The 112,305-nt window shown below is 72.0% G+C and carries 107 protein-coding genes and 4 tRNA genes (1 of these 111 only partly in view); 70 read left to right on the forward strand and 41 right to left on the reverse strand.

What is annotated here, in order from left to right; all coding sequences use genetic code 11:
• From B7K25_RS09890 to B7K25_RS09905, 4 genes are all read right to left on the reverse strand, one after another.
• On the reverse strand, positions 1-577 hold a 577-nt coding region (locus B7K25_RS09890; RefSeq protein WP_144018961.1), incomplete at its 3' end, for a transposase.
• Positions 578-957: 380 nt separating this feature from the next.
• Positions 958-1,233, reverse strand: coding sequence for a DUF4031 domain-containing protein (locus B7K25_RS09895; protein ID WP_084106195.1), 276 nt, complete (start codon positions 1,231-1,233; stop codon positions 958-960).
• 179 nt (positions 1,234-1,412) lie between these two features.
• The gene (locus tag B7K25_RS09900; RefSeq protein WP_084105906.1) at positions 1,413-1,706 is read right to left on the reverse strand and encodes a WXG100 family type VII secretion target; all 294 of its coding nucleotides are present in this window, start codon (positions 1,704-1,706) and stop codon (positions 1,413-1,415) included.
• 89 nt (positions 1,707-1,795) lie between these two features.
• Positions 1,796-2,548 (reverse strand): hypothetical protein, encoded by a 753-nt coding sequence (locus tag B7K25_RS09905; protein ID WP_084105907.1) that lies wholly within the window; start codon positions 2,546-2,548, stop codon positions 1,796-1,798.
• Positions 2,549-2,734: 186 nt separating this feature from the next.
• On the opposite strand from B7K25_RS09905, the gene B7K25_RS09910 reads away from it, so the two are divergent.
• Positions 2,735-3,118 carry a cold-shock protein gene (locus B7K25_RS09910; RefSeq protein ID WP_084105908.1) on the forward strand — a complete coding sequence of 128 codons (384 nt, stop codon included), beginning with the start codon at positions 2,735-2,737 and terminating at the stop codon, positions 3,116-3,118.
• Positions 3,119-3,126: 8 nt separating this feature from the next.
• A complete protein-coding gene (locus B7K25_RS09915) occupies positions 3,127-4,425 on the forward strand; it encodes a DUF3027 domain-containing protein (RefSeq protein WP_144018963.1) in 1,299 nt (432 codons plus the stop codon).
• An 87-nt stretch (positions 4,426-4,512) separates the two neighbouring features.
• Here B7K25_RS09915 and B7K25_RS09920 read toward each other — a convergent pair whose 3' ends face one another.
• Complete coding sequence (locus B7K25_RS09920) at positions 4,513-5,376, reverse strand: CAP domain-containing protein (protein ID WP_084105910.1); 864 nt, start codon at positions 5,374-5,376, stop codon at positions 4,513-4,515.
• Positions 5,373-6,497 carry a phosphoserine transaminase gene (gene serC / locus B7K25_RS09925; RefSeq protein WP_084106196.1) on the reverse strand — a complete coding sequence of 375 codons (1,125 nt, stop codon included), beginning with the start codon at positions 6,495-6,497 and terminating at the stop codon, positions 5,373-5,375. The genes B7K25_RS09920 and serC overlap by 4 nt, the downstream gene beginning before the upstream one ends.
• Before the next feature lie 40 nt (positions 6,498-6,537).
• Between serC and manA the strand changes: the two genes are divergently transcribed.
• The 8 genes from manA to B7K25_RS09965 all read left to right on the forward strand — a co-directional run bounded on the left by manA (position 6,538) and on the right by B7K25_RS09965 (position 17,136).
• Positions 6,538-7,671 (forward strand): mannose-6-phosphate isomerase, class I, encoded by a 1,134-nt coding sequence (manA, locus tag B7K25_RS09930; protein ID WP_084105911.1) that lies wholly within the window; start codon positions 6,538-6,540, stop codon positions 7,669-7,671.
• A gap of 42 nt (positions 7,672-7,713) precedes the next feature.
• Positions 7,714-9,048, forward strand: coding sequence for a UDP-glucose/GDP-mannose dehydrogenase family protein (locus tag B7K25_RS09935; RefSeq protein WP_084105912.1), 1,335 nt, complete (start codon positions 7,714-7,716; stop codon positions 9,046-9,048).
• A complete protein-coding gene (locus B7K25_RS09940) occupies positions 9,045-9,755 on the forward strand; it encodes a metal-dependent transcriptional regulator (protein ID WP_084105913.1) in 711 nt (236 codons plus the stop codon). Before B7K25_RS09935 ends, B7K25_RS09940 begins: the two co-directional genes overlap by 4 nt.
• A 138-nt stretch (positions 9,756-9,893) precedes the next feature.
• Positions 9,894-10,637 carry a C40 family peptidase gene (locus B7K25_RS09945; RefSeq protein ID WP_084106197.1) on the forward strand — a complete coding sequence of 248 codons (744 nt, stop codon included), beginning with the start codon at positions 9,894-9,896 and terminating at the stop codon, positions 10,635-10,637.
• Between the two features lie 232 nt (positions 10,638-10,869).
• The gene (locus tag B7K25_RS09950; RefSeq protein WP_084105914.1) at positions 10,870-11,853 is read left to right on the forward strand and encodes an aldo/keto reductase; all 984 of its coding nucleotides are present in this window, start codon (positions 10,870-10,872) and stop codon (positions 11,851-11,853) included.
• A 90-nt stretch (positions 11,854-11,943) separates the two neighbouring features.
• A tRNA-Arg gene (locus B7K25_RS09955) sits at positions 11,944-12,019 on the forward strand.
• A 55-nt stretch (positions 12,020-12,074) separates the two neighbouring features.
• Positions 12,075-12,617, forward strand: a complete 543-nt coding sequence (locus B7K25_RS09960; RefSeq protein ID WP_144018964.1) for a hypothetical protein — start codon at positions 12,075-12,077, stop codon at positions 12,615-12,617.
• Positions 12,618-12,765: 148 nt separating this feature from the next.
• The gene (locus tag B7K25_RS09965; protein WP_144018965.1) at positions 12,766-17,136 is read left to right on the forward strand and encodes a hypothetical protein; all 4,371 of its coding nucleotides are present in this window, start codon (positions 12,766-12,768) and stop codon (positions 17,134-17,136) included.
• A gap of 33 nt (positions 17,137-17,169) precedes the next feature.
• Here the strand turns inward: B7K25_RS09965 and B7K25_RS09970 are convergent, their stop codons facing one another.
• Together B7K25_RS09970 and B7K25_RS09975 are read right to left on the reverse strand one after the other, a co-directional pair.
• The gene (locus B7K25_RS09970; RefSeq protein WP_084105917.1) at positions 17,170-17,373 is read right to left on the reverse strand and encodes an FmdB family zinc ribbon protein; all 204 of its coding nucleotides are present in this window, start codon (positions 17,371-17,373) and stop codon (positions 17,170-17,172) included.
• A gap of 9 nt (positions 17,374-17,382) precedes the next feature.
• Entirely contained in the window at positions 17,383-18,009 is a 627-nt protein-coding gene (locus tag B7K25_RS09975) for a 5-formyltetrahydrofolate cyclo-ligase (RefSeq protein ID WP_084105918.1), read from the reverse strand.
• A 98-nt stretch (positions 18,010-18,107) separates the two neighbouring features.
• Here B7K25_RS09975 and glp point away from each other — a divergent pair, with 98 nt between their 5' ends.
• Genes glp through B7K25_RS09990 form a run of 3 tightly spaced genes read left to right on the forward strand, consistent with a single transcriptional unit; the run spans position 18,108 to position 20,960 of the window.
• Positions 18,108-19,334, forward strand: a complete 1,227-nt coding sequence (gene glp / locus B7K25_RS09980; RefSeq protein WP_084105919.1) for a gephyrin-like molybdotransferase Glp — start codon at positions 18,108-18,110, stop codon at positions 19,332-19,334.
• 11 nt (positions 19,335-19,345) lie between these two features.
• Complete coding sequence (locus B7K25_RS09985; protein ID WP_144018966.1) at positions 19,346-19,912, forward strand: GNAT family N-acetyltransferase; 567 nt, start codon at positions 19,346-19,348, stop codon at positions 19,910-19,912.
• A 52-nt stretch (positions 19,913-19,964) separates the two neighbouring features.
• Positions 19,965-20,960, forward strand: coding sequence for a hypothetical protein (locus B7K25_RS09990; RefSeq protein WP_084105920.1), 996 nt, complete (start codon positions 19,965-19,967; stop codon positions 20,958-20,960).
• A gap of 110 nt (positions 20,961-21,070) precedes the next feature.
• Here B7K25_RS09990 and B7K25_RS09995 read toward each other — a convergent pair whose 3' ends face one another.
• The 4 genes from B7K25_RS09995 to B7K25_RS10010 all read right to left on the reverse strand — a co-directional run bounded on the left by B7K25_RS09995 (position 21,071) and on the right by B7K25_RS10010 (position 26,318).
• Positions 21,071-22,357, reverse strand: coding sequence for a glycosyltransferase (locus B7K25_RS09995; RefSeq protein ID WP_084105921.1), 1,287 nt, complete (start codon positions 22,355-22,357; stop codon positions 21,071-21,073).
• The gene (locus B7K25_RS10000) at positions 22,354-24,639 is read right to left on the reverse strand and encodes a glycoside hydrolase domain-containing protein (RefSeq protein ID WP_084106199.1); all 2,286 of its coding nucleotides are present in this window, start codon (positions 24,637-24,639) and stop codon (positions 22,354-22,356) included. The genes B7K25_RS09995 and B7K25_RS10000 overlap by 4 nt, the downstream gene beginning before the upstream one ends.
• 172 nt (positions 24,640-24,811) lie before the next feature.
• A complete protein-coding gene (locus B7K25_RS10005) occupies positions 24,812-25,693 on the reverse strand; it encodes a TolB family protein (protein WP_084105922.1) in 882 nt (293 codons plus the stop codon).
• A gap of 1 nt (position 25,694) precedes the next feature.
• On the reverse strand, positions 25,695-26,318 hold the full coding sequence (locus B7K25_RS10010; RefSeq protein WP_159450181.1) for an HdeD family acid-resistance protein: 624 nt from the start codon (positions 26,316-26,318) through the stop codon (positions 25,695-25,697).
• Between the two features lie 106 nt (positions 26,319-26,424).
• Between B7K25_RS10010 and B7K25_RS10015 the strand changes: the two genes are divergently transcribed.
• The 8 genes from B7K25_RS10015 (at position 26,425) to B7K25_RS10050 (ending at position 33,570) form a co-directional block, all read left to right on the forward strand.
• Positions 26,425-26,497, forward strand: a tRNA-Ala gene (locus B7K25_RS10015).
• Between the two features lie 109 nt (positions 26,498-26,606).
• Positions 26,607-26,933, forward strand: coding sequence for a hypothetical protein (locus B7K25_RS10020; RefSeq protein WP_084105924.1), 327 nt, complete (start codon positions 26,607-26,609; stop codon positions 26,931-26,933).
• A 110-nt stretch (positions 26,934-27,043) separates the two neighbouring features.
• The gene (locus tag B7K25_RS10025; protein ID WP_084105925.1) at positions 27,044-28,585 is read left to right on the forward strand and encodes an MFS transporter; all 1,542 of its coding nucleotides are present in this window, start codon (positions 27,044-27,046) and stop codon (positions 28,583-28,585) included.
• A complete protein-coding gene (locus tag B7K25_RS10030) occupies positions 28,521-29,174 on the forward strand; it encodes a TetR/AcrR family transcriptional regulator (RefSeq protein WP_255376146.1) in 654 nt (217 codons plus the stop codon). Before B7K25_RS10025 ends, B7K25_RS10030 begins: the two co-directional genes overlap by 65 nt.
• A 129-nt stretch (positions 29,175-29,303) precedes the next feature.
• On the forward strand, positions 29,304-30,095 hold the full coding sequence (locus B7K25_RS10035; protein ID WP_084105927.1) for a transglutaminase family protein: 792 nt from the start codon (positions 29,304-29,306) through the stop codon (positions 30,093-30,095).
• A 42-nt stretch (positions 30,096-30,137) separates the two neighbouring features.
• Positions 30,138-31,361, forward strand: coding sequence for a glycosyltransferase (locus B7K25_RS10040; protein ID WP_159450182.1), 1,224 nt, complete (start codon positions 30,138-30,140; stop codon positions 31,359-31,361).
• On the forward strand, positions 31,358-32,569 hold the full coding sequence (locus B7K25_RS10045; protein WP_144018967.1) for a polysaccharide pyruvyl transferase family protein: 1,212 nt from the start codon (positions 31,358-31,360) through the stop codon (positions 32,567-32,569). Before B7K25_RS10040 ends, B7K25_RS10045 begins: the two co-directional genes overlap by 4 nt.
• Positions 32,566-33,570, forward strand: a complete 1,005-nt coding sequence (locus B7K25_RS10050; protein ID WP_084105930.1) for a lysylphosphatidylglycerol synthase domain-containing protein — start codon at positions 32,566-32,568, stop codon at positions 33,568-33,570. Before B7K25_RS10045 ends, B7K25_RS10050 begins: the two co-directional genes overlap by 4 nt.
• Positions 33,571-33,871: 301 nt before the next feature.
• Here B7K25_RS10050 and B7K25_RS10055 read toward each other — a convergent pair whose 3' ends face one another.
• Positions 33,872-34,903, reverse strand: a complete 1,032-nt coding sequence (locus B7K25_RS10055) for an ornithine cyclodeaminase (protein ID WP_084105931.1) — start codon at positions 34,901-34,903, stop codon at positions 33,872-33,874.
• A gap of 162 nt (positions 34,904-35,065) precedes the next feature.
• Between B7K25_RS10055 and B7K25_RS10060 the strand changes: the two genes are divergently transcribed.
• The gene (locus B7K25_RS10060) at positions 35,066-35,533 is read left to right on the forward strand and encodes an Lrp/AsnC family transcriptional regulator (RefSeq protein WP_084105932.1); all 468 of its coding nucleotides are present in this window, start codon (positions 35,066-35,068) and stop codon (positions 35,531-35,533) included.
• Positions 35,534-35,677: 144 nt separating this feature from the next.
• Entirely contained in the window at positions 35,678-36,625 is a 948-nt protein-coding gene (locus B7K25_RS10065; RefSeq protein WP_084105933.1) for an FKBP-type peptidyl-prolyl cis-trans isomerase, read from the forward strand.
• Between the two features lie 364 nt (positions 36,626-36,989).
• On the opposite strand, the gene B7K25_RS10070 is transcribed toward B7K25_RS10065, so the two are convergent.
• From B7K25_RS10070 to ddaH, 3 genes are all read right to left on the reverse strand, one after another.
• Positions 36,990-38,225 carry an AI-2E family transporter gene (locus B7K25_RS10070; protein ID WP_084105934.1) on the reverse strand — a complete coding sequence of 412 codons (1,236 nt, stop codon included), beginning with the start codon at positions 38,223-38,225 and terminating at the stop codon, positions 36,990-36,992.
• Positions 38,226-38,336: 111 nt separating this feature from the next.
• Positions 38,337-39,818, reverse strand: coding sequence for a dolichyl-phosphate-mannose--protein mannosyltransferase (locus tag B7K25_RS10075; protein WP_084105935.1), 1,482 nt, complete (start codon positions 39,816-39,818; stop codon positions 38,337-38,339).
• A 37-nt stretch (positions 39,819-39,855) separates the two neighbouring features.
• Positions 39,856-40,710: a dimethylargininase gene (ddaH, locus tag B7K25_RS10080; protein ID WP_084105936.1), complete on the reverse strand. Its 855-nt coding sequence runs from the start codon at positions 40,708-40,710 to the stop codon at positions 39,856-39,858.
• Between the two features lie 172 nt (positions 40,711-40,882).
• On the opposite strand from ddaH, the gene rsmI reads away from it, so the two are divergent.
• The 7 genes from rsmI to B7K25_RS10115 all read left to right on the forward strand — a co-directional run bounded on the left by rsmI (position 40,883) and on the right by B7K25_RS10115 (position 48,667).
• On the forward strand, positions 40,883-41,725 hold the full coding sequence (rsmI, locus tag B7K25_RS10085) for a 16S rRNA (cytidine(1402)-2'-O)-methyltransferase (RefSeq protein ID WP_084105937.1): 843 nt from the start codon (positions 40,883-40,885) through the stop codon (positions 41,723-41,725).
• 239 nt (positions 41,726-41,964) lie between these two features.
• Positions 41,965-42,741 (forward strand): M15 family metallopeptidase, encoded by a 777-nt coding sequence (locus B7K25_RS10090; RefSeq protein WP_159450183.1) that lies wholly within the window; start codon positions 41,965-41,967, stop codon positions 42,739-42,741.
• Between the two features lie 533 nt (positions 42,742-43,274).
• Positions 43,275-45,071, forward strand: coding sequence for a methionine--tRNA ligase (gene metG, locus B7K25_RS10095; RefSeq protein ID WP_084105939.1), 1,797 nt, complete (start codon positions 43,275-43,277; stop codon positions 45,069-45,071).
• A 14-nt stretch (positions 45,072-45,085) separates the two neighbouring features.
• Positions 45,086-45,922 carry a TatD family hydrolase gene (locus B7K25_RS10100; RefSeq protein ID WP_084105940.1) on the forward strand — a complete coding sequence of 279 codons (837 nt, stop codon included), beginning with the start codon at positions 45,086-45,088 and terminating at the stop codon, positions 45,920-45,922.
• Positions 45,923-46,050: 128 nt separating this feature from the next.
• Positions 46,051-46,848 (forward strand): G5 domain-containing protein, encoded by a 798-nt coding sequence (locus tag B7K25_RS10105; RefSeq protein WP_084105941.1) that lies wholly within the window; start codon positions 46,051-46,053, stop codon positions 46,846-46,848.
• A 17-nt stretch (positions 46,849-46,865) separates the two neighbouring features.
• Positions 46,866-47,741, forward strand: coding sequence for a 16S rRNA (adenine(1518)-N(6)/adenine(1519)-N(6))-dimethyltransferase RsmA (gene rsmA, locus B7K25_RS10110; protein WP_084105942.1), 876 nt, complete (start codon positions 46,866-46,868; stop codon positions 47,739-47,741).
• Entirely contained in the window at positions 47,738-48,667 is a 930-nt protein-coding gene (locus tag B7K25_RS10115; protein WP_084105943.1) for a 4-(cytidine 5'-diphospho)-2-C-methyl-D-erythritol kinase, read from the forward strand. The genes rsmA and B7K25_RS10115 overlap by 4 nt, the downstream gene beginning before the upstream one ends.
• A gap of 108 nt (positions 48,668-48,775) precedes the next feature.
• Here the strand turns inward: B7K25_RS10115 and mscL are convergent, their stop codons facing one another.
• Positions 48,776-49,171 carry a large conductance mechanosensitive channel protein MscL gene (gene mscL, locus B7K25_RS10120; protein WP_084105944.1) on the reverse strand — a complete coding sequence of 132 codons (396 nt, stop codon included), beginning with the start codon at positions 49,169-49,171 and terminating at the stop codon, positions 48,776-48,778.
• Positions 49,172-49,255: 84 nt separating this feature from the next.
• On the reverse strand, positions 49,256-49,867 hold the full coding sequence (locus B7K25_RS10125) for a TetR/AcrR family transcriptional regulator (protein WP_084105945.1): 612 nt from the start codon (positions 49,865-49,867) through the stop codon (positions 49,256-49,258).
• 96 nt (positions 49,868-49,963) lie between these two features.
• Here B7K25_RS10125 and B7K25_RS10130 point away from each other — a divergent pair.
• The 3 genes from B7K25_RS10130 to B7K25_RS10140 all read left to right on the forward strand — a co-directional run bounded on the left by B7K25_RS10130 (position 49,964) and on the right by B7K25_RS10140 (position 52,696).
• Positions 49,964-50,035: transfer RNA gene (locus tag B7K25_RS10130), tRNA-Gln, on the forward strand.
• A gap of 151 nt (positions 50,036-50,186) precedes the next feature.
• Positions 50,187-51,719: a bifunctional UDP-N-acetylglucosamine diphosphorylase/glucosamine-1-phosphate N-acetyltransferase GlmU gene (gene glmU / locus B7K25_RS10135; RefSeq protein WP_371328303.1), complete on the forward strand. Its 1,533-nt coding sequence runs from the start codon at positions 50,187-50,189 to the stop codon at positions 51,717-51,719.
• Entirely contained in the window at positions 51,716-52,696 is a 981-nt protein-coding gene (locus B7K25_RS10140; RefSeq protein ID WP_084105947.1) for a ribose-phosphate diphosphokinase, read from the forward strand. Before glmU ends, B7K25_RS10140 begins: the two co-directional genes overlap by 4 nt.
• 57 nt (positions 52,697-52,753) lie before the next feature.
• Here B7K25_RS10140 and B7K25_RS10145 read toward each other — a convergent pair whose 3' ends face one another.
• The gene (locus B7K25_RS10145; RefSeq protein ID WP_084105948.1) at positions 52,754-53,536 is read right to left on the reverse strand and encodes a DUF1206 domain-containing protein; all 783 of its coding nucleotides are present in this window, start codon (positions 53,534-53,536) and stop codon (positions 52,754-52,756) included.
• A gap of 181 nt (positions 53,537-53,717) precedes the next feature.
• Here B7K25_RS10145 and B7K25_RS10150 point away from each other — a divergent pair, with 181 nt between their 5' ends.
• Positions 53,718-54,347 (forward strand): 50S ribosomal protein L25/general stress protein Ctc, encoded by a 630-nt coding sequence (locus tag B7K25_RS10150; RefSeq protein ID WP_084105949.1) that lies wholly within the window; start codon positions 53,718-53,720, stop codon positions 54,345-54,347.
• Between the two features lie 85 nt (positions 54,348-54,432).
• A complete protein-coding gene (gene pth, locus B7K25_RS10155; RefSeq protein WP_084105950.1) occupies positions 54,433-55,005 on the forward strand; it encodes an aminoacyl-tRNA hydrolase in 573 nt (190 codons plus the stop codon).
• 81 nt (positions 55,006-55,086) lie between these two features.
• Here pth and B7K25_RS10160 read toward each other — a convergent pair whose 3' ends face one another.
• Positions 55,087-55,428, reverse strand: coding sequence for a YciI family protein (locus B7K25_RS10160; protein ID WP_084105951.1), 342 nt, complete (start codon positions 55,426-55,428; stop codon positions 55,087-55,089).
• A 235-nt stretch (positions 55,429-55,663) separates the two neighbouring features.
• Here B7K25_RS10160 and B7K25_RS10165 point away from each other — a divergent pair, with 235 nt between their 5' ends.
• Together B7K25_RS10165 and B7K25_RS10170 are read left to right on the forward strand one after the other, a co-directional pair.
• On the forward strand, positions 55,664-56,413 hold the full coding sequence (locus B7K25_RS10165; protein ID WP_255376148.1) for an HAD family phosphatase: 750 nt from the start codon (positions 55,664-55,666) through the stop codon (positions 56,411-56,413).
• A complete protein-coding gene (locus B7K25_RS10170) occupies positions 56,410-58,980 on the forward strand; it encodes a glycoside hydrolase family 65 protein (RefSeq protein WP_084105953.1) in 2,571 nt (856 codons plus the stop codon). The genes B7K25_RS10165 and B7K25_RS10170 overlap by 4 nt, the downstream gene beginning before the upstream one ends.
• On the opposite strand, the gene B7K25_RS10175 is transcribed toward B7K25_RS10170, so the two are convergent.
• The 7 genes from B7K25_RS10175 to B7K25_RS10205 form a co-directional block, all read right to left on the reverse strand.
• Positions 58,977-60,800 (reverse strand): HNH endonuclease signature motif containing protein, encoded by a 1,824-nt coding sequence (locus B7K25_RS10175; protein ID WP_159450184.1) that lies wholly within the window; start codon positions 60,798-60,800, stop codon positions 58,977-58,979. The genes B7K25_RS10170 and B7K25_RS10175 overlap by 4 nt on opposite strands.
• Positions 60,801-61,034: 234 nt before the next feature.
• Positions 61,035-61,826 carry an amino acid ABC transporter ATP-binding protein gene (locus B7K25_RS10180; protein ID WP_084105955.1) on the reverse strand — a complete coding sequence of 264 codons (792 nt, stop codon included), beginning with the start codon at positions 61,824-61,826 and terminating at the stop codon, positions 61,035-61,037.
• A 17-nt stretch (positions 61,827-61,843) separates the two neighbouring features.
• A complete protein-coding gene (locus B7K25_RS10185) occupies positions 61,844-62,713 on the reverse strand; it encodes an amino acid ABC transporter permease (RefSeq protein WP_084105956.1) in 870 nt (289 codons plus the stop codon).
• 25 nt (positions 62,714-62,738) lie between these two features.
• Positions 62,739-63,620, reverse strand: a complete 882-nt coding sequence (locus tag B7K25_RS10190; protein WP_084105957.1) for an ABC transporter substrate-binding protein — start codon at positions 63,618-63,620, stop codon at positions 62,739-62,741.
• A 63-nt stretch (positions 63,621-63,683) separates the two neighbouring features.
• On the reverse strand, positions 63,684-64,118 hold the full coding sequence (locus B7K25_RS10195) for a cupin domain-containing protein (RefSeq protein ID WP_084105958.1): 435 nt from the start codon (positions 64,116-64,118) through the stop codon (positions 63,684-63,686).
• Between the two features lie 71 nt (positions 64,119-64,189).
• Positions 64,190-65,518 carry an amidohydrolase family protein gene (locus B7K25_RS10200; protein ID WP_084105959.1) on the reverse strand — a complete coding sequence of 443 codons (1,329 nt, stop codon included), beginning with the start codon at positions 65,516-65,518 and terminating at the stop codon, positions 64,190-64,192.
• Entirely contained in the window at positions 65,515-67,086 is a 1,572-nt protein-coding gene (locus tag B7K25_RS10205; RefSeq protein WP_084105960.1) for an adenosylhomocysteinase, read from the reverse strand. The genes B7K25_RS10200 and B7K25_RS10205 overlap by 4 nt, the downstream gene beginning before the upstream one ends.
• Before the next feature lie 89 nt (positions 67,087-67,175).
• On the opposite strand from B7K25_RS10205, the gene B7K25_RS10210 reads away from it, so the two are divergent.
• The 19 genes from B7K25_RS10210 to B7K25_RS10300 all read left to right on the forward strand — a co-directional run bounded on the left by B7K25_RS10210 (position 67,176) and on the right by B7K25_RS10300 (position 85,770).
• Positions 67,176-68,066: a helix-turn-helix domain-containing GNAT family N-acetyltransferase gene (locus B7K25_RS10210; RefSeq protein ID WP_084105961.1), complete on the forward strand. Its 891-nt coding sequence runs from the start codon at positions 67,176-67,178 to the stop codon at positions 68,064-68,066.
• Positions 68,067-68,222: 156 nt separating this feature from the next.
• Positions 68,223-71,702 (forward strand): transcription-repair coupling factor, encoded by a 3,480-nt coding sequence (mfd, locus tag B7K25_RS10215; RefSeq protein ID WP_234988176.1) that lies wholly within the window; start codon positions 68,223-68,225, stop codon positions 71,700-71,702.
• A 5-nt stretch (positions 71,703-71,707) separates the two neighbouring features.
• Positions 71,708-72,328, forward strand: coding sequence for a hypothetical protein (locus tag B7K25_RS10220; RefSeq protein WP_084105962.1), 621 nt, complete (start codon positions 71,708-71,710; stop codon positions 72,326-72,328).
• Positions 72,329-72,335: 7 nt separating this feature from the next.
• Positions 72,336-72,995, forward strand: a complete 660-nt coding sequence (locus tag B7K25_RS10225; RefSeq protein WP_234988178.1) for a YabN family protein — start codon at positions 72,336-72,338, stop codon at positions 72,993-72,995.
• An 81-nt stretch (positions 72,996-73,076) separates the two neighbouring features.
• On the forward strand, positions 73,077-74,357 hold the full coding sequence (gene eno, locus B7K25_RS10230) for a phosphopyruvate hydratase (protein WP_084105963.1): 1,281 nt from the start codon (positions 73,077-73,079) through the stop codon (positions 74,355-74,357).
• A gap of 114 nt (positions 74,358-74,471) precedes the next feature.
• Positions 74,472-75,290 (forward strand): septum formation initiator family protein, encoded by an 819-nt coding sequence (locus B7K25_RS10235; RefSeq protein WP_084105964.1) that lies wholly within the window; start codon positions 74,472-74,474, stop codon positions 75,288-75,290.
• Positions 75,287-75,847 carry a DUF501 domain-containing protein gene (locus tag B7K25_RS10240; RefSeq protein WP_084105965.1) on the forward strand — a complete coding sequence of 187 codons (561 nt, stop codon included), beginning with the start codon at positions 75,287-75,289 and terminating at the stop codon, positions 75,845-75,847. The genes B7K25_RS10235 and B7K25_RS10240 overlap by 4 nt, the downstream gene beginning before the upstream one ends.
• On the forward strand, positions 75,847-76,803 hold the full coding sequence (locus B7K25_RS10245; RefSeq protein ID WP_084105966.1) for a Ppx/GppA phosphatase family protein: 957 nt from the start codon (positions 75,847-75,849) through the stop codon (positions 76,801-76,803). Before B7K25_RS10240 ends, B7K25_RS10245 begins: the two co-directional genes overlap by 1 nt.
• Positions 76,804-77,118: 315 nt before the next feature.
• Positions 77,119-77,192, forward strand: a tRNA-Leu gene (locus tag B7K25_RS10250).
• Positions 77,193-77,293: 101 nt separating this feature from the next.
• A complete protein-coding gene (locus tag B7K25_RS10255; protein WP_371328304.1) occupies positions 77,294-78,706 on the forward strand; it encodes an MDR family MFS transporter in 1,413 nt (470 codons plus the stop codon).
• Between the two features lie 132 nt (positions 78,707-78,838).
• Positions 78,839-79,378: a YaeQ family protein gene (locus tag B7K25_RS10260; protein WP_084105968.1), complete on the forward strand. Its 540-nt coding sequence runs from the start codon at positions 78,839-78,841 to the stop codon at positions 79,376-79,378.
• A gap of 179 nt (positions 79,379-79,557) precedes the next feature.
• The gene (locus B7K25_RS10265) at positions 79,558-79,893 is read left to right on the forward strand and encodes a PadR family transcriptional regulator (RefSeq protein WP_084105969.1); all 336 of its coding nucleotides are present in this window, start codon (positions 79,558-79,560) and stop codon (positions 79,891-79,893) included.
• Entirely contained in the window at positions 79,890-80,276 is a 387-nt protein-coding gene (locus B7K25_RS10270) for a DUF1048 domain-containing protein (protein WP_084105970.1), read from the forward strand. Before B7K25_RS10265 ends, B7K25_RS10270 begins: the two co-directional genes overlap by 4 nt.
• Positions 80,266-81,072 (forward strand): ABC transporter ATP-binding protein, encoded by an 807-nt coding sequence (locus B7K25_RS10275; RefSeq protein ID WP_084105971.1) that lies wholly within the window; start codon positions 80,266-80,268, stop codon positions 81,070-81,072. Before B7K25_RS10270 ends, B7K25_RS10275 begins: the two co-directional genes overlap by 11 nt.
• A complete protein-coding gene (locus tag B7K25_RS10280) occupies positions 81,069-81,824 on the forward strand; it encodes an ABC transporter permease (protein WP_084105972.1) in 756 nt (251 codons plus the stop codon). The genes B7K25_RS10275 and B7K25_RS10280 overlap by 4 nt, the downstream gene beginning before the upstream one ends.
• Positions 81,825-81,978: 154 nt before the next feature.
• Positions 81,979-82,791, forward strand: a complete 813-nt coding sequence (locus B7K25_RS10285; protein ID WP_084105973.1) for a Bax inhibitor-1/YccA family protein — start codon at positions 81,979-81,981, stop codon at positions 82,789-82,791.
• Positions 82,792-82,809: 18 nt separating this feature from the next.
• The gene (locus tag B7K25_RS10290) at positions 82,810-83,427 is read left to right on the forward strand and encodes a hypothetical protein (protein WP_084105974.1); all 618 of its coding nucleotides are present in this window, start codon (positions 82,810-82,812) and stop codon (positions 83,425-83,427) included.
• 2 nt (positions 83,428-83,429) lie between these two features.
• The gene (locus B7K25_RS10295; RefSeq protein ID WP_084106202.1) at positions 83,430-84,413 is read left to right on the forward strand and encodes an acetylxylan esterase; all 984 of its coding nucleotides are present in this window, start codon (positions 83,430-83,432) and stop codon (positions 84,411-84,413) included.
• A gap of 25 nt (positions 84,414-84,438) precedes the next feature.
• Positions 84,439-85,770 (forward strand): low temperature requirement protein A, encoded by a 1,332-nt coding sequence (locus B7K25_RS10300; RefSeq protein WP_084105975.1) that lies wholly within the window; start codon positions 84,439-84,441, stop codon positions 85,768-85,770.
• 37 nt (positions 85,771-85,807) lie between these two features.
• Here the strand turns inward: B7K25_RS10300 and msrA are convergent, their stop codons facing one another.
• Positions 85,808-86,464, reverse strand: a complete 657-nt coding sequence (gene msrA, locus B7K25_RS10305) for a peptide-methionine (S)-S-oxide reductase MsrA (RefSeq protein ID WP_084105976.1) — start codon at positions 86,462-86,464, stop codon at positions 85,808-85,810.
• Positions 86,465-86,571: 107 nt separating this feature from the next.
• On the opposite strand from msrA, the gene B7K25_RS10310 reads away from it, so the two are divergent.
• The 3 genes from B7K25_RS10310 (at position 86,572) to B7K25_RS10320 (ending at position 90,647) form a co-directional block, all read left to right on the forward strand.
• Entirely contained in the window at positions 86,572-87,918 is a 1,347-nt protein-coding gene (locus B7K25_RS10310) for an AI-2E family transporter (protein ID WP_084105977.1), read from the forward strand.
• 7 nt (positions 87,919-87,925) lie between these two features.
• Complete coding sequence (gene rlmC / locus B7K25_RS10315) at positions 87,926-89,071, forward strand: 23S rRNA (uracil(747)-C(5))-methyltransferase RlmC (protein WP_084105978.1); 1,146 nt, start codon at positions 87,926-87,928, stop codon at positions 89,069-89,071.
• 100 nt (positions 89,072-89,171) lie between these two features.
• Positions 89,172-90,647: a polysaccharide deacetylase family protein gene (locus tag B7K25_RS10320; RefSeq protein WP_144018969.1), complete on the forward strand. Its 1,476-nt coding sequence runs from the start codon at positions 89,172-89,174 to the stop codon at positions 90,645-90,647.
• Positions 90,648-90,669: 22 nt separating this feature from the next.
• Here the strand turns inward: B7K25_RS10320 and greA are convergent, their stop codons facing one another.
• Positions 90,670-91,152 carry a transcription elongation factor GreA gene (greA, locus tag B7K25_RS10325; RefSeq protein WP_084105980.1) on the reverse strand — a complete coding sequence of 161 codons (483 nt, stop codon included), beginning with the start codon at positions 91,150-91,152 and terminating at the stop codon, positions 90,670-90,672.
• Positions 91,153-91,228: 76 nt separating this feature from the next.
• Complete coding sequence (locus B7K25_RS10330) at positions 91,229-91,627, reverse strand: DUF4307 domain-containing protein (RefSeq protein WP_159450185.1); 399 nt, start codon at positions 91,625-91,627, stop codon at positions 91,229-91,231.
• A 40-nt stretch (positions 91,628-91,667) separates the two neighbouring features.
• Here B7K25_RS10330 and B7K25_RS10335 point away from each other — a divergent pair, with 40 nt between their 5' ends.
• Entirely contained in the window at positions 91,668-91,919 is a 252-nt protein-coding gene (locus B7K25_RS10335; RefSeq protein WP_159450186.1) for a hypothetical protein, read from the forward strand.
• A 45-nt stretch (positions 91,920-91,964) separates the two neighbouring features.
• Here B7K25_RS10335 and B7K25_RS10340 read toward each other — a convergent pair whose 3' ends face one another.
• Complete coding sequence (locus B7K25_RS10340; RefSeq protein WP_084105983.1) at positions 91,965-92,621, reverse strand: hemolysin III family protein; 657 nt, start codon at positions 92,619-92,621, stop codon at positions 91,965-91,967.
• A gap of 73 nt (positions 92,622-92,694) precedes the next feature.
• Here B7K25_RS10340 and B7K25_RS10345 point away from each other — a divergent pair, with 73 nt between their 5' ends.
• Together B7K25_RS10345 and B7K25_RS10350 are read left to right on the forward strand one after the other, a co-directional pair.
• Positions 92,695-93,459, forward strand: coding sequence for an isoprenyl transferase (locus B7K25_RS10345; protein ID WP_084105984.1), 765 nt, complete (start codon positions 92,695-92,697; stop codon positions 93,457-93,459).
• Positions 93,460-93,824: 365 nt separating this feature from the next.
• Positions 93,825-95,183 carry a PhoH family protein gene (locus B7K25_RS10350; RefSeq protein ID WP_200807954.1) on the forward strand — a complete coding sequence of 453 codons (1,359 nt, stop codon included), beginning with the start codon at positions 93,825-93,827 and terminating at the stop codon, positions 95,181-95,183.
• Positions 95,184-95,331: 148 nt separating this feature from the next.
• Here B7K25_RS10350 and B7K25_RS10355 read toward each other — a convergent pair whose 3' ends face one another.
• The 7 genes from B7K25_RS10355 to B7K25_RS10385 form a co-directional block, all read right to left on the reverse strand.
• The gene (locus B7K25_RS10355; protein WP_084105986.1) at positions 95,332-96,171 is read right to left on the reverse strand and encodes a siderophore-interacting protein; all 840 of its coding nucleotides are present in this window, start codon (positions 96,169-96,171) and stop codon (positions 95,332-95,334) included.
• A 90-nt stretch (positions 96,172-96,261) separates the two neighbouring features.
• The gene (locus B7K25_RS10360) at positions 96,262-97,374 is read right to left on the reverse strand and encodes an ABC transporter substrate-binding protein (protein WP_159450187.1); all 1,113 of its coding nucleotides are present in this window, start codon (positions 97,372-97,374) and stop codon (positions 96,262-96,264) included.
• A 26-nt stretch (positions 97,375-97,400) separates the two neighbouring features.
• Complete coding sequence (locus B7K25_RS10365) at positions 97,401-97,910, reverse strand: hypothetical protein (RefSeq protein ID WP_084105988.1); 510 nt, start codon at positions 97,908-97,910, stop codon at positions 97,401-97,403.
• On the reverse strand, positions 97,907-98,701 hold the full coding sequence (locus B7K25_RS10370) for an ABC transporter ATP-binding protein (protein WP_084105989.1): 795 nt from the start codon (positions 98,699-98,701) through the stop codon (positions 97,907-97,909). The genes B7K25_RS10365 and B7K25_RS10370 overlap by 4 nt, the downstream gene beginning before the upstream one ends.
• A complete protein-coding gene (locus B7K25_RS10375) occupies positions 98,698-99,732 on the reverse strand; it encodes an iron chelate uptake ABC transporter family permease subunit (protein ID WP_084105990.1) in 1,035 nt (344 codons plus the stop codon). The genes B7K25_RS10370 and B7K25_RS10375 overlap by 4 nt, the downstream gene beginning before the upstream one ends.
• Complete coding sequence (locus tag B7K25_RS10380; RefSeq protein WP_084105991.1) at positions 99,729-100,724, reverse strand: iron ABC transporter permease; 996 nt, start codon at positions 100,722-100,724, stop codon at positions 99,729-99,731. The genes B7K25_RS10375 and B7K25_RS10380 overlap by 4 nt, the downstream gene beginning before the upstream one ends.
• 308 nt (positions 100,725-101,032) lie before the next feature.
• Positions 101,033-102,355 carry a glutamyl-tRNA reductase gene (locus B7K25_RS10385; RefSeq protein WP_234988218.1) on the reverse strand — a complete coding sequence of 441 codons (1,323 nt, stop codon included), beginning with the start codon at positions 102,353-102,355 and terminating at the stop codon, positions 101,033-101,035.
• Between the two features lie 52 nt (positions 102,356-102,407).
• Here B7K25_RS10385 and hemE point away from each other — a divergent pair, with 52 nt between their 5' ends.
• From hemE to B7K25_RS10410, 5 genes are all read left to right on the forward strand, one after another.
• Entirely contained in the window at positions 102,408-103,499 is a 1,092-nt protein-coding gene (gene hemE, locus B7K25_RS10390; RefSeq protein WP_084105993.1) for a uroporphyrinogen decarboxylase, read from the forward strand.
• The gene (locus B7K25_RS10395) at positions 103,486-104,781 is read left to right on the forward strand and encodes an NAD(P)/FAD-dependent oxidoreductase (protein WP_234988182.1); all 1,296 of its coding nucleotides are present in this window, start codon (positions 103,486-103,488) and stop codon (positions 104,779-104,781) included. Before hemE ends, B7K25_RS10395 begins: the two co-directional genes overlap by 14 nt.
• A gap of 294 nt (positions 104,782-105,075) precedes the next feature.
• Positions 105,076-105,765: a hydrogen peroxide-dependent heme synthase gene (gene hemQ / locus B7K25_RS10400; protein ID WP_084105995.1), complete on the forward strand. Its 690-nt coding sequence runs from the start codon at positions 105,076-105,078 to the stop codon at positions 105,763-105,765.
• On the forward strand, positions 105,762-106,955 hold the full coding sequence (locus B7K25_RS10405) for a ferrochelatase (RefSeq protein WP_084105996.1): 1,194 nt from the start codon (positions 105,762-105,764) through the stop codon (positions 106,953-106,955). Before hemQ ends, B7K25_RS10405 begins: the two co-directional genes overlap by 4 nt.
• A gap of 88 nt (positions 106,956-107,043) precedes the next feature.
• Positions 107,044-107,469 carry a hypothetical protein gene (locus B7K25_RS10410; protein ID WP_084105997.1) on the forward strand — a complete coding sequence of 142 codons (426 nt, stop codon included), beginning with the start codon at positions 107,044-107,046 and terminating at the stop codon, positions 107,467-107,469.
• Positions 107,470-107,671: 202 nt separating this feature from the next.
• Here the strand turns inward: B7K25_RS10410 and B7K25_RS10415 are convergent, their stop codons facing one another.
• The gene (locus B7K25_RS10415; protein ID WP_084105998.1) at positions 107,672-109,330 is read right to left on the reverse strand and encodes an FAD-dependent oxidoreductase; all 1,659 of its coding nucleotides are present in this window, start codon (positions 109,328-109,330) and stop codon (positions 107,672-107,674) included.
• 90 nt (positions 109,331-109,420) lie between these two features.
• On the opposite strand from B7K25_RS10415, the gene B7K25_RS13865 reads away from it, so the two are divergent.
• The 3 genes from B7K25_RS13865 to B7K25_RS10425 all read left to right on the forward strand — a co-directional run bounded on the left by B7K25_RS13865 (position 109,421) and on the right by B7K25_RS10425 (position 110,427).
• Positions 109,421-109,576: a hypothetical protein gene (locus B7K25_RS13865; protein ID WP_200807943.1), complete on the forward strand. Its 156-nt coding sequence runs from the start codon at positions 109,421-109,423 to the stop codon at positions 109,574-109,576.
• On the forward strand, positions 109,564-109,821 hold the full coding sequence (locus B7K25_RS10420; RefSeq protein WP_084105999.1) for a metal-sensitive transcriptional regulator: 258 nt from the start codon (positions 109,564-109,566) through the stop codon (positions 109,819-109,821). Before B7K25_RS13865 ends, B7K25_RS10420 begins: the two co-directional genes overlap by 13 nt.
• Before the next feature lie 117 nt (positions 109,822-109,938).
• Positions 109,939-110,427, forward strand: a complete 489-nt coding sequence (locus B7K25_RS10425) for a hypothetical protein (protein ID WP_084106000.1) — start codon at positions 109,939-109,941, stop codon at positions 110,425-110,427.
• 152 nt (positions 110,428-110,579) lie between these two features.
• Here B7K25_RS10425 and B7K25_RS10430 read toward each other — a convergent pair whose 3' ends face one another.
• Both B7K25_RS10430 and B7K25_RS10435 read right to left on the reverse strand, forming a co-directional pair.
• Positions 110,580-111,890, reverse strand: coding sequence for an NAD(P)/FAD-dependent oxidoreductase (locus B7K25_RS10430; RefSeq protein WP_084106001.1), 1,311 nt, complete (start codon positions 111,888-111,890; stop codon positions 110,580-110,582).
• A gap of 262 nt (positions 111,891-112,152) precedes the next feature.
• Positions 112,153-112,305 carry the end of an aspartate ammonia-lyase gene (locus B7K25_RS10435; RefSeq protein ID WP_084106002.1) on the reverse strand. Its footprint extends 1,257 nt past the window's final position, so only the last 153 of its 1,410 coding nucleotides appear in the window; its start codon lies off the right edge, out of view; it ends in the stop codon at positions 112,153-112,155.

Consider the following 112,305-nt stretch of genomic DNA (forward strand, 5'->3'; position numbering starts at 1 on the left):
TGCGTGTTCTCCAGGCGGCGATGGTGCGGATCAGGGTCGTGGTGATAGACGCGCGAGCATCGAGTTCGATGCCTAGTGCCGTGGTGCGGATCAGCGCGGTGAGCATGTTGATCGTGGTGGTGCGGTGTCCGGTGAGCTGGTCGCGAGCGGCCAGCAAGATCCGCAGTGCTGCCCGTTCGCCCTGATCGGTGCGGGGTTGGCGCAGGCGGGACGTGTCGACGCCAAGCACGGAGCGGGCGATCAGCTCGGCATCGATGGGGTCGGACTTGCCGCGGCCAGCACGCAACCCTTTCGGGGTGGGGTGAGGTTCGACGACATGGAAGCCGCCGTCACCGGCCATGCGGGCCAGCCCAGCTCCATACGAGCCGACGCCTTCGATCACGACCAGCGTCGCGGTCGTGGTGGTGGTGCGCCTGGTGATCCATGTCAGTGCCCGCGCCAACCCTTTGACGGTGGTGGGGAACGTGGCGACATCGGTCACCGCACCGGTGGTGGGTTCGATCGCCGCAAGCGTGTGCGTGCGGGCGTGGGTATCGATCCCGATGACATGGGCGTAAGTGTTTGCGACGATAGACATGGCAGTGATCTCCCTTTCTCAGTGACGTCGCTGTCTGGCCGGCGTCGGCCCGGGTGAGTCACTACGAGGCAGTCCTGCAATGAGCCACAACCTGCACGGGTTGGGCATGCTTCTATCAAGCCATCGTGGTGGGCGGGTCGACGCCGGTGTTCACCCCCAGGCAGACAAGCCACTTTGAAGACACGGTGACCACAGTCGCCGGTCCAGACCCAAACGAGTCATACCCAGGGGCAAACACCAGCGTCGCCCCGTCAGCCAGCCCCAGGCCAGCCACCACCCACACTTGCAGGGCCCATCTTCATCGTGGCGGAGGGGTGGGAGGTGAAGGGTCGACCGCCGTGGCCCGTGCGCAGCGCCGATGCGCGTGCTGGCTTCCCGCCTCAGGCGCGGCCGTGCCGCGCGGCCGAGGTGACGCGCAGGTCCGATGCGCGCAGGCGGCGGATGAGCTCGCGCGTGCCGACCGGCGTGGCGCCGAGCGCCACGAGCTCGGCGTGGCGCTCCGCCGGCACGTCGTAGTGATCGAGGTCGAAGGCGCGCGCGGGGATCCCGGCCGCCCGTGCGAGCGCGTGCAGCTCGTCGAGCGACGCGTCCGACACCAGGTGGCTCCATGTCGTGCCGTGGCGCGGCCACAGCGGAGGATCGATGTAGACGGTCACCCGGTCGAGCGTACGCGCGAACCCGGCACGCGCATGGGCCAGCCGCACGTCACGCGCACCCCGGCCACGCGCACCCCGCATGGCTGCGCTCGGGAGTCGGCGCGCGCAACAGCGGCGCGACCCAGGGTCACCCGTGCGGGCGCATCGGCCCTCCTCACGTGCCGACGCGGCGCGCGGTGCTACCGCGGCGTGAAGAGCCGCGAGGCGGCGTCCTCGGCTCCCTGGTACTCCGCGGCGGCCTGCGACAGGGCGACCGTGATGGCGTCGAGCGCGGACTCGACCTGCGCCTGGGCGCCGCGCCACTGCTCGAGCACGCCGGCGAAGGCCGTCGCGGCGGAGCCCTGCCATGTCGACTCGAGCGCGGTGAGGTGGGCCATCATGGCTCCCACCTCGGCGCGGATGGACTCCGACGAGCGGGACGCGAGGGCGGAGGCCGACGCGACCTCGGCGGCATCGACGTGATAGCGGGTCATGAGGTGGTCCTTCCGGTCTGCGGCGGGGCCGCACGCGACGGTCGCCGCGCCCTGACGACGCTAGGCGCGGCCGTCGCGGTCCGGAAGGGTCAGGGCGCTTCTGTGGACAACGGCTCGGCGGGAGAGGCGGGCGCGGCGGCCTCGTCGTCCGCTGTGGCCTTGGCGATCTCGCGGTCGAGCCGCGCGCGCTCCGCGGCGAGGTTCTCGCGCGCCTGGCGCTCCCACGGGGCGCCCATCGGGCTCGTGTACAGCCGGTCCCGGGACAGCAGCTTGTCGACGATCGCGCGCCGCGCCTTGAGGTACTTGAGGATCGGGATGTGGCCGTACTCCTCGCGGATGCGCTCGAGGTAGTGGCGGTAGCGCTGCGGGTCCGACGCGAGGATCGCGAGGTCGGCGTCCGACAGCACCGCGGCGTCCACGTTGTCGCGGGGTGCCGCGTGACGAGCGAGCCCGGCCACCATGGCCGCGACCGCGTCGACGACCTGCTCCGGCACGCCGAGGCGAGCCAGGTCCTCGCGCGCGACCTCCGCGCTCGCGGCCTCGTCCTCGCCTCCGCGGTGCGCGTCCGCCGTCGCCTCGCCGGCGTCGAAGATCGCGCCGTGGTACCAGGCCGCGAGCCGCACCGTGTGGACGTTGTGCGCCTCCTGGTGGAGCTCGTCCACGTGCTGCAGGAGATCGACCAGGTGGGCGACGTCGTGGTACCGGCGCTCGGGCTCGGACCAGCGGTCGATGAGCCGATGCGCGGCGGCGTCGATCTGCGACGACGATGCCGTCGCGCCGGCACCTGTCGCCGCACGCGAGAACGCGGGGACGAGCCAGGCCGGAGCCGTGGTCGGGGACATGCTCACCTCGGGGACATCGGGACTGCGGACGACTCCAGTGTGCTCCTGTCGAGCGTCGCGGGGCAAAACGATCCGACGGCGCGTGAGCAAGTCCACCCGTGCCCGCGCCCGGACGCCGTGTCGCGCATGACCGGTAGACTGGAGCGGCGTCGAATCCGCGGCGCCCAGGACTCACGCGAGGTAGATGTGCCCAGCGGCAAAGTGAAGTGGTTCGACACCGACAAGGGTTTCGGCTTCATCGCGAGCGACGAAGGTGCTGAGGTCTTCCTGCACGCCTCCGCGCTCCCCGCGGGCCTCACGACCCTCAAGCCGGGCGCCCGCGTCGAGTTCTCGATCGCCGACGGCCGCCGCGGACCCTCCGCGATGGGCGTGGTCCTGCTCGACCCGGTGCAGACGGTGTCGCAGGGGCTGCGCAAGAAGCCCGAGGACATGACCGTCATCGTCGAGGACCTCATCAAGATGCTCGACGGGGTCTCGAACTCGCTGCGCCGCGGGCGCTACCCCGACCACGCCAAGGGTCAGAAGGTCGCTGCGGTGCTCCGCGCGGTCGCCGACCAGCTGGAGGCGTAGGGATCATCGTGGACGCAGTGCTCGAGCAGGCCGTCGACCTGGCGCGCGCCGCCGCCGTCGAGGTCGCGGACGGCGACGGATCGGTGGGCGACCACCTGAGCGCCTCGACCGAGAGCGATCGGCTCGTGACCCACGTGTTCGCGTGCACCCTGCCGGGCTACCGCGGCTGGGTGTGGTCGGTCACGCTGTCGCGCGCCCCGCGCGGCAAGGAGGCGGCCGTCTGCGAGGCGCACCTCGTGGCCGCGGACGAGGCGCTGCTGGCGCCGGCGTGGGTGCCGTGGGCGGAGCGCGTCCAGCCCGGCGACATCAAGCCCGGCATGGCAGTGCCGCGGTTCGACCCGGACCCGCGCCTGCAGCCCGGCTACACCGTCACGGACGTCGAGGACGAGGACGCCGTGGCGATCTGGGAGCTCGGCCTCGGGCGCGAGCGCGTGCTCGGCCCGCTCGGACGCGACGAGGCGGCGGAGCGCTGGACCAAGCGCATCCAGGACTCGGGCTCAGCGTCTCGTGACGCCTCGAGCCCCACGGAGGCCATCGGCGAGTTCGTGATCCCCCTGGCGGGATCGATGCGCCTGCACTTCGGCGTGTGCGCGAACAAGTGGTGCCCGTTCGACGGGACGGTCGTGCCGGTCGATCACGCGTGCGAGGGGCAGAACCCGTCCGCCCCCGAGCGGTCCACCGCGCTGTGGCCCGTCAACAACCCGGTCTTCGACACCGATGCCTCGGTGGCGCTGGACCTGAGCGCTCCCGAGGCCCGCGGCGACGCCGAGGCTCCGGCGGACGCACAGGCCGATGCCGTCGCGTCCGAGGACGACGGCGCCGCCTCGTCGGAGGCTGCCGCGCCCGGCGAGACGCAGGAGACGTCGCCCGCGGCGGAGACCGAGGCGCCCGCCTCGAAGGCCGACGCCGCGTCCACGCCTGCGGAGGAGTCCGCGCCGGCGGGGGATCCTGCCGCGCCGGAGTCTGAGGGTGCTGCCTCGGCTGAGGCTGAGACGCCAGCTGCTGAGGCAGGTTCCGAGGGTGAGGCGAACGCCGCCCCGGCGACCGCCGACGTCGACACCACGCCTGAGGTCACGGAGGCGTCCGAGCCAGCGACGGCATCGGCCGACCGGGCCCCTGAGGCCACGGACGAGTCCGAGCCTGAGCCCACGAACACGAACGAGCCTGAGCCCGCTGAAGCGCCCGAGCCCGCCGCTGCGGCCCCGGAGGCCGAGCCTGAGGCCACGGACGCGTCCGAGCCGGCGGCCGCATCGGCCTCGACGTCGGGGGACGACTCCGGCGACGCGGCGGCCGACGAGGACCGCTGACGCGCTGATCCGCCGGCGGCATCCCCCGCACGCGTGCGCGGCGGCGGGTCCGTCACGGGTGCAGGCGCGGCGCGCCCGCGGCCCCCGTCACCTGAAGTTGGCGGTGGTGTAGACGGCGTTGCCGTTGCCGGTCGCCGCGGCGCCGGCGCCCATCTGCGAGTACGCCGGGTTCATGATGTTGCGGCAGTGGCCGTTCGAGTACATCCAGTTGGTGTGCGCGCGGTTGACGGCCGTGCCGACCCCGACGCCGCCGGACGAGCTGCTCACCGCGACGTTCTCCGCGCCCGGGCGGTTCGGATTGTGCGCGAGGGCCGAGCCGTTGCCGGCTCCGTCCTTCGACGCCATCGCCTTCGACCACGAGGTCGCGGCGGACGCGAGCGAGCCGCTCCACGACATCGCCCCGGCGCCGATGCGCGCTCGCTCCTTGTTGGCGGCGGTGAGCAGGCCCTTGACGGATCCCCCGGCGCCGTAGGGCGACGAAGGGGCGGAGCAGTACGACTGCGCGGACTGCTTGGACCCTGACGAGGACGAGGACTTCGAGCCCCCGGACTTCGCCGTGGTCGACTTCTTGGCGCTCGAACCCGCCTTCTTGGTGGCGGGCGCGGTGGTGGCCTTCGCGGCGCCGGCGGTGGAGCGCTTGGCGACGACGGGCTCCGGCTCGGGCTCCGGCGGCGGCGGGAGCGTGACCGTGATGGGGGAGATCTCTGCGGCGAGGTCCACCTCGGTCGCGGAGCCCGGCGCGATCACCGGTGCGATGTCCGTCGCGGCGGGCTCGATGACGAGCGCGGGCTCGGTCAGGGCGACCGAGGTGCGCTCGGGCTCGGGGACGAGCTCCGACGCCGCGAAGCCCGCCGTGCCGGCGACGGCGAGGGGGACCATGCCCAACAGCAGGACGCCGAGGGTCCGACGCTTCGGTCGGCCGTTCTCGAGGACGTCCTGCTCAGGGGTCATGTCACCAATCTCTCCACTAGCCAGTCGATGCAGCCCGTGAGCGCGGACACGTCATCCGGATCGACGGCAGGGAACATCCCCACGCGGATCTGGTTGCGGCCGAGCTTGCGGTACGGATCGATGTCAACCACGCCGTTCGCCTTCAGATGCGACCGGATCTCGGCCGACTCCAGCGGGTCGCGCAGATCGACGGTAGCGACGACCGTTGACCGGTTTGAATGGCTTGTGACGAATGTCTCAGCCCATGAAGACTCGTCCGCCCAGCGATAAATGCGGCGTGCGGACTCGTCCGTGCGCCCCGTCGCGAAGGCCATCCCGCCGTTGTCGTTGAACCACCTCACCTGCGCATCCATGAGGACGAGGGTGGCGACCGCGGGGGTGTTGAGCGTCTGGTCCTGGCGCGAGTTCGCCAGGGCGGTGGCGAGGTCGAGGGTGGGCGGGATCCAGCGGCCCGACGCCGCGATGCGCTCGATGCGCTCGATCGCCGCGGGGGACACCAGCGCGAACCATAGCCCGCCGTCCGAGCCGAAGCTCTTCTGCGGCGAGAAGTAGTAGACGTCGGCCTGCGTCGGGTCGAGCCGCAGGCCACCCGCGGCCGACGTGCCGTCGATCACCGTGAGCGCGCCGTCGTCACCCGCGACGCGGACGACGGGAGCCATCGCGCCCGTCGACGTCTCGTTGTGGGGCCACGCGTAGACGTCGACGCCCTCCTGGGCCTCGGGAAGCGCAACCTCGCCCGGCTCCGCCGTGCGCACCACGGATTCCTCGAGGAAGGGAGCCGCGGTGGTCACGGCAGCGAACTTCGAGCCGAACTCGCCGAAGGAGCAGTGCTGCGCGCGGCGCTCGACGAGCGAGAACGCGGCGGCGTCCCAGAAGCTCGACGCGCCGCCGTTGCCGAGGATCACCTCGTAGCCGTCGGGGAGGTCGTAGAACGCCGCGAGCCCGTCGCGCACGGAGCGCACCACGTCCTTGACCGGCGCCTGGCGGTGGGAGGTTCCGAGGACGCCGGGCTGCGCTGCGAGCAGCGCCTGCAGCTGGGCGTCGCGCACGCGCGACGGGCCCGATCCGAAGCGCCCGTCGCCGGGCAGCAGGTCGCGCGGAATGGTGAGGAGTTCGGCCATGGCCACAGCGTAGTGGCGGGCCTGCTGGCACACTGGCGCCATGCATTTCCTCACGCCCGTGCTCCGCGACTACGCCTGGGGCACGACGCGCGACATCCCGGACCTGCTGGGGATCCGCCCGACAGGTGCGCCCGTGGCGGAGGCCTGGTGGGGGGCGCACGCCAGCGCCCCGTCCCGCGTCCACTCGCACGACGGGCCCGCGCCGCTCAGCTCCATCGTTGCCCACCAGCCCGAGCACTGCCTCGGGGTCGACGGCGCGGCGAGGTGGGGAGCGCGCCTGCCGTTCCTGCTCAAGGTGCTCGCGATCGACAAGCCCCTGTCGATCCAGGTGCACCCGACGCTCGAGCAGGCGCGCGTGGGCTTCGAGCGCGAGCAGCGCGGCACCGGCGGCGCCAAGCACCAGTTCCTCGACCCGTTCCACAAACCGGAGATGGTGGTCGCGATCACCCCGATGACGGTGCTCGCGGGCGTGCGCGACCTCGACCTGGTCCGCGCCGACCTCGACACCCTCGGCACCGAGGGTGCGGCGGTGCTCGCCGCGACCCTCGAGCGCGGCGACCTGCACGACTACATCCCGGCTGCGCTCGCCGGCGCGGCTGACGAGCGGACCCTCGCGCGGCTCGCCGAGATAGGCGACGGCGCACCGGCGAGCAGCTCGCTGGCCGTGGCGGCGGCGGCGCTGCGCAGCTTCCCTGGAGACGCCGGCGCGATGGTGGCGCTCGCCCTCAACGTCGTCGAGCTCGAGCAGGGCGACGCGGTCTTCACCGATGCGGGCGTGCTGCACAGCTACCAGTCCGGCATGGGCCTCGAGATCATGGCGAACTCGGACAACGTGGTGCGCGCGGGGCTCACCCCCAAGGAGATCGACGTGCCGCTGCTGCTCGAGCTGTCGGACACGACGCCCGGCCTGCCCTCCCGCCCCGTGCGGGAGGGCGGCGACGGCAGGGTCGACCTCACCACCTCCGCCGAGGAGTTCGCGCTCACCCTCGTGTCGGCGAGCGCGACCATCCCCGCCGGCCCGCGCATCGTCCTTGCTGTGCGCGGGGGTGCCCAGGTGACGACGGGGGCGGGCTCCCTGACGCTCGCCCAGGGGCAGGCGGCGTTCGTGCCGCACGCCGACGGCGACCTCGAGGTGGTCTCGAGCGGCGTCGCGGCCGTCGCTCGCGTGCCCTGATCCGCGCCTGGCGCGTCGGTCCGAGCCGATAGTCTGAGGCGCATGTCAGAACGCATCTCCGTCTTCGGCACCGGCTACCTGGGCGCCACCCACGCGGCTGGGATGGCCGAGCTCGGACACGAGGTGATCGGCGTGGACGTCGACGCCGCCAAGATCGAGCGGCTGTCGCGCGGCGAGGTCCCCTTCTTCGAGCCCGGGCTGCCCGAGCTGCTGCGACGCCACGTCGAGTCCGGCCGGCTGCGCTTCACGACCGACGCCGCCGAGGCCGCGGCCTTCGCCGACATCCACTTCATCGGCGTCGGGACGCCGCAGGTGAAGAACGGGTACGGCGCGGACATGACCTACGTCGACGCCGTCATCGAGACGCTCGCCCCGATGCTCGACGGGCCCGCCGTCATCCTCGGCAAGTCCACAGTGCCCGTCGGCACCGCGCAGCGCCTCGCCGAGCGCGTCCGGGAGCTCGCTCCCGTCGGAGACGGCGCCCAGCTCGGCTGGAACCCCGAGTTCCTGCGCGAGGGCTTCGCCGTCGAGGACACGCTGCGACCCGACCGCCTCGTGCTCGGCGTCGACCCGGCCAACCCGGGACGGATCGAGGAGATCGCGCGCCGCGTCTACGCACAGGCCCTCGAGCGCGACACCCCGTTCGTCGTCACGGACCTCGCGACGTCGGAGCTCGTCAAGGTGTCCGCCAACGCGTTCCTCGCGACCAAGATCTCCTTCATCAACGCCGTCGCCGAGGTCTGCGAGGCCACGGGCGCCGACGTCAAGGACCTCGCCGACGCGATCGGCCACGACGCCCGCATCGGACGCAAGTTCCTGGGCGCCGGGCTCGGCTTCGGCGGCGGCTGCCTTCCCAAGGACATCCGCGCCTTCATGGCTCGCGCCGGCGAGCTCGGCGTGGACCAGGCGCTGACCTTCCTGCGTGAGGTCGACACCGTCAACATGCGCCGCCGCCAGCACGTGGTCGACCTTGCCGCGTCCGAGGTGGGCGGCAGCCTCAACGGCGCGCGCGTCGCGGTGCTGGGCGCGGCGTTCAAGCCCGACAGCGACGATGTGCGGGACTCGCCCGCGCTCGACGTCGCCGGCACCCTGCACCTGCGCGGAGCCCAGGTGCGCGTCCACGACCCCGAGGCGATGGACAACGCCGCGAGGATCTGGCCCACGCTCGACTTTCTGCCGACCGCGGAGGACGCCGTGCGCGAGGCGGACCTCGTCATCGTCGCGACGGAGTGGAAGGAGTTCCGCGAGCTCGATCCCGAGACCGTGGGACGAGCCGTGTCGCACAAGCGCATCATCGACGCCCGCAACTGCCTGCCCGAGCAGGCATGGATCGACGCGGGCTGGACGTATCGAGGGATGGGGCGGCACAGCGCATGAGCGACCTCGTCGACACCACGGAGATGTATCTGCGGACCATCTACGAGCTCATCGAGGATGGCGTGGTGCCGATGCGCGCGCGCATCGCCGAGCAGCTGGGCCACTCGGGTCCGACGGTGTCGCAGACCATCGCGCGCATGGAGCGCGACGGTCTCGTCAAGTTGACCGAGGACCGTCACCTCGAGCTCACGGACGAGGGCGAGGCGACCGCGGTCCGGGTCATGCGCAAGCATCGGCTCGCCGAGCGGCTGCTCGTCGACGTCATCGGCCTCGAGCTGCCCTACGTGCACGACGAGGCGTGCCGCTGGGAGCACGTGATGAGCGAGCGCGTCGAGCGCCGCCTGCTCGAGCTCCTGCACGAGCCGCGGGTGTCTCCCTACGGCAATCCCATCCCGGCGCTGCACGAGCTGGGGCTCGAGGACGACACGGCCGACGACACGCCGGTGATCTCGCTCGAGCAGGCCGCCGACGACGGTGTGAGCAAGGTCACCCTGGTGAGGATCGGGGAGAACCCGCAGGCGGCCTCAGGGTTCCTCGACGCGGCCGTCGCGGCCGGTGTCGTACCAGGGGCGACGGTGCAAGTGCGGGTCGACGGCGACCGGATCGCCGTGAGCACCGGGGAGCAGGGGGTGTCGATGTCCCGCGAGGCGGCCCGGCACCTCTTCGGAAGCCCCGACTTGGAGTTTCATCACAAATTGGTAACATAGGCGGCTAGTGACACCAGAGGAAGACCACCTCGCGGGTCTCTCGGACGAGGCAGGGGAAGGCCAGCCGTCCGTGAGGCTACGGAACATCGACGCACTGGATGGCAGTGCGGAAGGAACGTGGCATTGAAGTACGGATACATGCGCGCCAGGACGCGTGCGGTGGCGGCTACGGCCGGTGCAGCGCTCGTCGTGGTACCTCTCACGGGAGCCGCTGCGGCGGCTCTCGTCTCGCAAGACCTGACCACCGACGGCACCGTGAACCCGGACACCCTCGCGATCGCGACGGTGACCGATGAGGTCGCCTCAGTCGAGGCCTCCGACGCCGTCGCCGCCGATCTCGCGGCCGTCACCGCCACGGTGACCGCCGACGACGAGGCCGACTTCGACGTCGCGACTCCCGAGATCAACGTGAAGGAGGACCCGCCGCCCGCGCCGGCACCGGCAGCAGCGGCCCAGCGGTCCACCACCTCGAACTCGAACTCCGGCTCGTCCGGCAGCTCCGGCACCAAGGCCCGCCCCGTCGCCCAGTCGGCGTCGGTCAAGGCCGCGATCTCGGGCTCCGCGATCATCGCCGAGGCAGCCAAGTACGTGGGCACGCCCTACGTGTCGGGCGGCTCGTCGCCGCGCGGCTTCGACTGCTCGGGCTTCGTGTCGTACGTCTACAAGCAGTTCGGAATCTCGCTGCCGCGCTCCTCGGGCGCGTACTGGAACGTGGGCACCCGCGTGTCCTCCCCGCAGGCCGGTGACATCATCGTCACCCCCGGCCACGTGGGCCTGTACGCCGGTCCGAACCTGCAGATCGACGCGCCGGTCCCCGGCAAGACGCTGCAGTTCCGCGCTATCTGGCAGTCGAACCCCACCTACGTGCGCGTCACCGGCTAAGACCGGTACGCCCCACGAGAGCCGCCGCCCCGCAAGGGACGGCGGCTCTCGTGCGTTCTAGCGGTGCATCTTTCCCGCCCCACGGCCCCCGTCACGATGAAAGTGGGCCCACTTTCATCGTGAGCGTGGGTGCGGTCAGCGGGCATCCGCCGCCGGAGGGCCGATGCGCCCGCCTGGGCCCGCGCGCTCCTCAGGTTCGCGGCGGGTCGCCGCGCCGCCTAGGGTGGTGAGCATGCGCTCGACCTTCGTACCGCGGCTGGGCCGCGACATCTCTGTGATCGGCCAGGGCTGCTGGCAGCTCGGCGCCGACTGGTCCCACGTCGCCGACGACACTGCGCAGGACATCCTCCGCGCGGCCGCTGACGCCGGCGTGACGTTCTTCGACACGGCTGACGTGTACGGCGACGGCCGCTCCGAGCGGGCCGTCCGCGACTTCCTGGCGTCCCACGGCGCGACGGGGATCACCGTCGCGACCAAGATGGGCCGCCGCGCGGACCCGCACGTCGCGGGCGAGTACACGCTCGACAACTACCGTCGCTGGACGGACCGCTCGCGCGAGAACCTCGGCGTCGACACCCTCGAGCTCGTGCAGCTGCACTGCCCGCCCACGGCAGTTCTCGAGGACCCGCGGACCTACGACGACCTGCGGACCCTGCGCGACGAGGGCCGCATCGCGCACTTCGGCGTCTCGGTCGAGACGTGCGACGAGGCGCTCACCGCCATGCGCGATGCCGACGTCGCCACCGTGCAGATCATCCTCAACGTCTTCCGGCGCAAGCCGCTCGAGCAGGTGGTCGGCGCCGCGCACGAGGCCGGCGTGGGCATCATCGCGCGCGTGCCGCTCGCCTCGGGTCTGCTGTCGGGCAAGTACGACGAGCACACCACCTTCGGGGAGGGCGACCACCGTGCCTTCAACCGGCACGGCGAGGCGTTCGACGTCGGCGAGACGTTCTCGGGCGTTCCCTACGAGGTGGGCGTCGAGGCGGCGCGCGAGGTCGCGGCGCTCACGCCCGAGGGCTGGACGACGGCCCAGTTCGCGCTCGCGTGGATCACCGCGGTGGGCGCGGCGACGGTGATCCCCGGCGCCTCCAAGCCGGCGCAGGCGCAGGCCAACGCCCAGGCGGCCGAGCTGCCGTCCATCGACGACGAGACCCTCGCGGCGCTCGCCGCCATCTACAACGAGCGGATCCGGGAGCACGTCCACGCGAAGTGGTGACGTGCGAGCGGACGGTGCGCGCGCATCGGCGCTCCGAACGGTCGATTGTCGCTTGTGTCGCGGGCACCGGTACCCTCGGAGGTGCCCCAGGCGCCTGTAGCTCAGGGGATAGAGCACCGCTCTCCTAAAGCGGGTGTCGCGCGTTCGAATCGCGCCAGGCGCACCACCGTGCGGTCCGTCGCGGCCCGCGGGCCGCATCGGCCCAGTGTTACCGTCGGCCCGTGAGAGCCCTCCCCCTGGTCGCCATCTGTGTGGTCGCCCTCGGCGGATGCGCACAGGCGGCCGGAGGCGCCACGCCGACCGGGGACGGCGGGCCCGTCGGCGGGATCCTGCCGACGGCGACCGGGCCGTCGTCCATCGCGTGCCCCATCCAGGAGGGCGTCGAGCTCCCGCCCGAGTGCGTCCCCTACGACCCGCAGGCGCTGTTCGACGCGAACGAGCGCTACCGCGACCGCATGCCGCTCGCGCCCGAGTCGTTCGCCGCGTTCGAGGCCGAGCGAGAGGCGATCACCGCCGTGCTCGAGGCCCTGGCCGCGGCCGGCACGCTCACGCCTGAGTCGGCAATCCAGGTGCTGGTCGACGCCGGCATGCCGGCGACCGGGCTCGACGGCGCGAGCGCGTTCGAGGAGGACGGCGTGGTGACGTTCTCGGCCGTCGGACCCGTCGGCGGATGCGTGTCCGGAACGGTCTCCGACGGCCTGGTCGAGATGCAGATCCAGGGCGTCATCATGGATGGCGGCTGCTACGCCGCCACCGGTCACTGACCGCGGCGCGACGCGCGTCCCGCCGGCGCTACGATCTGCGTAACAGTGCGTGTCGGCTGCACAAGTCGGCGCGCACTGTTCTGCTGTCCAGGCTCGCGCGGCGGCGTGGTGGCGAGGCTCCTCAGACCTGGACGGATACCGTAGGGGAGTGGTGGATTACATCGGGCGCGCGCTGGTCGCCGACGCCCTGCGCGAGTGGCGCGAGCAGCTCCATGACCGCTCGTCCGTGTCGCCGCTGCGCGACATCGACGCCGCACGCGCACGCCTCATCGACATCCGTGCTGGCCACCCCTCGGGCCTTGCCCAGCTGTTCGCGGCGCGACCGACGGCGGTGTCCGCGATCCTGCGCGACCAGCAGGTGCGCGAGGCCGGCCTCCACAGGGCGCGTCTCATGCTCGACGAGGCCGAGAGCGTGCGGGCCGCCACGGGCGCCTGGACCGCCGCGCTCGTCATCGGCACGGTGGCGTGGACCGAGGGCGATCGCGCGATCGAGATGCCGCTGCTCATGCGGCCCGTGGGCCTCGACCGCTTCCGTTCCGACGACGTGCAGGTGACGCTGCGCGCGGAGACGGAGCTCAACCCCGTGTTCCACGCGCTCTTGCGCGAGCGCGCGGTGACCGCCGGCCGCGAGCTCACGCTGCCGCAGGTCTCGGGCGGCGCTGACTTCGATCCGCGACCGTTGTGGGAGGCCGTGCGCGGGCTCACCGACCTGCTCGGGGACGACCTCGAGGTGCGGGACAGGCTCCTGCTCGGCGCCTTCGACGACCCGGAGCAGCGCCTGCTCGACGATCTGGACGACTGCGATCCGGTGATCGCCGGCTCCACCGTGCTCGCGGCGGCCGCGGGCGACCACGACGCCCTCGCCCAGCTCCACGAGCCGCTACCGGCGTTCCCGCGCGGCGACCGCGACCCGTTCGCCGAGCGCGGCGTCGGAGACCTCGACGACGTCCAGTTCGCCGTCCTCGACCTCGTGGCCACCGGCCGCGACGTCTTCCTCCAGGCCCCGCCCGGAGCCGATGCGGTGGGCATGGCGGCGGCGCTCGCCGCCGATGGCGCCGCGTCCGGGCGCACCGTCGGCGTCATCGGCGGCGCCGACAGGACCCTCACGGCGATCGTGTCGCGGCTGCGCGCGCTCGGTGCGTCCGACCTGGTGATCGACGCGACCGTGCCGTCGTGGAACGCCGAGGCCCGCTCGCGCCTGCTCGAGTCGATCACGATGGGCACGCCTCAGGTCGACGACGCGTCGCTGCGCACGTCGGGCGAGACGCTGCTGCGCACCCGCGCGGAGCTGCACCGTCGCTTCGATGCGCTCCACCGCTCGCACCGCCCGTGGGGTGTGAGCGCCTTCGAGTCCGTGCAGGCGATCGTGCGGCTCACGACGTCCGAGCCGGCCCCCGGCACCGCGCAGCGCCTGTCGACCCAGGCGGGGGCCGTCGTGGCCGAGCACGGCTTCGCCTCGGTCGCCTCGGCGCTCGTGGGCGTCCTGCGCCCGTCCACGGGCGAGGACCAGCCGCGCGAGGTCATCGCCGCCGTGGCGCCGGCCGCCGAGGACGGCGCCGAGCCGTGGTGGCAGGGCGTCGCCGAGCCCGAGCAGGGCGTGCGCCTCAACGAGGCGCTCGCGACCCTCCTCGGCCGCGTGGTGCCGAAGCTGCGTGCCGAGGCGGCCATCGCCGCGCACGAGACCGGCGTCGACGAGGCCGGCTCCATGCTCGTGTGGATCGACCAGGTCCACATGTTCGAGGACCTGCGCGCGATCCTCGAGGTCTTCTCGCCAGCGGTCTTCCACCGCTCGCTGCACGACCTCGTCGCCGCGACCGCTCCGCACGGATCCCCTCGCCACGTCGACCTGCCGCGCCGCGAGCGCCGCGCACTCATGCGGCGCGCCGTCGAACTGCTGCGCCCCGGCCGGGGCAAGGAGTCGCTGCACGCCGACCTGGTGCGCGCCCACGAGCTGGCGCTGCGGTGGCGCTCGCACTGCTCCGCCGGCGGCTGGCCGTCCGTGCCCGACGACTACGACATCTTCACCGAGCGCGCCTCCGAGGCCGTGGCGCTGTGGGAGACGCTGCGCGGCCCCGTCGAATCCGTGGTCGCGGAGGACGAGGTCGCCGCGCTCGCCTGGGACGACATGGTGAGCCTCCTGGACAGGCTCGCCCAGGGCTTGCCGGGCATGCTCGAGGTGTCCGCCGCCGAGCCGCTCGAGATCGACGTCGAGTCGACGGGGTTCTCCGCCCTGATCGAGGACCTGCGCTCCCGGGACGCGTCCGACGCTCAGGTCCGCCGCGACCTCGAGTTCGCGTGGTGGGCCGCAGCCTTCGACGCCATCGTGTCCTCGGACCCGACCCTGACCGAGTACGGAGCTCTCGGCGACGCCGTCGAGCGCTTCCGCGGCGCCGATGCGGCCTTCGCCTCCTCACGCATCGGCCCCCTCATGCGAGCCGCGGCCGAGCGTCGCCGCACCGCGATCGCGCGTCACCCCGACGTCGCCCGCGACCTCTTCGCCGCCCTCGTCGAGGGCGGCCAGGCCTCGGTCAAGGAGCTGTGGCGCGACTACGGCTCGCTCACGAGCGCGCTGCGCCCGGTGGTCGTCGCGAAGGCGGAGCAGGTGTCGCGACTCGCACCGCCGTCCCGCGCGTTCGACATGGTGGTCGTGGTCGCGAGCGAGTCGCTCGCGCTCGCCGAGCTGGTGCCGGCCCTCGCGCGCGCCAAGCAGGTGGTCGTCATCGGCGACGCGCACGCCGCGACGCGCTCCGCGATCGCCGCGCTGGCCGCGATGCTGCCGCGCGTCACCCTGCACGCGACTCCCCAGGCGCGCGACGTGCGCGTCACCGCCGTCCTGAGTCGCGCCGCGTACGGCCGCAGCCTCGAGGCGCTGCCCGCGGCCCACGAGGCCGGGGCCTTCGAGGTGCGGATCATCGACGGCGTCGGCGCTCCCGTCGCGGGAGCCCGGGAGGTCGAGTCCACCCGATCCGAGGTCGCCGCCGTCGTCGAGCACGTCGAGCGCATCCACGCGTCGTTGCCTCGTCGGGGCATCGTCGTCGTGGCCGGCAACGACCTCCACGCCGCGCGGATCCGGGAGGCACTCTCCGACAGGTCGCCGCGCCTCGCGAGCGCCGTCGCGGTCGAGGTGCTCGGCGACGTCGCCGGCCCCGTCGTCGACGAGGTGGTGCTCGCACTGGGCTACGCCCGCGACGCCCGCGGAGCGCTGCCCGCGGCGCTCGGGCCGCTGTCCGAGCCGTGGGGGCGCGAGGCGCTCGTGCAGGCGCTCGTCGCGACCCGTGAGCGCCTGACGGTCTTCTCCGCCCTCGAACCCGCGCAGCTGCCGACCGAGTCCCCCGAGGGTGCTGGCGTCGACGACCTCCGCGAGCTCCTGCTCGCGGCAGGGGAGCGCGCCATCCCGCCCGAGCGACCCGAGCCGGCGCCCAGCGACTGGCTCCTGGCCGACGTCGCGCAGCGGCTGCGACTCATGGGCTACGGCGTGCACGTGCGGTACGGCTCGGGGCCCGACGCGGTCCCCATGGCCGTCGGCGGCCAGCGCGAGCGCGGGTACCGCATCGCGGTCGTCACGGACGAGGCCGCGCCCGCGGGCTCGGCGTCGTTGCGCGATCGCATGCGCTGGCAGCGGGCATCCCTCGAGTCGCTCGGTTGGACGGTCGTGCCGCTGTGGACCCTCGACGTCTTCATGGACCCCGATGCCGCCGCCGAGCAGGTGCGCGACGTGCTCGAGCGCACCGACCCGACCCCGGTCCAGGACTCGCTCGAGATCGTGCTGCCTGGCGCCGATGCGGCCGAGGCGCCGGAGCCCCAGCCGGCACCCTCCCGAGGCGACGCGGGTACGGGCGGTGCGGGCGCATCGGCGCTTGCCGTACCCGGAACGCTCGATCTCGGGTTCGACGAGCCGGCCGCTGCGCCGGGCGCGTCCGAAGCTTTGGGCGAGCACGTCACGGAAGCCGAGCAGGCGCTGGACGACGAGGCCACGCCCGATGAGGGCGGCGTCGCCATCCCCGACGGCGAGCCCGAGACCGCCGCCGAGGTCGATGCCGTCGCCACCGCTGACGATGCCAGCGACGACGCGATGGAGGACGCGGAGGCAGCAGGGGTCGAGCCCACAGGCGACGACTCGGCGACGGACGAGGAGCCGGCGGACGGCGACACCACGGACAGCGAGCCTGCATTTGAGGACGCGGTGGCAGAGGACGTGCTCCCCGAGGACGCCGAGTCAGATGAGGCGCCGAGCTATGAGCCTACGGACGACGACGTGCCCGCAGACCACGGTTCGCCCACGGACGAGGATTCGCCCACGGACGAGGATTCGCCCACGGAGGAGGCAGAGCCAACGGACGACGACGAGGACACCGACGGGCCCGCACCCGCCCCGCCGACGCTCCCGGTGCGTCAGCGCGGTGCCGACCGCCCGCTGATCCCCACGCGGGCGCGAGAGGACCTCGACGAGAGCTGGGGCGGTCGCGAGCGCGACAGCCGCGACGACGAGATCAAGCGCGAGCGCCCGCCGCACTGGTGAGCGGGGCTGCCGTGAGGGCGAAGCGCCCCTGCGTCAGGAGTCGGAGCCGCTCTTGGCGGCAGCGCGCGAGTCGGTCCGGTAGAAGCCCGAACCCTTGAACGTCACTCCGACGTTGCCGAAGACGCGGCGCACCGAGCCCTCGCAGGACGGGCAGGCTTCGAGCGCATCGTCGTGAATCGACTGGACAGCATCGAAGGTGTGTCCGCAGGCGCGACAGGCGTAGGCGTACGTGGGCATGAGCGCATTCTACGCTGTCAGGTCGGTCATCCCCTCCGGGGTGATGACGGCGTGCACGCCGATGTCGTGGGACTCGCGCGGCAGAGGCAGCTCGTCGGGGCCACGGAACTCCGCCGCGAAGGTCAGCGCGACGATCGGCACGCGGGGGTCGAGGCCCTCGAGAGCGCGGTCGTACCAGCCGCCGCCCTGGCCCAGTCGGGTGCCTCGAGAGTCGACCGCGAGGGCGGGCACGATCACCACGTCGGCGTCGTCGATCGCCTCGGGCCCGAGGAACTCGCCCGACGGCTCGGGCGGACGGCCCGGCGCACGCTCGATGAGGTCGTCGGCACCCTGGTACGGCGACCAGCCGCGCTGCAGCCCGTCGCCGAGGCGCGGCACGAGGATGCGCACGCCGCGCGCGTACAGCGCCTCGATGAGCGGCAGCGTCCCGGGCTCGTGCGCGCGAGACGCGTAGACGGACACGCACTGGGCGTCCCCGATCTCGGGCATCGCGAGGACGTGGTCGCGCAGCAGCTGGGCGAGCTCCTCGCGACGGCGCTCGGAGCGATGCAGCCGCGCCTTGCGGATCGACGTTCGCAGCTGCGCCTTGGCGTCCTCGGGAGCCGGTGCGCGCGTGCCTCGTTGTGACGTCGACATGCCTCCATCATGGCAGTCCCGTGTGACGTGCAGATGACGCGCGCCGCACGGCGCCGTGCTTGGTTGCCGGGCTTCGCGGGCCACGGGACAATGGCGCCATGACCGCTCGCAGCCTGGCCGACCATCGCGACGCCGTGGCAGCGGCTCTGAGGCCGGGCCAGGTGCTCGACGTCCTGCTCGCCGATGCGGTGGGCGCGACGCTCGCCGAGGACCTCGTCGCCCCGGCGGACATGCCGCCGGCTCCCGTCGCTGAGCGCGACGGCTACGCCGTCATGGCCGCCGACACCGCCTTGGCGAGCGCCGATGCGCCCGTCGCCCTCGCCGTGTCGCACGACGTCAGCTTCGACGTGCGCGCCCCCCGCCGCCACGTGCGCGGCGCCGCGGCGCGCATCCCGTCGGGCGCTGCCATCCCCGTGGGGGCCGATGCGGTGGTGGCCCTCGCAGACACCGACCTGGGCGTGGCTCGGGTCGCGATCGGCCGGCCGGTCGAGGCCGGCGACGGCGTTCGCCCCGCTGGCTTCGACGCGCGCGGCGGAGACGTGCTGGTGCCCGCCGGGACTCGCCTCGGACCGCGTCAGGTTGCCGCAGCGGCCGCGCTCGGACGGCCCCGCGTGCGCGTGCGCCCGGTGCCCCGCGTCGTCGTCATCGCGGTGGGCGACGAGCTCATCGAGCCGGGAGCGTCGCGGCCCGGCGGCGGCGTCGCGGAGGCGACGACCCACATGATCGCCGCGCTGGTCCAGGAGGCCGGTGCGAAGCCCTACCGGGTGGGCGCCGTGCCGGACGACGCGCTGCAGCTGCGCGGCGCGCTCGAGGACCAGCTCGTGCGCGCGGACATGGTGATCACGACCGGTGGCCTGTCCGACGGGCCCCAGGACACCGTCGCCGAGGTCCTCGCGCGCCTCGGCACGTTCGAGGCCGTGGACCTGCAGCTGCGCCCGGGCCGCCGGCACGGCCTCGGCATGATCGACGCGGGCGGGCGCGAGGTACCCGTGATCGCGCTGCCCGGCTCGCCCGCGGCCGCGGCGATGGGCTTCGAGGCCTACGTGCGCCGCGCCGTGCGCGTCCTGTGCGGCCATCCCAACGTCGAGCGCGCGCCGTTCCAAGCACGCTCGCGCAAGCGGTGGATCGCCTCGCCCGGCGTCGTGACGGGCATGCCCGTGATCGTGGACCGCGACCCGGGTGGTCTCCTGTCGGTCACGCCGCTCGGCGCGGAGAGCCTGTCCCTCGCGGACCTGGCACGCGCCGATGCGGTGGTCTGGTCGGGCCCCGAGCCCCAGGTGGTCGACGTGGGCGACGAGGTGCGCTGCACCGTCTGGGGCGGCTAGCGGTGAAGCCCGTGGAGCTCACCGCCGGGCCGATCACGCTGCGCTCGCTCGCCCGGCGCGACGAGACCGAGTGGATGGCAGTGCGGCGCCGCCACCGCGCGTGGCTCGCGCCGTGGGAGGCCGCGTCGCCTCCCGGGCGTGACGACCCATCCGTCACGTTCCCGCAGCTGGTGCGTCGCGAGCGCCAGCAGTGGCGCGAGGAGACCGCCTACCCGTTCGTCGTGCTGCACGATGGCTACCTCGTGGGTCGCGTGAGCGTGTCGGGCATTCGGTGGGGAGCTGAGTGCGGCGGGTCCGTCGGCTACTGGATCGCACAGTCGCACGCCGGCCGCGGCATCACCCCGCGGGCTGTCGCGCTCGCGAGCGAGTTCGCGTTCTCGCGCGGCCTGCACCGGCTCGAGATCGCCGTCCGTCCGGAGAACGTCGCGAGCCGTCGGGTCGCCACCAAGCTGGGCTTCCGCGAGGAGGGCCTACGGGACTCGTACCTCTACATCGACGGCGCCTGGCGCGACCATCTGGTCTTCGCTCTGACTCAAGGTGAGCCCCGAACCGGCCGATATTGGTCGGATGGGTCCTGACACGCCGCGCGCCATCCGCGGCTGAGGGTGCCGGGCGCCGTACCGTCGTGCCATGGTTCCCGCAGGACTTCTCGCGATCATCGCTCTTGGCCTCGTGATCGCCTACGTCCTGCCTCAGCGGGTCCGCGAGCGCGGCGAGTACGCCCTCGTTCGCGTCGACGACCGCTACTCCTCGGACATGCGCGTCGTGAAGTCCTCGGCCGAGCGCGTCGAGCGCAAGGTCGCCCGTCCCTCCGCCGACTCGGGCGAGCTGCCGTTGCTGCGCACCGGCGGGACCCGCGCGAGCGCGCGCGTCGAGCACATGTCGCGCCCCGCCACCCCGCTGGACCGCGCCGCCGTGCACGCGCAGCGCGAGCAGCACGCGATGCGCCGCGACCGCGCGCGCATCGGAGCTGCCCGGGCCGCCCAGGCCAAGCGCCGCGGCTACGTCGCCCTCGCCGCGACCCTCGCCGCCACCCTGGCGTGGTCGCTCGTGATCTTCGCGGGCGCATCGGCCGTGCTGGGAGCCATCGCCACGTCCGTCCTCGTGGGCGTCGTGACGTCGAGCTCCCGGGCGGCCTCCGCGCAGCGCAGGGCTGACGCCGACCTGCTCGCGGTGTCTCGCGAGGTCGAGGCCGCGGCGACCGCCACACAGGCGCTGCGCATCGTGTCCCGCGAGCGTGCCGCAGGCCACGAGGCCGAGCCGTCCGACGTCGCCACCCAGGCCATCCGCATCGTCACCGCCGAGGACCTCGCGCCGCTCGCCGCCCCGGCCGTCGTGCCGTCGCCCGAGCTGCCCGTCGAGGAGGCCGAGACCGGCACCCCGTGGGTCCCGCAGGACATGCCGGCGCCCGCCTACACGCTCAAGCCGACCGTGCGCCAGCGCGAGGCCCGGCCCATCTCGGACGACGACTACGACGTCGCGAAGGCGCGCGCCGCCCGCTGGGGCGACCTGCGTGCCGACGACGCGCCCGAGCGCTCGACCGCGGCCTACGAGGTGGACGAGGCCGCTCCCACGACGGCAGCGCTGGACGCGATCCTCGCTCGCCGCCGCCGCGCCTCCGCCTAGCACCCGTTCACACGGGAGGATCTGCGGATCTGCCGTTGGTTCGCGCGCGCGAGCAGCAACTGCCGGGACATTCGCGAGAACGTCCGGAGCGACGCCCCGCGCCGGCCGCGTCAGGCGTGGTGCGCGACCACCGCGACCTTCTCGAAGAGCCGGTCGAACACGGGCTCGCGGTCGAACTGCATGGCGTGGATCCGCGCCCGCGCCCGGTGGGCCGACCGGGCGGCGGAGCTCATCCCCAGCACCGCGGTGTCGATCGCGCCCGCGATCGCGGCCGGGTCCGAGATGGGCACCATCAGCGCCGTCTCGCCCACGGCCTCGGGGATGCCGCCGGTCGGGCAGGTGATGACCGGGCCGCCGCCGGCGAGCATCTCCTCGACCAGCGCGATCCCGAAGGTCTCGGTGAACTCCTTGCCGGGCTTGGACGGCAGCGCGTACGCCGCGCAGGCCGCCATGAGGTGCGGCTTCTCCTCGTCGCCGACGTCGTCGAGGAAGGAGATCCGCTCGGCGGCCGGCGAGGACGCCGCGTACTCGCGCAGTTCGGCCGCGTCGGGCCCGCGCCCCGCGATGACGAGGTTCATCGAGTGCCCCGCCATCGAGGCGGAGAACCCGTCGATGAGGTCCGCGACACCCTTCGAGAACCCCAGGCGCGACAGGTACAGGATGTAGCCGTCGCGCACGAGCCCGCGCGCGGCCAGGTGGCGCTCGGTCTCGGCAGGGTCGAGGTCGAGGTAGGCGGACGTGTCGATCGCCGGGTACGAGATGCCGATGCGGTCGCGGCACTGCGCGGCGAAGTGGGTCCCGTGCCGGGCGTCGATCTGCTCAGCCGCCTCGACGATGACGTCCTTGGTGTACTCCGACACCGCGACGCAGACGTCCTGCTCGAGGTACGCCGACAGCACGTGCGCGGCCGCGCCGAAGCGGTCGGACTCGACGCACTCCTGGACCACGGCCGTGACGTCGGAGCCGACGGCCTCCGCGATCGTGGTGACGTCCATCGGCAGCCCGGTCGAGCGGGCCACCCGCACGGCGTCGGCGACGGCGAGCGTGTGGGGCGACAGGTACAGCGACATGCACACGGTGGGGACACCGTCGGTGAACAGCTCGACGAGCCGGCCCACGAGGCCCGCGAGGTAGCGGCCGTCGGGGATCTTGTAGCCGCCCACGGGCTCGGGACGCTCGACGGTGATTCCCGGGCTGTACGGCATCACCGTGTCGAGCGGCTTGAGCGGCAGCCCGGTCTCCTCGAGCCGGTCGAGGGGCCACGACAGGATCCGCACGTCGTCGAAGCCGCGCGCGAGAGCCGCCTCCGCGAGGTTGCGGGCCTCGCCCGAATGGCCGCAGATGACCGGGTCGGCGCGCACGACGATGACCAGGCGGCGGTCAGGCTTGACGTTCATGATGTCTCCTCGATGATCTCGGGGGCCGATGCGGGGATCGGGTCTGGCTCGACCTGGGCGGTCGGGGTCGGCCGGGGCGTCGGTGCTCCAGCCGGTCGGGAGGACGGGGGCCGCTGGTCGCGGCCCCAATCGCTGGGCTCAGGGCCCAGCGCGATGTGAAGCCGGCCGCCCTCGTGGAGCTGGGCGCCGGACAGCCAGGGCGTCTCGAGGGAGGCGCCGTTGAAGCTCACGGCCTGCACGTACTGGACCGGGCCGCCGGGCTCGGGCTCGACGAAGCCGGAGGTGTCGATGGTGAGGGAGCCGTGCGCCATGGGCAGCGTCGCGTAGCGGAACGACGGCGGGTGGATGAGGAAGATGTTCTGGCCGGCGACGGGGAACAGGCCGAGCGCCGCCCAGACATACCAGCTGGACAGCCCGCCCGAGTCGTCGTTGCCCGGCAGCCCGCCGCGTCCCGTGCCGAACTGCTGGCTGACGATCGCGTGCACCACCTCGGCCGTGCGGTCCGGGCGACCCGCGTAGTAGTACGCCCAGGGCGCCTCCATGTCGGGCTCGTTGTTGAGTCCCTCGAAGCGTCCCAGCTCGTACCCGGCCGCCATCTCCTCCGCCGACGGGGCGAGCCCAGGCTGGACCACCGCATCGGCTCCGTAGCCGAAGAACTCGTCGAGCTGCGCGACGAACCGCTCGTCGCCGCCCGCCAGGGCGATGCGACCCTCCATGTCGTGCTGCAGCCGGAACGAGTAGTTGTGGCGCGTGCCCTCGTAGTACGTCGAGTCCTTGAGCAGACCCGTACCCGGGTCGTAGGCGTTGACCCAGCGGGTGGCGAGCTCCTCGAACTCGGCGGCGAGCGCATCGTCCCCCACCACGGAGGCGATGTGGCGCGTGCACCAGTAGCCAAACGACAGGTCGAGCGTGTGGCTGATCGGGTGCGCGTGCCCGTGGAGCAGGTAGTCCTCGCCGTACGTGCGGCGCAGGTCCGTCGACAGGTGCACGAGCGCCCAGTCCCAGTCGATGCCGGGCAGTCCCAGCTGGCAGATGTCGGACAGCAGCGTGTGCGCGAGCGCGCTGCCCTGGCGGCCGAAGCGGTCCGACCCGCGGGCCATCCGGTAGCCGATGGGCAGGTTGCCCTCCTCCTCGCAGATGGTCAGCAGCGCGTTGGCGAGCTCGACGGCCTTGTCGGGCAGCAGCGCGGTGAGCAGCGGCAGCTGGGTCCGGTAGATGTCCCACATGGTCGACACGTCGAACACCCAGGGGCCCTTGGACGGCCAGAACGGGCTCTCGTCGGCGGCGAAGGACGGCTTGATGAGCGAGTGGTAGAGCGCGGTGGCGAACACCTGGCGGCGCTCGCTCGACGGCGTCTCGACGCGGATCGCGTCCAGGCGCTCGCGCCACTGCGCCTCGGTGCGGGTGCGGCGCTCGTCGAAAGCGGGGGCCGCGTCGTCGGTGTCGCGGCGCAGGTTCTTGCGCGCCTGGTCCACGCCGCGCAGGGAGAAGCCGATGCGCAGCTCGACGGTCTGGCCCGCGAGGGACGGCCCCGCCCACATGAGGCCGAAGGGCCGCAGCGTGGTGGGGCGGATGTGGTCGAGGTCGAGGCGGGTGCCGCCGGGCATGAGGCGACGGTCGTACCAGAGCATCTGGCGCCAGCCCTCGACGTCGCACTCGAGGTGGACGGCGAGGGGCGCGCCCTCGACCACGATCTCGCCCTGGGCCACGCCGGGCGCGACGGACTCGAGGTGGCCGCGCAGCGGCACGGTGGCGCCGTAGGGGATCGCGAGCCCGCCCATCGAGAAGTCGACCACCACGCGGGCGTCGTGGTGCTCGGGGAAGGTGTACCGGTGGATCGCGGACTTGGGGCCCACCGTGATCTCCGCGCGCACGCCGCTGTCGAGGGTCGCCGAGTAGTAGCCGGGGCTCGCGGTCTCGTGGGTGAGCTCCCACGTGCGGCCGAGCACGTCGAGCGGCTCGAGCATGGGGCTGACGCGGAAGTAGTTGTAGTACTTGCGGATCGCGCCCGTGCCGGACTGCTGGAAGTGGGTGAAGCCCGAGGCGTGGTCGCCGTCGTGCAGCCGCGGCGGCAGGCCCTCCGTCGACAGGTCGTACGCGCCGTACCCGGTGGGGTAGCCGCCCGAGTACGCGCACGCGGACACCATCCCGAGCGGGTACGTGGCGCCGGGGTGGGTGTTGCCGACCTGCGGCTTGGGCCACCACCAGGTCGCGGCCAGGCCCGTCTGCGCGGGCAGGTCCGTCTCGCCCGTCCCGATGAAGGGATCGACGTCTTCGATCACGCGCGCCTCCGTCCCGTGCGGGAGCGGGACCACCGCTGCTCCCGCCGTTCCCTGACGGTACGACGGCGGCTTTGCGCAGTCATTGCGGAAATGTGACGGTCTGATGACGGCCGATGCGCGTGCTGGGTCGCCTCACGGCCCCACCTCGGCGAGGTGGGTGGGTGGTCCCGGGTCAGGCGAGCGGGTAGTCGACGTACGCGAGGCTGCGGGAGTCGGGCGCCCAGCTCGGCACGTTGATGGTGCCCTGTCCGCCGAAGAGGTAGACGAGGTCGCGACCGTCCGAGCCGTCGGGACGGGCGAGGCGGAGGATCACGTCGAGGTTCTCGGGATGGCCCAGGGTGCCGGCCGGGAAACTGACGTAGGCCATCATCGAGCCGTCGGGGCTGACGTGGGGGAACCAGTTGACCCGCTCGTCGTGGGTGAGCTGCTCCACGTCTGAGCCGTCGGGCCGCATGCGGAACAGCTGCGCATGCCCCGCGCCCGTGTCCGCGCGCTCCGAGTTGAAGTAGACCCACGCGCCGTCCGGCGAGAACTCCGCGCCGTCGTCGGGGAAGGCGTCGTCGGTGAGCTGCACGTCCTGCCCACCCTCGGTGGGGACGGTGAAGACGTTGGTGACGACCGCATCGGCGCTGCGGGACAGGCCGATGTAGGCGAGCAGCGCTCCGTCGGGGGAGATCCCGTGGAGGTAGTGGTGGAAGTCAGGGCCGCGGTCGTTCGTCACGCGCCGGTGGGATCCGCCGGCGTACGGCACCGCGTAGATGTGGCCGTCCTCGGCCGAGACGAAGACGGTGGCGCCGTCGGGGCTCAGCACGTGGTCGTTGTTGATCTCCGGCACGCCCGCGAGGTCGATCTCCGTGAGGTGCTCCTGCGAGCCGTCGGCGGCGATGCGGAACAGCCGGCCGTCGCCGTTGACGACGAGGTCGCGGCCGTCGGGGCTCCAGTTGGGGGCCTCGATGAGCAGGTCCGCCGACTCGAGCACCACGCGGCGCTCGCCGGTCTCCAGGTCGATGACCCAGAGCCGCGAGCGCTGCCCCGGCAGGTGCGTGCGGGGCACGTCAGCCGTCGATCGTGGTGGGCTCCTTGGGGATGGCCTTGCCCAGGAGGTACGCCTGGACCATGCCGGCGACGCCGATCAGCACGAGCGAGACGCCGGTGACGATGACCAGGGCGACGGCGCTCCAGGTGGGGACCACGAGGACGACGATGCCCGCGATGATCGCGATCGCGCCGCGGGCGTAGCCCCACGCCGAGCCGCCGCCGCGGCCGGTCTGCGCCAGCGTGGCGATGCCCTCGATGATCCAGCCGATGCCGATGAGCACGATGACGATGATCGTCAGCACCTCGGTGGCCGCCGCCAGGTTCTTGAGCACCACGATGCCGCTGAGCAGGAGGAACAGGCCCAGGATGATGTTGAGGACGCGGAAGCCGGTCGAGCTCTCGCGCATGAAGATGCCGACGCCGATGCGGACGACGCCGGAGATCGTGAAGAACGCACCGGTGAGCGCGCCGAGCACGACGAGGGTGGCGCCCGGCCACACGATGAGCGCGACGCCGATCGCCAGCGCGATGAAGCCCAGCACGCCGATCATGGTGCGCGCGAAGCCCACGGCCTTGCGGCCCATCTGGTCGGCGTCGATCGCGATGCCATCGATGTTGAACTGCGGGTACTGCTGCGACATGCCTGCTCCTTGGGTGCGATGTGGTGCGTCTGTGCTCATGCTAGCGATGGCAGGCGCGCGGATTGCGGAAGCGGTCCCGACAGGTGGTAATCTGTCTGAGCACTTTGGGGCTGTGGCGCAGTTGGTAGCGCGTCTCGTTCGCAATGAGAAGGTCAGGGGTTCGATTCCCCTCAGCTCCACTACTGAAGACCGCCTGCCGAGCAGGCGGTCTTCTTTCTTTGTCTGGGCGAGGTCCACGCGGCAGTGGTGCGCCTGGACTACCGTGGGCCTCCGCGAGAGGGAGGCGCCATGGGCGACGCGCACGACACCGCGGAGGTCTGCGACCACTGCGGGAGTGCCGTGTCCGACGACGGATGGATCGGCCTCGAGATCGCTCGCGCGGGTACGCCCGGCGCGCCGTTCCACGACTACCTTGTCGGGAGCTTCTGCAGCCAAGCGCATGCTGCGGCCTGGCTTGCGAGGCCCCTTCCGGACCCCGAACCGATGGCGCCGTACGTGCCCTCGCTGCGTGACCGGCTCGAGGACGCGGGGATGGTGGCCGCGCTCGCCGTCACGCTCGGCTTCGCGACGGTGGGGCTGATCGTGGCTGCCCGGTGGGTGTGGACCGTAGTCTGACGCGCTCATTGCGCACCCCGCGGGAGGGCGACCCGATCGCTGCGGATCCGCGTCCCGACCGCGGCGATCCGGCCGTGTGCCATAACTGTACTTAGAGTACAGTTACGGCCATGCGGACAGAGATTCGTGCGAAAGGGCCGTCACGCGTTCAGCGGTGGGCGGTGCTCGCGACGGTGAGCGCCGGGCTCCTGATGATTGTGCTCGACAACTCGATCCTGTACACCGCCTTGCCGACCCTGACGCGAGAGCTGGGAGCAACGGGCTCGCAGGCGCTGTGGGTCATCAACGCCTATCCGGTGGTCATGGCGGGTCTGCTGCTCGGCAGCGGCACGCTCGGAGACAGGGTCGGTCATCGACGCATGTTCCTGATCGGACTCGCCATCTTCGGCGGCGCCTCGCTCGTGGCGGCCTTCGCTCCGACCGCGGGAGTGCTGATCGGATCTCGCGCCGTGCTTGCCGTGGGAGCCGCTTGCATGATGCCCGCCACCCTTGCGCTCATCGCCATCACGTTCGAGGACGAGCGCGAACGCAACGTGGCCTTCGGCGTGTGGGGCTCCATCTCGACAGTGGGCATGGCGCTGGGGCCGATCGTCGGCGGCGCTCTACTCGAGGCCTTCTGGTGGGGATCGGTCTTCCTCGTCAACGTGCCCATCGTCGTCGCAGCGTTCCTTGCGACCATCGCGCTCGCCCCAGCCAACGACCCGCATCCCTCGAAGCGGTGGGATCTGCTCTCGTCGGTGTGGGCTCTGATCGGCCTCGTCGGCGCGGTCCTGGTGATCAAGGAACTTGCTCACCTCCCTCAGGACTGGGGTCTCATCGCCGTGGCCGCGACGGCATCGGCCATCGGATTCGTCCTCTTCGTGCGGCGCCAGCGACGCCTGTCCGAGCCGCTCCTCGAGTTCTCGATCTTCCGCGACCCCAAGTTCGCCTCGGGTGTGATCGCGGCGTCGCTGGCGATGTTCGCGGTTGCGGGCGTTCAGCTCATCACGACCCAGCGCTACCAGCTGCTCGAAGGCATGAGCCCTCTCGAGGCAGGCCTGCTGGTCGCCGCTGCCGCTCTCGGGGCGTTGCCCGCCTCGCTCGCAGGCGCAGCGATGCTGCACCGCACGGGTCTGCGGCCCATCCTCACCGGTGGGCTTGCGATCGCGTTGGTGGGATCCGTGCTCGTGGCTCTCGGCGCGCACGGCGCCATGCCGTTGCTCATCGTCGGCCTGGTGGTGCTGGGCATCGGCACGGGGCTGGCGATGGCCGTCGCCTCGATCGCGATCGTCGGTGGGGCGCCGCCAGGGCGCGAAGGCATGGCGTCCTCTGTCGAGGAGGTGTCCTATGAGTTCGGGTCGCTCACTGCGGTTGCTCTGCTCGGCAGCCTGGTGACGTTCGTGTACTCAGTGGTGGTCGACCTTCCGAGCGGTGTCCCCGAGGGCGCGCGCGATGGTCTGCCTGAGAGCCTTGCGCTCGCGGACTCGCATCCAGGGCTGTTCGACGCCGCGCACGACGCCTACGGCGTCGCCTACACCGTCACCATGCTGGCGATCGTCGCTGTGCTGGCTGTCGCGGTCGTCGCCACGGCGCGAACGCTGCGGGGTGATGCCCACCGCCAGGCGACTCGCACTGGGGCCTCCGAGCCGGGGGTGGACCGTGCGTCCCAGTAAACGATCGGAGATCATCGCGGCGGCCTTGCGCGTCGTGGAGCGCGATGGTGTCAACGCCGTGACCTATGAGTCCGTGGCTGCCGAGGCCGGCCTCACGAAGGGCGGCCTCGTCTACCACTTCCCGTCGCGAGAGTCGCTGCTGGTGGCTCTCCAGCAGCACCTCGCAGACGCGTGGGAGCTCGCCCTGGTCGACGCCGCCGGCAAGGCCGTTGAGGAGACCTCAGCGCAGGAGCGCTCCGCGGCGTACGCACGCGTCGCGGCCACGAGCGCGACCAGGGCGGAACTGCTGCTCGTCCTCGAGGCTGCGATCGATACGGCACAGGCGACTCCCTGGACGCGGCTCATGGGCGCCTGGGCGCCTCCCGTGCCGACTGCCGTGCCGCTCTCCGATGAGGACGCCGACAGGCTCATCGCCTACCTTGCTGCCGACGGTCTGTGGGTGTTCGACGCGATCACGGGCACGCCGTTGCCCGCGGACGTGCGGGCGCGCCTGAGCGAGCGGATCCTGCACCTGACGCGGCAGTCGTCGCACGGCACCGAGAGCGCAGGTGGGCGGGGCGAACCAGCAGATGCGGATCCTGAGGGCTGATCCGCTCGCATCGGAGGGCGTGACCCTGTCGGGGGGCGTGAGCCTCGTGACGGCTTCTGCGGCTCCCGCGCCTGCCAAGGCGAACGGCGGCACTTCCTCGTTGCCCCACCCGGGTGAGAGCATGGCGGCATGCGCCGCGACGTCTCCTCCCACCTGGTCATCGAAGCCGCCGGCCCCGTCCGCATGGTGCTCGCGATCGCCGTCGCCGACGGCCGCGCCGCCTCGGAGGAGCTCACCGTCACGCAGGACGGTCTGCCCGTTGAGGTGGCCGAGCTCCGCGAGGAGCACGGCGGGCGTCTGCACTCGTGCGACGTCACCGCCGGACGGGTCGAGGTGACCTACCGGGCCACGGTCGAGGGGCACGCCGACCCTGCGCCCTTCGAGCTCATCGATGAGGTCCGCTTCCTGCGGCCGAGCCGCTACTGCGAGTCGGACACGCTGCTGCCGGTCGCGTCGGCCGAGTTCGAGGGCCTGACGGGCTTGGACCTGCTCGCCGGCGTCTCCAGCTGGGTCGGCACGCAGCTCACCTACGACGGAGCGTCCACCGACCCGACCGACGGCGCCGCGGCGACGCTGCTGTCGCGGCGCGGCGTGTGCCGCGACTTCGCCCACCTCGTCGTGGCGCTGCTGCGCGCTCTTGACGTCCCTGCCCGCGTGGTCGCCGTCTACGCGCCCGGCCTCGAGCCCATGGACTTCCATGCCGTCGCGGAGGCCCTCGTCGACAACCAGTGGTGGGTGGTCGACGCGACCAGCCTCGCGCCCCGGCAGTCGATGGTCCGCATCGCGACCGGCCGCGACGCGGCGGACACCGCCTTCCTCACGACCATCGGCGCCGACATCGAGCTGGTGTCGATGGAGGTGACGGCGACGGCCGATGCGCTGCCCGCGGACGACGTGCGGGTGCCGGTGCAGCTCGCCTAGCGGGTCCTCGGCCCGGGTGTGCGCGCGCACTACCGTGGTGCCGTGGACATCCTGGTGGTGGCGTCAACCGTGCCGGCTCACGCCGACGACGCGGTGCCGCGGTTCGTGCTCGACGAGGCGCTCGCCCTCGCCGCAGCGGACCCCGACGTCACCGTGCGGATCCTCGCGCCCCACACGCCGTCCTCGCGCTCGCGGCCGTGGCCGCAGGAGGAAGGCGCCGACGGTCGCGTCACCCAGGATCGGTTCGCCTACGCGCCACGGCGCTTCGAGACCCTCACGGCACGCGGCATCATGCCGGCGATTCGAGACCGGCGCGCGATGGCGCTCGTCGTGCCGCTGCTCGTGCTTGGCGAGCGTCGTGCCCTCCGCCACGCCCTCCGCGCCCAGCGTCCCGACGTGGTGCACGCCCACTGGTTCACGCCGCAGGCGATCGTCGCGGCGGGCGTCTGCGGGCGGGCCGGCGTCCCCTTCGGGTTCACGACGCACGCCGCCGACGTCGCGGTGCTGCGCCGGCTCGGATCGCTCGGCAGGCGCATCGTGCAGCGGGTCACTGGGCGGGCCGCATTCGTCACGGCGGTGAGCCGGCAGACGGCGGAGCGGCTGCTCGGTTTCTACCGAGCAGACCTCCGCGGCAGCGTGCGCGGGCGCATCCGGATCGCGCCGATGGGCGTGAACATCCCCGCCGTCTCATCCGTTGCGGGCGACCCGCACACGGTCGCCGTCGTCGCCCGGCTGGTCGAGAAGAAGGGCATCCACGTCCTGCTCGATGCCTGGCCCGCGGTGCGCGCAGCAGTGCCCGACGCTCGGCTCGTCATCGGCGGCGACGGGCCGATGCGCTCTCAGCTCGAGCGCGCGGCCGCGCCTCTCGCGGGGGTCGAGTTCAGGGGGTACGTCACCGGCGACGCCAAGGCGGCGCTCGAGGCGGAGGCTGGCATCGTCGCGGCACCGTCCGTGGTCGCCGCCGATGGCGACGTCGACGGCCTGCCCGTCGCGGTGCTCGAGGGCCTCGCCCGCGGCGCGTTCGTGGTCGCGAGCGACGCCTCGGGAGCGCAGGACCTGCTCGCCGCGAGCCCGGCCGGCGCGGTGGTGAGATCGGGCGACTCCACGGCCCTCGCATCGGCCCTCATCGATGCCATGCGGCGCGGCGCGACCGAGCTCGCCGAGTCGGCGCGCCCCGCTCGTGAGCTCGCGGACTCCGTCTCCTGGGATGTGCTCGCCCCGCGCACGCTGGAACGCCTCCGCGCTGTGGCAGGGTTGCCCGCGTGAACGTGCTCGTCATCAACTCGGATCTCGCCGCGAACCGTGGCGACCGCGCCATCGCCGCGGGCCTCATCGCCCTCGTGCGCGACACGATCCCGGGCGCGGACATCACGATCGTGTCGCAGGAGGCCGAGCGGGACGCCGCGTGGTTCGGCGCCACGGTGATCGACCAGGGGATCCACTCGCTCAGCCCGCTCGACCTGTTCCTGCTGATGCGCGCCGCACGTGCCGCGGACCTCGTCCTGTGGGGCGGCGGCGAGCTGCTCAAGGACTACACCAACCGCCTGGGCGTCTGGTACTGGGCGACCAAGATGCGCTGCGTCACCTGGGCGAACCCCCAGGTCATCGGGGTCTTCCAGGGCATCGGCCGCACCGAGGCGGCGTCGAGCCGGCGCCTCATCGCGTCCACCGTGCGGCGGACCCGGGCGTTCCTCACGCGCGACACGCAGTCGAAGGACCTCCTCGAGGACTGGGGCGTGCCGGCCGGGACCGTGACGGCGAGCTTCGACAGCGCGGTCTACGCGACCGAGATCCCCGGAGACTTCGCGCGTCCGGCCGAGCGCTACGCGGTCCTCGCGCCGCGCCGGTGGTTCCACTACCGCCACGGCGGCTGGCTGCCGCACCGGTGGCGCCGCAACCCCGGCGGCACCGAGCGCGCCGACGCCCTGACGGCGCGGCTCGTCGAGGCGATCGACGCGCTCGTCGAGTCCCACGGGGCCGTCGTCCTGGTACCGATGCACATGGACGAGGACCCCGCCTACGCTCGGCAGCTGCGCTCGCGGGCGGCCCGCCCCGAGGCGGTCCACGTCCTGGACGCGGACGACCTCGGCCCCGAGCAGCTGCGCGGCGTCATCGCCGGCGCCGACGTCATGGTGGCGCTGCGCCTCCACGCCGGCATCGTCGCGACCTCCGTCGGTGTGCCGACGGTGACCTACTACTACGTCGACAAGGGCAGGCTGTTCGCCAGCCAGGCAGGCGCGGATGCCGTCACGCGTCCCCTCGAGCGCCTCCTGGAGGCCGATGCGCTCGCCGACCTGGCATCGATGGTCGCCGCGGTCGAGGGTGACGACGCCGCGCAGGCGGACACGGCCGCTCGCCTGGAGACGATGCGCTCGCGCCTGCGCGCGGACTTCGCCGCGGCGCTCGGCGCTGCCGGGGTGGGCGTCGCGGGCGGCACGGGTGTCGCGGCGTCCGACGCGGAGGGCGGCGCGTGACCCGCGACGAGGGAGCCGGCCGCACACCGGACCCCTCGCCGCCGACGGGCGCGCGCGCCACCACGGGTCGGTGGGCGACGGTCGCGCGGTGGGCGTTCTACGCCGCCATCGCCGCGGCGTTCGCGTGGTTCGTCTGGACGGTCGACTGGGACGCCCTCGACGGCGTCGAGCTGGGCTGGGGCTGGATCGCCGCCGCGACGGCGGTCGCGCTCGCGTTCCGTTACCTCGGCGTCGTGGTCTGGCGGGTGGTGCTGGTCCGCCTCGGCGCGCATCGCTTGCCGCGGTTCCGGGTGCTCGCGGACGTGTACGCGCGGGCGTGGCTCGCGCGCTACATTCCGGGGACCCTGCCGTGGATCGCCGGCAAGATCCTGCTCGCCGCGGAGCAGGGCATCTCGAAGTCCCGCCTCGCGGTGTCGACGCTCGTCGAGGCCGCCGCGCAGGTGGTCGCGGTCGGCGCCGTCTCGTTGACGCTGCTCGCGACCGACCCGCGGATCGGCGAGATCTCCCCGGCGCTGCGCATCGTGGTCGCGGTGGGCGCCGTGGCCGCGTTCGTCGCGATGGCCCCGCCGGTGTTCAACCGCATCCTCGCGCTTGGCTTCCGCCTCCTGCGCCGGGGCACCGCTGTGCCAGTCGGGTGGCCCGTCGTCCGGGACGCCGTGCTGCTGTACGGTGGCGGCGCACTCCTGTCGGGCCTCGCCTACGCGCTGCTCATGCGCGCCGTCGTGCCGGAGGCCGACGGCCGCGACCTGCTGTTCGCCGTCGGTGCGTTCGGCTTCGCGGGAGTGGTCGGGATCCTGACCCCCTTGGTGCCGAGCGGCCTCGGCACGCGCGACGCCACCCAGCTGGTGCTGCTGCTCGTGATCCTGCCGGCGCCCACCGCGGCGCTCGTGGTGCTGCTCAGCCGGGTGTGGTCGGCCGCGGTCGACGTCCTGTTCTGGGCGGTCGCCGCGCTCGCGGCCCGCATCGGGCGTGCCAGCGCCACCCTGCCACCCCGCCCCTGACAGCCTGAACCAAGCTGACAGTTCGAACCAAGGGGTGCGGCGACACCCCGAGCCAGCCAGCGCATCGGCCCTCCAGCGCGGCGTGGTGCCCTGCCGTTGGTTCGAACTGTCAGGCGCGGGAGGCGGGCCGTGTCCATCGCACCGCGCACCGCCGTCACCCGACAGTTTCGAACATCTCGGCTCGTGACACCCCGCTGGCGTGCGAGCCGCGCCCCTCGCGCGCGGCGCGTCGCGACGCGGATGTTCGGAACTGTCGGTGGTCGAAGGCGGCGCGGCCCCCAGACACCAAGCGGGGGCGAGGCTAGATCGCCGCGTGCTCCGCGACCGTGAGCCCGAACAGGTCCTTGGGGTCGGCGGGGTCCGCGATGATGTCGATCTCCTCGACGAAGTCGGTGCCCGTGATGGCCTCCCGCAGGTGCCGCAGCGCGGAGAAGTCCTCCATCGCGAAGCCCACGGAGTCGAACACGGTGACCTGCTCATCGGCGGTGCGGCCCAACGCCTCGCGGTTGAGCACGTCCCACAGCGCCGTGACGGGGAAGTCTGCAGGCATCTGCTGGATCTCGCCCTCGATGCGGGTCTGCTCCTCGAACTCGATCGCGACCAGGTCGGCGCGCGTGAGGATCGCGGCGTCGAGCTCGGTCTTGCCGGGGCAGTCGCCGCCGATCGCGTTGATGTGCACGCCCGGCTCGATCATGTCCGCGGTGAGGACGGTGGCGTTGGTCTTGTCGGCGGTGCAGGTGGTGATGACGTCCGCGCCGGCCACGGCGTCGGCGGCGCTCGTCGCGCGGCGCACGCGCAGCCCGCTGCCGGCCATGTTGCGCTCGAACTTGTCGAGGGCGGCGGGGTCGGTGTCCCACACGGCGACGGACTCGATGCCGATCGCCGCGCGCATCCCGAGCGCCTGGAACTCGGCCTGGCTGCCGGCGCCGATGAGCGCGAGGTGCGTCGAGTCCGGCCGCGCGAGGGCGCGAGCGGCGACGCCGGACGTCGCGGCGGTGCGCAGGGCCGTGAGCAGCGTCATCTCCGCGAGCAGCACGGGGTAGCCGCTCGCGACGTCCGCGAGCATGCCGAACGCCGTCACGGTCTGCAGCCCGCGCGCGGGGTTGGACGGGTGCCCGTTGACGTACTTGAAGGCGTACTGGGCGCCGTCCGAGGTAGGCATGAGCTCGATGACGCCCACGGGGGAGTGCGAGGCGATGCGCGCGGTCTTGTCGAACCGGCGCCAGTGGCGCAGGTCCTCCTCGACGGTGTCCATCATCGATGCGATGATCGCCTCGGCGCCGACCGCCGAGATCCATCGCCGCATCTGCGGCACTCCCACGAACTGCACCATGTGCGGCCTCCACCCGAGTCTGCGTCCTCCGCGCCCGTCGCGGGGACTCTTCCAGTCTCGCAAAGTGTTCGTGCGGCTTTCTTGACAGGGACGGGTGTTCCTTGCGTAGTCTCATGCCTGATCGCATGATTCATGCGGAGCGACGCAAGAAATGGGGAGCGGATGAGCGTCGACGACCTGGACCGTCGAATCCTGGCCATGCTGAGGGCCGACGGCAGGGCCAGCTTCGCCCACATCGGCGACGAGGTGGGACTGTCGCCCTCCGCCGTGAAGCGCCGCGTGGACCGCATGGTCGCCGACGGCGTGATCCAGGGCTTCACGGCCCTCATCGATCCCGAGATCGAGGGCCGTTCGACCGAGGCCTACGTCGAGCTCTTCTGCCGTGGCACGGTCGCCCCGGCGGAGCTCACCCGAATCCTCAGCCAGATCCCGGACGTCGACGAGGCGTTCACGGTCACCGGCAGCGCCGATGCGATCGTCAGGATCCGCGCGCAGAGCCCGCCGCACCTCGAGGTCGCCCTGGAGAAGGTGCGTCTCGCGCCGCAGGTCGACTCGACCCGGTCCGCGATCGTGCTGTCGAGGCTCTTCGGCCCGAACGCCGCGGACCCGCTCGACGGCCGTCCGCGATAGGGTCACAAGTCAGCAACGACGCGCGCGGGCCGGGAACCTTTCGGCCGCGCCAAGGGTTGTCGGGGTGCCCCGTCGGCCTGCACGGCCGCTTCGGCGCGCGCTGAACGACCCGAGACCTCCCACAGACATCTGGAGTCCTTTCCTGTGAACAAGCACCTCCCCTGGGTCGCGGCCTCCGCCGCGGCCGCCCTGGTCCTCGCCGGCTGCTCCGGCGGCGGCGACGAGCCCGAGGCGTCCGCGACGCCCGCCTTCGACGGCACCGGCTTCGGCGCCGAGGAGGACCTCGCCGTCCTCCAGGGGCTGACCTGGACCGAGGACGCCGACGGCAACCCCACGCTCGAGTTCGAGACCCCGGAGTCGGTCGGCGCCGTCGCCACCATGGTGGTCGACGCTGGCGAGAGCGAGCCTGTCCAGGAGGGTGACGTCGTCGCCCTCGACTACACGATGGTCAACGGCTCCGACGGCACCGTCCTGTACTCGACGTACACGGCCGGCGCGCCCGAGCCGATCACGCTGGCCGAGGAGACCTTCGACCCCGAGCTGTGGGACGCGCTCCTGTCGACCGGCGTCGGTGGCGAGATCATCTACGCGAGCGTCGACGCCGCGGCCGAGACGCCCGACGAGTCCACGGTCTTCATGGCGATGACGATCTCCGAGTCGACCACGCCGCTCGAGTCCGCGGAGGGCACCGAGGTCGAGCCCGAGTCCGGCCTGCCGACCATCACGTTCGGCGAGGACGGCATCCCATCCGTGTCGTTCGACGGCGCCGAGATCTCCGAAGAGCTCATCGTGCAGCCGCTCATCGAGGGCGAGGGTGACGTCGTCGAGGCGACCGACACCGTCGTCGCTCACTACACCGGATGGCTGTGGGACGGCGAGCAGTTCGACTCGTCGTGGGACCGCGGCGCTCCGACCGCCTTCTCGCTCACCGGCGTCATCTCCGGCTGGACCGAGGGGCTCGCCGGCCAGACCGTCGGCTCGCGCGTCCTCCTGGTGATCCCGCCGGACATGGGCTACGGAGCCGAGGGCAACGCCTCGATCCCTGGCGACTCGACGCTCGTGTTCGTCGTCGACATCCTCGCGGCCCTGTAGCCGCCGAGCATTCACCGCGACGCCGGTCGCCCCTGAGGGGGTGGCCGGCGTCGCTGCGTTCCGGGGGCATGCCAGCGCTGCCGCCAGCTTCGCGCCGTATCGCTTAACGCACGGCTGGGACGCGTGAGGCGAGTGTGATTCGTGGTCGCGCCCACCAGTCACCTGCGACGCACCCGCCACAGCCGTGTGTTGAGTGGCACGCGGGTACCGGCACCCGCCCTGAGCGCCGATGCGCGGGCTGGCTCGCGCGGCGTACGCGGACTGCGCGAACGTGTGGAGCGCCGATGCGTGGGCCGAGGTGTGCGGCGTGTGCTCTGAGCGCCGATGCGTGGGCCGGGGCCCGCGGCAGTGCGCAGGTTCGCGGCTAGGGGCGCGTGGGCTCGGCGGCCTCGCCCGCGTCGGCGACCTGCGCCTTGGCCGCGGGCGCCTCGGCGTCGTCGGGAATCCCGTCGCCGTCGAGGTCCTCGAGAACCTCGTAGGTCTTGCCAGTGTTCTTGGCGATGGCGGTGATGAGCGCGGCGACGGGCAGGGCCATGAACGCGCCCATGGGGCCCGCGATCGCGCCACCGGCCATCGCTCCGCCGAACGCGACGGCGCCGTTGAGCTCCATGGTCTTCGAGGACAGCCGGGGGCTCAGCAGGTAGTTCTCGATCTGCTGGTAGACCAGCACCCACGCGAGCAGCACGAGCCCGGGCACGAAGCCCTGCACGGCGATGACGACGAGGATCGGGATGGCGGCGCCGATGTAGGTGCCGATGAACGGGATGAACACCGACACGAAGCCCATGAAGAGGCCGAGCGGCATCGCGTAGACGAGCGGCAGCCCGACGAGCAGCATCACCACGAAGCCCGACCCGCCGCACACGATCATCAGCAGCAGTCGCGAGTAGAAGTAGCCGCCGGTCTGCTCGATCGAGGTCCGCAGCACCCACATGGTGACCTTCTGTCGCGCGGGAGGCATACGCCTCATGATCGAGCGGGTCAGCCGCGGGAAGTCGGCCGCGAAGTAGAAGGTGAACATCGCGATGGTGAACAGGTCGAACACGATGCCGAGGCCTGACGTGAGGATGCCGAAGAGGTTGTCGCCCCACTCCTGCACGGCGCGCAGCAGCGCCTCGGTGCCGCCGGCCGCGGCCTCGCCGTCGATGATCTCCTCGCCGAACTGGCTGGCGAGCCAGTCGTCGAGCTGCTCGTACCAGCCCGCTGCGTTCTCGCTCACGGCTGCCGCGAACTCGACGATCGCGGGAATCAGGACCGAGACCATGAAGATGAGGAAGGCGAGCGCCGCGAGGTAGATGATCCCCACGGCCGCACCGCGGCGCATCGCGAAGCGCTTGGTGAGCAGCTCCACGCCGGGAATGATCGCGAGCGCGAAGAACAGCGAGATCACCAGGATCGAGATCAGGTGGCGCAGGTCGATGACGACGGCGACCGCGATCGCGACGGCGACGCCCACCACCACGATCTTCCACAGCGCCGTCCAGACCCAGCGGTTGAGCCACGGCGGCGGTCCGTCGGTGGGCTCGGCCTCGGACCGCGCGGTCTGGACCGCCTCCACGATGTCTGTGGGCGGATGCGCTGGCGGCCGGGCGTCGGACATAGGGTCATCGTGCCAGGGGCAGCGCCGATGCGCGGGCTGGGCACGCGCGCACGCGCCACCTCCGCAGGCGGCCCCACCTCCGCAAGCGGCGTCGCGGCCGCGCCGAGCGGGCTACACCCAGGTGGGCAGCCACATGTGCAGCTGCCAGTACCGGAACGGGATCGGGTCGCCGATCCACACCGGGGCGAAGAACCCGGCGACCACCAGCACGGCGCCGAGGAACACCGCCACGGCGATAGCGCCCGGCGGCCACCAGGACCCTCGCAGCCGCTCGGGCTGGGCGAGGCGCTTGAGCCCCCAGGCCAGCATGATGACGAGGAACGGCGCCATGGCGACGGTGTAGAAGGTGAAGATCGTGCGGTGCGCGTACGGCAGCCACGGCACCCACGCCGCGAGCACTCCGACGGTCACGGTCAGCGCGAGCAGGTCCCGCCGCGCCACGATCCGCCACAGGGCGTAGACCAGCACGATGGCCGCGGCCCACCAGATGAGCGGGTGGCCCACCGCGTGGATCGCGCTGACGCAGCGCTCGGCGCCGCAATCCGCGTCCGGCACGTCCTGGAAGTAGAAGGCCGTCGGGCGGTACTGCAGGGGCCACAGCCACGGGTTCGACTCGTAGTTGTGCGGGCTGTCGAGCGTGCGATGGAACTGGTACGCGGTCTGGTGGTAGTGCAGCAGCGAGTTGAGGCCGTCGGGCAGCCACGTGGCGCCCTCGTCCGGGTGCGTCTCCGCCCAGTGACGCCCGTAGCCGCCGTCGGAGCGGAACCACGGGATCCACGACGCCAGGTACGTGAGGGGCAGCAGGACGAGCGTCGCGAGGAACGCCGGGACGGCGCGCACGAGGCCCCCGGCGAACCACCGCTCGGCGCCCACCGCGCGACGGTCCGCCCAGTCCCAGATCACCGACAGGACGAGGAATGCGGCCGCGAACCACAGCCCGGACCACTTCACCGAGACTGCGAGGCCGAACGTCACGATCGCCGCGAGTCGCCACCACCTGACCCCGGTGCGGGGGCCGAGGCCGGTGAGGTCCGCATCGGCCCTGCTCAATAGCTCGCGCGTGCGTGCACGGTCCACGAGCAGGAGCCCGAACCCGGCGACGACGAAGAAGGTGAGGAAGATGTCGAGCAGCGCCGTGCGGGACAGCACGATGTGCTCGCCGTCGACCGCGAGCAGCAGCCCGGCCACGCCGCCCCATAGCGTCGAGCGCAGCAGGTGGCGCGCGATGAACGCCACCATGACCACGGTCACGACGCCCAGCAGCGCTCCCATGAAGCGCCACCCGAACGGCGTGGGCCCGAAGATCTGGATGCCGACCGCGATGAGCAGCTTGCCGATCATCGGGTGGACGACGTAGTCGCCCTCGTCGGTCAGACCCGAGAAGTCACCGCTCGCGAACGCCTGATCCTCGCCCTCCCACTCGCCCTCGAAGCCGAGCGTCAGCAGGGAGTACGCGCCGCGGGCGTAGAACACCTCGTCGAACACGAGCGCCTGGGGCGACCCGAGGTTCGCGAAGCGCAGCACCGTCGCGAGGCCACCGACGCCGATGGCCATGAGGGCGACGCGCCATCGGTACGCGGTCTCGAGGATCACAGGCGTCAGCCTAGTTGCGGCCGATGCGCGGGCTGGGTCAGGCGACGGCCTCGCGTGCCGCTCGGGCAGGGCGCACCTCGAGGGTGCAGCACTTCACGCCCCCGCCGGCGAGCCGCAGCTCGCTCAGGTCGACGCCGACGGGCACGAAGCCCTGGGCGGCGAGCTGGGCGTGGAAGCGCGTCGCCTGCGCGGCGGTGACGACGTGCAGGCCGTCCGAGACCGCGTTGAGGCCGAAGACGGCGGCGTCCTCCTCGGACACCTCGATCGCGTCGGGGTAGCGGCGACGGAGCTCGGCGAGACCGGCCTCGTCGAAGGCGCTCGGCAGGAACGCGATCTGCTCGCGGCCGGGCCGCGCATCGAGCACCGCGAGGGCGGTGTCGAGGTGGTAGTAGTCCTCGCGCACGAGGGTCAGCGGCAGCACCTCGAGGTCCACGAGCTCGCTGAGCTCGTCGTGCGAGCCGGGCGTCGACCGGAAGCCGGTGCCGGCGAGGATCGTGTCGCCGACGACCAGGAAGTCGCCCTCGCCCTCGTTGACCGACGCGGCCTCGGCGACCTCGAGCCCGGCGGAGGCGAACCAGCGGGCGTAGGCGGCAGCCTCGGGCTGGCGCTGCTCGTGGCGGAAGCTCGCGGTGTAGGCGAGGCCGCCGACCACCAGGCCGCCGTTCGCGGCGAAGACCATGTCCGGCAGGCCGGGCTCGGGCTCGATGAAGGACACCGAGAAGCCCAGCGAGCGGTAGGTGGCGACCAGCGCGTCCCACTGCGCGATCGCGCGCGCCGTGTCGCACGGGGCGTCGGGGTCCATCCAGGGGTTGATGGAGTAGGTCACCTCGAAGTGGGTGGGCCGGCACATGAGGACGGACAGGGGACTAGCGTGGCGCGCGGGGACGGTCATGGCACCTCCTAACGAGTCCAGGATGTCAGCGAATCCGCGCACGCGTGTGGGGTTGCGGCGCGTCTTTCTCGCGTCGTGGGGCCGATGCGCGCTCGATCTTTGCGTATAGGCGCTCCTGGGCGCGCGGTGGGGGAGGCGTGGGCGGCACGCGCCGCTGTGGGACGCTGGTGCCATGACAGGACGCATCGTGCTCGCGGCGACGCCCATCGGCAACGCCGCCGATGCGTCGGACCGACTGCGCGAGGCGCTCGCGACGGCCGACGTCGTCGCTGCTGAGGATACGCGACGCGCGCGCGATCTCGCGCGACGCCTCGACGTGTCGATCGCCGGCGAGCTGATCGCGGTGCACGACCACAACGAGGCGGACCGCGCCGCAGGGCTCGTCGAGCGCGCCGCCGGTGGGGCAACGGTGGTGCTCGTGTCGGACGCCGGCATGCCCACCGTGTCCGATCCCGGCTTCCGGCTGGTCGAGGCGGCGTCCGCCGCAGGCGTCGACGTCACCGTCCTGCCCGGCCCGAGCGCCGTGCTGACGGCGCTCGCGCTGTCGGGCCTGCCGACGGACCGGTTCTGCTTCGAGGGCTTCCCGCCCCGCAAGGTGGGGGAGCGGTCGCGGGCGCTCGCGGCGCTGGCCGCAGAGCCGCGCACCATGGTGTTCTTCGAGGCGCCGCACCGCCTCGTCGACACCCTCGAGGCGATGGCCGAGGCGTGGGGCGTCGACCGGCTCGCCGCGGTGAGCCGCGAGCTCACCAAGACCTACGAGGAAACCCGGCGTGGTGCGCTCGGCGCGCTGGTCGACTGGGCGCGCGAGTCGGGGCCGCGCGGCGAGATCGTCGTCTGCGTTGCCGGCCGCCCCGCCGAGGCGCCGTCGGTGGAGGCTCTCGTGGCCGAGGCACTCGAGCGCGTCGCCACCGGCGAGCGGGCCAAGGATGCGGTGGCCGACCTCGCGCAAGCCGCAGGAGTGTCGCGTCGCGACCTCTACGCCGCAGTGCTCGAGGCGCGCTCGGCGGGCGCGTGACGGGCGCAGCTGCGGACGGCCGCGGTCCAGAGCCAGTCGCCGACGGCCATGCGACGGGCGAAGCTGCGGACGGTCGCAGTCCAGCGGCCAGCGACGACGTCCGCGGGGCGGCCGGAGCCACGGGCGGCCGAGCTCATGAGCGCGGCTCGAAGGGCCGAGTTCCCGCACACGGCGCCACGACGCGGGCACACGGCTGGACGCCGGCGCTCGTCGCCTCCGCCGTGCTCGCGGCGCTGGCCGTGGCCGCCAGCGTCGTGGTCCTGACGGGCCTCGACGGTGCCGGCTCAGGCGCGAGCCCAGCACCGACGGCGACGGTCACGGCCGAGCCCGGCGGCACGACTGCCCCCATCACCGCCGCGTCGACGGAGCCCGCGACGCCCATGAGCTCGGCGCTACCCGAGCCCGCGATCTCCGTGTCGCCGTCGTTCGACCTGACCGCCCACTCGATCGACGACCCGGCCTCCATCTGGGCGGTCGTCAACAAGCACCGTCCCGTCGACCCGCAGTCGTGGAGCCCCGGCGCCCTCGAGGTGATTCCGGGCGGTGGGCAGATGACGCCCGAAGCGGCTCAGGCTCTCCGGGACATGCGCGCCGCGGCGGCCGAGGCCGGCGCCGGCTTCTCGGTCGGCACCGCGTTCCGCAGCTACGGCGTCCAGCAGGGGCTGTACTCGCGCTACGTCCGCACCTGGGGGGCCGACCGCGCTGACACGTTCTCCGCGCGCCCGGGGTACTCCGAGCACCAGACGGGCCTCGCGGCGGACATCTACCAGTCGGCGGCGTGCCGCCTCAAGCCGTGCTTCGGCGACGAGGCCGCGGGTCTGTGGGTCGCGGAGCACGGCCACGAGTACGGCTTTCACCTGCGCTATCCCGAGGGCTCGACCGACGTCACGGGCTACCGGTACGAGCCCTGGCACATCCGCTACGTGGGAGTCGAGCTCGCGACGCACCTCCACGACGAGGGCATCGCGACGCTCGAGGAGGCCTTCGGACTGGACCCGGCGCCCGACTACGAGTAACACTGCCTCCCGACGCCCCGCGCATCGGCGCTCTCGCCACCTGACAGTACGAACCAAAGCCAGAGGCGACACCCCGAGCCGGCCACCGCATCGGCCCTCCGTCTCGGCGCGTCGCGCCGGAAAGTGGTTCGCACTGTCAGCGCGCACCGGGCGACCCGAGACGTCCCGGCGCCCGCATCGGCCCGCTGTCACGCGCACCGCCGCGCGACCTTGGAGCGTCACCCCGCACGTGCTCGTACCGCTCGACACACGCCTGGGACGCGAGTGGCTCATGTGGCGCATGCGCACGCTCGGCCGTGCCACGAGCACCACGAGTCACTGCCGTGTGTTGAGCGGTACCGGCGGCCGGCGCTCTCTCCACCTGACAGTACGAACCAAAGCTGAAGGCGACACCCCGAGCCGGCCACCGCATCGGCCCTCCGTACCGGCGTGTCGCGCGGGAGAGTGGTTCGCACTGTCAGCGCGCACCGGGCGACCCGAGCGGTCCCTGGCGCCCGCATCGGCGCACCCGCGCGGTCACTAGGATGGTCGCCATGTCACGCATCCTCTCCGCTGTCGCCTGGCCGTATGCCAACGGGCCCCGTCACATCGGCCACGTGGCCGGTTTCGGCGTGCCCTCGGACGTCTTCAGCCGGTACATGCGCATGGCGGGCGAGGACGTCCTGATGGTCTCGGGCACCGACGAGCACGGCACACCCATCCTCGTCCAGGCGGACCAGGAGGGCGTGAGCCCGCAGGAGCTCGCGGACCGCTACAACCGCGTGATCGTCGAGGACCTCGTGTCGCTCGGCCTGTCGTACGACCTGTTCACCCGCACCACGACCGGCAACCACTACAAGGTCGCCCAGGCGATGTTCAAGGCCGTGCACTCCAACGGCTACATGATCGAGCAGACCACCCGCGGCGCGATCTCGCCGTCGACCGGCCGCACCCTGCCGGACCGCTACATCGAGGGCACCTGTCCCATCTGCGGCTACGACGGCGCCCGCGGCGACCAGTGCGACAACTGCGGCAACCAGCTCGACGCGATCGACCTCAAGAACCCCGTGAGCCGCATCAACGGCGAGACCCCGCAGTTCATCGAGACCGAGCACTTCTTCCTCGACCTGCCGGCGCTCGTCGAGCCGCTGTCGCAGTGGCTGGGCGCGCGCCACGGCTGGCGCCCCAACGTCCTGAACTTCTCGCTGAACCTCCTCAACGACGTGCGCCCGCGCGCGATGACGCGCGACATCGACTGGGGCATCCCGGTGCCGCTCGAGGGCTGGGAGGGCAACTCGAGCAAGCGCCTGTACGTGTGGTTCGACGCCGTCATCGGCTACCTGTCCGCGTCGATCGAGTGGGCGCGCCGCGAGGGCGACCCCGACGCGTGGCGCCAGTGGTGGAACGACCCCGAGTCGCTGTCCTACTACTTCATGGGCAAGGACAACATCACCTTCCACTCGCAGATCTGGCCCGGCGAGCTGCTCGCCGCGAACGGTCGCGGCGCCAAGGGCGGCAACCTGTCGGAGTTCGGCGACCTGCAGCTGCCCACCGAGGTCGTGTCGAGCGAGTTCCTCACCATGGAGTCCAGCAAGTTCTCCTCGAGCCGCGGGCACGTCATCTACGTGCGCGACATGCTCAGCCGCTACCAGCCCGACGCGCTGCGCTACTTCATCGCCGTCGCCGGCCCCGAGTCCTCGGACGCGGACTTCACGTGGTCGGAGTTCAAGCGCCGCACGAACGACGAGCTGGTCGCCGGCTGGGGCAACCTCGTCAACCGCACCGCCTCGCTGCTGCACAAGAACGTGGGCTCGATCCCCGAGCTCAGCGACCTTCACGACATCGACAAGGCCGCGCTCGCGGGCTCCGAGAAGGCGTTCGGCACCGTCGGCGACCTCATCCGCGGCCAGCGCCAGCGCGCCGCGATCTCCGAGGCCATGCGCGTGGTGGGCGACGCCAACAAGTACCTCGCCGACACCGCGCCGTGGAAGCTCAAGAACGAGGACCCCGAGCGCATGAAGACCGTCCTGGGCGTCGCCGCGCAGCTCGTCGCGGACGCGAACACGATGCTCGCGCCGTTCCTGCCGCACAGCGCGCAGAAGGTGCACGAGGTCCTCGGCGGCGAGGGCACGTTCGCGCCGATGCCGGTGATGAACGAGGTCGAGGACCTCGACCTGCCGGACCGCCACTACCCGGTCATCCAGGGCGACTACTCGTCCGCGCACGGCACCTGGGGTCGCCGTGCCGTGGTGCCGGGCACCCCGGTCGGTGCGCCGACGCCCGCCTTCGTCAAGCTCGACGACGACATCGTCGAGTCCGAGCTCGAGCGGATGCGCTCGGGCGACGAGTAGCGGGTCGCCTCACCGTGACCCGTGCCGGAGCCTGGCCGGCGACGCCCGAGGCGCTGCCCGCGCCCATCGTCGACAACCACTGCCACCTCGAGTACCCCGCGGGAGACGAGCCGCGCACGGTCGAGGACCGGCTCGCCGAGGCGGCCGCGGCCGGGGTCACGCGCGTGGTGCAGATCGGTTGCGACCTCGATTCCGCACGCTGGACGGCCGATGCGGTCGCTCGGTTCCCGTCGATGCTCGGCGGGGTGGCGCTGCACCCGAACGACGCGGCGGTGCTCGCCGCAGCCGGCGAGTACGACGCGGCCTTCGCGGAGGTCGCCGGGCTCGCGCGCGGCGAGCGCATCCGCGTGGTGGGCGAGACGGGCCTCGACTTCTTCCGTACGGGTCCCGAGGGGCGGGACGCGCAGGTGGCGGCCTTCCGCGACCACATCGCGCTCGCCAAGGAGCTGGGCAAGCCGCTGCAGATCCACGACCGCGACGCCCACGCCGAGGTGATCGACGTGCTCGACCGCGACGGCGCCCCCGAGGTGACGGTCTTCCACTGCTTCTCCGGCGATGCCGCGATGGCCAGGCTCGCCGCGCACCGCGGGTGGTACCTCAGCTTCGCCGGCACGGTCACCTTCAAGAACGCCCACCAGCTGCGCGCGGCGGCCGCGGTCACTCCGCTGTCGCACGTGCTCGTCGAGACCGATGCGCCGTTCCTGACCCCGCACCCGCGCCGCGGCGCCCCGAACGCGCCGGCGCAGGCCGCGCTCACGGCGCGCGAGCTCTCGCGGGTCCTCGAGGTCGATCTGGCCGAGCTGTGCACCACCGTGTGGAACACCTCCCACGACCTCTATGGCCCCTGGTAGAGGACTGATGCGCGGGTCGTCTCAGGCCCCGTCTGTGAGGTTTCGACTGGCTTTCTGAGGGTCACGTGTGAGATAACAGTCCGGTTACGGATGCCCTGAGGGCGCACCCGAGGAGAGGACCTGACCGAGTGAGCTATCGACGCAGGGCCGCCGCACCCGGCGGCCGGAGGGATGCGCGCGAGCGCACCACCACGCGCACGCGCACCACTCGCACCTTCGCGGGCGGGATCGCGCTGAGCGCCTTCGCCATCGGCTCCTTCGCGTCCGCGGGCGTCAACGCCTGGGCGCAGGAGAGCCCGTCCGACAGCGCCCAGCTGGCCGTCGCGAGCGAGGTCGCCGCGGTCAACGCCGGCTCCTCGAGCATCGAGGTCGTCACCCGCACCGAGGAGGAGACCATCGCGCACTCCTCGGTCGAGGAGAAGGACTACGACGAGTACGAGGGCAGCTCGAAGGTCGTCACCGAGGGCGAGGACGGCACCGCCCTCGTGAGCTACACCGTGACCCTCAAGGACGGCGAGGAGGTCGAGCGCGAGGCGGGCATCCGCGTCGTGGTCGACGAGCCCGTCGACGAGGTGGTCTCCGTGGGCGCCCGCAAGGAGCCCACCATCCCCAAGACTACGAACGCCGGCGCCAACCGCGCGCTCGGCCGCGAGCTCGCCGCGCAGCGCGGCTGGACCGGGACCGAGTGGGAGTGCCTCAACGCGCTCTTCACCAAGGAGTCGAACTGGCGTCACAACGCCCAGAACCGCTCCTCGGGCGCCTACGGCATCCCGCAGTCGCTGCCCGGAACGAAGATGGCGTCGGTGGGCGCGGACTGGCGCACCAACCCCGCGACCCAGATCACCTGGGGCCTCAACTACATCAAGGGCCGCTACGGCACGCCGTGCGGCGCGTGGGGACACTCGCAGAACCGCGGCTGGTACTGAGCGGTCGGACCTGAGTCGTGGCGGACCTCTTCGGCCCAACGGATATTCGCACCCTCGCCGAGTCGCTCGGCACCGCGCCCCACAAGAAGTGGGGACAGAACTTCGTCGTCGACGCGGGCACCGTCCGCCGCATCGCGCGCATCGCGGGCGTCGGCCCTGACGACCATGTCGTCGAGGTCGGCCCCGGCCTCGGCTCGCTGACCCTCGCGCTGCTCGAGACCGGCGCAGAAGTGACCGCCGTCGAGATCGACCCCCTCCTCGCGCAGGCGCTGCCCGAGACCGTGGCGGCCCGCGCATCGGGCGAGGCTGACCGGCTCACCGTGCTCCACCAGGACGCGCTGACGGTGACGTCGCTCGACAGCGACCCGACCGCGCTGGTCGCGAACCTGCCGTACAACGTGTCGGTGCCGGTGATCCTGCACCTGCTCGAGAGGTTCCCGACCATCGAGCGGGTGCTCGTCATGGTGCAGGCGGAAGTGGCGGATCGCCTCGCGGCGCCTCCGGGCTCGCGCACCTACGGCATCCCCTCGGCCAAGGCGGCGTGGTACTCGGCCACGCGCCGCGCAGGCGACGTGGGGCGCGCCGTGTTCTGGCCCGTGCCGCGCGTCGACAGCGCGCTCGTGCTGATGGAGCGCCGTGAGCAGCCGGAGACCACCGCGAGCCGCGAGGAGGTGTTCGCCGTCGTCGACGCCGCGTTCGCCCAGCGGCGCAAGGGCCTGCGCGGCGCGCTGTCCGGCATCGCTGGGTCGGGTGCCGCGGCGGAGGAGGCCCTGCGGTCCGTCGGCATCGAGCCCCTGACTCGCGGCGAGCAGCTCGACATCGTCGCGTTCGCGCGCATCGCGGAGGCACTGGCCTCCCGCAAACCAGGCACTTCTGACACAGTGGGGGCATGACCCGCTCCGTCACCGTGCGCGCCCCGGGCAAGGTGAACCTGCAGCTGTCGGTGGGTCCGGTTCGCGAGGACGGCTATCACCCCCTCGCTACCGTCTTCCAGGCCGTCGACCTCTACGAGACGGTGACGGCGACGCCGCGCGAGGACGAGCGCATCACGGTGACCGTGCGCGCCGCACGCGGGGCGTCCATCGACGTCGACTCCGTGCCCCTGGACGACACCAACATCGCCGTGCGGGCCGCGGAGGCGCTGCGCGCGGAGTTCGGCATCACCGAGGGCGTCGACCTCGAGATCGTCAAGGGCGTCCCCGTCGCGGGCGGCATGGCGGGCGGCAGCGCGGACGCCGCCGCGGCGCTGCTCGCGTGCGCCGAGGCATGGGACCTCGGCGTCTCGCGCACGCAGCTCGATGAGGTCGCCGCGACGCTCGGCGCGGACGTGCCGTTCATCCTCCACGGCCACACCGCGGTCGGGCTCGGCCGCGGCGACGAGATCACCCCCGCGATGACCCGCGGCGAGTACCACTGGGTGCTCGCGACGCAGTCCGAGGGGCTGTCGACGCCGGCCGTCTACGGCGAGTTCGACCGCATGATCGAGGAGGGGCGCGTCCCCGCCGAGGAGCCCCGCATCTGCGACGAGCTCATGGTCGCGCTGCGCGCCGGCGACGCCGAGGCTCTCGGCGACGTCCTCATCAACGACCTCCAGCCGGCCGCGCTGCGGCTCGCGCCACACCTGCGGTCCGTGATGGAGCAGGCGCTCGAGGCGGAGGCGCTCGGCGTGATGGTGTCCGGCTCGGGCCCCACGGTCGCCGCGCTCGTGCGCTCGCGTCAGCACGCCCTCGCCGTGGCGGCGCACCTCACGGTGTCGGGCACGGCCGATGCGGTGGTCACCGCGAGCGGCCCCGCTCCCGGCGCCGTGGTCCTCGCCTAGCGTCCCTGCGCCTCTGGGGCGCACCCGGGCGGGATCAGGCACTCTGCCGACGCTCGTGCGCTCTCAGCGCGACACTCTCAGCGCGCACGGAGCGCCGGCTGTCGAGCCCTACTGAGCGTCGCGGGCCTTGAGGGCGTCGCGGATCTCGGTGAGCAGCTCGATCTCGGTGGGGCTCGCGGGCTCGTCGACGGCCGGCTCGTCCTTCTTCCGGCGCTCGGCGAGCTTGTTCAGCGGCACGACCACGAAGAAGTAGATCGCCGCTGCCACGGTGATGAACTTGAAGAGGGCGTCGAGGATGAGGCCCATCGGGAACAGCGTGTCGTTGATCGAGAAGTTGCCCATCTCCACGAGGCTGGGCTGCCCGAAGATCAGCGCGATGAGCGGGTTGATGAAGCCCTCGACCACCGCGGAGATGACGGCAGCGAACGCACCGCCGATGACCACCGCGACCGCGAGGTCGACCACGTTGCCGCGAGTGATGAACTCCTTGAAGCCCTGAATCATTGCCCTGCTCCTCCCGAAGATGACGGTCCGTCATCGCCACTGTAGGGCGCATCGGCCCTCCGTGACAGGGTGTTCAGGCGGCCTTCACTGGTCGCGCGGCTCGCGCGACGGCAGCACGGGGTCCGCCTCGAAGTCGCTCAGCCCGTTCCACGCGAGGTTCACCAGGTGCGCGGCGACCTCCTCCTTGGACGGCTCGCGGACCTCGGCCCAGTGCTGGCCGGTGAGCGCGACCATGCCCACGAGCATCTGGGAGTAGATGGGCGCCGCCGACGGGTCGAGGCCGCGCTTGGAGAACTGGTGGGCGAGCAGGTGCTCGACCTGGGTCGCCACGTCGCCGATGAGCGACGAGAAGGTGCCGGTCGCCTGCGCGACGGGCGAGTCGCGCACGAGGATGCGGAATCCGTCGGGGGAGGACTCGATGTAGCTGAGCAGCGCGAACGCCGCGCGCTCGACGAGCTGCTTGGGGTGCCCGCGCTCGGACAGCGCGCCCGAGAGCGCGCCCAACAGCGCCTGCACCTCGCGGTCGACGATGACGGCGTAGACGCCCTCCTTGCCGCCGAAGTGCTCGTAGACCACCGGCTTCGACACGTCCGCGCGCGCCGCGATCTCCTCGACCGACGTGCCCTCGAAGCCGCGCTCCGCGAACAGCGCGCGGGCGACGCGGAGCAGCTGCTCGCGGCGCTCACGGGCGCTCATCCGGGCGCGGGGCGCCTTCCTCGGGGTGTCGGTCACGTCCCTAGTGTGCCGCGAATCCTGGCAGACTTGACCACTTGTGGGGTCCTGCCCCCACGTTCCGCCCTGGTGTAACGGCAGCACGCAGGCCTTTGGAGCCTCGCAGTACAGGTTCGAATCCTGTGGGCGGAGCGCCGATGCGCGGGCTGGCTCGCGCTCGCGCGTCGCCACCTCGCGGCGCCGGGCCGGGTGACGCGCAGGTAAAGTGGTCAGTGCATCTGTACGAAGCCTCACAAGGGCGATCGAAGGGACCTCGGTGAGCCGCATCCGACCCGCCGCAGTGATGATCCTCGCCGCCGGCGCAGGCACCCGGATGAAGTCGGCCACCCCCAAGGTGCTTCACCCGCTCGCGGGCCGCTCCCTGGTGGGCCACGCGCTCGCGGCCGCGGGGGCGCTCGAGCCGCAGCGCATCGTCGTCGTCGTCCGTCACGAGCGTGAGCGGGTCGCGGCGCACATCGAGCAGATCGCGCCGCATGCGTTGCTCGCCGACCAGGACGACATCCCCGGCACCGGCCGCGCGGTGTACTGCGGCCTGTCGACGCTCGACGCGACCGCCGTCGCGGCCCGCGTGGCCCAGGGCGACCGCGGCGCCGACGTCCTCGACGCGCAGCTCGACGGCGCGGTCGTGGTGACCAGCGGCGACGTCCCCCTCGTCGACGGCGCGCTGCTGACCGCGCTCACCGAGGCGCACGCGACCACCGGCGCAGCCGTCACGCTGCTGACCGCCGAGGTCGACGACCCCACCGGGTACGGCCGCATCGTGCGCGACGCCGGCACGGGCGAAGTCATCGAGATCGTCGAGGAGAAGGACGCCTCCGAGGACCAGCGGGCGATCGCCGAGATCAACGCCGGCATCTACGTCTTCGACGCCGCGACCCTGCGCGGCGCGCTCGCCCAGCTCGGCCAGGACAACGCCCAGGGCGAGATGTACCTCACGGACGTCATCGCGATCGCGCGCGGTGAGGGCGGGCGGGTCCACGCCTTCGTCGCTCCCGACGCGAACGCCGTCGAGGGCGTCAACGACCGGGTCCAGCTCGCCGCGGCCGGCCGCCGACTCAACGACCGCATCGTCGAGCACTGGATGCGCGAGGGCGTCACGGTGACCGACCCCGCGACCACGTGGATCGACGCCGACGTCGTGCTCGCCCCCGACGTCACGCTGCTGCCCGGCACCCAGCTGCACGGCGCCACGGAGGTCGCGAGCGGCGCGACCGTCGGCCCGGACAGCTCGCTCACCGATGTGTCGATCGGCGCGGGCGCCACGGTGACCCGCACGCACGGCTCGGGCGCGGTCATCGCCGCCGGTGCCACGGTGGGCCCGTTCTCGTACCTGCGTCCCGGCACCCACCTGGGCGCCGACGGCAAGATCGGCGCGTTCGTCGAGACCAAGAACGCGACCATCGGCGACCACTCGAAGGTGCCGCACCTGTCCTACGTGGGCGACGCGACCATCGGCGAGCACAGCAACATCGGCGCCGCGACCATCTTCGTCAACTACGACGGCGTGTCGAAGAGTCACTCGACCGTGGGCGACCACGTGCGCATCGGCTCCGACAACGCCCTCATCGCCCCGGTGACGATCGGCGACGGCGCCTACACCGGCGCGGGCGCGGTCATCCGCCGCGACGTGCCGCCGGGCACGCTCGCGCTCAGCGGCGCGCCCCAGCAGAACGTCGACGGGTGGGTGCAGCGGCGCCGTCCCGGCACTCCTTCCGCGGAAGCGGCCGAGCGCGCTGAGCAGGCGCGCGAGGGCGGCGACGCACTATCGTCAGGATCACAGGCCGACACGGCCACGAACTCTCAGGGAGAGGCATGAGCGCAGGGATCTCGCACGCGAGCGAACGTCGAATGGTGCTGGCGGGCGGTCGCGCTCACCCCGAGCTGGCGGAGAACGTCGCCGCGGCTCTCGAGATCGAGCTGCTGCCCACCACGGCCTACACCTTCGCCAACGGCGAGCTCTACGTGCGCTTCGGTGAGTCCGTGCGTGGCGCCGACGCGTTCGTGATCCAGTCGCACGCCGCGCCCATCAACGAGGCGATCATGGAGCAGCTCATCATGGTCGATGCCCTCAAGCGCGCCTCGGCCAAGCGCATCACCGCGGTGATCCCCTGCTACGGCTACGCCCGTCAGGACAAGAAGCACAAGGGCCGCGAGCCGATCTCGGCGCGGCTCATGGCTGACATGTTCAAGACCGCGGGCGCGGACCGCGTGATGTCGGTCGACCTCCACACGGCGCAGATCCAGGGCTTCTTCGACGGCCCCGTCGACCACCTGTGGGCCATGCCGATGCTCGCGCAGTACGTGCGCACCCGTGTCGCTCCCGACAACCTCACCATCGTGTCTCCGGATGCCGGCCGTGTGCGCCTCGCCGACCAGTGGTCGGACCACCTGGGCGCGCCGCTCGCGATCATCCACAAGCGCCGCGACCCCTCGGTCCCCAACCAGGTGAAGGTCCACGAGCTCGTCGGTGAGGTCGAGGGCCGCACCTGTGTGCTGGTCGACGACATGATCGACACCGGCGGCACCATCGTCCAGGCGGCGGAGGCGCTGTTCGAGAACGGCGCCAAGGACGTCATCGTCGCGTCCACCCACGGCCTGCTGTCGGGCCCCGCAGTCGAGCGGTTGCGTGACTCGCAGATCTCCGAGGTCGTCATCACGGACACCCTGCCCATCTCGGACGACAAGCAGTTCGACAAGCTCACGGTGCTGTCGATCGCGCCGCTGCTCGCCCGCGCGATCAACGAGGTCTTCGACGACGGCTCGGTGACGAGCCTGTTCCAGGGCGGCGTCTAGGCTGACCGCGGCTGCGGCCGCCGCGCCGTGAGGCGGGGCGCTGCCCGGCGAAGCCCTCTAGCGCATCCGGGCGTAGCGGGCGCGAGCGAACGAGTACAGACCGTACGCCGCGAAACCCACGCCCACGAGCACCACGAGGACGGGTCCGCCCGGGGCGCCGAGAAGGCTCTCGACCGCGCCGTCGAGGCCCTTGGCCTCCTCGGGGTCGGCGGTGATCGCGGCGTAGGCGAACAGCACGCCCACCACGACGAGCGCGACGCCCTTGGCGATGTAGCCCACGGTGCCGAGCCAGGTCGTGGCCGTCCCGGAGCGCGTGAGGTCCTCGCGGAACTTCCGGGTGGCGCCCTTGTAGATGTGGAAGCCGCCGGTGACGAGGATGCCGAGCGCGACCGCGCCCACCAGGATCCGGCCGGCGGGAGCGCTCATGAGCGCTCCTGCGAAGCCTTGCGCTGACGAGTCGCCCGAGCCGCTGTCGCCTCCGCTGAGGGCGATGCTCGCTGCCGTCACGGCGAGCGCGAGATAGACACCCGCCTTGCCGCCGTCCTTCACGCGATCCTTCGCATCGCCTCCGGGGCGGAAGACCTCGGCGATCTGCCACGTACCGAGCGCCACGAACGCGGCGACGGCGATCCACAGCAGGATCACGCCGCCGGGGGCGTCCGCGACGCCGGACAGCGCCGCGCTCTGGTCAGCCTCGGCCTCGCCGCCGAAGCCGATGCGCGCGATGAGGAATCCCAGCAGCACGTGCAGGGCGCCGGACACGGCGTAGCCGGCGCGTGCGGCCTTCTCCCAGCCGTCGCGGCCGGTCGTCGGGGTCAGGGGCGTGCTGGACGTCACCATGTCCTCTCCAACGCCCACTCGCTCGGCCGTCATTCCCCGCATCGCGCCGTGCCGCTGGCTCAGGTATGATGGTGCGGTTCCTCGGCGAGGGAGGCCCACTGGGCGCTCCGTGATCGACGCGGCAGATGCCCAGCGCAGCCTGCCTTGCCGTGGCCATCTGACCGAGACCGAGGAGAACCCCATGTCTGACAAGCTCAAGCTCGCCGCCGAGGTGCGCACCGAGTTCGGCAAGGGTGCGGCGCGCCGCATCCGTGCGAACCACCAGATCCCTGCCGTCATCTACGGCCACGGCGAGGACCCCCAGCACATCGTGCTCCCGGGCCACGACACCATGATGGCGCTCAAGCACTCGAACGCCCTGCTGACCATCGAGCTCGATGGCGACAAGCAGCTCGCGATCGCCAAGGACGTGCAGCGCGACCCGATCAAGCCGGTCATCGTCCACGTGGACCTCCTGACCGTCAAGAAGGGCGAGAAGATCACCGTCGACGTGCCCGTGCACCTCGAGGGCGAGACCGCCCCCGGCACCATCCACGTGCTCGAGAACGCCTCGCTGCAGATCCTCGCCGAGGCGACGCACCTGCCCGAGTCGCTCACCGTGTCGATCGAGGGCCTCGAGGAGGGCGCGAAGATCACCGCCGCCGAGCTCGAGCTCCCCAAGGGCACCGAGCTGGCCGTCGACGGCGAGCTGCTCGTCGTGCACGTGACCGTGCCGCGCGCCGCCGCCGAGGACGAGGAGACCCCGGCCGCCGAGGGCGAGGCCGCCGAGGCCGAGTCCGCCCCGTCGGCGCCCGAGGGCGACGAGAGCTAGAGTCATCTCCATGCCGAGCGCCCGTCACCCCTGGTGGCGGGCGCTTCGCATTGGATCGACCACCTCACCCGAGCCGGAGGAGACCATGACCGCGCTGGTGATCGGCCTGGGCAACCCGGGCGACGAGTACGCGGCCACGCGTCACAACGTGGGCCAGATGGTCCTCGACGAGCTCGCCTCGCGAGGCGGCGGCTCCCTCAGCGTCCACAAGAAGACGCGCACGCGCGCGGCCACGGTGCGCCTCGCGGGCGAGGCCGTCGTGCTCGGCGCGCCGATGTCGTACATGAACGTCTCCGGCGGCCCGGTGTCCTCGCTCGCGAAGTACCACTCGGTGGAGCCGGCCGACGTGATCGTCGTCCACGACGAGCTCGACATCCCGTTCGGCGAGGTGCGGCTCAAGCGTGGCGGCGGATCGGGCGGCCACAACGGCCTCAAGGACATCACGAAGGCGCTCGGCACCCCCGACTACATCAGGATCCGGGTGGGCATCGGACGCCCGCCCGGCCGCATGGACCCTGCCTCCTTCGTGCTCAAGCCCTTCTCGGCGACCGAGCGCAAGGACCTGCCCTTCCTCGTCGACGACGGGGCCGATGCGGTCGAGGCCGTCCTCGCCCACGGGCTCGAGGCCGCGCAGCAGCGGTTCCACACCAAGTCCTGACCTCGCCTCGGTCAGGCTGCGCGCTGGACCCGCGCCTCAGGGCCTCGCGCCTCAGGACGTCGCGCCTGTAGACCTCGCGCCTCAGGATTCCGGGTCGAAGTGGAAGACCCGCAGCTCCTGCGGGCACCGGCACGCCGCGGCGAACCGGGCCGCCCACTCGACCGCCTCGTCGCGCGTGGCGATCTCCAGAAGGGCGTAGCCCCCGCCCATGCCTGCGGTCTCGGGGTGCGAGCCCTCGGTGACCGTGCCGTCGCCCGACACCAGGACGGTCGCCACGGACTCGTCGATCGCCCCGCCGAAGACCCACGCCCCGGCAGCCTTGGCCGCGGCGACCACGGCCCGCGACGCGTCGGAGACCGCGTCGAAGTCCTCGGGCGGCACGTCGAACGCGGTGCTGGGGAACGAGATCAGGTACGTCGCCATGGGGTGCTCCATCCGTGAGCCGGGCCGGCGCTCCCATCCTCGCCCACGCGGCTCCGCTGCGCTCGGTGAGGGGCGCTCGCCCACCCGGCCCGCGCATCGGCGCTGCGAGATCGTGGGCAGATGTGTCGATCCCGGAATGGACACACCCCCGGGGCGCGTCACTACTATCGAAGTGCCGGAGCGGGCCCGCCGAAGCGCCTGCGTCGCACCACGTCGACAGTACGAGGGAGGACGCGTGACCACCACCGAGAACACCTGGGAGATTCCCCAGACGCCCGATCGCCGCTACGCGGCGGCGCTGTTCGACCTCGACGGGGTGCTCACGCCCACCGCCGAGGTGCACATGAAGGCGTGGAATCGGATGTTCACGGACTACTTCACCGCGCACGGCATCACCCCGGCCTACACGGATGACGACTACTTCGCGTACGTCGACGGCAAGCCCCGGTACGACGGGGTCCGGGCGTGCCTGGCCTCCCGCGGCGTGACGCTGCCCGAGGGCGATCCGTCCGACGCGGCTGGCACCGAGACGGTGTGCGGCATCGGCAACACCAAGAACGACGCGTTCTCGGCGATCCTGCGCGACGAGGGCGTGGCCCCGTACCCCGGGTCGCTGCGACTGCTCGACCGCCTCGGCGAGCTCGGCACGGCCATGGCGGTCGTCTCGAGCTCCCGCAACGCGCCCGACGTGCTCGCGGCCGCGGGCATCGCGGACCGCTTCGAGATCGTGGTCGACGGCAACGTGGTGGCGAGCGAGGGCATCCACGGCAAGCCCGCGCCCGACATGTTCGAGCTTGCGGCCCAGCGACTCGGCGTCGCTGGGACCGATGCTGTGGTCGTCGAGGACGCCCTGTCCGGGGTCGCGGCCGGTGCCGCGGGAGACTTCGCCCTGGTGGTCGGCGTGGACCGCGGCGCGGGTGCTGAGGCGTTGCTCGCGGGCGGCGCCGACATCGTCGTGGACGACCTTGAGGAGCTGATCGCGTGAAGGCCGCCAAGCGCACCGTCGGAGACACGAGCGCGCCCGACTACCTGGACCGGCTGAGGTTCCCGGTCGACCCGTGGCGTCTGGTCGAGACCGAGTTCTCGAAGGAGGACCTCGGCGTCACCGAGACGCTGTTCGCGGTCGGCAACGGCTACCTGGGGCTGCGCGGCAACGTCGAGGACGGTCACGACGCCCACGCGCACGGCACCTTCATCAACGGCTTCCACGAGACCTGGAAGATCCTGCACGCCGAGGAGGCCTACGGCTTCGCGCGCACCGGTCAGACGATCGTCAACGTCCCGGATCCCAAAATCATCAGGCTCTACGTCAACGACGAGCCGCTGCTGCTGTCGATCGCCGACCTCGTGAGCTACTCCCGCGTGCTCGACATGCGCGAGGGCGTGCTGTCGCGGGACCTGCTGTGGCGCACCCCGTCGGGCAACCGGGTGCGTGTGCGGTCGAAGCGCATGGTGTCCTTCGCGCAGCGACACCTGGCCGTCATGTGCTTCGAGGTCACGCTGCTCGACGAGGAGGCGCCCATCGCCATCTCCTCGCAGCTGCTCAACCGCCAGGCCGGGCTCGACGAGTACCGTGCCAACCCGTCGCCCGACGTGATCGCCGACCCGCGCAAGGCGGAGAAGCTCGAGAAGCGCGTCCTGGAGCCGCGCCTCCACCACGGCCAGGACGACCGCGTGGTGCTGGGGTACCAGTGCGCCGCCTCGGGCATGACCCTCGCGGCCGCGATGGAGCACTCCGTTGACTTCGACGACGACTACGACACCGTCACGGAGGTCGAGGAGGACTACGCCAAGCAGGTCTTCCGCGCGCGTGCGAAGCCCGGGCAGACGTTCACGCTGACGAAGGTCGTCAGTTATCACACGTCGCGCGTGGTGCCGCCGCGCGAGCTCGCCGACCGCTGCAACCGGACCCTCGACCGCGTCCGCTCCGAGGGCATCACGACGCAGTTCGAGGACCAGCGCGCTTGGCTCGAGGACTTCTGGGAGCGGTCGGACGTCGAGATCGGCGGCAACGACGCGATCCAGCAGGCCGTGCGATGGAACCTGTTCCAGCTCGCCCAGGCGGCGGCACGAGGCGACGGCCACGGCATCGCCGCCAAGGGCGTCACGGGCTCGGGGTACGGAGGTCACTACTTCTGGGACTCCGAGATCTACGCCCTGCCGTTCTTCACCTACACGTCTCCGGTGATCGCGCGGAACGCTCTGCGGTACCGCTATCGGATGCTCGGGATGGCGGAGAAGCGCGCCGCGGAGCTCGCGCAGAACGGCGCCCTGTTCCCGTGGCGCACCATCAACGGTGAGGAGGCCTCCGCCTACTACGCCGCTGGTACCGCGCAGTATCACATCGATGCCGACATCGCGTATGCGATCGACAAGTACGTGCGCGCCACGGGCGACGACGACTTCCTCGCGCGAGAGGGCATCGACATCCTCGTGCAGACGGCGCGCATGTGGGCGGACCTGGGCTTCTGGCGCCAGATCCCCGGCAACGGCGAGTCGTTCCGGATCCACGGTGTGACGGGCCCCGACGAGTACACGACGGTGGTGAACGACAATCTGTACACAAATGTCATGGCGCGCTTCAACCTGCGCTGCGCCGCCCAGAGCGTGCGCAAGCTCCAGGATCGCTGGCCGGACCAGTACGCCCGGCTCACGTCGCGCCTTGAGGTCACGGACGCCGAGATCGCCGAGTGGGAGCGGGCGGCTGATGGCATGGCGATCCTGTGGGACGAGCAGCTCGGCATCCACCCTCAGGACGCGCTGTTCAACGAGCGCGAAGTCTGGGATCTGGCGAACACTCCCGCGGAGAAGCGGCCGCTGCTCCTGCACTTCCATCCGCTGGTCATCTACCGCTTCCAGGTGCTCAAGCAGGCCGATGTGGTGCTCGCGCTGTTCCTGCAGGGCGACCAGTTCACCGAGGCGCAGAAGAAGGCCGACTTCGACTACTACGACCCGATCACCACCGGCGACTCCACGCTGTCGGGGGTCGTGCAGTCGATCATCGCGGCCGAGGTGGGCTACCACGAGCTGTCGCTGCGGTACTTCTGGGACTCGTTGTACGTCGACCTCGGCGACCTGCACTCGAATGCCTCGGACGGCGTGCATGTCGCGTCGACGGGTGGCGTGTGGTCGGCGCTCGCCTATGGCTTCGGCGGCTTCCGCGACCAGGGCGATGTCCTGAGCTTCGACCCGAGGCTCCCCGAGAGCTGGGACTCGCTGACCTTCAGGCTCAGCCAGCGCGGCACCCGGGTGCGCGTGACCGTCCGCCAAGAGGAGATGACCTTCACCATCGAGGAGGGCCCGGGGCTCAGCGTCGAGGTGCGCGGCGAGCGCTTCTCGCTCACGCAGCTGCAGCCGCTCACGGTGCCGCTGTCGAACCAGGGCCCGAGGCTCAAAGGCGCCCCCGACGCGACGGCCTTCCACGGCACGGTCCGCGCCGATGGAACTGTGATCCGGCCCTCGCTTCCCACGACGGTCAACGACGAGTCCACGATGACTCACGAGATCCAGCTCGATGAGGTCGTCCACCACTACTCCGAGGACGAGAACTAGAGGAGCATCAGGTGGCCGTCGGGTGGCGGCTGGTTGAGCCAGTCGGGCCCTGAGGTCGGCGTGGTGTCGGGCGTTGGGCTCGTGCCGCGAGTCGAGGGCGTCCCGGGCACTTTGGCCTTGCTGGCCTTGCGTGGCTTGCGGGGCTGGGTGCGGTGCTGGTTGGCCCGGTTGGCCGATGCGCGTGCTGGCTTCCCATTCGACCCGGGCTTGGGCAGCGCCTCGTGTCCTGAGGTGGGTGCGGGACTGGCGTTGGGCGCACTGGTCCCTGGGTTGGTGGGGTCGGGTGGAGCACTGTCGGTTTGCGGGTCGGTGAGGTCGCCGTCTTGGGCGGGGTCGGTGTCGAGGTCGTGCCCGCTTCCCACGTAAGGGTGGTTGGGTGGGGTTTCGGTGGCGGCGAGTTGGGCTCGTTCGTGTTCGGTGAGTCCGAATCGGGCTCGCCCTCCGAGTTTCCAGGGTCTGGTGGGGTCGACTGTGCCGGGTGGTCTGAAGTAGACGTCGGTGGCGGTGGTGTCGATGTCCCAGCCGCCGTGGTGAATCGTGTGGTGGCAGGCGACGCAGAGGAGGACGCCGTTGTTGAGGTCGGTGGGGCCGCCGTTGGTCCACCAGTCGATGTGGTGGGCTTCACAGTGGCTGGGCGGGGCGCCGCACATCGCGCAGCCTCCGTCACGCACCAGGAGTGCTTCACGTTGTGCGGGGGTGAAGAGCCGCTCCTCACGGCCGACGTCGAGGGGCTGGGAGTCGGTGCCCATGATCATGGGCAGGATCTCCGCATCGACGGCCAGACGACGTAGTTGGCTGATGGGGATGGCGGTACCGCCGTCGACTTCGGCGATGCCGAGTCCAGCAGTGAGGTCGGTGGCGTTGGCGTGGATCGTGATCCTGGTGGTCGCATGCGACAAGGGAGCCTTGTCGCAGCCAAGCATGTGCTTCGCGAACGCGACCAGGGCGTCGGCGCGGATCTGTCCAGGAGAGCGAGTGTCGTCGCTGAGGCGTCCGGCGTCGCGCTTGGCGCGGAAGGCGTCCTTAACGGCGCCTTCCAAGGCGGCGCGGATGGGCGCTGCGGAGATGGGATCCAGGAGTGCGGTGATCTGGAGGGCTCCGTCTTTGCGGTCGGACAGGATCACATGACGCTTGGCGTGAAGATCGGCTTGCCTGGCCTCAGCAGCCGAGGCTTGCAGCGTGTCCTGGAGTCGGCGGACGATGGGGGCGAGCTGGTTGACCGACAGCCCGTGAGCCTTGTCCACCAGCATCGTCTCGGCCTTGCTGATCCGCTCGGCGGTGGCGTCACCGGTGACGGAGTCGAGCATGTCGGTGATCATCGCCGCCGCCGAAGCCGACAACTCACCAGCCGCAAGCGCCTTCGCGACTGCGGGATACACCGGTGTCTCAGGCTCGGGCAGCGGTAGACCGGCCTGCTCAGCCTCAGCCGCCTTCTTGTCGTGGATCTCGACCTCACCCATCGTCTTGCCCGTCGAGATCAGGTCGTGGGCGTCCTTGCGTGACCCGCCGGTCATGCCCGCGATGAACCTCTCAGGCGTCGTGTGCCCGTTCCTACGGGCCAAGCCTTTGCGTCCGAACTCTGGTGCGGAACGCCGTCCGATCTCCGCAGCCGCGGTCGCGACCATCAGATCCCACTCTTTGCGTGCCGCCACGGTCGCGTGCTGGAGCTCCAGCAACGCGCCCTCGGACAGGTCTTGCACCGTCGAGGCACAGATCAGAGCACGAGCCTTCTCACGGGCACACCGGTCAGCCTCCAAAGCCCGAGCGAGCTCGGCAGGGACCTCCGTGAAGGAGGCCTCGGGTGTGGTCGTGGTGGACATGAGGCCAGTCAAACAGCCAGGTCTGACATTCCAAGGTCCCTGGCAGCCACCTGTGGACAACCCAAACCCGACACGGGGCTGGGGACGCACCCCGCGCATCGGCGCTACGAACGCCCAGGCGGTGCAAGACCAGCGCTCACACGCGCCGGAACACCAAGAGAGACCCAGCTCGCGCCCGAGGCAAGCGACCAGACTCACGACGCCAAGAGACGCCGCCCACACGACAGGAGACGCTCAGCGCTGCATGATGCGCGCGAGGAACTCCTGCGTCGCCGCCTCGCGAGGCGCGCCGAAGATCTGCTCCGGCGGCCCCTCCTCGAGGATCCGGCCCTGGTGCATGAACACCACGCGGTCCGCGACGGACCGGGCGAAGTGCATCTCGTGCGTCGCCATCAGGATGGTCGACCCGCCGTCCTTGAGGGACCGCACCAGGTCGAGGACCTCGCCCACGAGCATCGGATCGAGCGCGGAGGTGATCTCGTCGAGGAGCAGCAGCTCGGGGTCGGTGAGGATCGCGCGGACGATCGCGACGCGCTGCTGCTGCCCGCCCGAGAGCTGGTCCGGGTAGGTGTCGACCTTCTCGCCGAGGCCGAACCGCGTCAGCAGCTCCACGCCTCGCGCACGCGCCTGCGCCGCGGGCACCTTGTGCACCTGCCGCGCCGCCAGCGTCACGTTGTCGATCACCGACATGTGCGGGAACAGGTTGAAGTGCTGGAACACCACGCCGATGCGCGCACGCACGCGATCCACGTCCACGCGAACCTCGGTGATGTCGTCGCCGGACAGCAGGATGCGCCCGTCGTCCACCTGCTCGATGAGGTTGATGGTGCGCATGAGCGTCGACTTGCCCGAGCCGGACGCGCCGATCACGACGACAACCTCGTGCGCGTCCACCGTCAGGTCGACGCCCTTGAGGACGTGGTTGTCGCCGAAGAGCTTGTGGACGTCCTCGAGCTTGAGGACAGGGGAGCCGGCACGGGGGGCCGATGCGCTGGAGGGCTTCACAGCGTCGGTGTCGGCACTCACGCCCTCAGTTCCGGCACTCACACCGTGCCGCCCATCTGCTCCCGCTTCGCCATCCGCGCGGAGACGTAGTCGGTGAGCCGGATCATGGGGAACGAGAGCGCCACGAACAGCAGGCCCGCCACCACGTACGGCGTGAAGTTGTAGGTCTGGGCCTGGACGATCTGCGCGGCGCGGATCGCGTCCACGGCGCCCAGAACGGAGATCAGCCCGACGTCCTTCTGCATCGACACGAAGTCGTTCATCAGCGCGGGGATGACCTTGCGCAGGCCCTGCGGGATGACCACGAGGCGCAGCGTCTTGGCGTGCGACAGGCCCAGCGACCGGGCGGCGATGCGCTGCGACGGGTGCACGGCCTCCATGCCGGCGCGCAGCACCTCGGCGACGTACGCCGAGTAGCACAGCATGATGCCGATGGTCCCGAGCACGGCGGCGGGGTAGCGCTGCGTCGGGTCGAGCGCGGGGATGCCGAACCCGACCAGGTACAGCACGATCAGCACCGGCAGGCCACGGAACAGGTCCGTGTACCCGGCGGCGAGGGCGCGCAGCGGGAACCACACGGGTCCACGCAGCGACCGCAGCACCGCCAGCAGCGTCCCGAGCAGCGCGACGCCGATCGTGGCGAAGAACAGCACGCGGATGTTGAGCCACAGGCCCTCGAGGATCTTGGGCAGCGAGTCCCGCGCGATCTCGAGGTTGAAGAACGTCTCCCGCACCGAGTCCCACCCGGGGGAGCTCAGCACGAGGGTGCCCGCCACGACGGCGAAGATCACCGTCGAGACGAGCGCGATCAGGACGGAGCGCCCCGAGGCCTTGCGCCGGTGCGTCCGGCGGTCGAGCTCGAGCGCGCTGGGCTGCCAGGTGATCTGGGGCGCCCCGCCTGTCGTCATGAGTTGTGCGTCCTACCGGTGAGGACTACTGCAGCACCGGCACGTCGACGGCCTCGGACAGCCACTCGGTCTCGAGCGCCTCGAGGGTGCCGTCGGCGGCGAGCGCGTCCACGGCGGACGTCACGGGAGCGGTGAGCGCGGAGCCGATGGGCAGCACCAGGCCGAACTCGTCACCCCCCTCGGAGCCAGCGAACTGGCCGACGATGACGCCGCCCTCGACCTCGACGGCCGCCGAGTAGAAGGCGCCCGGCAGGTCGGTGACGAACGCGTCGATCTGGCCCGCGTTGAGCGCGCCCACGACGTCGCCCACGTTGTTGAAGACCTGGACGTTGTCCTCGCCGAGCGCCTCGACGGCGACGTCGTACGAGGTGGTGCCGACGGCGACGCCCACGGCCGCGCCCTCGAGGTCCGCGATCGACGTGGCCGACGCGAGGTCGTTGCCCTCGACGGAGACGACGGCCTGCGTGGTCGTGTAGTACGGCGACGAGAAGTCGACCGCCTGGCGGCGCTCGTCGGTGATGGAGAACTGCTGGATGTTGAAGTCCCAGTCCTTGGCGCCGGGCGCGATCGCGGAGTCGAACGTGGTGCGGACCCACACGACGTCCTCGGCGGCGAAGCCGAGCTCCTCGGCGACGGCATACGCGACGGCGGCCTCGAAGCCCTCGCCCGACTCGGGGGCGTCGCCCACGACCCACGGCTCGTAGGCGGGCTCGCCGGTCGCGATGGTGAGCTTGCCCTCGGTGAAGGTCTCGAGGGTCGCCTCGGCGGGAGCGGAGGCGCCTCCCGTGGCGGTGGGCTCGGCGGAGGACTCACCCTCCGACGACGAGCTGGAGCAGCCGGCGAGCGCGAGCGCGGACACGGCGACGGCCGCGACGGAGACGCGGCGCAGGGATGCGGTGGTGATCATGGTTCTCTCCCAGAGATGGTGTGGAGCAGAATCGACGCTGATCGCTCGCGGTACCAGGGCATCCTACTCGCGCGCGTTCGCGAGCCTCCAATCGGCGAAGTCGAAGCCGGGCGACACCACGCAGCTCACGAGGCACTCCTCGTCGCCCGCGAGCCGCGCCGCCTGCCACACGCCCGCCGGGACGAGCACCTGCGCCGCGTCTCCCGCGCTCACCGAGGGGCCGAGTCGCACGGTGGTCGCCTCACCCGGCTCCGCGCCCGACCCACCCAGGCTCAGCTCGAGCGCACCGGGCCCGTGCCACAGCCAGATCTCGTCGCTCGTGACCACGTGCCACGCGGACGCCTCGCCGGGCGTCAGCAGGTAGTGGATGCACGTCGCGGCGGGCCGCGCGCCTCCCGGGGTGTCGACGGGGGTGGCCGCCGTGTAGGTGCGCCGGAACCATCCGCCCTCGGGGTGCGGCTCCAGACGGAGCGCCGATGCGGTCGCTGGGGTGGTCATGTGTCCTCCCTGGTCTGGGGTTCGTGCGCCCTGGCAGGCACTGGGTGCCGAGAATCGGCAAGAAACGGCGCTCAGTGCCTTCCAGGATGCAGAGAGCCGTCGCCGCCGGCGGCGACGAACGCGTCGGTCGCGTGGCGCACGCGCCCGCGGATCACGGTCGCGGCCGCGCGACCTTCCCCGCCCTCGGCGAGAGCGGTCAGCGTCGACGTGACGTCGGAGACGGGAACGTCGAAGAACGCCAGGTCCGCCTGCGCGCCCACGGCCAGGTACCCGGTCCGGGCCGGTCCCTCGTCGATGCCCATCGCGTGCGCCCCGCCGAGCGTCGCCGCCCGCAACAGCCTCTCGGCGAGGTCCTCGTGCGAGTACCCCTGCGAGCGCGCGATCCGCATGAGCTCCGCGACGTCGCCCATGGGGTCGAGCGACGGCGAGGACGACAGTGAGTCGGTGCCCACCGCGATGGGGCTGCCCTCGCGGAGGTACGCGGCGACGGGAGGCGCGTCGAGACCGATCACGGCGTTCGACCGCGGGCACAGCGCGACCGTCGTGCCGCGCGCCCGCAGGATCGCCCGGTCCCGCTCGGACATGTAGACGCCGTGCGCGATGTGGCAGTCAGGGCCGAGCACGCCCAGGTGGTCCACGTAGTCCGTCGCGGAGGTGCCGAAGCCCGCCTGGCGGAGCTCGGCCAGCGAGCCCACGCCCTTGGTCTGCCACGGCTCGGAGGCCTCGTGCTCGAACTCCTGCTCGATGCCGGACTCGCCCAGGTGGATATGGATGCGGCTGCCGCGCTCGCGCACGATGTCCGGGATCTCGAGCAGCGGCACGATCTCGAGCGAGTACGGCGCGTGCGGGCTGAGGCCGGTGCCGGGTCGGCGGGGCAGCGAGTCCAGCGCGGCCTCGACCTGCGCGCGGCCGTGGTCGCGCCAGTCCTCGTTGGTCCAGTCGATGACCTCCCAGTACGCGATCCCCGACAGCCCCGCGTCGTGGAGCGCGTGCGCCGCCTCGGGGTCGGTCACCACGTCGGCCGCCGCCGTGACGCCCGCGGCGATCATCAGCGCTGCCCCGTGAGCCGCATCGGCCGCCCAGTCGTGCTCGCGCGCGTAGACCGGGTTGAAGCCCTTCGCCCAGTCCTCGAACCCGTTGTAGGTGCGCTGGCTGACCTCGCCCATGCCGGTGTACTGGAGGTGCGTGTGCGCGTTGACGAGGCCGGGCGTGAGCACGCCGGGCCAGTGCACGTGGGTCACGGGCACGCCGCGCTCGCGCAGCGACTCCTCGACCCACACGCGCTCGCCCACGTGGAGGATCCGCTCGCCGCGCACGGCGATCGCGCCGTCGAGGATGGGCGGCGCAGTGATCGGCAGCACGAGCTCGGCCGAGTAGAGGGTGACGGGGTAGGCGGTCATGACGAGTGGGGGTGTCCGTTCTGCAGCGCCGATGCGCTCGCTGGGGTGGCAGGGGCCGTGGCGCCGGGCGCGGGGGCGGGGTCGGGCGTTCCGGTCGCGCGGTAGCGCGGGGACCGCCAGTCGCCCGCGGCGGCGGGGGCGGAGGATCCGCCCGTGACGAGGGGGACGCCGCGCTCGCGGGCGGCGACCGCGGCGACGTGGTCGACGGCGTCGCGGCTGAGCGCGTGGACTCCGGGTCCGCGCCGGCCCGTGACGAGCTCGCGCACGGCCGCGAGCTGGGTCGCGAAGGACAGGTCCATGATCTCGATGGGGTTGCCCTCGGCAGCGGTGACGTTGATGCACCCGCCGCGGTCCAGCACCAGCGTGCCGGCGTCGCGCAGGCGCTCGACGTGGGGCGCGACGGGCTCGAGCACGTCCCCGCCCTCGAGAGCGCCGTCGAGGTCGATCTCCCCGGGGACGCCCCCGGCGACCGCGACCGCCGCCGCGCGGCGGATCTGCGTCGCGCCCACGGTCGCGGGCCACCCCGTCGCCGAGACGACCAGGGCGCCCTCGGCCACGTCGTCGCCGAAGCGCTCACTCGTGCCGGCATCGTCGCTGCTCACCACCGCGAAGCCGTCGTGCGCGGCGAGGAGCGCGCGCACGGGGTCGATCTCGGCGACCGCCACGCGCGCGCCGAGCGCCCGCAGGTGCGCGGCGACGCCCACGCCCACGGGGCCGTAGCCGACGACGACGGCGGGCTGGTCGCGCACGCTCACGCCCGCGTCGTCGAGCAGGTCCGCGATCGCGAGCACGCACGACTGACCCGTGCCGTACCGGTTGTCGAAGCCGGTCTTGGTGGCGGCGTCGTTGACGGCGATGACGGGCACGGCGAGCGCGCGACCCATCGCGCGCAGGGGGGTCAGCCCCGAGGTGGTCTCCTCCGTCGCGCCGATCCACTGCTCCGCGAGCCCGAGCTCGTGGCCCAGGCGCGTGATGTGGCTGCCGTCGTCGACGAGCACGTCGAAGCCGCGCTCGAGGAACGCGCTCGCGGCGGCGCGCTCCTGCTCCGGCGCGAGCGTCGCGTCGGCGTCGCAGGCGATCCCGCGGGCGCGCAGCTCCGCGGCGACCTCGGGGTCGGTCTCGTCCGGGTGGGCGTAGACCGCGACCTCGGCGCCGGCGTCGCGGAGCAGCAGCGCGAGGTTGGCCGTCTTGGGCTCGAGCGTCATCGCGACGCCGATCCGCAGGCCCGCGACGCAGCGCTCGGCGGCGAGCTCGCGCGCGAGCGCCGTCGAGACGGGCATGTGGGCGCCGGCGAAGGAGACCCGACCCCCGGCGTCGCCACGGTCGGGCAGCGGGCGGCCGCCGAGCGTGATGGCGCCGGTCGTGACGTCGAAGGCGACCGCGTCGCCGCCGCCGTCCTCGCCGCCCCCGTCCAAGTCAACGCGCGCCCCCATGCCCGCGAGCATGGAGACCAGCGCCTCGGCGACGGGCCCTGACCCCTGCACGCGCATCGGCCGTCCTGCGATGAGGAGGTTGGTGTCGCGCGCGAAGCGCCGCAGCAGCCGCTCGGCCTCGCGTTGGGGATCCATGCCCTCAAGTCTAGGTTTCGCCCGGCCCTGACCCGGAGGGGGCCTTCAGACGCTAGCCATCACGCAGGTAGTTGACTAAAGTCAATGATATGGACGATCGCCTCATCCAGACCTTCCGCGTCTTCCAGCGCACCGTGACCCGTGAGGTGGGCGCGCTGCAGGAGAACTTCCTCGGCCGCGGGCGCCCCTACGGCGTCTCGCGGCTGCTGTGGGAGATGGGCGACGGCCCCGTCGAGGTCGCGACGCTGCGCGAGCGCCTGGGCCTCGACGCCGGGTACGCCTCGCGCCTGCTCCGCGCGCTCGAGGACGAGGGGCTGGTCACGGTGTCCCCGAGCCCCGACGACGCCCGCGCCCGAGTCGCCGAGCGGACCGAGGCCGGTCGCGCGGAGGCCGCCGAGCTCGATGCCCGCTCGGATGACACCGCTGCCCAGATGCTCGCGCACCTCGACGAGGAGGAGAGGCGCGAGGTCGAGCGCGCCGCCCGCACGGTGACCGCGGCGCTCGCCCGGAGGCACCTGGTGATCGACGTCGAGGCGCCCGACTCGGCCGACGCGTGGTGGTGTCGCGACCAGTACTTCGCGGAGATCGACGCGATCTTCGCGAGCGGCTACGACCCGGCCGCCGCCGTGCAGGCCACGGACGACGACCTCACCATGCCCCGCGGCGCACTGCTCGTCGCGCGACTGCACGGCCAGCCGGTCGGCTGCGGCGCGGTGAAGCTCCCCGCCGAGGGCCCCGCGCACCTCAAGCGCATGTGGGTCTCGCCAGCCGCGCGAGGGCTCGGGCTCGCGGCCACGATGCTCGAGCGGCTCGAGGCCATCGCCCGCGACGCGGGCGCGACCGAGGTCGGGCTCGACACCAACTCCGCGCTCGTCGCCGCCACCACGCTGTACGAGTCGCGTGGCTACGCGCAGGTGCCGCGCTTCAACGACGAGACCCACGCGGACCGCTGGTACCTCAAGCGCCTCGAACAGCGCTGAGCGCCGGAGATCGTTCCTCCAGCGCGCCCGGGAGCAACGAAGCGCGCAGAGAACCTTCGTCCAGGGGGGAGAAGGCGCGGGGAGGGGCAGGACGGCGCCCGTGCTTAGGATGATCTCGCCGGAGATTCCGGTCCTTCCGCATGCCCTGGAGGCCCCGTGACCCGCCCCCTCGCCCCGCTGCTCGAGCACCTCGACGCGCCCGCGGTGGACGCCGAGCACCTCGTCGCGCCCGTCGCGGCGGCCCCGGCGATGGTCGCGCGCACCGTCCGCGACCAGGACGGCCTCATCGTCGTCGTCACCGCGACCTCGGGCGACGCGGACACCTTCGCGGCCGCGCTCAGCGGCTACCTCGACCCCGCCCGGATCACCGTCCTGCCCGCGTGGGAGACGCTCCCGCACGAGCGCCTCAGCCCCCGCTCCGACACGGTGGCGCGGCGCCTGGCGACGCTGCGCCGCATCGTCCACCCGGAGCTGGTCGAGACCGAGGCCGGCCTCCCCGCCCTCGACGTCGTGGTCGCGCCGCTGCGGGCCATCCTCCAGCCCGTCATCCCCGGCCTCGCGGACCTCGAGCCGGTCTCGCTCCACGCGGGCGACGTGCGCGACCTCACCGACCTCACCGAGGCGCTCGCCGGCGCGGCCTACTCGCGCGTCGACATGGTGGAGCGCCGCGGCGAGTTCGCGGTCCGCGGCGGCATCGTCGACGTGTTCGCGCCCACCGACCCGCACCCGGTGCGCATCGAGTTCTTCGGCGACGAGGTGGACTCGCTGCGGTCCTTCTCCATCGCCGACCAGCGATCGCTCGCGCCGGTCGACCACCTCTGGGCGCCGCCGTGCCGCGAGCTGCTGCTCACCGAGGACATCCGCGTCCGCGCGTCCGCCCTGCAGGACCAGGTCCCGGCCGCCGCGGACATGCTCGGCCGCATCGCCTCGGGCGTCGCCGTCGAGGGGATGGAGAGCCTCATCCCGCTGCTGGTCGACCGCCTCGTGCCGGTGACCGACGCGCTGCCCCGTGGCACCCGCATCGTGACCATCGAGCCTGAGCGCCTCGCCCGCCGCGCCGAGGACCTGCAGCGCACCGCGCAGGAGTTCCTGGCCGCCGCGTGGGTGGGCGTCGCCGCCGGCGCGGACGCGCCGCTCGAGCCCACCGAGGGCTCCTTCCTCTCCCTCGAGCAGATCGAGGAGTCCGCGGCGGAGCGCGCGCTCGACTGGTCGACCATCGGCCCCTTCGGTGGGGCCGATGCGGTCGCCACCGGCCTCGCTGACGTCGAGGACCACCGGGGTCGCCTGCAGGCGGCGCTCGGGGCCATCCGCACCCGCGTGGGGGAGGGCTGGACGGTGGTCGTGACCGCGGCGGGCTCGGGCTCCGCGCACCGGATCGCCGAGCAGTGCGCGGAGCTCGAGATCGCCGCGCGCGTCACCGAGACGTGGGAGCCGGCGGACGGCGTCGTCAGCATCGTGCCCCACATCACCGGCGCGGGGTTCCAGGCGCCCGAGGCGCGGGTGCTCGTCGTGCACGAGTCCGACCTCACCGGCCGCGCGGCCGCGGCCGCCGGCCCCAAGGTGAAGGTCCCCAGCCGGCGCCGCAACGCCGTCGACCCGCTGCAGCTGCGCCCTGGAGACTTCGTCGTCCACGAGAGCCACGGCGTGGGCCGCTTCGTCGAGCTCACCAAGCGCACGGTGCGCGGCGTCGAGCGCGAGTACCTCGTCATCGAGTACGCGCCCTCCAAGCGCGGCGGCCCCGCGGACCGCCTGTCGGTGCCGACCGACCAGCTCGACCTCGTCACCAAGTACGTGGGCGGCGAGGCGCCCAGCGTCAACAAGATGGGCGGCGCGGACTGGGCCAAGACCAAGGGCAAGGCGCGCAAGGCGGTCAAGGAGATCGCCGCCGAGCTCATCCGCCTGTACTCCGCGCGCATGGCCTCCAAGGGCCGCGAGTTCGGCCCCGACACCCCGTGGCAGCGGGAGCTCGAGGAGGCGTTCGCCTACGTCGAGACGCCCGACCAGCTGTCGACCATCGACGAGGTCAAGGAGGACATGGAGAAGGGCGTCCCGATGGACCGCCTGGTGTGCGGCGACGTGGGCTTCGGAAAGACCGAGATCGCCGTGCGCGCGGCCTTCAAGGCGATCCAGGACGGCGCGCAGGTCGCGCTGCTGTGCCCCACGACGCTGCTGGTCAAGCAGCACGTCGACACCTTCTCCGAGCGCTTCGCGCAGTTCCCCGTGAAGGTCGCCTCGCTATCGCGCTTCCAGACGGACAAGGAGGCCAAGGAGGTCATCGAGGGCCTCGCCGACGGCACCATCGACATGGTGATCGGCACCCACCGCCTGGTTACCGGCCAGGTGCGCTTCAAGCAGCTCGGCCTCATCATCATCGACGAGGAGCAGCGCTTCGGCGTCGAGCACAAGGAGACCCTCAAGGCGCTGCGCACCGACGTGGACGTGCTCGCGATGTCCGCGACGCCCATCCCGCGCACGCTCGAGATGGCCGTGACGGGCATCCGCGAGATGTCGACTCTCGCCACGCCGCCCGAGGAGCGCCACCCGATCCTCACCTACGTGGGGCCGCACGAGAACCCGCAGGTCGCCGCCGCCATCCGGCGCGAGCTCATGCGCGACGGCCAGGTGTTCTACATCCACAACTCGGTCAAGACCATCACGAGCGCCGCTCGCCGGCTGTCCGAGCTGGTGCCCGAGGCGCGCATCGCCGTGGCCCACGGCCAGATGAGCGAGAAGCAGCTCGAGCAGGTCATCGTCGACTACTACGACCGCCGCTACGACGTCCTGGTCTGCACCACGATCGTCGAGACCGGCCTCGACATCTCGAACGCCAACACCCTCATCGTCGAGCGGGCTGACAAGTTCGGACTGTCGCAGCTCCACCAGCTGCGCGGTCGCGTGGGCCGCGCCCGCGAGCGTGCGTACGCGTACTTCCTGTACCCGCCGGACCGCACGCTGACCGAGACCGCCCACGACCGCCTCCAGACGATCGCCGCGAACACGGACCTGGGCGCGGGCATGGCGGTCGCCATGAAGGACCTCGAGATCCGCGGCGCCGGCAACCTGCTGGGCGCCGAGCAGTCGGGCCACATCGAGGGCGTGGGCTTCGACCTCTACATCCGCATGGTCGGCGAGGCCGTGGCGGGATTCCGCGGAGAGGGCGGCGAGGAGCGCGCCCCCATGACGATCGACCTTCCGATCGACGCCCACATCCCCACGCAGTACATCGAGCACGAGCGGCTGCGTCTCGAGGCCTACCGGAAGATCGCCGACGCGGCGGACGAGGCCGCGCTCGCGGCCATCGAGGAGGAGCTCCAGGACCGGTACGGCAACCTGCCGGAGCCCGTCGATCACCTGCTGGCCGTCGCACGGCTGCGGCTCGAGGTGCGCGAGGCGGGCATCACGGACGTGGTCGCCCAGGGCCGCTACGTGCGCTTCAGCCCGCTCGAGCTGCCCGACTCCGCGACCATGCGCGTCAACCGCCTGTACCCGGGCACGCTCATCAAGCCCGCCGTGCGCCAGGTGCTCGTGCCCGCTCCCATGACGTCCCGCGTGGGCGGCAAGCCCATCGAGGGCCCCGAGGTGCTGGACTGGGCTCGCGAGGTCATCAAGGCCACCCGCCCGGCGACAGTAGGATGAGCGTCATGCCTCTGCCTCGCCGTCGCTCCCTCGCGGCCGCCCTCGCGGGCACCGCCATCGTCCTCACCGGATGCTCCGTGCCCGGGCAGCCCGCCGCCGCCGGCGTCGCGGCCGAGCTCGACGACGTCACGATCACCAACGAGCAGGTCGCCGAGCTGTCCGACGCATGGGTCTACGACATCGGCTCCCCGGCGAACCGCCGCCAGGTCCTCACGATGGAGCTGATGCGCGAGCCGCTCAAGGCCGCCACGGACGAGATCGACCTCACCTACAACCGGTCGCAGGCGCAGATCCAGGCCGAGGGGCTCCTCGAGCTCCAGGGCGTCTCGGGCGCGCCGAGCGAGGAGCTCGTGGACGCGGTCGAGGGCGCGCTGATGCTCGCGGCCTTCACGGTGATCCCCGAGGACACCTCAGCGATCCAGGCCGTCGCCGAGCAGGTGGAGGCGGACGCCGTCACCAACGCCCGCACCGGCTCCTTCTCCGCGGACGCCTTCATGGCATCGCTCACCGAGACGGCGGCGAAGGCCACCGCGGCGGCCCAGCAGGGACAGCCCGCGTGGTTCCTCGAGTTCAACGACGTCGTGGGACTCGTCGACCAGGACGCCTCCTGGCTCGTGAGCGAGTGACGCGTCTGTGAGTGACGGAGTCGACCGACTCATCCAGGTGATGGACCGCCTGCGCTCGCCGGGCGGCTGCCCGTGGGACGCGCAGCAGACTCACGAGACGCTGACCGCCTACGCGCTCGAGGAGACCTACGAGCTCATCGAGGCGATCGAGTCGGGCACCCGCCAGGACATGCTGGAGGAGCTCGGCGACGTGCTCCTGCAGGTGGTGTTCCACGCGCGCGTCGCGCAGGAGCACGCCGAGGCGCCGTTCGACATCGACGACGTCGCGAACGCGGTCGCCGACAAGCTCGTGGAGCGTCACCCCCACGTCTTCGGCGAGGCCGATGCCGGCTCGGCCGAGGAGGTCCACGCCCGGTGGGAGCGGATCAAGAAGGAGACCAAGGCTCGCGAGTCCGTGATGGACGGCATCCCCGTCGCCCAGCCCGCCCTCGCACGCGCCCAGAAGGTCATCAGCCGCGCCGCCCGCGCGGGGCTCGACGTGCGCGACCCTGCCGGCGTGGGCATCGGCCCTCAGCTGCTCGCCTTGGTGGCGCGTGCGCAGGCCGAGGGCGTCGACGCCGAGGCGGCGCTGCGCGACGCGACCCGAGACTACGAGGCGGCCGCGCGGGAGGCCGAGAGCGCATCGGCCCCCACGGCCCGGACCGTCACCGAGGGTTCACCGACCTAGGACCTCGGTCGCCCGGCACCGCCCCGACGGCGCCCATAGACTGACCAGAGAAACCCCGAACACCACAACTGAAGGAGCATCATGGCCAGCATTGAGGCTATTGGCGCACGCGAGATCCTGGACTCGCGCGGCAACCCGACCGTCGAGGTCGAGGTCGCGCTCGAGGACGGCACGTTCGCCCGCGCCGCAGTCCCCTCCGGCGCCTCGACCGGCGCGTTCGAGGCGGTGGAGCGCCGCGACGGTGGCTCCCGCTACCTCGGCAAGGGCGTCGAGCAGGCCGTGGACGCGGTCATCGACGACATCGCCCCGGAGATCGTGGGCCTGGACGCGACCGAGCAGCGCATCATCGACCAGACGATGCTCGACCTCGACGGCACCGACAACAAGGGCAAGCTGGGCGCGAACGCCATCCTCGGCGTCTCGCTCGCCGTCGCCAAGGCCGCGGCCGACTCGGCCGACCTGGCGCTGTTCCGCTACATCGGCGGACCGAACGCGCACCTCCTGCCCGTGCCGATGATGAACATCCTCAACGGCGGCTCGCACGCCGACTCGAACGTCGACATCCAGGAGTTCATGATCGCTCCGGTGGGCGCCTCGTCGTTCCGCGAGGCCTACCGCTATGGCGCCGAGGTCTACCACGCCCTGAAGTCCGTGCTCAAGGAGCGCGGCCTGGCCACCGGCCTGGGCGACGAGGGCGGCTTCGCCCCCAATCTCGAGTCGAACCGTGCTGCCCTGGACCTGATCCTGGTCGCCATCGAGAAGGCCGGCCTCAAGCCCGGCGAGGACGTGGCGCTCGCGCTCGACGTCGCCGCGACCGAGTTCTTCAAGGACGGCGCCTACCAGTTCGAGGGCGCGGCCAAGTCCGGCGAGGAGATGTCGGCGTACTACGAGCAGCTCGTGGCCGACTACCCGCTGGTGTCGATCGAGGACCCGCTATCGGAGGACGAGTGGAGCGACTGGTCGCACCTCGTCGAGACCATCGGCGACAAGACCCAGATCGTCGGCGACGACCTGTTCGTCACCAACCCGACCCGCCTCAAGCGCGGCATCGACGAGAAGGCCGCCAACGCGCTGCTCGTGAAGCTCAACCAGATCGGCACGCTCACCGAGACCATCGACGCCGTGTCGATGGCCACGGCCGCGGGCTTCACCTCGATGGTGTCGCACCGCTCGGGCGAGACCGAGGACGTCACGATCGCTGACCTGGTCGTGGCCCTCAATACTGGCCAGATCAAGACCGGCGCGCCCGCCCGTGGCGAGCGCATCGCGAAGTACAACCAGCTGCTCCGCATCGAGGAGGAGCTCGACGACGCCGCGAAGTACGCCGGCACGTCGGCCTTCCCGCGCCGCTACTCGGCGTAAGCCAGGCTTCGACGGCCGCGGCTCCCACCTGAGGGGGTCGCGGCCGTCGTGCTGTCCGGGACCGTCCCGCGCGCCTGACCCGCAGTCCCACGTCTGCCAGAGAGAATCGTCGCCATGAGTGTGCCCAGCCGCCCCGGAACGCCACGGACGTCCTCGACGTCGCCGCGCTCCGACGCGCGCTCGCGCACCTCGGCGAAGCCGTCCGCTGGCCGCTCGTCGGCTGGCCGGACCTCGGCCGGCAAGCCCGCGGCACCCCGCGCGGCACGCAAGGGACCCACGACGGGACCCATCGCCAAGCCGAGCAGCCGCCCGGGCGGTCCCACCGCATCGGCCCGCACCTCCCGTGACGCCGGCCCGCGCATCGACCCATCGCGTCCCAAGGGCTCGTGGACCGGGATGCTGACGTGGCGGACCGCGGTGATGGTGGGCGTGCTCGCGCTCGCGTTCGCGGTGGTCGCACCCTCGGTGCGCGCCTACATGGACCAGCAGGCGATGCTCGAGTCGCTGCGCGCGGAGGCGGAGACGGCGCGCACCGAGGTCGACGACCTCGAGGCCGACGTCGCCCGGTGGGACGACCCGGCCTTCCTCGTGGCCCAGGCGCGCGAGCGGCTCGCCTACGTGTTCCCGGGCGAGACGCCGTACCGCGTCATCGACCCCGACTCCGTGACCGGCCCGGCGGACGGATCCCCCGCCGCCGAGCGCAGCCCCGACTCGCTCGAGGACGCGACCTGGTACGACCGGCTGTGGGGATCTGTCGTCGAGGCCGGCGAGGGGGCCGATGCGGTCGCACCCGCCCAGGCGCCCGTCGCCGTGGAGCCCGAGGAGGGCGAGGAGCCCGCCGCCGAGTCGGGCGACGAGGTCACCTCGGAGGACGGCGCCGGCGCCGGCTCCGACGAGGCCGACCAGCTGACCGACGTAGACTTCGGAGGGTGACAGACACCCCCGCGACCGAGACCGATCTCCAGGTGCTCGCGGCGCAGCTGGGGCGCGAGCCGCGCGGCGTGGTCGCCATCGCGGCGCGCTGCGTGTGCGGCAAGCCCACCGTGGTCCACACCGCGCCCCGCCTGCCCGACGGCACGCCCTTCCCGACGCAGTACTACCTCACGCATCCCGAGGCGGTGTCCGCCGTGTCCACCCTCGAGGCGCGCGGCGTGATGAAGGAGCTGTCGGAGCGGCTGGCCGAGGAGCCGGCGCTCGCGGAGCACTACGCCCGCGCGCACGAGACCTACCTCGAGGAGCGCTACGCCCTCGACGACGTGCCGGAGATCCACGGCATCTCGGCCGGCGGCATGCCCGACCGCGTCAAGTGCTTGCACGTGCTCGTCGGCCACGCGCTCGCGGCCGGACCCGGCGTGAACCCCCTGGGTGACGAGGCGCTCGCGATGATCCGGGGCCACTGGCGCCCCGACCGCTGCACGTGCCCCGCCGTCGACGCCGACCCCGACGCGCCCGAGTCCCTCGACCCCGACGCCTACACCCAGGAGGCCTGATGCCCCGCGTCGCCGCCATCGACTGCGGAACCAACTCGATCCGCCTGCTCATCGCCGATGTCGACCTCGCGTCCGGCACCCTCACCGACGTCGTGCGGGTCATGACGGTGGTGCGCCTCGGCCAGGGCGTGGACCGCACGGGCCAGTTCGCGCCCGAGGCCCTCGAGCGCACGCTCGCGGCGACCGACGACTACGCCGCGCAGTGCCGCGAGCACGGCGTCGAGGCGATCCGCTTCGTCGCGACGTCCGCGACCCGTGACGCGAGCAACCGCGACGAGTTCATCGAGGGCGTGCGCGCGCGCCTGGGCGTGGCGCCCGAGGTCATCTCGGGCACCGAGGAGGCTGAGCTCAGCTTCCGCGGGGCCCTGTCCGCGCTGGACGCCTCGCGCCCGGGTCCGTACCTCGTGGTCGACCTCGGCGGCGGCTCGACCGAGCTGGTGCTCGGCCAGACGTCGCCCGAGGCCGCGCACTCGATGGACGTGGGCTGCGTGCGCATGACCGAGCGCCACCTCGAGTCGGACCCTCCGACCGTCGAGCAGATCGAGCTCGCGCGCGCCGACGTGCGCGCCGCGCTCGACCGCGCCGCCACCGAGGTGCCTCTGGGCGCCGCGCGCACGCTCGTGGGCCTCGCGGGGTCCATCACCACCGTCACGGCGACGGCCCTCGACCTGCCCGCGTACGACCGCGACGCGATCAACGGCTCCCTGCTCGCGATCGTCGACGCGGTGGAGGCCTCCGCCCGCCTGCTCGCCGCGAGCCGCGAGGAGCGCGCCGCGCTGCCGTTCATGCACCCCGGGCGCGTGGACGTCATCGGCGCCGGAGCGCTCGTGTGGCGCGAGGTCATGGAGCGGGTGCGCGCGGACGTCGCCGCCGACGGCGCCGTCCTCGACACCGTGGTGACGAGCGAGCACGACATCCTCGACGGCATCGCCTTCTCGGCGGCCGAGCGGCTGTAGCCAGCCCAGCGAGCGCATCGGACCTCCGGCGGGGCCCCGCACGCGCACGCGTGCCCCCGGCGAGCGCATCGGCCCTGCGTCGCCTTCACCTGTGGCCACCCTCACCCGTGCCCACCCTCACCCGTGATCGCGTACCAGCCAACACACGGCTGGGGCGCGAGTGACGCGTGGGGCGCGAGGGTATCCACGTGCGCCCCTGGCGTCCCACCAGCCCCGGCTGTGTGTTGAGTGGCACGGGATGGGCGGACGGGATGAGGGCCGATGCGGTGGCTGAGCTGGCCGCACCGCCGCGCCGATGCGGGAGGATGGTGCCGCGCCCTCGTAGCCCAATTGGCAGAGGCAGCCGACTTAAAATCGGCTCAGTGCGGGTTCGAGTCCCGCCGAGGGCACGGGAATCGGATCGTGTGCGATGTGGTTGCATGTGAGCGTGCCGCCGAGTTCCGCAACGGTCGGCCTGCGCTCCGAGCGCGGCCCGATCCTCCTGTCGCTCATGCTCGCCACCGCCCTGGTGGCGCTCGACGCGACCATCATCGCCACCGCCTCCGCGACCATCGCGGGCGAGCTCGGCTCCTTCGAGCAGGTCCCGTGGCTGTTCTCCGCCTACCTGCTCGCGCAGGCGGTGAGCACCCCGCTCGCGGGCCGGCTGTCCGACATCCTGGGCCGCAAGCACCTCATCCTCGCCGGCGTGGGCCTGTTCCTCGCGGGCTCGATCCTGTGCGGCGCCGCGTGGTCGATGGGCGCGCTCATCGCGGGCCGCGTGCTCCAGGGCCTCGGCGCCGGCACGGTCATGCCCGTGTCGCAGACCATCGCGGCGGACATCTACACGCTCGAGGAGCGCGCGAAGGCGCAGGGCTACCTCGCGTCGGTCTGGGCGATCTCCGCGGTGCTCGGCCCGACCCTCGGCGGCGTGTTCTCGGAGTTCCTGTCGTGGCGGTGGATCTTCCTCATCAACATCCCGCTGTGCGCGCTCGTGGCGTGGATCGTCGTGCGGCGGTACCACGAGCCGCCGCGCGAGGGCAGGCGCGAGCGCATCGACTACGGTGGCGCGGCGCTGCTCACGGGCGCGAGCACGCTGCTGCTCGTGGGCCTGCTCGAGGGCGGCACGACGTGGGAGTGGTGGTCGGCGCCGTCGGTGACGGTGCTGTCGTTGGCCGTGGTGCTCGCCCTGCTATTCGTGCGGCACGCGCTGCGGTCGCCGCACCCGATCGTCGACCTGCGGCTGCTGCGCCGGCACGTCATCGGCGTCGCGACGGCGGTGTCGCTCGTCGTCGGCATGGTGGTGCTCGGGCTGTCCACCTACGTGCCGATCTACGCGCAAGGCGTGCTCGGGTATGGCCCCCTCATCGCGGGCTTCGCGCTCGCGGCGATGACCATCGGCTGGCCGCTCACCGCCTCCAACTCGGGCCGGCTGTACCTGCGATATGGGTTCCGGGTGACGGCGATCATCGGGTCGATCGTGGTGATCGTCGGCGCCTCGGCCACGCTGTTCCTCGGCCCCTCGACGCCGCTCGTGTTCACCGCCGTCGCGACCTTCCTCGTGGGCGCCGGCATGGGGCTCACCGCGATCCCGACGCTGATCGCCGCGCAGTCGTCGGTGGGTCGCGAGATCCGCGGCGGCGTGACCGGTGTCAACGTCTTCGCGCGATCGCTCGGCTCGGCCGTGGGAGTCGCGATCTGCGGCGCCATCGTCAACGCGCACGCCGAGCTCGGCCCGGACGGCACGCCGCAGGGCGACGGCCTCATGGACGGCCTGCACCTGGTCTTCATCTTCGTCACCGTCAGCGCGGTCGTGCTCGCGGTGCTGTCCGCGGCGATGCCCCGCGACCGCGACGCCGCGCGCGAGCGGCGCGAGGCCCAGGCGGAGACTGCCGAGAGGGTCAGCGAGGACGAGGGCGCAGGCTGAGCTCGGTCGGTGAGGTGCGACCCCGCGGAGGGCCGATGCGCGCCCACCTTGGGCGCCACCCTCACCCGGTGCGCCTGGTGGGCCGGGCAGCCCCGTGCGGGTCGCGCCGACGCGCGCCCGTACGCTGGGCGCATGGCAGCAGGCGCGACCGTCCACACCTTCGACTTCACCCTCGCGGACGTGGACCGCGGCGTCTACGAGGACCTCAGCCTGCGCGTCGCACGTCACCCCTCGGAGACCGCGGACTTCATGATCACCCGCGTGCTCGCGTTCTGCCTCGAGCGCGAGGAGGGGATCGCCTTCAGCGAGGGCATCTCCACCACGGACGAGCCGGCAGTCGTGGTGCGCGACCTCACGGGCCGCCTGGTCGCGTGGATCGAGGTCGGCGCTCCCGATGCGGAGCGCCTGCACCGCGGCAGCCGCGCCGCGGACCGCACCGCGATCTACACGCACCGGGATCCGGCCAAGCTGCTCGCCAGCTGGGAGGGCAAGCGCATCCATCAGCGCGAGGAGCTCGTGCTCCACAGCTTCGATGACGGCTTCATCGGCGCCGCTGCGGCGCTCGTCGAGCGGCGCAACGTCGCGACGGTGTCGGTGACCGAGCGGCATCTGTATCTCGAGCTGAACGGCACGAGCCTCGACAGCGCGATCCACGATCACCCGCTGACGTAGCCGCGCCCGTCCTTCCGCGCCCTGGAAGGCACTGAGTGCCGAACTCGGCGCGAAACCGGCACTCAGTGCCTTCCAGCGCGCTGGCGCGCATCGGCACGGCGAAGGTCCCCCTCGCGCCTCCACTATTCAGTGTTACTATCTACTGGTAGTCAACATCACTGAGTAGTAGGAGGCCCGCCGTGGGCAAGCAGATGACCGAGATGCTCAAGGGGACCCTCGAGGGCATCGTCCTCGCGTTGCTCGCCACGAGCCCGGCCTATGGCTACGACATCACCGCCCGCCTGCGCGAGCAGGGCTTCACCGACATCGCCGAGGGCACCGTCTACGCGCTCCTCATCCGCCTCGAGAAGAAGGCGTTCGTGGCCGTCGAGAAGGTGCCGTCCGAGAAGGGCCCGCCGCGCAAGGTCTACGCCATCACGCCCGAGGGGCAGCAGTACCTCGACGAGTTCTGGAGGACGTGGAGCTTCCTCTCGGACCGCATCTCCCAGCTCCACACGGAAGGACAGGGATCATGACCAGGAACTGGATCGAGGTCGTCACCGGCTCTCTCGACGACAAGAAGAAGTACCGCGAGTACAAGGCCCGCAAGGCCGCGCTGCCCGCGCCCTACGAGCAGACCGTCGACGCCATCGAGCGCTACCTCAACTACGCGGGCGCCATCACCAAGGGCGACGTGCTGGTCGCGATGTACGAGGACCTCATCGTCCTCTTCGAGCAGGCGGCGGCCGACGGCACTCCCGTGAGCGGAGTCGTGGGCGACGACCCGGTGGAGTTCGTCGAGGACTTCCTGCGCGGCTACGAGGACGGCCGCTGGGTCGCCAAGGAGCGCGCCCGGCTCACCGAGTCCGTCGCCGCCGCCGTCCGCGCCCAGTCGCAGGAGCACGGCGATGGCGACTGAGCACGCCATCCGCGTCGAGGCCCTCACCAAGTCCTATGGCGACCTCGAGGTGCTGCGCGGGGTCGACCTCGCTGTGGCGCGCGGATCCATCACCGCGCTGCTCGGCGCCAACGGCGCCGGCAAGACCACACTCGTGAGGATCCTCGCGACACTGCTGAGGGCCGATGCGGGTGTCGCCACCGTGGGTGGCGCGGACGTGGCAGGGGAGCCGGCTCGGGTGCGGGAGGCCATCAGCCTCACCGGCCAGTTCGCGGCCGTGGACGAGGTCCTCACCGGACGCGAGAACCTCGTGCTCGTCGCACGCCTGCGGCACGTCGAGGCGCGAGGCCTCGGCAAGCCCGCCGCCGTCGCATCGGCGCTGCTCGAGCGGTTCGGGCTCACCGATGCCGCAGACCGACGCGTCGGCACCTACTCCGGTGGCATGCGCCGCCGGCTCGACATCGCGATGAGCCTCATCGGCGACCCGCCGGTGGTGTTTCTCGACGAGCCCACGACGGGCCTCGACCCGCAGGCGCGCAACGAGGTGTGGGATGCCGTGCGCACCCTCGCCGCCGGGGGCACCACGGTGCTGCTCACCACGCAGTACCTCGAGGAGGCCGAGCAGCTCGCCCACCAGATCGCGATCCTCCACGAGGGCCGGATCATCGTCGACGGCACGCTCGCCGAGGTGAAGGCGCTCATGCCGCCCGCGACCGTCGAGTACGTCGAGAAGCAGCCGAGCCTCGAGGAGATCTTCCTCGCGGTGACGGGCGCGGGCGCTGGCGCGCCGGCCCCGCAAGGAGGGGAGCAGCGATGACCGCCATCGCCGACACCGCGACCCTCACCGGGCGCAGCCTGCGCCACATCCTGCGCAGCCCCGACACGATCATCACCACCGTGATGATGCCCGTCGCGTTCCTGCTGCTGTTCGTGTACGTGCTCGGCGGCGCGATCGACGTGGGCACGGACTCGTACGTGACCTACCTGCTGCCCGGGATCCTCGTCATCACCATCGCCTCGAGCGTCTCGTACACGGCCTTCCGCCTCTTCACGGACCTCCAGGGCGGCATCTTCGAGCGCTTCCAGTCGCTGCCGATCACCCGGTCCGGGCCGCTGTGGGCGCACGTGCTGACGTCGCTGGTCGCCACGGCCGTCTCGCTGGTCCTGGTCATCGGCGTCGCGCTCCTCATGGGCTTCCGGCCGCAGGCGAGCGTGCTCGACTGGCTCGCGGTCGCGGGGATCCTGAGCCTGCTGACGCTCGCGCTCACGTGGCTCGCCGTGATCCCCGGCCTCACGGCCAGCACGCCCGATGGCGCAAGCGCGTTCGCCTACCCGTTGATCCTGCTGCCGTTCGTGAGCTCCGCCTTCGTGCCCACCGCGTCGATGCCGGGCCCGGTGCGGTGGTTCGCGGAGAACCAGCCCGTCACGGCGATCGTGGACGCGCTGCGCGACCTGCTCGCAGGGAACGCGCCCGGCTCGGCGATCTGGGTCGCGCTGGCGTGGTGCGTCGGCATCCTCGTGGTCGGGTACGTGGTCGCGACGGCGCTGCACCGGCGCCGCTCGGCCTAGCCCCGCGCAGCGCGGCGGCCGGTGCGCGAGCGCCTGCCGCCGCGAACGCGTCCGTCAGGGGAGGAGGCCGTGCGAGTCGTTCGCGAGGGGGATGCCGCCGGCGCAGGCACCGCAGGTATGCTGAACGCGCCAACCCCAGTCGAGGAGGACCTCCGTGGCCAGCCCCGTTTTCAGCTCCAACAGCGCCTTCAAGCCCGGTCAGACCTATGACGTGAACGGCAAGGCCGTCACCGAGGCTGACCTCGAGCAGCAGTACGCGATGCCGTCCGCCGGCCCGGTCGACACCGGCCGCATGAGCTACGAGGGCGTGATCGCCAAGGCCTCGGGCATGGTGCTGCTGGCCTTCCTCACCGCGGTCCCCGGCTACATGTTCTTCAGCTACGCGGGCCTGTTCGTGTCCGCGATCGGCGGCATGGTGCTGGGCCTCGTGCTCGCCTTCAAGAAGACCACCACCCCCGCCCTCGCGCTCCTGTACGCGGCGATCCAGGGGTACTTCCTGGGCTCCCTGTCGACCTACATCGAGACCGCGTTCGAGGTTCCGGGCGCAGCTCTCCAGGCGCTGCTCGCGACCGCCTGCACCTTCGCCGTGTGCCTGTGGCTCTACAAGTCGGGCCGCGTGCGCTACACGCCCAAGCTGCAGAAGTTCCTGATGATCGGCGGCATCTCCTACCTGCTGTTCTCGCTGGTCAACATCGGCTTCATGATCTTCGGCGGCACCGACTCCGCGTGGGGACTGCGCACCGAGTACGACATCATGGGCATCCCGCTGGGCGTGCTCATCGGCGCCTTCGCCGTGATCCTCGGCTGCGTCTCCCTCATCGGCGACTTCGACTTCGTCGAGAACGGCGTCAAGAACGGCCTGCCGCAGCGCTTCGAGTGGACGGCCGCCTTCGGCATCGTCGTCACGCTCATCTGGCTCTACATCGAGTTCCTGCGGATCATCGCGATCCTCCAGGGCCGCGACTAGCCGCGACCCGCAGCACGCATGGCGAAGGACGACGACGGTCTGACGGCGCGCCCGGGTGAGGACCCGTACGAGCTCGAGTGGCCCGACGACGCCAAGGACCAGCGAGCCGCGGAACGGGAGGCGGTGGCCGCCGCCGGCGCGGTGAAGCCCGTGTCGCGTGGCCTCGCCGCGCTCGTCATCGGCGTCGGTCTCACCCTGCTGTGCGTGCTGCCGCTGGGAGTCATCGGCGGGCAGATCGGCTTCTTCCTCGCCGTGGCTGCGCCGGTGATCCTCGGCGGCGTGCTGGTCGCGTGGCCCACCGGGCTGCTCCTGGACCGCGTCGTCCGCCGCATGCCGACCGGCGTGGGCGAGATCGCCTTCGTCCTGCTCGGTGGCGCCGTGGGCTACGGACTCACCTGGGGTGGGCTGACGCTGTTCCAGGAGGCGCTGTTCGCGAGCGCCCAGGACCTCGAGATCGTCCGCTCGCAGGGCTCGATCTTCATGATGACGGCGACCGCGGTCGGCTTCCTCGGGGCCTACATGCTCGCGGACAAGATCCGGCCGTTCCCCAAGCAGGTGATGATCATCGGCGGCTTCATCGTCGTGATGTTCGTCGCGTCGGTCGCGGCGAACCTGTTCGGCACCGGGGGCGCGTGACCGTGGCGAAGTTCGACCTGCCCGAGCCCGAGCTGCGCGCCTACCGTCCCGAGGTCAGCGAGCCCGCGGACTTCGACGCCTTCTGGGAGCGCACCCTCGAGGAGGCGCGCCAGACGCCCATGCGCGTGGACCGTGCCGCCGGGCCGATCGACCTCGCGCAGGTGGTGATCGAGGACGTCACGTTCCCCGGCTTCGGCGGCGACCCCATCAAGGGCTGGCTGCTCACCCCCCGCGGCGCCGAGGGGCCGCTGCCATGCGTCGTCGAGATCTCCGGCTACGGCGGCGGCCGCGGGCTCGCGATCGAGCGCACCCTGTGGGCGACGGCGGGCTACGCGCACCTCTTCATCGACTCGCGCGGCCAAGGCCTGTCCTGGGGCTCGGGCGCCCACACGCCCGACCCCGTCGGGTCCGGACCCGCGGTGCCGGGCCAGATGACGCGCGGCATCCACGACCCGCACGAGTACTACTACCGCCGCCTCTTCACCGACGCCGTGCGCGGCGTCGACGCGGCGCGCTCCCTGCCAGAGGTGGACCCGTCGCAGGTCTTCTTCGTGGGCACGTCGCAGGGCGGCGGCGTCGCGCTCGCCGTCGCCGGGCTCGTGCCGGACCTGGCCGGCTGCGCCGCCGAGGTGCCGTTCCTGTGCCACTTCGACCGCGCCATCGACCTCACGGACGCGTACCCGTACCAGGAGCTCGTGACGTTCCTCAAGATCACGCGCAAGCCTCGCGAGGAGATGCTCGCGACGCTGCAGTACTTCGACGGCGTCAACCACGCGAAGCGCGCGCACGCGCCCCTGCTGATGTCCGCTGCCCTCATGGACGAGGTCTGTCCGCCGTCCACCTGCTTCGCCGCCTTCAACTGGTACGGCGACCGCTCCGGGCAGTCCGACAAGGCGGTCGAGGTGTACGGCTACAACGGCCACGAGGGCGGGCAGGCGCACCAGCAGATGCGCCAGCTCGAGTTCGTCGCTCGTCTCGTAGGCTGACACCAGCGACAGTCGGGAGGACCGCGTGAGCGACACCGAGGGCTCTGCCGGGACTTCCGAGGCCGACACGACCGATGCCGCCGAGCGCCACGCCTCGTGGCCGGAGCTGTTCTTCGACCTCGTCGTCGTCGCGGGCGCGGGACTGCTCGGCCACCTCATCGAGGACAGCGAGGGTCTCGGGAGCATCGCGCTGTTCGCCATCGCCTTCGGCGCGTTCTGGATGATCTGGACCTGCTTCACGGCGTACGGCAACGTCCGCGGCGACGACGCCCGCCTCCCGACGTTCCTCGCGGGCATGATCGTGCTCGGCGTGATGGTGGCCGCGGTGCCCGGCATCCACGACGAGCATGCTCACGCGTTCGCGATCGCGTACATCGTGGGCCGAGTGATCGCCGCCCGCCCGTGGCACGGTGCGGCCGTGGTCGTCGACCTGCCGGTCATCCAGGCCGCGACGGGAGTGCTGCCCTGGATCGTGTCGCTGTGGTTCGACGGCGACGCGATGTACGTGTGGTGGGCGATCGGTCTCACGCTCGACCTCGCCGTGCTGCTGCGGTCGCGGCCCGACCGCGTCGCGGCGGGCGCGCAGGCCCGGCTGGATCACGCCATCGACGGAAGACGCGAGCGTCTCGAGGCACATGCCGCGCGCGAGGAGCGCCCCACCCGAAGCGCGACCCGGGCGAGGAGGCGCGCCGAGCGGCGTCAGCGTCGACTGGAGGTGCAGGCGCGCCGAGGCAGGGGACCGCGCGACATCCCCACCTCGATCGTCGCGTTGCGCGCGGACACGGTCCACCTCGCCGAGCGGTTCGGCCTCTTCACGCTCATCCTGCTCGGCGAGGGCCTGATCCAGGTGATCACGTCGGCCTCGGGAGCTGAGTGGAACCGCGAGCTCGGCGTGGCCGCGCTCGGCGCGTTCGCCTTCATCGTCGGCTTGTGGAACCTGTCGGTGCGTCGCGGCAGCGCCGGCCTCGCGCTGCTGCCCGAGGGCGCGATCCCGGTGCGCCTGCAGTGGGTCGCGCACCTGGTGACCTCGCTGTGCATCGTCGCGATGGCGGCGGTGATGGGCGCCATCGTCGCCGACCCGGGAGCGGAGATCGACGATCACGTGGCAGCGGTGCTCGTCACCGCGCTCGCGGTCTACCTTCTCGCGGCGGGGACGACCCACGCGGTGCTCGCGCGCAGGGGCCACGACCGCGCGGCTCGGCTCCGGGCGGCCTGGCTGCTCGGGGCGGGCGTCGTCGCGCCGCTCGCCGCGTGGCTCGCGCACGGGTACCTGGACGCGTCAGCCGTGGTCTGGATCCTGGCCGCCGCCGTGGTCACGTGCGGCGTCGCCGCATCCCGGCTCACCGCGGACAGGTGACGGCCGATGCGCGCTCGAGCACGCATCGGCCCTCACCTCAGGCCGGGGTCGGGGCGTAGCTCACCTGGCAGAAGCCGTGGTTGCAGTAGCCCCCGGGGTTCTTGTGGAGGTACTGCTGGTGGTAGTCCTCCGCGTAGTAGAAGCGGCCGTCTCCGGCGTCCTCGGCGCGCGCGATCTGCGTCGTGATCGCTCCGTAGCCCTTGTCGGTGAGCTGCGCCTGGTAGCGGTCGCGCGACGCCTCAGCAGCCGCGAGCTGGGCCTCGGACGTCGTGAAGATGGCGCTGCGGTACTGGGTGCCCACGTCGTTGCCCTGGCGGTTCAGCGTCGTCGGGTCGTGGTTCTCCCAGAACGCGCCCAGCAGGGTGTCGAGCGAGACCTTCTCGGGGTCGTAGACCACCTGGACGGCCTCGGCGTGACCCGTGCGCGCGGTGCAGGTCTCCTGGTACGTGGGGTTCTCGGTCCAGCCGCCCATGTAGCCGGCGGCCGTCGAGTGCACGCCAGGGGTCTGCCAGAAGATGCGCTCCGCGCCCCAGAAGCAGCCCATGCCCACGTAGAGCACCTGGAGGCCCTCCGGCCAGGGTCCGGTCAGGGGCGTGCCGAGCACCACGTGGCGGTCGGCCACCTCGATGGCGGCGTCGCGGCCAGGCAGGGCCTCGTCCGCGGTGATCATGGTCGTCTTGTTCGTGCCGAGCATGTGCGCTCCTCTGGGTCGGTGAACTCTGCTCGGTGAACGCGCCCGTGACCGTGCATGTTCCGCGCGGCAGGCCACACCGTGTCCGTGCGCGGCGTTAGGCTCGCGACATGGCCAACAGTCCTGGTGAGAGCAAGCCGACCTCGTCTGTGCTCTACACCGAGCAGCCCTCGGTGATCGACCGCGTCCCCGTGACGCTCAGGGTCACGGCCGCGTGGTCGTGGAGGATCGTCATCGTCGGCGTCGTGCTCGTCGCCGCCGCGTGGGGGTTCACCAACCTCTCGGCGCTGTTCGTGCCGCTGATCATCGCGCTCATCATCGCCGCGCCGCTCGAGCGGCTGGTCGCCCGGATGGCGCAGATCGGGATCCCGCGCGCCTTGGGGTCGATCCTCGCGATCCTCGCCCTCATCTCGATCGTGCTGGGCCTCGGCACGCTCGCGTCGACGTCCTTCGTGAATGACTTCGACCAGCTCAAGGACTCCGCGATCGAGGGCTTCGAGACCTTCGTCGCGTGGCTCGTCGACGGGCCTCTGGGCATCAGCCAGGAGCAGATCGACGAGGTCGTCTCCAACATCCAGGGCTTCGTCCAGGACAACGTCCTCGGCGTCGCCTCGGGCGCGCTGTCCGTCGGCTCCGCGATCGGCGCCATGTTCGCCGGCATCATCATCGCGCTGGTGGCGCTGTTCTTCTTCATGCGCGACGGCCGGCAGATCTGGACCTGGACCGTCGGTCTGCTTCCCGACTCGTCCGTCGAGCGCGCCGACCACGCCGGGATGCACGCCTGGGTGACGCTGCGGCGCTACACGCAGACCACGGTCTTCGTGGCCTTCGTCGACGCCGTCGGCATCGGCCTCGGAGCCTGGATCCTCGGCGTGCCGCTCGCGCTGCCGATCGCGATCATCGTCTTCCTGTTCTCGTTCATCCCGCTCATCGGCGCGACGCTGTCGGGTGCGGTGGCATCGCTCGTCGCGCTCGTCGACGGCGGCTGGACCACCGCTCTGCTCATGCTCGGCGTGGTGCTGCTCGTCCAGCAGATCGAGGGCAACGTCCTCTACCCGTGGCTGTTCGGCAAGGCGGCCTCGATTCACCCGCTCGCGGTGCTCCTGACGATCTCCGCCGGAACGCTCACCATGGGCCTCATCGGCGCGATCATCGCGGTGCCCATCGTCGCGACCCTCTACGCGTTCAAGCGCGGCCTGCGCCTGGGCGACGCGATCGAGGAGGTCGACCGACCTCCCATCTCGACGCAGATGCCCGTGGTCGCCGAACGGCTACGGCGGGCGCGCGACGCCGTCACCCACACGGGCGAGATCCGCACTCGCCACCACGAGGCGGCTCCCACCGACGAGCACGCCATCATCGACGACGCGGCCGACGCCCCGGGCGCCGAGTCCGTCGAGCCGCACAGCGAGCAGATCCGCACGCGCCCGCCGCGCGACTCCAGCACCGACACGTAGGCGCCTCATGCGGTGCGAGTATCACGCCGCCGGACTGTGCTTCTCGTGCACGCGTATCGACACGCCCTACGAGAACCAGGTGGCGGACAAGCAGGCGGCGATCGCCGGCCTGCTCGCCCCCGTCGCGCCGGAGCTCGCGTGGCTGCCCGCCCGCGCGAGCGAGGAGTCGGGGTTCCGCACCAAGGCCAAGATGGTCGTCGCGGGGACGGTCGACGCGCCGACGGTCGGGATCCTCGCCGCGGATGGCTCGGGGCAGGATCTCCGTGATTGCCCGCTGTATCCGGCGGCGCTCGGTGACGCCTTCGCGCCGCTCGCGGACTTCATCACGCGCGCCCGGCTCGAGCCCTACTCGGTGCCGCTGCGCCGGGGCGAGCTCAAGCACGTGCTCGTCACGGTCGCACCCAACGGTGACCTCATGGTCCGTTGGGTGCTGCGCTCCACGGAGGCGCTCGCGCGGATCCGCAAGCACCTGCCGTGGCTGCGCGAGCAGCTCCCGCGCCTCGCCGTCGCGTCGGTCAACGTCCTGCCGGAGCACAAGGCCGTCACCGAGGGCGAGCGCGAGATCCTGCTCACCGAGCGCGAGACGCTCACCATGACCGTCAACGGCATCGACCTGCACCTGCGCCCTCAGAGCTTCTTCCAGACCAACACGGACGTGGCCGGCGCGCTCTACCGGCAGGCCACGGACTGGATCGCCGCCGCCGCGCCCGACAGCCTGTGGGACCTCTACTGCGGCGTGGGCGGGTTCGCGCTGCACGGGGCCGCGCCGGGCCGCGCCGTCGTGGGCGTCGAGGTCAGCGAGCAGGCCATCACGTCTGCCCGCCGCACGCGAGACGAGCGCCTGTCAGCGGGCGACGCGGCGATGGCCGGCGTGGAGTTCGTGGCCGACGACGCCGTCGGCTGGGCCTCGCGCCAGGCCGATGCGCCCGAGGCCATCGTGGTCAACCCGCCCCGCCGTGGGCTAGGGGAGGAGCTGTCGCGCACCGTGGAGGAGTCGGGCGCGGCGACCGTCGTGTACTCGAGCTGCCACGCGACCACCCTCGCGCGCGACCTCGCCTGGATGCCCTCGTACGCCGCCCGCGAGGCGCGGCTGTTCGACATGTTCCCCCACACCGGCCACAGCGAGGTCGCGGTCGTCCTCGACCGCCAGTAGGGCCCGGCTCCGCCCAAAGACGAGCGGGCGGCGTTTCCCAGCACGCGCATCGGCGCTGCTGCCTCTAGGTTGGTGCCAGCCGAGCAGGGGAGCGGACCGGATGAGACGAGCAGCGTTGGCGCTGGTGGCCGTGGCGACCCTGGCCGTCGCCGGGTGCACCGAGGAGGCGGCGCCCACCCCGCCGACCGTCACCGTCACGGCGACGCCGGACGCGGTCGACCCCTTCGCCGACTTCGCCGCGCCGGAGCTGCTGTCGATCCCCGGCGCCGTCGTCGAGGGGCTCGAGGTCGAGCACGTCGAGGCGGAGGACGAGACCCACGTCGCCTTCGCGTCGTACCCGCTGATCCCCGGCGCCGAGGACCTCACCGAGGCTCTCAAGGCCTCGCGGGAGGACCAGTTCCGCGACTTCGTCGCCACCGAGCACCCCGCGCAGGAGGGCGTGCTCGCGGAGCTCAACATCTCGTGGGACCTCGTCGGCTCGTCGCCCGAGGTCATCGGCGTGCGGCTCAACTCGACCGAGTTCGGCGCCCACGGCTTCGACGGCGACGCGTCGACCCACTGGTACCACGTCGAGGCCGACGAGGTGCTGCCCGGCACCGCGTTGATCGATGAGGCGGCCGTCGACTCGCTCGTCGCCGCCGTCGAGGACGAGGCTACCGGCGACCCCCGCATCGATCCCGCGCTGCTCGAGCAGCAGCTCGCGGGCGGTCTCGACGCCTTCGACTCGATCGCGTTCACGGCAGACGGCGAGCTGTGGGTCGAGTTCGACGGCGCTCAGGTGTCGGTCTCCAACCGGGCCGTGGGCGTCGAGGTGCCCGCGGAGGGCCACCTGTCGGAGTTCGGCGAGACGGCGCGCACCGCGGCGCTCGAGCCTGCGGACCCCGACATCCCGGTGCCGGAGCCGACGACCGCGGAGCCCGCACCGCTCGACACCGAGGGCACCCCGGCGATGATCCAGGGCGACGACGACGTGGACTGCTCGCAGGCCAAGTGCATCGCGCTGACCTTCGACGACGGACCCGTGGGCGGCACCAACGACCTGCTGGATGTGCTCGCCTCACGAGGCGTGCACGCGACGTTCTTCATGGTGGGCACCAACGTCAAGGCGCACCCGGACGTCGTCAAGCGCATCCACGACGAGGGCCACGTGCTCGGCAACCACACGATGGACCACAAGCAGCTCACCCGCCTCAACGAGGCCTCGATCCGCGACGAGATCGCCAGCACCAATGCGCTCATCGAGGAGGCGTCCGGGGTGACTCCCGTGCTGCTGCGCCCGCCCTACGGCGCGACCAACGGGTCGGTGGCGACGATCGCCGCCGAGCTGGGCATGGCGCAGATCCTGTGGGACGTCGATCCCGAGGACTGGAAGGACAAGAACTCCGCCGTGGTCACCGACCGCGTGCTCTCGCACGCGCACAACGGCGCGATCATCCTGTCGCACGACATCCACGAGACCACCCGCGCGGCCTACGCGGGCATCATCGATCAGCTGCTCGCCGACGGGTACACGCTCGTGACGGTGCCCGAGCTGCTCGGCGACATGACGCCCGGCCAGAAGTACTTCAGGCGGTAGGACAGCCCGCGACCGGCGCTGGCTATCCCGAGAACGGCTCTGCGGCGATCACCTTGACGGGGATCTCCTTGCCGTTGGGTGCGACGTAGCTGGTCTCGTCGCCCACGGACTTGCCGATGAGCGCCTCGCCCAGCGGCGACTGCGCGCTGAACACGTCGAGCTCGGTGCCGCCCGCGACCTCGCGGGAGCCCACGAGGAACTTCATCTCGCGGCCCATGACCTCGGCGGTGACGACGGTGCCCGACTGGATCTCGTTGGAGGTCGACGCCTCGCCCACGGTCGCGGTCTGCAGGATGTGGCGCAACTGCTGGATGCGCGCCTCCTGCTTCGCCTGCTCCTCGCGCGCCGCGTGGTAGCCGCCGTTCTCCTTGAGGTCGCCCTCCTGGCGGCGCTCGTCGATCTCCTTGGCGATCGCCGCACGCCCCTCACCCGCGAGGTGGTCGTACTCGGCCTGCAGGCGGTCGTACGCCTCCTGGGTGAGCCAGGTGCCAGTGGTCTCGGTCACGGTCGTCCCTCCTTGCTGGACAGAAGACGCCAGGGTAGCAAGAGGGCCGATGCTGGTGAAAGAAGGGTGACGTCGGTCACTGCTGCGGGCCGCAGCCGCGCACCAGTGCGGTGTTGGGCTGCTCGACCGTCGCGATGGGCACCGTGATGCGCTGCTGGACGCCGTCGGCCGGGTCGATGTCGACCTCGGCGACGCCCACCTCCGCGTACTGGACGTTCATCGCGTGCAGGTAGCAGGTGACCGGCTCGTCGTCGTAGAAGTACACCTCGAACGTCACGTCCACCTCGGTGGGCGACGCGATGGAGAAGCCCACGTCCTGCCAGCGCACGGGGTCGTTCGCCATCGCGAGCCCGATCCACGCGGTCACGCCCGTCAGCGCGATGAGGCCCGCGATGACCCACGCCCAGCCCTTGCGCGACAGTCGCGGACGCGCATCGGCGGCCTCGTCCTCGATGGGGTCCGGCGCGGTGCTCATGATGAGGCAGGATAGTTCACGGAGAGAAAGGGGCGTGACCGTGGCTGACTTCACCGGTGGTCCAGGATTCGGTGCCTTCGTGGCGACCTTCGCGGTCGTCGTGGGCGCGATCATCCTGTTCCGTTCGCTGTCGAAGCACCTGCGCAAGGTGCGCACCCACCCGCCCGAGGGCGAGCGCCCCGCCGCGACCGCATCGGCGTCCCAGACGGGCGCGGTCGCTCAGAGCGCGGCGGACACGCCCGAGGCGCCCTCCGAGCCCAGCCCCTCGGAACCCAGCCCCGCCGCCAGCTGACGCCCGCGCGCTGGGCCGAGCCCGCGCATCGGCGGTGCTGCCGTCCTAGGAGACGGTGAAGACCACCAGCGCGATCGCGATGTAGTGGCACAGGAAGCCCGCGATCGTGAGCGCGTGGAAGATCTCGTGGAAGCCGAAGTACCGCTCGGAGCCACGCGGCCACTTGGTGCCGTAGATGATCGCGCCCACGGTGTAGCACAGGCCGCCCACGATGATCAGGGTCACGACGGCCGCGCCACCCGCCTGATAGAACGGCCCGATGAAGCCGATGGCCACCCAGCCCAGCGCGAGGTACAGCGGCACGTAGGCCCAGCGCGGCGCGCCCAGCCAGAAGACGCGCAGGAGCAGGCCGATGAGCGCGCCACCCCACACCACGGCCAGCACCACCACACGAGTCGTGCCGTCGAGCAGCATCACCGTGAGGGGCGTGTAGGTGCCCGCGATGATGAGGAAGATGTTGGCGTGGTCCATGCGCCGCAGCACGGCCTTGGTGCGGTCGGACCAGTCGCCGCGATGGTAGACGGCGGAGGTGCCGAACAGCATCACGGCGGTGAGGGTGAAGATCGCGGTCGAGACGCGCCCCGCGAGCGTGGGAGCGAACACGACGAGCACCATGCCGGCGACGAGCGCGAGGGGGGCCGCACCGAGGTGCAGCCAGCCGCGCATCAGCGGCTTTCCGGGCACAGGAAGGTTCTCGGCCATGAACCTACGTTACCGTAGGTTACGCGCCGCGAGTACCGTGTCATCCAGCACTTCAGACGCCGAAGGGACGCCGATGGGACTGCGCAGCCTGCTCTACGGACCGTACGAGAGGCAGCTGGCGCGCACCCTCCGCGACGAGGGCGAGATCCCCCGCCACATCGGGGTCATCCTCGACGGCAACCGGCGCTGGGCGAAGGCCTCGGGCGAGTCCGCCGCGCACGGCCACCGCCGCGGCGCCGACAAGATCTCCGAGGTCCTGGGCTGGTCCGAGGAGGCCGGCGTCGAGGTCGTGACGCTGTGGATGCTGTCGACCGACAACCTCGGCCGCGACGCCGCGGAGCTGGACGCGCTGCTTGAGATCATCTGCTCGGCGGTGGAGACGCTCGCCGACGACGGGCGCTGGCGTCTGCAGCACGTGGGAGCGGCCGACCTCTTGCCGGCCGATGCGTCCGCCCGCCTCGGTGCGGCCGTCGCCAGGACCTCGGGCAACACGGGGCTGCACGTCAACATCGCCGTGGGCTACGGGGGCCGCCACGAGATCGCCGATGCGGTCCGGTCCTTCCTGCGCTCGGGGGCCTCGGAGGGCAAGTCGGTCGAGGAGATGGCTGAGACGTTCTCCGTCGAGCACATCGCCGAGCACCTCTACACCAAGGGCCAGCCCGACCCCGACCTGGTGATCCGCACCTCGGGGGAGCAGCGGCTGTCGGGCTTCCTCATGTGGCAGTCCGCGCACTCGGAGTTCTACTTCTGCGACGCGTACTGGCCGGACTTCCGGCACGTGGACTTCCTGCGCGCGCTGCGCGCGTTCTCCCAGCGCGAGCGGCGCCACGGCCGGTGAGCGCGCGCTCGATAGCAGGCCCCGCCCTGCACCTTCCTCTCGCCGCGCCAAACTGACGGCACGATCGCGCAACCTGCCCGCGCATCGGCTCTCATGGCGTGAGTTGACGGACGGATCTCCAAAGCCGCCTGTGCACCGGCGCGTCGTACCGGCGTGTTCCGCCCGCACCCGGTGTGACACACCCGACAGCGGGGCACATGACGAACATGTGTCGCGCGGCGTGTCGCGCGGTGCCCCCGAATCCCGGGCGTACCGTCGGGATCGTGGTACCCATCCGAACCCGGACCACCTTGGTCCCGGACTAGACCGAACGCCGTCGGGCGTTCGGCGCCCTGCGGCCTGAACTGCGGGGAGCCCCTGTGAGCATCACTCAGCCCGACACCACCCCCTCGATCAACGCCGAGAACGCGACCGAGCTGCGAACGTTCGTGCTGGACACGTCCGTGCTGCTGTCGGATCCGCGTGCGCTGAAGAGGTTCGCCGAGCACGCGGTCGTGCTCCCGGTGGTCGTCATCACCGAGCTCGAGGCCAAGCGCCACCACCCCGAGCTGGGCTACTTCGCACGGTCGGCCCTCAGGATGCTGGACGAGTTCCGCGTCAAGCACGGCAAGCTGGACGAGCCCGTTCCCGCCAACGAGGCCGGCGGCACGCTCCGCGTCGAGCTCAACCACACCGACCAGGAGGTGCTGCCGAGCGGCTTCCGCCTGGGTGACAACGACACCCGGATCCTCGCGGTCGCCGCCAACCTCAAGGCCGAGGGCCTCGCGGTCACGGTGGTCTCGAAGGACCTGCCCATGCGCGTGAAGGCCTCGGCGCTCGGCATCGAGGCAGAGGAGTACCGCGCAGAGCTCGCGGTCGACTCCGGCTGGACCGGCATGCGCGAGATCCAGCTGACCGACGAGCAGATGGGCTCCCTGTACGAGGCCGAGGCGCTCGCGGCCCCGACGCCGCAGGACTGCGGCGAGGATCTCGCGACGCTGCCGGTCCACACGGGACTCGTCATCCACTCGCCGCGCGGCGGGGCTCTGGGGCGCGTGACCGACGACGGCCAGATCCGTCTGGTGCGCGGCGACCAGGAGGTGTTCGGGGTGCACGGCCGCTCGGCCGAGCAGCGCATCGCGATCGACCTGCTCCTCGACGAGACCGTCGGCATCGTGTCGATGGGCGGCCGGGCCGGCACCGGCAAGTCCGCGCTCGCCCTGTGCGCGGGCCTCGAGGCCGTCATGGAGCGCCGCCAGCACAAGAAGATCATGGTCTTCCGCCCGCTGTACGCGGTGGGCGGGCAGGACCTGGGCTACCTGCCCGGCAACGAGTCCGAGAAGATGAACCCCTGGGCGCAGGCGGTCTTCGACACCCTGGGCGCGATGGTGTCCTCCGAGGTGGTCGAGGAGGTCATGGCGCGCGGCATGCTTGAGGTGCTGCCGCTGACCCACATCCGCGGCCGTTCGCTGCACGACGCCTTCGTGATCGTCGACGAGGCGCAGTCGCTCGAGCGCAACGTGCTGCTGACGATGCTGAGCCGCATCGGCCAGGACTCGCGCGTGGTCCTCACGCACGACGTCGCCCAGCGCGACAACCTGCGCGTGGGCCGCCACGACGGCATCGCGGCGGTCATCGAGGCGCTCAAGGGCCACCCGCTCTTCGCCCACGTGACGCTCGAGCGCTCCGAGCGCTCGGCAGTGGCCGCGCTCGTGACCGACATGCTCGAGCGGCTCGACCTGTAGTCCGAGCCCGCCCCAGAACGAAGGAAGGGCCGATGCGGTGGTGACCACCGCATCGGCCCTTCGCCATTTCTGGCGGTCCGTCTTTCATGCTCTCCGCCGCCACTTCATGAAAGTGGGCCCACTTTCGGGAAGAGGGGGGTGGGAGAGGCTAGAGGCCCAGCTCCTGGAGGTACGGCTCGAGCTCGAGCCAGTTGACCTCGTCGGGGCGGGACTCGTCCCAGATCGCCGCGTACTTGGCCTGCTGCTCGGGCGTGAGCGCGTTCCACTTGCGCAGCTGCTCCTCCTGGTCGACGTGCCAGTAGCCCACGACGCGGTAGAGCGTGTGGTGGCGCGTCCACTCGGAGCGGATGAACGTGCGGGCGCGGCGCGACTCCGCCGACTCGCACGCCACCCAGACGTAGGTGTCGCCCTCGGGCGCCGGGAGGCTGCGCAGGCAGCTCACGAGCGCCGAGGGTCCGCGGCCGTTGCCGGACACGCGCCACTCGACGTTGACGGTGGCGGGGGAGGGCAGCGCGATCGCGTCGTCCATCGAGATGAGCTCGATGAGGACGTCGAACGTCTCCTCGGGGTTCGCCTCCTCGAGGATGCGGGCCACCGCGGGCAGGCCCGTCGCGTCGGCGACGAGCAGGCGCCGGGTCGAGCCCTCGGGCGCGCCGTAGTACCCGTGCGCCGTGCTGATCGCGCACACGTCGCCCTCCTGGGCGTCGCGCGCCCAGCTCGCGCCGAGGCCGTGGCCGTGGGTGACGACGTCGATCTCGACGCTCGGCACCTCGGGGTTCCAGCGGCGGATCGTGTAGTGGCGGGCGATGTCGTGGTCGTCCTCCCAGCCCTCGGCGGGGCGGTCGCCGGGGATGTGGACGTGGACGAACTCGTCGGGCTTGCCCGTCGACTCCCAGGCGCGCAGCGCCTCGCCGGCAAGGGTTACGCGACGCAGGTTCGGGCTGATCTGCTCGGTCGCCGCGACGTGGACGATGAACGAGTCGGTCATGGTGCCTCCAGTATGAAGTGGCTGAGGGAGGAGCGCCGATGCGGGAGGCGCCGGGAGCGTTCCCGGCGCCTCCCGCCGGCGTTCAGTGCGTCAGTCGTTCGACGGGTCGTTGAACTCGACGACCTCGGTCGCCGGGTCGCCGTCGAGCGCCTGCTCGAGCATCGGCACGAAGGCCTCGAGCGAGTACTGGATCGACGACGGCGAGTTCGCGAAGAACGCGCCCTCGAGGATGGGCTCGGACAGCCAGATCGAGCCGCCGACCTCGCTCACGTTGAGCGACGGGAACAGCGGCAGGTCCTCGAGCGCGCCGCGAGCGTCGGGCGTCGTGGCGACCTGCCACACGACCGAGTCGAGGTCACCGAGGACGTCGAGCTGCTCGGCGCTGATCGGGAACCAGGCGTCCTCGGTGCCCTCGATCGAGGCGACGTCGAGGCCCAGCTGGGCGAGGAACTGGTTGCGGGTGTCGGACGCGGCGTACACGTACGCCTGGCCCTCGTAGTAGCCGCCGACCTGCGAGGTCAGGCCCTCCCACTCGGGGTGCGCGTCGCGGACCTCGGTGAACATCGCGTCGATGTTGTCGAGGATCTCGCCGGCCTTGTCGGTGGTGCCGGTGGCCTGGGCGAGGAGGTTGAGCTCGTCCTCGAGGGACACGCCCCACTCGACGGTCTCGGCGCCCTCGGAGTCGGTCGCGGGACGCGTGACGACGGGAGCGATGCCGGACAGGAGGGTGAACTCCTCCTCGGTCATCGTGTGGTTCGGGTAGGTCGCGACGATGAGGTCGGGCTCGAAGGCCGCGATCGCCTCGGCGTCGTAGGTGGTGGTGCCGGGCTCGAAGAGCTCGGGCTCCGCGCCGGCGGCGATGCGGTCGCCGTCGGCCCACGGGCCCGTGCCGAAGTCGTAGCCCTGCCAGCTCACGGGCACGGCCACGGGAGCGACGCCCAGGGCGTAGAGGTACTCGTGCTCGTGCGAGCCGAGGGTGACGACGCGCTCGGGCTGCTCCTCCACGACGACCTCGCCCATGGCGGTGTCGAGCGTGACGGGGAACGCGGCGGTCTCGGTGGCCGACTCCTCGGCGGTGGGCTCGGCGGAGGTCCCCTCGGTGGGCTCCTCGTCCGTCGAGCCGGACGAGCAGGCCGCGAGCACGAGGGCGGCTGCCGCGGCCATGCCGACGGCGCCGGCGCGGCGCTTGGTGGTGGTGAACATCATGTTCCTCTCTGGTGGGTGGGTGCCTAGACGGCGTCGGTGGTGGCGATCAGGTGCGCCACCAGGCAGGACGAGAACGCCGCGAGGGCGACCTCGTCGAGGTCGGGATCCTTCTCTTGCGGGACAGCTGTGGCGCCGGAGCGCGTGACGCGCACGACGGAGACGCCGAGCTCCTCGTCGCCGCGCACCATCGCGAGGTACGGCGGGCGGACGGCGTCGGACGCGCGCAGCGCGTCGGTGGTGTGGCGCGAGGGCAGCGGGCTGACGAAGTAGCGGGCGCCAGGGGTGCGGGCGAGGCCGGTCGCCGCGTCCACCCCGTCCACCTCGAGCGTGCGCGCGGCCCCAGCGGGCGCATCGGCGCTGCTGACGGCCATCTCGAGGACCAGCTCACGGAAGCCGATTCCGCAGAGCCCGGCGTCGTCCGCGGCGCCGGCGACCACGCGTGCGCCGTCGGCGGTGGTGAGGCGGCAGGCGATCCCGGGCACCGCGGCGACGAGCGCGGCCGCGGAGCGCAGCTGAGGAGCGGTGACGGTCATCGGGTCCCTCCCGGGGCGTGGGCCGGCACCACCATGGGCGTGCCGGTGACGGGGTCGGGCAGGACGCGCGCCTCGAGTCCGAACACCCGCTGGATGAGATCTTCGGTGAACACCTCGTGCGGCTCGCCCGACGCGGCGACCTCGCCGTCGTGCATGGCGATGACGTGGTGCGCGTAGCGGGCCGCCTGGTGCAGGTCGTGGACGACCATCACGATCGTGCGGTCCTGGCGCGTGTTGAGGCGGTGCAGGAGGTCCATCACGTCGTACTGGTGCGCGATGTCCAGGTACGTCGTGGGCTCGTCGAGCAGCATCAGCGGGGTGTCCTGCGCGAGCGTCATGGCGATCCACGCGCGCTGGCGCTGGCCGCCGGACAGCTCATCGACCACCGCGTCCTCGATGTCGGTCAGCGCGGTCGAGTGCAGCGCGGACATCACCGCGGTCTCGTCCGTCGCGCTCCAGGGGCGCAACACCTTCTGGTGCGGCGTGCGGCCCCGGGCCACGAGCTCCTTGACGGTGATGCCCGCGGGCGCGATGGGGGACTGGGGCAGCAGGCCGACCTTGCGCGCCACCTCGCGGGTGGGGACGCGATGGATGTCTCCGCCGTCGAGCAGGACCGTGCCGTCGGTGGGCGCGAGCAGGCGCACGAGCGCGCGGAGCAGGGTGGACTTGCCGCAGCCGTTGGGGCCGACGATCGCGGTGATCTTGCCGTCGGGCACCTCGACGTCGACTCCCCTGACGATGGGGTCGCCGCCGTAGCCGATGACGGCGTGGTCGGTCTTGAGCCTGGTCATGCGGGACCTCCTCGGGACGAGCGCCACACCAGCCACAGCAGGTACGGGGCGCCGATCGCGGCGGTGAACACGCCGACGGGGAACTGCAGCGTCGCGGGCATCTGCTGGGAGACCTGGTCGGCGGCGAGCAGCAGGGTCGCGCCCATGAGCGCGGACGGGATGAGGGTCGCGCCGGCGTTGCGGGTGACGCGCAGGGCGAGGGCGGGCGCGACGAGGGCGATGAAGCCGATGGGACCGCACACCGCGACGGCCGCGGCTGCGAGCAGCACCGAGCACACGGCGAGCACGCCACGCGACGCGCCCACGCGGATGCCAAGCGCCTTCGCGGCGTCGTCGCCCATCTCCATGGTGCGCAGCGCGCGAGCGTTCCACAGCACCACGGGCACCAGCACGGCGCAGCACGCGGCGGCGACCGTGACGTGGGTCCAGGTGCGTCCCGTGGTGGTGCCGACCAGCCAGCCGAGCGCGTTCTGGGCGTCGTGCACGTCCATGCGCGTGAGGATGTACTGCGTGGTCGCCTGCGCGACGAAGCCGATGCCGATGCCCGCGAGGATGAGGCGCAGCGGCACGATGCCCTGGCGCTTCCAGGACAGGGCGAGGATCAGCGCCGCGGTCAGCAGTGCGCCCGCCACCGCGCCCGCGGCGGTGATCCACAGCGAGGTCGCTGTCACGAGCCACAGGGTCAGGACGGCGCCGGTGCCGGCGCCCATCGTGATGCCGATGAAGTCCGGCGAGGCGAGCGGGTTGCGCGTGAGGGACTGCAGGATCGCGCCCGACAGGCCCAGCATCGCGCCCACGAGGATGGCGGTGAGCGCGCGCGGCGCGCGCACCTGGCCCACGATGAAGTCCGCCGGGGCTCCCACGGGGATGCCGACGGCGGCCTTGATCGAGTCGAGGATCGTGATGTCCGCCTTGCCGGCGGTCAGCGCGAGGATCAGCAGGCCCGCGAGGATTGCGAGCAGCGCCAGGCCCACCGCGAAGGTGCGGCGGTGGGTCGTGATGCCGAGGGGGCCGATGCGCAGGATCCTCACAGCTCCACCACCTTCATGCGGCGGGCCATGATCGCGAAGATGAGGCCACCGACGAACGCGGTGGTGATGCCGACGCCGATCTCGCCCGGGCGGGCGACGACGCGGCCGATCACGTCGCACACGAGCACCAGCGCGCCGCCGCCGAAGGCGCTCACGACGAGTAGCCACGGCAGCGACGCCCCGACGAGCGCGCGCGCGAGGTGCGGCACGGCGAGGCCGACGAAGACGATGGGCCCGGCGGCGGCCGTCGCGGCGGCGGCCAGCAGCGTGACGATGAGGATCACGACGGTGCGGATGGTGCCGATCTTGACGCCGAGCGCGCGGGCCGCGTCCTCGCCGAGGGCCACGGCCTCGAGCTGGCGGGAGGCGACGAGCGCTGCGGCGATCGCGACGAGCACGATCGGGATGAGCGCCATGACGTCCTCCGCCTGGCGCCCCGTGAGGGAGCCGGCGACCCACAGCCGGTACTGGTCGAGGGTCGAGTCGTCGACCAGCAGGACCGCGTAGACGAGCGACTGGATCAGCGCGGTGAGCGCGACGCCAGCGAGCGCGAGGCGCACGGGCGCTCCGGCGGCAGCGCCGCGCGCGCCGATCGCGTAGACGATGATCGCCGCGATCCCGGCGCCGACGAACGCGATGGGGACCTGCATGGCGAAGCTGGTCGCGAAGCCCGTGGTGAGCGCCAGCACGACCGCGAGCGAGGCGCCGGCGTTGATGCCCAGCAGGCCGGGGTCCGCGAACGGGTTGCGCGTGAGGGCCTGCATGAGCGCGCCGGCGACGCCGAGCGCGGCTCCGGCGAGCACGCCGATGAGCGTGCGGGACACCCTCAGGTCGCGCACGATGAGCTGCTCGGGGTCGGTGTCGTCGAAGCTGAAGATGGCATCCCACACGGTCGACAGCTCGATGACGCGCGAGCCGATGGCGAGCGACAGCGCGATGGCGATCAGCAGCACCACGGCGGCGGCGATCGCGATCAGGGCGCGCTGGCGCATCGGTCTCCAATGTGGGGGCAGGGCGCACACGTCCTGGTGCGCGGTGAGGCTTGCCTAACTTAACCCACGGCTACCGATTAATCCAACGAGGTGGTTGCTCAAATGGTCACGGTTGTCTCACGATCGAGAATCGGGATCCGGCGCCCCACAGCCTTCACGAATGTGGGCCCACATTCATCGCGATGACGCTGTAGCCAGTGAAAGTGGGCCCACTTTCGCGACACGAGGGTGAGCGGGGCCGGACAGGCCGGGGGAGTGGGGACGACACAGCGCCGATGCGCTCGCCGGGTTCCCGGCTCAGGCTGGCGTCAGCGCTCGGTGAGGTAGGCGTGGGCGGGCAGCTCCACGTCGATGTCGCCACCCATCTCGGGGGCGGGGCAGGCGTCGTCGGGCACGTCGACGCCGATGCCGTAGAGCGCGCGGATCGCGTCGAGGTAACGCTCTGCCTCTCCGGCCTGCGCGTGCTCGCGGGCGCGCACGGTGGGGGTGTGCAGCAGGGTGCGCGCGAAGCGGCGCAGAGCCTCCTCGGTGGCATCCGCCTGCGCGACGGCCTCGTCCGAGGCCCCTGAGCCGGGGCGCACGCGAGCGACCTCCCGCTCGAGCAGGCCGAACACGTGCTCGCGCAGCGCGACCACCGCGGGGTCCAGCGCACGCGCGGACTCTCCGTCGCCGAAGCGCGCGACGGCGTGAGCGACGATCGCGCGGGCAGCCTCGATGGAGCCGATCGACTCGTCGGGGGCGTGGGCGCCCACCGACTCGAGGTCCACGACGGTGACGCCGCGCAGCTGCGCGACGCCGGGGGCGACGTCGCGGTGCAGGGCGAGGTCGACAAGGGTGAGGGGACGCTCGGAGTCCTGGCGCGCGGCGGCCACGAGGGCCGGCGTCAGGACGATCGACTCGCCGCCGGAGCACGCGAGCACCAGGTCGACGTCGGCGAGAGCCTCGCGCAGCTGCTGCTGGTCGAGGGCCGCGATCCCGTGGCGGCGGCCGAACTCCTCTCCGCGACCGGAAGGAGAGAAGACGCCCACGATCGAGACGCCGCGAGCCAGCAGCGAGCCCACGCCCGTCTCTGCCAGGGCGCCGGTGCCGATGATGACGGCCCGCGCATCGGCCCACTGGACGCTCGCCGAGGCGAGGTCGAAGGCGACCGAGACCACGGACCGGCCGGACGTCCCCAAGCCGGTCGAGGAGGCGACGACGCGCGACGTACGCAGCGCGGACTGGAACAGGCGGTCGAGCAGCGGGCTCAGGTGGTTGCCAGCCTGCGCGTCGATGTGCGCGCGCCGCACCTGCCCGGAGATCTCGCGCTCGCCCACGACCATCGACTCGAGGCCGGAGGACACGGACAGCAGGTGCTGGACCGCGTCGTCGCCCTCGTAGGTCGCGAGCGCGCCCTCGATGGTGCTGCGGTCCAGGGCGGTGCTGCGCGACAGCTCGGCGATGACGGCCTCGCGACCCGCCTCCACATCGTCGGCCTCGAGGTACACCTCGAAGCGGTTGCAGGTCGGCAGGACCACTGCACCACGGACGGAGGGGCCACCCGCGACCGTCGCCCCGAGGACATCGGAGCCGACGCTCAGCTGCTCGAGAACAGCGAGGTCACGATTGCGGTGAGTGGCCACGAGAGACATGAGCACCACCCGTCCATTCTGACACGTCAGCGAAACAGGGCAGAATCGACATATGACCTCCGCCGCCCTGCCCGCCGCCCACCCCCTCGTCGACGGGCGCACCGCGGACTCCCCGCTCGTCACGGCGCTGCGCGGAGGCAAGCCCTCGCATCGGCCCGTGTGGTTCATGCGCCAGGCCGGTCGCTCGCTGCCCGAGTACATGGAGGCGCGTGCCGGAACGCGCATGCTCGACGCGTGCCTCACGCCGGGTCTCGCCTCCGAGATCACGCTGCAGCCGGTGCGCCGGTACGGGGTCGACGCGGCCATCTTCTTCTCCGACATCGTGGTGCCGATGCGCATCGCGGGCGTCGATGTCGACATCAAGCCCGGGGTCGGTCCCGTGTTCGGCAGGCCCATCCGCACGATGGCGGACATCGAGGCGCTGCCCGCGCTCGGGGTGCCGGGCGACCGCGGCGCGTTCGACACCGGCCTCGACGCCGTGCGCTCCGCGGTGCGGCTCACGGTCGAGGAGCTCGACTCGACGCCGCTCATCGGGTTCGCCGGCGCGCCCTTCACGCTCGCGGCGTACATGGTCGACGGACGACCCTCGCGCGATCACCTCGGCGCTCGCGAGCTCATGCACACCGCGCCGGACGTGTGGGAGGCGCTGGTGCGCTGGACGTCGCGCGCGGCGGGCCTGTTCCTGCGCGCCCAGGTGCTCGCCGGCGCGTCCGCAGTCCAGCTCTTCGACTCGTGGGCGGGGTCGCTTTCCGAGCCGGACTACGTCGCTCACTGCCAGGGCGGCTCCCGCGCCGCGCTCACGGCGGTCGCCGACCTCGACGTCCCCCGCATCCACTTCGCCGCGAACGCCGGCCACCTCTTGGACGCGATGGGCGCGGCTGGCGCGACGGCGCTCGGCGTCGACTACCGCACGCCGCTCGACGCCGCGGCGAAGGCCACCGGCGGACGCTTCGCCTTGCAGGGCAACATCGATCCGGCGATGCTCGCGGCGCCACCCGCCCCGCTGACCCGTCACGTCATGGACGTGCTGACGCGCGGCGCGGAGGCGCCGGGGCACGTGGTCAACCTCGGCCACGGCATGCCGCCGCACGCCAATCCCGACGTGGTCAAGCGCATCGTCGACCTCGTCCATGAGCGTGGCTGAGGCGCGCCGCTGGGTCATCGTCGGCGCGGGTCCTGCGGGCCTGCTCGCGGCGCGGCGCCTCGCCCGTGCGGGACACGACGTCACCGTCCTCGAGTCCGAGGACCGCGTCGGCGGCCGGGTGTCCCGGATCGACGTGGACGGGCTCGAGCTCGACGCCGGCGCCGAGTCCTTCGCGACCCGGGGCGGCCACGTCGCGACGCTGGTGCGCGAGCTGGGGCTGGGCGAGCGCATCGTCGCGCCCGAGCCGCGCCCCGCGTGGGTCGTCACGCCGGACGACGCCTACCCGCTGCCCCGCACGGGATGGCTGGGCATCCCCACCGCGTCGCTCGCACGCGACGTCCGCCGCGCGATCGGCTGGCGCGGCGCTTTACGGGCGGCCGGAGACCGGCTCGCGCCCGTGCGCGACGTGGGGCCCCAGACGAGCCTCGGCGAGCTGGCACGGGACCGGCTCGGCGACGCCGCCGCCGACCGACTCGTCGCTCCCGTGGTCCAGGGCATCTACTCGCGACCTCTCGACGACATCACGCTGGCCGACGTCGCGCCCGGCCTCGCCGAGGAGATCCGCGCCAAGGGCGGGCTCGTCCGCGCGGCGACAGCCCGGCGTGCGGCCGCTCCGGCCGGAGCAGCCGTGCAGGGGCTCGTGGGCGGCATCGCGACGCTGACGGACGCCTTGGCGGCCGATGCGCGCGCCGCCGGGGCACGCATCCTCACCGAGTCTCCGGTCGGGGCGGTCGAGCGGCGGGGCACGGGGTGGCGTGTGTGGTCCGAGGGGACGCAGCATGACGTCGACGACCTGGTCCTGGCCGTGCCGCGGCCGATCGTCGCGGCGCTCGTGCCCGATGTCGCGTGGGCCGAGGACCGGCAGGTCGCGCTCGTGACGCTGGTGCTGGACGCCCCGGAGCTGGACGGCGCGCCGCGCGGCACCGGAGTGCTCGCCGCCGGATTCGAGTCCGGCGCCAAGGCGCTCACGCACGCGACGGCCAAGTGGCGGTGGCTCGCCGACGCTGCGGAGGGTCGGCAAGTGGTGCGGCTGTCCTACGGCATCGACACCGCGCGCGACGCGCGGCCGCACGCTCTCGCTGACGCGTCCGCGCTGCTCGGCGTCACGCTCCGCGAGTCGCAGCTGCGCGACATCGCGCGCGTCCAGTGGCATGACTCCGCGCCGGCGGCGGTCGCGGACCGCGATCCGGTGCCGGGCCTGCATCTCGTGGGATCCGCGGCGGGACTCAGCGGCCTCGCGGCGATCGTCGCGGACGACGCGCGCTCGACGCTCGGCGCCTGACGGGGCTGCGCTCCCGACCCGCGCCGCCCGACCCGCGCCGCCCGACCCGCGTCGCCCGACAGTTCCGAACATGCGCGATTCTCACGCCCGGCGCGTCGCGCCAGATCAGGCCCGCCGCGCGGCGTGTCGCCGCTGCGATGTTCGGCACTGTCGGCGGGACGTGGGACCAAGGTCCCGGTCGCGCGCGTGAGGTGACCCACACGGAGGTCCCAGCGCGCGCATCGGCCCTGCTGAGGCGACCGGAGGGGCCCTGGGTGATTCGCATCGGCGCCCCGAACCACCGACAATGGATCCATGACCGATGCGCCTGCTGACGACCAGCCCCACGGCTTCACCCTCTTCTCCGTCCTCGACGGACTTCTGGACGCCCCCGACGACGAGCTCGCGGACATCGTCGAGCACTTCGATGCCGCCGTCGAGGAGCTCGCCGAGCACGACGTGGTCCTGCGCGGCATCTACGACGTGTCGGGGCTGCGCGCCGACGGCACCGTGATGCTGTGGCTCCACGGCCCGGACCTCGCGGACCTCCAGCTCGCGCTGCGCGAGCTCCACGCGACCGAGCTGCTGGCCGACACCAAGCTCACGTGGTCCGCCGCCGGCGTCCACCGCCCGGCCGAGTTCAACAAGGCCCACGTGCCCGGCTTCCTCCGCGGCGAGCCCGCGCGCGACTGGCTCACGGTGTACCCGTTCGTGCGCTCGTACGAGTGGTACCTCCTGAGCGACGAGGAGCGCGGCACGATGCTGCGCGAGCACGGCATCAAGGGCTCGAAGTTCAAGGGTGTGGTCGCCAACACGGTCGCCGCGTTCGCGCTGGGCGACTACGAGTGGCTGCTGCCGATGGAGGCCGACGAGGTCACCGACCTCGTCGACATGATGCGTGACCTGCGCTACACCGAGGCGCGTCGCCACGTGCGCGAGGAGGTCCCGTTCTACACGGGCCGCCGCGTCGAGACCGCCGAGGCCGTGGAGGTGCTCGCGTCATGACCGCCGCCCCCGAGGCGCTGCCCCGGCTCGCCGCGGCGTCCCGCACCGTCGCCCCAGCCACGTACGACTGCATCCTGCTCGCCGGCTTCGGCGGACCCGAGGGTCAGGATGACGTCATCCCGTACCTGCGCAACGTGACCGCCGGCCGCGGCGTGCCGGACGAGCGCCTCGAGGAGGTCTCGCATCACTACCGCCACTTCGGCGGCGTGAGCCCCATCAACCAGCAGAACCGCGAGCTCAAGGCCGCGCTCGAGGCGGAGATCTCGTCGCGCGACCTAGGCCTTCCGGTCTACTGGGGAAACCGCTTCTGGGAGCCCTACTTCGACGACGCGCTCAAGGAGCTCCACGCCGACGGCCACCGTCGCGTGCTGGTGCTCGTCACGACCGCCTTCTCGTCGTACAGCGGCTGCCGCGCCTACCGCGAGGACCTCGCCGCCGCCCTGTCGCGGACGGGGCTCGAGGGCGAGATCGTGCTCGACAAGGTGCGCCAGTACTTCGACCACCCCGGCTTCGTCGAGCCCAACGTGACGGCGGTCCGCGAGGGGCTGCGCGCTCTCGTGGCCTCGGGCGACGACGCCGCCCCGCACGTGATGTTCGCGACCCACTCCATCCCGTCCGCGGCGGCGGACGTCTCGGGCCCGCGCGAGGCGCTGCCGGACGGGACGCCCGTGCCCACGGGCGGCGGCGAGGACTGGTACGCCGGCGGCGGCTGGTACGTCGCGCAGCAGCGCGCGGTGTCCGCCCTGGTGATGGACCGCGTTGCCGACGAGTTCCCTGACGTGCCCTGGACCCTTGTGTTCCAGTCCCGCTCGGGAGACCCGTCCGTGCCGTGGCTCGAGCCCGACATCAACCTCGCGATCGAGGCCCTCCCAGCGGACACGTCGGGCCTGGTGATTTCGCCCATCGGCTTCGTGTCCGACCACATGGAGGTCGCCTGGGACCTCGACAACGAGGCGCTCGAGACCTGCGAGGAGCGAGGCCTGACGATGGTGCGCGTGCCGACCGTGGGTGTGGACCCAGCGTTCGTCTCGGGGCTCATCGACCTGGTCGAGGAGCGTCATGTGGCCGCGGCGGGCGATGCCCCGCGCGAGCGCGTGGCCCTCACCGAGCTCGGCCCCTGGCAGGACGTGTGCCCCACGGACTGCTGCCTGGGGCGGGCCGCGAAGCCCACCGTCGCGTCCTGCGACTGAGCCGGCCGTGACGGACGAGCCGGTCTCGCTGGGCCGGCTCCGGCTCCGGGAGCGGCTGCGAGGCCGTTCCGTGCCCGAGGTGATTGGGATGCTCGGCCCCGCCCTGGCGATGCTGTGGGCGGGGATCGCGATCGCCGGCAACGTCATCGCCGCGGGCTCGAAGTTCACCACCGATGTCCCGCGCGAGGACCTGCTCGCGGTGGGCGTTGAGCAGTTCACGTGGGCCGGCTACGCCGAGTGGGCGCTCGCGGCCGTGTGGTGCGTGGGCCTGTGGAACGCGCGCCGGTCGCGGGTGCTGTGGGTGCTCGCCGCGCCCGTGGTGCTGCTCGCCGTGCAGAAGCTCGGCGTCTACCCGCCGCTGAACGCCCGCACGATGGCGACCATCGCCGGCGAGAGCACCGGAGACAGCCCGCTGCACGCGATCTACGCGGCGCTCGAGGGCGTGAAGATCGCGCTGCTGGTCGCGATCGGGGTCGTGGGGTCGATCCTGCACTCCGCGCCGCGCCGGGATTGAGCCGCGAGGCTGATCGACGCTGCTGACGGCTGGCTCGCGCCGGCGGCCCGGGCCGTCTCCGTACCGCTCAACACACGGCTGTGGCGCGTGTGGCTGGTGTAAGCCTTGGGGTTCCACTCACGCCACACGCGCACCACGCGTCACAGCCGTGTGGTGAGTGGCGCACGTCGCGGCCGTCAGCGGCGCCGATGCGCGCGCTGGGTCACGCCCGGGCCGGCACCAGGGTGCGCCGTCCGTCGCGCCACGTGAGCCAGCCGCCGTCGAGGTTCACGGCGTCGTGGCCGAGCTGCCGCAGCAGGCGGGTGGCGGTGTGGCCGCGCTGGCCCACCTGGCAGTGGACCACGACGCGGCGGCCACGCGGAAGCTCGCCGTGGCGCTCGCGGAGCTCGTCGACGGGGATCACCAGCGGGGACTGCCATGGCACCTCGACGGTGCCGCGGTCGTGCTCGGCCTCGGTGCGCACGTCGAGCACCACCGGCTCGTCGGCGGCCGCGGCGAGCTCGTGCCATTGCAGTGACGGGGTCTCGCCGGTCGCGGCGTTCTCCGCGACGTACCCCAGCATGTTGACCGGGTCCTTGGCGGAGCCGTAGGCGGGCGCGTAGGTAAGCTCGAGGTCGGCGAGCTCCGAGGCGGTGATGCCGCCCATCATCGCCGTGGCGATCACGTCGATGCGCTTGTCGACGCCGGCCTCGCCCACGCCCTGCGCGCCGAGGATCTCGTCCGTGTCGGGGTCCACGAGCAGCTTGAGAGCCATCTGCGTCGCGCCGGGGTAGTAGCCGGCATGGTCCGCCGGGTGGGTGTGGATCGCGCGATAGGCGCGGCCCTCGGCGATGAGGCGCCGCTCCGTGCGCCCGGCGACGGCCGCGGTGAGGCCGAACACGCCCACCACCGCGGTGCCGATCGCCCCTCGACCGCGACCGCCGCGGCCCGCGATGACGTCGGCGACGCGGCGCCCGTGGCGGTTGGCGAGGTTGGCGAGGGGGATCAGGACGGGACCGTCGTCCAGCGCGTCGCGCTTTGCGGCGACGTCGCCCACGGCGTAGACGCCGGGCACCGAGGTGCGCATGTCGTCGTCCACGAGCACGGCGCCGCGGGGTCCGAGACTCGCGCCGGCGGAGGCGGCGAGCGTCGAGTCGGGCGTCACGCCGATCGCCGCGACCACCAGATCCGCGTCGATGCGGTGAGAGCCGTCCGGCCCGGCGACGGTCACGTCCGCCGCGCTGATCTCGCTCACCGTGGAGCCGGTGAGCACTCGCACGCCGTGCTCCTCGAGGCGGTCCTGGACGCGGATCGCCAGCTCGGAGTCGAGTGCGCCCAGCACTTGGGGCGCGAGCTCGACGACGGTCACGGACAGGCCGCGGTGGGCGAGGTTCTCCGCGACCTCCAGGCCCACGAAGCCGGCGCCCACCACTACCGCCGAGCGCGCGCCAGCGACCGCATCGGCCATGCGGTCCACGTCGGCGACGTCGCGCAGCACGAGGGCGCGCTCGGCCCCGGGCACGTCGGGGACGATGGGTCGCGCGCCGGGGCTCAGCACGAGGTGGTCGTAGGTGAGGTCGTAGGGGCCACGGTCGGCGCTGCGCACGGTGACGGTGTGGGCGTCCGCGTCGACGGCCACCACGCGGCTGTTCACGCGCACGTCGAGATCGAACCGCGCGCGCAACGACTGAGGGGTCTGCAGCAGGAGCGACTCCCGCTCGGGGATGACGCCGCCCACGTAGTACGGGAGCCCGCAGTTGGCGAACGAGACGTGCTCCCCGGCCTCGAGGACGATGATCTCGTGGTCCTCGTCGAGACGGCGCAGGCGCGTGGCGGCGGACATGCCGGCGGCGACGGCGCCGACGATGACGGTGGTGGGCATGGTGACGGCCTCCTGAAGCGGTGGGGGACTTGCGTCAGGATACCCCCAGGGGTATTGTCGCAGCAACTCGACCATGAAGGAGGAGCGCCCATGTGCTCACCGATCACCTGCCGCCTGTGCGGCAAGACCACCTGGACCGGTTGCGGTCAGCACGTGGACTCCGTGAAGTCCCAGGTGCCCGCGTCCCAGTGGTGCGAGGGCCACGACAAGCCCGCGGGCAGGAGCCTGTTCTCGTGGCTGCGGTGACCCATGCGGCGGTGAACCGCCTCAAGCGCGCCCGGGGTCAGCTCGACGCCGTGATCCGCATGGTCGAGGAGGGCCGGGACTGCGAGGAGACGGTGACGCAGCTCGCGGCCGTCTCGAAGGCGCTCGACCGCGCCGGGTTCGCCCTCATCTCCTCCGGCCTCAAGGACTGCCTCGACTCGGCCGACGAGGACGAGCGCGATGCGAGCCTCCAGCGCCTCGAGAAGGTGTTCCTCTCCCTGGCCTGAGCAGGGCCGATGCGCGCTCGCGGTGGCAATTACGAAACATGGGGATTGCGAAAGTCGTGACGGGTGGCTAGCGTGGGCGAAGCGAGGTCGCCCCCATCACCCCACCAGGAGGTCCGCATGACCATGCCCGTCTCGACGCTGACACACGTCGCGGCCCTGGCCGGTGCCGTGCCTCAGCTCACGGTGTCGCTCGACACCGACAACGGCGCCACCGTCATCGTGGGCGATTTCCCCGAGGCCTCCCTCTGCACCCACGCGTTCCGTCAGGTGATGGCGGACTGGCCTACGCAGTCGGACCACGCGCCCTGCGTCGAGGAGATCCACTTCGACGGCGCCGAGGCACGCGGCCCGGTGCTCGCGACCGGGGCCGTCCGGTGGTTCTCGACAGGGCTCGGGGCCCAGCGCGCCGTCGCGGCCTTGCGCGAGGCGCGCAAGGGACAGCCCAAGCTCAGCGTCCAGGTGAGGTTCGACGCCATGCTCGCCGTCTCGGTGGTGCGGATGGAGACGGACACCCTGAGCGACGAGGACCTCGACGAGGCGGCCATCGCCGCCTACGCGACGTGCGAGGCGGAGAGCCTGCTCGCGTCGGTGAGCGCTGCCGCCTGACCCGGCCGCCTGACGCGACTCCCTGACCCAGCCGCCTGACGCGACCGCCAGAATCAGCCCGCGCATCGGCCCGCGCATCGGCCCGAGCGGTCCGCCCGAGCGGTCCGGACCGAGCTGCCCGGACCGAGCTGTCCGGGCTTAGCTGTCCGGGCTTAGCTGTCGGCTGCCTCCTTGAAGGCCCGCCGCGGCTCGTGGATGCGGCCCATCGACACGAGGTCGCGCCGGAAGAACAGCGCCGTCGTCCAGTCCATGACCACGCGCGCCTTGCGGTTGAAGCTCGGGATCTGGGCCATGTGATAGGTCCGGTGCATGAACCACGCGGGCCAGCCGCGCAGCTTCACGCCCATGATCTGCGCGACGCCCTTGTTCAGACCCAGCGAGGCGACCGTGCCGAGGTGCTGGTGGCGGTACTCCTTGACCTCGCGCCCGCCCAGGTGGGCGGCGAGGTTCGCGCCGAGCAGCCGGGCCTGGCGCACCGCGTGCTGGGCCGAGGGTGCGCACCAGGCGCCCTCGCCCTTGGCAAGATCCGGGACCTGGGCGTTGTCGCCGGCGGCCCACGCGCCGGGCACCACCTCGCCGTCCTCGGTCGCGACCTGCAGGGTGGGCAGGGCGTTGACGTGTCCGCGCGGGCCCTTGGGCAGGTCCGTGTCGGCGAGCACCGGGTTGGGCTTCACGCCCGCCGTCCACACCACCGTGTCGGCGTCGAACTCCTGGCCGTCCGAGAGCTTGATCCGCCCGCCCTCGCAGGACTCGAGGCGGGTGGCGAGGTAGATCTCCATGCCGCGCTTGCGCAGCACCTCGAGGGTGTACCCGCCCATCTCCTCGCCCATCTCGGGCAGGATCCTGGTCATCGCCTCGACCATCACGAAGCGCAGGTCCGCGGGCTGGAGCTCGGGGTAGTGGCGCAGCGCCGCGCGCGCCATGTCCTCGGTCTCGGCGAACGCCTCGATGCCGGCGAAGCCGCCGCCGACGAACACGAACGTCAGCAGACGTCGGCGCATGTGCGGGTCCTCGGTGGACGCCGCCCGCGCGATGCGCCCGAGGATGGTGTTGCGCAGGCTGATGGCCTCCTCGACCCACTTGAACCCGACGCCGATCTCAGCCAGGCCCGGGATCGGCAGCGTGCGCGGCACGGCGCCGAGCGCGATGACGACCTCGTCGTAGTCGAGGTCGAGCGTGTCGCCAAAGTCCGTCTCGACCCGCGCCTGACGGTCGGCGTGGGTCAGCGCCGTCACCTTGCCCTGGATGACGCGGACGCCCTTCAGCTCTCGACGGAGCGGCACCACGACGTGGCGGGGCTCGATCGAGCCGGCCGCCGCCTCGGGGAGGAAGGGCTGGTAGGTCATGTAGGGACGGCGGTCCACGATCGTGATGTCGACCTGGTTGCCGGCCTTCTTCTTGAGAGTGAGGGCCGTGTACAGGCCCACGTAGCCGCCGCCGAGGATGAGCACTCGAGTGGTCATGGTTGTTGCCTCCTGGGAGTGCAACCGCGTCGAGGGTCGCACTGTTCCGATGTCGGGGTGCGTCGATGCGCGCGGCGGCGCGGGGAGCGCTCGCCGGGGACGAGACCGTGGGACATCAGGCGCGGTGATGCGCGCTGGCCGGTCCACCGAGGGCCAGTCTACCGCCGCCCCCCCAACGCGAAAGTGGGCCCACTTTCGCGGAGGACGGGGCAGGGGGAGCGGGAGGCGGGTGGGGAGCGCCGATGCGCTCGCCGGCTTCCCGCTACCGGTCGCCGACCATGGTGGTCACGTCGAGCAGGCGGTCGAGCTCGTCGACGGTGATCTCGCCGCGCTCGACGAAGCCGAGGTCGAGGGTCGCCTCGCGGACCGTGAGACCGGCCTTGACGGCGTGCTTGGCGATCTTCGCGGCGTTCTC

Origin of the sequence: Demequina sp. NBRC 110056, assembly GCF_002090155.1 — a bacterium.
Classification (GTDB): Bacteria; Actinomycetota; Actinomycetes; order Actinomycetales; family Demequinaceae; genus Demequina.

Bases quoted from the DNA above. Each gene is read 5' to 3' on its own strand.
- B7K25_RS09900 (WP_084105906.1), bottom strand. From the start codon at position 1,706: ATGACCCGCTATCACGTCGATGCCGCCGAGGTCGCGTCGGCCTCCGCC.
- B7K25_RS09905 (WP_084105907.1), bottom strand. From the start codon at position 2,548: ATGTCCCCGACCACGGCTCCGGCCTGGCTCGTCCCCGCGTTCTCGCGT.
- B7K25_RS09920 (WP_084105910.1), bottom strand. From the start codon at position 5,376: ATGACCCCTGAGCAGGACGTCCTCGAGAACGGCCGACCGAAGCGTCGG.
- serC (WP_084106196.1), bottom strand. From the start codon at position 6,497: ATGGCCGAACTCCTCACCATTCCGCGCGACCTGCTGCCCGGCGACGGG.
- manA (WP_084105911.1), top strand. From the start codon at position 6,538: ATGCATTTCCTCACGCCCGTGCTCCGCGACTACGCCTGGGGCACGACG.
- B7K25_RS09935 (WP_084105912.1), top strand. From the start codon at position 7,714: ATGTCAGAACGCATCTCCGTCTTCGGCACCGGCTACCTGGGCGCCACC.
- B7K25_RS09940 (WP_084105913.1), top strand. From the start codon at position 9,045: ATGAGCGACCTCGTCGACACCACGGAGATGTATCTGCGGACCATCTAC.
- B7K25_RS09945 (WP_084106197.1), top strand. From the start codon at position 9,894: ATGCGCGCCAGGACGCGTGCGGTGGCGGCTACGGCCGGTGCAGCGCTC.
- B7K25_RS09950 (WP_084105914.1), top strand. From the start codon at position 10,870: ATGCGCTCGACCTTCGTACCGCGGCTGGGCCGCGACATCTCTGTGATC.
- B7K25_RS09970 (WP_084105917.1), bottom strand. From the start codon at position 17,373: ATGCCCACGTACGCCTACGCCTGTCGCGCCTGCGGACACACCTTCGAT.
- B7K25_RS09975 (WP_084105918.1), bottom strand. From the start codon at position 18,009: ATGTCGACGTCACAACGAGGCACGCGCGCACCGGCTCCCGAGGACGCC.
- glp (WP_084105919.1), top strand. From the start codon at position 18,108: ATGACCGCTCGCAGCCTGGCCGACCATCGCGACGCCGTGGCAGCGGCT.
- B7K25_RS09990 (WP_084105920.1), top strand. From the start codon at position 19,965: ATGGTTCCCGCAGGACTTCTCGCGATCATCGCTCTTGGCCTCGTGATC.
- B7K25_RS09995 (WP_084105921.1), bottom strand. From the start codon at position 22,357: ATGAACGTCAAGCCTGACCGCCGCCTGGTCATCGTCGTGCGCGCCGAC.
- B7K25_RS10010 (WP_159450181.1), bottom strand. From the start codon at position 26,318: ATGTCGCAGCAGTACCCGCAGTTCAACATCGATGGCATCGCGATCGAC.
- B7K25_RS10020 (WP_084105924.1), top strand. From the start codon at position 26,607: ATGGGCGACGCGCACGACACCGCGGAGGTCTGCGACCACTGCGGGAGT.
- B7K25_RS10025 (WP_084105925.1), top strand. From the start codon at position 27,044: ATGCGGACAGAGATTCGTGCGAAAGGGCCGTCACGCGTTCAGCGGTGG.
- B7K25_RS10030 (WP_255376146.1), top strand. From the start codon at position 28,521: ATGCCCACCGCCAGGCGACTCGCACTGGGGCCTCCGAGCCGGGGGTGG.
- B7K25_RS10035 (WP_084105927.1), top strand. From the start codon at position 29,304: ATGCGCCGCGACGTCTCCTCCCACCTGGTCATCGAAGCCGCCGGCCCC.
- B7K25_RS10055 (WP_084105931.1), bottom strand. From the start codon at position 34,903: ATGGTGCAGTTCGTGGGAGTGCCGCAGATGCGGCGATGGATCTCGGCG.
- B7K25_RS10060 (WP_084105932.1), top strand. From the start codon at position 35,066: ATGAGCGTCGACGACCTGGACCGTCGAATCCTGGCCATGCTGAGGGCC.
- B7K25_RS10070 (WP_084105934.1), bottom strand. From the start codon at position 38,225: ATGTCCGACGCCCGGCCGCCAGCGCATCCGCCCACAGACATCGTGGAG.
- ddaH (WP_084105936.1), bottom strand. From the start codon at position 40,710: ATGACCGTCCCCGCGCGCCACGCTAGTCCCCTGTCCGTCCTCATGTGC.
- rsmI (WP_084105937.1), top strand. From the start codon at position 40,883: ATGACAGGACGCATCGTGCTCGCGGCGACGCCCATCGGCAACGCCGCC.
- metG (WP_084105939.1), top strand. From the start codon at position 43,275: ATGTCACGCATCCTCTCCGCTGTCGCCTGGCCGTATGCCAACGGGCCC.
- B7K25_RS10115 (WP_084105943.1), top strand. From the start codon at position 47,738: ATGACCCGCTCCGTCACCGTGCGCGCCCCGGGCAAGGTGAACCTGCAG.
- mscL (WP_084105944.1), bottom strand. From the start codon at position 49,171: ATGATTCAGGGCTTCAAGGAGTTCATCACTCGCGGCAACGTGGTCGAC.
- B7K25_RS10125 (WP_084105945.1), bottom strand. From the start codon at position 49,867: ATGAGCGCCCGTGAGCGCCGCGAGCAGCTGCTCCGCGTCGCCCGCGCG.
- glmU (WP_371328303.1), top strand. From the start codon at position 50,187: ATGATCCTCGCCGCCGGCGCAGGCACCCGGATGAAGTCGGCCACCCCC.
- B7K25_RS10140 (WP_084105947.1), top strand. From the start codon at position 51,716: ATGAGCGCAGGGATCTCGCACGCGAGCGAACGTCGAATGGTGCTGGCG.
- B7K25_RS10145 (WP_084105948.1), bottom strand. From the start codon at position 53,536: ATGGTGACGTCCAGCACGCCCCTGACCCCGACGACCGGCCGCGACGGC.
- B7K25_RS10150 (WP_084105949.1), top strand. From the start codon at position 53,718: ATGTCTGACAAGCTCAAGCTCGCCGCCGAGGTGCGCACCGAGTTCGGC.
- pth (WP_084105950.1), top strand. From the start codon at position 54,433: ATGACCGCGCTGGTGATCGGCCTGGGCAACCCGGGCGACGAGTACGCG.
- B7K25_RS10160 (WP_084105951.1), bottom strand. From the start codon at position 55,428: ATGGCGACGTACCTGATCTCGTTCCCCAGCACCGCGTTCGACGTGCCG.
- B7K25_RS10175 (WP_159450184.1), bottom strand. From the start codon at position 60,800: ATGTCCACCACGACCACACCCGAGGCCTCCTTCACGGAGGTCCCTGCC.
- B7K25_RS10185 (WP_084105956.1), bottom strand. From the start codon at position 62,713: ATGACGACAGGCGGGGCGCCCCAGATCACCTGGCAGCCCAGCGCGCTC.
- B7K25_RS10190 (WP_084105957.1), bottom strand. From the start codon at position 63,620: ATGATCACCACCGCATCCCTGCGCCGCGTCTCCGTCGCGGCCGTCGCC.
- B7K25_RS10195 (WP_084105958.1), bottom strand. From the start codon at position 64,118: ATGACCACCCCAGCGACCGCATCGGCGCTCCGTCTGGAGCCGCACCCC.
- B7K25_RS10200 (WP_084105959.1), bottom strand. From the start codon at position 65,518: ATGACCGCCTACCCCGTCACCCTCTACTCGGCCGAGCTCGTGCTGCCG.
- B7K25_RS10205 (WP_084105960.1), bottom strand. From the start codon at position 67,086: ATGGATCCCCAACGCGAGGCCGAGCGGCTGCTGCGGCGCTTCGCGCGC.
- B7K25_RS10210 (WP_084105961.1), top strand. From the start codon at position 67,176: ATGGACGATCGCCTCATCCAGACCTTCCGCGTCTTCCAGCGCACCGTG.
- B7K25_RS10220 (WP_084105962.1), top strand. From the start codon at position 71,708: ATGCCTCTGCCTCGCCGTCGCTCCCTCGCGGCCGCCCTCGCGGGCACC.
- eno (WP_084105963.1), top strand. From the start codon at position 73,077: ATGGCCAGCATTGAGGCTATTGGCGCACGCGAGATCCTGGACTCGCGC.
- B7K25_RS10235 (WP_084105964.1), top strand. From the start codon at position 74,472: ATGAGTGTGCCCAGCCGCCCCGGAACGCCACGGACGTCCTCGACGTCG.
- B7K25_RS10245 (WP_084105966.1), top strand. From the start codon at position 75,847: ATGCCCCGCGTCGCCGCCATCGACTGCGGAACCAACTCGATCCGCCTG.
- B7K25_RS10255 (WP_371328304.1), top strand. From the start codon at position 77,294: ATGCTCGCCACCGCCCTGGTGGCGCTCGACGCGACCATCATCGCCACC.
- B7K25_RS10260 (WP_084105968.1), top strand. From the start codon at position 78,839: ATGGCAGCAGGCGCGACCGTCCACACCTTCGACTTCACCCTCGCGGAC.
- B7K25_RS10270 (WP_084105970.1), top strand. From the start codon at position 79,890: ATGACCAGGAACTGGATCGAGGTCGTCACCGGCTCTCTCGACGACAAG.
- B7K25_RS10275 (WP_084105971.1), top strand. From the start codon at position 80,266: ATGGCGACTGAGCACGCCATCCGCGTCGAGGCCCTCACCAAGTCCTAT.
- B7K25_RS10280 (WP_084105972.1), top strand. From the start codon at position 81,069: ATGACCGCCATCGCCGACACCGCGACCCTCACCGGGCGCAGCCTGCGC.
- B7K25_RS10290 (WP_084105974.1), top strand. From the start codon at position 82,810: ATGGCGAAGGACGACGACGGTCTGACGGCGCGCCCGGGTGAGGACCCG.
- msrA (WP_084105976.1), bottom strand. From the start codon at position 86,464: ATGCTCGGCACGAACAAGACGACCATGATCACCGCGGACGAGGCCCTG.
- B7K25_RS10310 (WP_084105977.1), top strand. From the start codon at position 86,572: ATGGCCAACAGTCCTGGTGAGAGCAAGCCGACCTCGTCTGTGCTCTAC.
- rlmC (WP_084105978.1), top strand. From the start codon at position 87,926: ATGCGGTGCGAGTATCACGCCGCCGGACTGTGCTTCTCGTGCACGCGT.
- B7K25_RS10320 (WP_144018969.1), top strand. From the start codon at position 89,172: ATGAGACGAGCAGCGTTGGCGCTGGTGGCCGTGGCGACCCTGGCCGTC.
- B7K25_RS10330 (WP_159450185.1), bottom strand. From the start codon at position 91,627: ATGAGCACCGCGCCGGACCCCATCGAGGACGAGGCCGCCGATGCGCGT.
- B7K25_RS10340 (WP_084105983.1), bottom strand. From the start codon at position 92,621: ATGGCCGAGAACCTTCCTGTGCCCGGAAAGCCGCTGATGCGCGGCTGG.
- B7K25_RS10345 (WP_084105984.1), top strand. From the start codon at position 92,695: ATGGGACTGCGCAGCCTGCTCTACGGACCGTACGAGAGGCAGCTGGCG.
- B7K25_RS10355 (WP_084105986.1), bottom strand. From the start codon at position 96,171: ATGACCGACTCGTTCATCGTCCACGTCGCGGCGACCGAGCAGATCAGC.
- B7K25_RS10360 (WP_159450187.1), bottom strand. From the start codon at position 97,374: ATGTTCACCACCACCAAGCGCCGCGCCGGCGCCGTCGGCATGGCCGCG.
- B7K25_RS10365 (WP_084105988.1), bottom strand. From the start codon at position 97,910: ATGACCGTCACCGCTCCTCAGCTGCGCTCCGCGGCCGCGCTCGTCGCC.
- B7K25_RS10370 (WP_084105989.1), bottom strand. From the start codon at position 98,701: ATGACCAGGCTCAAGACCGACCACGCCGTCATCGGCTACGGCGGCGAC.
- B7K25_RS10380 (WP_084105991.1), bottom strand. From the start codon at position 100,724: ATGCGCCAGCGCGCCCTGATCGCGATCGCCGCCGCCGTGGTGCTGCTG.
- B7K25_RS10385 (WP_234988218.1), bottom strand. From the start codon at position 102,355: ATGTCTCTCGTGGCCACTCACCGCAATCGTGACCTCGCTGTTCTCGAG.
- hemE (WP_084105993.1), top strand. From the start codon at position 102,408: ATGACCTCCGCCGCCCTGCCCGCCGCCCACCCCCTCGTCGACGGGCGC.
- B7K25_RS10395 (WP_234988182.1), top strand. From the start codon at position 103,486: ATGAGCGTGGCTGAGGCGCGCCGCTGGGTCATCGTCGGCGCGGGTCCT.
- hemQ (WP_084105995.1), top strand. From the start codon at position 105,076: ATGACCGATGCGCCTGCTGACGACCAGCCCCACGGCTTCACCCTCTTC.
- B7K25_RS10405 (WP_084105996.1), top strand. From the start codon at position 105,762: ATGACCGCCGCCCCCGAGGCGCTGCCCCGGCTCGCCGCGGCGTCCCGC.
- B7K25_RS10410 (WP_084105997.1), top strand. From the start codon at position 107,044: ATGCTCGGCCCCGCCCTGGCGATGCTGTGGGCGGGGATCGCGATCGCC.
- B7K25_RS10415 (WP_084105998.1), bottom strand. From the start codon at position 109,330: ATGCCCACCACCGTCATCGTCGGCGCCGTCGCCGCCGGCATGTCCGCC.
- B7K25_RS13865 (WP_200807943.1), top strand. From the start codon at position 109,421: ATGTGCTCACCGATCACCTGCCGCCTGTGCGGCAAGACCACCTGGACC.
- B7K25_RS10425 (WP_084106000.1), top strand. From the start codon at position 109,939: ATGACCATGCCCGTCTCGACGCTGACACACGTCGCGGCCCTGGCCGGT.
- B7K25_RS10430 (WP_084106001.1), bottom strand. From the start codon at position 111,890: ATGACCACTCGAGTGCTCATCCTCGGCGGCGGCTACGTGGGCCTGTAC.